General features: G+C 67.4%; 106 protein-coding genes, 1 pseudogene and 1 riboswitch (2 of these 108 cut by a window edge). Of the genes and pseudogenes, 48 read left to right on the forward strand and 59 right to left on the reverse strand.

All coding sequences use genetic code 11. The features are described 5' to 3' along the window. A protein-coding gene (locus M2421_RS12535; RefSeq protein ID WP_259207136.1) for a TonB-dependent receptor crosses the window boundary here: on the reverse strand, positions 1 to 1257 show its beginning. Its footprint begins 1395 nt before the window's first position; the window shows 1257 of its 2652 coding nt (coding positions 1-1257); the start codon lies at positions 1255 to 1257; its stop codon lies beyond the left edge, outside the window. Between the two features lie 187 nt (positions 1258 to 1444). Here M2421_RS12535 and queD point away from each other — a divergent pair, with 187 nt between their 5' ends. Both queD and M2421_RS12545 read left to right on the forward strand, forming a co-directional pair. Continuing rightward, positions 1445 to 1798, forward strand: a complete 354-nt coding sequence (gene queD, locus M2421_RS12540; RefSeq protein WP_259207138.1) for a 6-carboxytetrahydropterin synthase QueD — start codon at positions 1445 to 1447, stop codon at positions 1796 to 1798. Positions 1799 to 1999: 201 nt separating this feature from the next. Next, complete coding sequence (locus tag M2421_RS12545; protein WP_259207140.1) at positions 2000 to 2365, forward strand: phasin family protein; 366 nt, start codon at positions 2000 to 2002, stop codon at positions 2363 to 2365. Between the two features lie 94 nt (positions 2366 to 2459). Here the strand turns inward: M2421_RS12545 and M2421_RS12550 are convergent, their stop codons facing one another. Further along, the gene (locus M2421_RS12550) at positions 2460 to 4304 is read right to left on the reverse strand and encodes an asparagine synthase-related protein (RefSeq protein ID WP_259207142.1); all 1845 of its coding nucleotides are present in this window, start codon (positions 4302 to 4304) and stop codon (positions 2460 to 2462) included. A 155-nt stretch (positions 4305 to 4459) separates the two neighbouring features. Continuing rightward, positions 4460 to 5065 (reverse strand): porin family protein, encoded by a 606-nt coding sequence (locus M2421_RS12555; protein ID WP_259207143.1) that lies wholly within the window; start codon positions 5063 to 5065, stop codon positions 4460 to 4462. A 340-nt stretch (positions 5066 to 5405) separates the two neighbouring features. On the opposite strand from M2421_RS12555, the gene M2421_RS12560 reads away from it, so the two are divergent. Continuing rightward, positions 5406 to 6095 carry a winged helix-turn-helix domain-containing protein gene (locus tag M2421_RS12560; protein WP_259207144.1) on the forward strand — a complete coding sequence of 230 codons (690 nt, stop codon included), beginning with the start codon at positions 5406 to 5408 and terminating at the stop codon, positions 6093 to 6095. A 5-nt stretch (positions 6096 to 6100) separates the two neighbouring features. Next, entirely contained in the window at positions 6101 to 7432 is a 1332-nt protein-coding gene (locus M2421_RS12565; RefSeq protein WP_259207145.1) for an ATP-binding protein, read from the forward strand. A 15-nt stretch (positions 7433 to 7447) separates the two neighbouring features. Here the strand turns inward: M2421_RS12565 and M2421_RS12570 are convergent, their stop codons facing one another. Both M2421_RS12570 and M2421_RS12575 read right to left on the reverse strand, forming a co-directional pair. Then, positions 7448 to 8914, reverse strand: coding sequence for a HAMP domain-containing sensor histidine kinase (locus M2421_RS12570; protein WP_259207147.1), 1467 nt, complete (start codon positions 8912 to 8914; stop codon positions 7448 to 7450). Next, on the reverse strand, positions 8911 to 9630 hold the full coding sequence (locus M2421_RS12575) for a response regulator transcription factor (protein ID WP_259207149.1): 720 nt from the start codon (positions 9628 to 9630) through the stop codon (positions 8911 to 8913). The genes M2421_RS12570 and M2421_RS12575 overlap by 4 nt, the downstream gene beginning before the upstream one ends. Positions 9631 to 9778: 148 nt before the next feature. On the opposite strand from M2421_RS12575, the gene msrB (M2421_RS12580) reads away from it, so the two are divergent. From msrB (M2421_RS12580) to M2421_RS12595, 4 genes are all read left to right on the forward strand, one after another. Further along, positions 9779 to 10285, forward strand: a complete 507-nt coding sequence (gene msrB / locus M2421_RS12580; RefSeq protein ID WP_259207151.1) for a peptide-methionine (R)-S-oxide reductase MsrB — start codon at positions 9779 to 9781, stop codon at positions 10283 to 10285. 36 nt (positions 10286 to 10321) lie between these two features. Beyond that, positions 10322 to 12097 carry a cytochrome c biogenesis protein DipZ gene (locus M2421_RS12585; RefSeq protein ID WP_259207153.1) on the forward strand — a complete coding sequence of 592 codons (1776 nt, stop codon included), beginning with the start codon at positions 10322 to 10324 and terminating at the stop codon, positions 12095 to 12097. A 16-nt stretch (positions 12098 to 12113) separates the two neighbouring features. Further along, on the forward strand, positions 12114 to 12854 hold the full coding sequence (gene msrA, locus M2421_RS12590; RefSeq protein WP_259207155.1) for a peptide-methionine (S)-S-oxide reductase MsrA: 741 nt from the start codon (positions 12114 to 12116) through the stop codon (positions 12852 to 12854). A 600-nt stretch (positions 12855 to 13454) separates the two neighbouring features. After that, complete coding sequence (locus M2421_RS12595) at positions 13455 to 14873, forward strand: PLP-dependent aminotransferase family protein (protein WP_259207157.1); 1419 nt, start codon at positions 13455 to 13457, stop codon at positions 14871 to 14873. A gap of 165 nt (positions 14874 to 15038) precedes the next feature. On the opposite strand, the gene bioD is transcribed toward M2421_RS12595, so the two are convergent. After that, the gene (gene bioD, locus M2421_RS12600; RefSeq protein WP_259207419.1) at positions 15039 to 15725 is read right to left on the reverse strand and encodes a dethiobiotin synthase; all 687 of its coding nucleotides are present in this window, start codon (positions 15723 to 15725) and stop codon (positions 15039 to 15041) included. 74 nt (positions 15726 to 15799) lie between these two features. Here bioD and M2421_RS12605 point away from each other — a divergent pair, with 74 nt between their 5' ends. Both M2421_RS12605 and M2421_RS12610 read left to right on the forward strand, forming a co-directional pair. Then, entirely contained in the window at positions 15800 to 16282 is a 483-nt protein-coding gene (locus M2421_RS12605; RefSeq protein ID WP_259207159.1) for a GAF domain-containing protein, read from the forward strand. Next, positions 16279 to 16650 (forward strand): TfoX/Sxy family protein, encoded by a 372-nt coding sequence (locus M2421_RS12610; RefSeq protein ID WP_259207161.1) that lies wholly within the window; start codon positions 16279 to 16281, stop codon positions 16648 to 16650. The genes M2421_RS12605 and M2421_RS12610 overlap by 4 nt, the downstream gene beginning before the upstream one ends. On the opposite strand, the gene M2421_RS12615 is transcribed toward M2421_RS12610, so the two are convergent. Then, positions 16651 to 17229 (reverse strand): histidine phosphatase family protein, encoded by a 579-nt coding sequence (locus M2421_RS12615; RefSeq protein ID WP_259207163.1) that lies wholly within the window; start codon positions 17227 to 17229, stop codon positions 16651 to 16653. It lies immediately after the preceding gene. Between the two features lie 152 nt (positions 17230 to 17381). Further along, a riboswitch (cobalamin riboswitch) is annotated at positions 17382 to 17614 on the forward strand. Between the two features lie 121 nt (positions 17615 to 17735). On the opposite strand from M2421_RS12615, the gene btuB reads away from it, so the two are divergent. Then, positions 17736 to 19577 carry a TonB-dependent vitamin B12 receptor gene (btuB, locus tag M2421_RS12620; protein ID WP_259207164.1) on the forward strand — a complete coding sequence of 614 codons (1842 nt, stop codon included), beginning with the start codon at positions 17736 to 17738 and terminating at the stop codon, positions 19575 to 19577. Between the two features lie 413 nt (positions 19578 to 19990). Here the strand turns inward: btuB and gph are convergent, their stop codons facing one another. Next, the gene (gene gph / locus M2421_RS12625; RefSeq protein ID WP_259207166.1) at positions 19991 to 20641 is read right to left on the reverse strand and encodes a phosphoglycolate phosphatase; all 651 of its coding nucleotides are present in this window, start codon (positions 20639 to 20641) and stop codon (positions 19991 to 19993) included. Positions 20642 to 20751: 110 nt separating this feature from the next. Next, on the reverse strand, positions 20752 to 21654 hold the full coding sequence (locus M2421_RS12630) for a LysR family transcriptional regulator (RefSeq protein ID WP_259207169.1): 903 nt from the start codon (positions 21652 to 21654) through the stop codon (positions 20752 to 20754). A gap of 97 nt (positions 21655 to 21751) precedes the next feature. Here M2421_RS12630 and M2421_RS12635 point away from each other — a divergent pair, with 97 nt between their 5' ends. Both M2421_RS12635 and M2421_RS12640 read left to right on the forward strand, forming a co-directional pair. Then, complete coding sequence (locus tag M2421_RS12635) at positions 21752 to 22390, forward strand: NAD(P)H-binding protein (RefSeq protein WP_259207171.1); 639 nt, start codon at positions 21752 to 21754, stop codon at positions 22388 to 22390. A gap of 536 nt (positions 22391 to 22926) precedes the next feature. Continuing rightward, positions 22927 to 23841 (forward strand): MBL fold metallo-hydrolase, encoded by a 915-nt coding sequence (locus M2421_RS12640; protein WP_259207173.1) that lies wholly within the window; start codon positions 22927 to 22929, stop codon positions 23839 to 23841. Positions 23842 to 24470: 629 nt separating this feature from the next. On the opposite strand, the gene dinB is transcribed toward M2421_RS12640, so the two are convergent. Further along, positions 24471 to 25553, reverse strand: coding sequence for a DNA polymerase IV (gene dinB / locus M2421_RS12645; protein ID WP_259207175.1), 1083 nt, complete (start codon positions 25551 to 25553; stop codon positions 24471 to 24473). A gap of 243 nt (positions 25554 to 25796) precedes the next feature. Between dinB and fabA the strand changes: the two genes are divergently transcribed. Continuing rightward, positions 25797 to 26312, forward strand: coding sequence for a 3-hydroxyacyl-[acyl-carrier-protein] dehydratase FabA (fabA, locus tag M2421_RS12650; protein ID WP_038690696.1), 516 nt, complete (start codon positions 25797 to 25799; stop codon positions 26310 to 26312). Continuing rightward, entirely contained in the window at positions 26312 to 27520 is a 1209-nt protein-coding gene (gene fabB, locus M2421_RS12655) for a beta-ketoacyl-ACP synthase I (RefSeq protein ID WP_259207179.1), read from the forward strand. Before fabA ends, fabB begins: the two co-directional genes overlap by 1 nt. A 66-nt stretch (positions 27521 to 27586) precedes the next feature. On the opposite strand, the gene M2421_RS12660 is transcribed toward fabB, so the two are convergent. The 4 genes from M2421_RS12660 to M2421_RS12675 all read right to left on the reverse strand — a co-directional run bounded on the left by M2421_RS12660 (position 27587) and on the right by M2421_RS12675 (position 31281). Then, positions 27587 to 27898 (reverse strand): hypothetical protein, encoded by a 312-nt coding sequence (locus M2421_RS12660; protein ID WP_259207181.1) that lies wholly within the window; start codon positions 27896 to 27898, stop codon positions 27587 to 27589. 886 nt (positions 27899 to 28784) lie between these two features. Then, the gene (locus M2421_RS12665) at positions 28785 to 29462 is read right to left on the reverse strand and encodes an HAD family phosphatase (protein ID WP_259207184.1); all 678 of its coding nucleotides are present in this window, start codon (positions 29460 to 29462) and stop codon (positions 28785 to 28787) included. Continuing rightward, positions 29459 to 30163 (reverse strand): pseudouridine synthase, encoded by a 705-nt coding sequence (locus M2421_RS12670; RefSeq protein WP_259207186.1) that lies wholly within the window; start codon positions 30161 to 30163, stop codon positions 29459 to 29461. The genes M2421_RS12665 and M2421_RS12670 overlap by 4 nt, the downstream gene beginning before the upstream one ends. Continuing rightward, positions 30160 to 31281, reverse strand: coding sequence for a class I SAM-dependent methyltransferase (locus tag M2421_RS12675; protein ID WP_259207188.1), 1122 nt, complete (start codon positions 31279 to 31281; stop codon positions 30160 to 30162). The genes M2421_RS12670 and M2421_RS12675 overlap by 4 nt, the downstream gene beginning before the upstream one ends. 151 nt (positions 31282 to 31432) lie before the next feature. On the opposite strand from M2421_RS12675, the gene M2421_RS12680 reads away from it, so the two are divergent. Continuing rightward, complete coding sequence (locus M2421_RS12680; RefSeq protein ID WP_259207190.1) at positions 31433 to 31696, forward strand: hypothetical protein; 264 nt, start codon at positions 31433 to 31435, stop codon at positions 31694 to 31696. 50 nt (positions 31697 to 31746) lie between these two features. On the opposite strand, the gene M2421_RS12685 is transcribed toward M2421_RS12680, so the two are convergent. Together M2421_RS12685 and M2421_RS12690 are read right to left on the reverse strand one after the other, a co-directional pair. Then, positions 31747 to 32037, reverse strand: coding sequence for a DUF3247 family protein (locus tag M2421_RS12685; RefSeq protein ID WP_259207191.1), 291 nt, complete (start codon positions 32035 to 32037; stop codon positions 31747 to 31749). A gap of 78 nt (positions 32038 to 32115) precedes the next feature. Then, positions 32116 to 34083, reverse strand: coding sequence for an ATP-binding protein (locus M2421_RS12690; protein ID WP_259207192.1), 1968 nt, complete (start codon positions 34081 to 34083; stop codon positions 32116 to 32118). A 248-nt stretch (positions 34084 to 34331) separates the two neighbouring features. On the opposite strand from M2421_RS12690, the gene M2421_RS12695 reads away from it, so the two are divergent. Beyond that, positions 34332 to 34901: a DUF3016 domain-containing protein gene (locus M2421_RS12695; protein WP_259207194.1), complete on the forward strand. Its 570-nt coding sequence runs from the start codon at positions 34332 to 34334 to the stop codon at positions 34899 to 34901. A gap of 107 nt (positions 34902 to 35008) precedes the next feature. On the opposite strand, the gene alr is transcribed toward M2421_RS12695, so the two are convergent. After that, positions 35009 to 36085: an alanine racemase gene (gene alr, locus M2421_RS12700; RefSeq protein ID WP_259207197.1), complete on the reverse strand. Its 1077-nt coding sequence runs from the start codon at positions 36083 to 36085 to the stop codon at positions 35009 to 35011. Continuing rightward, on the reverse strand, positions 36064 to 37374 hold the full coding sequence (locus M2421_RS12705) for a D-amino acid dehydrogenase (protein WP_259207198.1): 1311 nt from the start codon (positions 37372 to 37374) through the stop codon (positions 36064 to 36066). Before M2421_RS12705 ends, alr begins: the two co-directional genes overlap by 22 nt. A gap of 149 nt (positions 37375 to 37523) precedes the next feature. Here M2421_RS12705 and M2421_RS12710 point away from each other — a divergent pair, with 149 nt between their 5' ends. Further along, the gene (locus tag M2421_RS12710) at positions 37524 to 38003 is read left to right on the forward strand and encodes an Lrp/AsnC ligand binding domain-containing protein (protein WP_259207200.1); all 480 of its coding nucleotides are present in this window, start codon (positions 37524 to 37526) and stop codon (positions 38001 to 38003) included. A 60-nt stretch (positions 38004 to 38063) separates the two neighbouring features. Here M2421_RS12710 and M2421_RS12715 read toward each other — a convergent pair whose 3' ends face one another. Both M2421_RS12715 and M2421_RS12720 read right to left on the reverse strand, forming a co-directional pair. Then, complete coding sequence (locus M2421_RS12715) at positions 38064 to 38336, reverse strand: hypothetical protein (RefSeq protein ID WP_259207202.1); 273 nt, start codon at positions 38334 to 38336, stop codon at positions 38064 to 38066. Positions 38337 to 38710: 374 nt separating this feature from the next. Then, positions 38711 to 39133 carry a classical arabinogalactan protein 4 gene (locus M2421_RS12720; protein WP_259207204.1) on the reverse strand — a complete coding sequence of 141 codons (423 nt, stop codon included), beginning with the start codon at positions 39131 to 39133 and terminating at the stop codon, positions 38711 to 38713. Positions 39134 to 39271: 138 nt separating this feature from the next. On the opposite strand from M2421_RS12720, the gene msrB (M2421_RS12725) reads away from it, so the two are divergent. The 5 genes from msrB (M2421_RS12725) to M2421_RS12745 all read left to right on the forward strand — a co-directional run bounded on the left by msrB (M2421_RS12725) (position 39272) and on the right by M2421_RS12745 (position 42869). Continuing rightward, positions 39272 to 39739, forward strand: coding sequence for a peptide-methionine (R)-S-oxide reductase MsrB (msrB, locus tag M2421_RS12725; RefSeq protein WP_259207206.1), 468 nt, complete (start codon positions 39272 to 39274; stop codon positions 39737 to 39739). A gap of 164 nt (positions 39740 to 39903) precedes the next feature. Next, complete coding sequence (gene motA / locus M2421_RS12730) at positions 39904 to 40758, forward strand: flagellar motor stator protein MotA (RefSeq protein ID WP_259207208.1); 855 nt, start codon at positions 39904 to 39906, stop codon at positions 40756 to 40758. 9 nt (positions 40759 to 40767) lie between these two features. Further along, positions 40768 to 41712: a flagellar motor protein MotB gene (motB, locus tag M2421_RS12735; RefSeq protein ID WP_259207209.1), complete on the forward strand. Its 945-nt coding sequence runs from the start codon at positions 40768 to 40770 to the stop codon at positions 41710 to 41712. A 357-nt stretch (positions 41713 to 42069) separates the two neighbouring features. Continuing rightward, a complete protein-coding gene (locus M2421_RS12740) occupies positions 42070 to 42579 on the forward strand; it encodes a hypothetical protein (protein ID WP_259207211.1) in 510 nt (169 codons plus the stop codon). Positions 42580 to 42593: 14 nt separating this feature from the next. After that, a complete protein-coding gene (locus M2421_RS12745) occupies positions 42594 to 42869 on the forward strand; it encodes a DUF4031 domain-containing protein (protein ID WP_259207213.1) in 276 nt (91 codons plus the stop codon). A 139-nt stretch (positions 42870 to 43008) separates the two neighbouring features. Here the strand turns inward: M2421_RS12745 and M2421_RS12750 are convergent, their stop codons facing one another. Beyond that, positions 43009 to 43551, reverse strand: coding sequence for a hypothetical protein (locus M2421_RS12750; protein WP_259207215.1), 543 nt, complete (start codon positions 43549 to 43551; stop codon positions 43009 to 43011). Between the two features lie 138 nt (positions 43552 to 43689). Here M2421_RS12750 and M2421_RS12755 point away from each other — a divergent pair, with 138 nt between their 5' ends. Continuing rightward, a complete protein-coding gene (locus tag M2421_RS12755; protein WP_259207218.1) occupies positions 43690 to 43941 on the forward strand; it encodes a DUF3297 family protein in 252 nt (83 codons plus the stop codon). A 150-nt stretch (positions 43942 to 44091) separates the two neighbouring features. On the opposite strand, the gene M2421_RS12760 is transcribed toward M2421_RS12755, so the two are convergent. From M2421_RS12760 to M2421_RS12775, 4 genes are all read right to left on the reverse strand, one after another. After that, on the reverse strand, positions 44092 to 45735 hold the full coding sequence (locus M2421_RS12760) for a Na+/H+ antiporter (RefSeq protein WP_259207221.1): 1644 nt from the start codon (positions 45733 to 45735) through the stop codon (positions 44092 to 44094). A gap of 107 nt (positions 45736 to 45842) precedes the next feature. Further along, positions 45843 to 46493 carry a dienelactone hydrolase family protein gene (locus tag M2421_RS12765; RefSeq protein ID WP_259207222.1) on the reverse strand — a complete coding sequence of 217 codons (651 nt, stop codon included), beginning with the start codon at positions 46491 to 46493 and terminating at the stop codon, positions 45843 to 45845. Beyond that, positions 46490 to 47284, reverse strand: coding sequence for a class III extradiol ring-cleavage dioxygenase (locus M2421_RS12770; protein ID WP_259207224.1), 795 nt, complete (start codon positions 47282 to 47284; stop codon positions 46490 to 46492). Before M2421_RS12770 ends, M2421_RS12765 begins: the two co-directional genes overlap by 4 nt. Before the next feature lie 36 nt (positions 47285 to 47320). After that, positions 47321 to 47731 carry a DoxX family protein gene (locus M2421_RS12775; RefSeq protein WP_259207227.1) on the reverse strand — a complete coding sequence of 137 codons (411 nt, stop codon included), beginning with the start codon at positions 47729 to 47731 and terminating at the stop codon, positions 47321 to 47323. A gap of 96 nt (positions 47732 to 47827) precedes the next feature. Here M2421_RS12775 and M2421_RS12780 point away from each other — a divergent pair, with 96 nt between their 5' ends. Further along, the gene (locus M2421_RS12780) at positions 47828 to 48709 is read left to right on the forward strand and encodes a LysR family transcriptional regulator (protein WP_259207229.1); all 882 of its coding nucleotides are present in this window, start codon (positions 47828 to 47830) and stop codon (positions 48707 to 48709) included. Positions 48710 to 48731: 22 nt separating this feature from the next. On the opposite strand, the gene M2421_RS12785 is transcribed toward M2421_RS12780, so the two are convergent. Then, a complete protein-coding gene (locus tag M2421_RS12785; RefSeq protein ID WP_259207231.1) occupies positions 48732 to 51683 on the reverse strand; it encodes an EAL domain-containing protein in 2952 nt (983 codons plus the stop codon). A gap of 285 nt (positions 51684 to 51968) precedes the next feature. Here M2421_RS12785 and M2421_RS12790 point away from each other — a divergent pair, with 285 nt between their 5' ends. After that, positions 51969 to 54089 carry a M13 family metallopeptidase gene (locus tag M2421_RS12790; protein ID WP_259207232.1) on the forward strand — a complete coding sequence of 707 codons (2121 nt, stop codon included), beginning with the start codon at positions 51969 to 51971 and terminating at the stop codon, positions 54087 to 54089. Positions 54090 to 54582: 493 nt separating this feature from the next. Here the strand turns inward: M2421_RS12790 and M2421_RS12795 are convergent, their stop codons facing one another. Next, positions 54583 to 55503, reverse strand: coding sequence for an oxygenase MpaB family protein (locus M2421_RS12795; protein ID WP_259207233.1), 921 nt, complete (start codon positions 55501 to 55503; stop codon positions 54583 to 54585). Positions 55504 to 55810: 307 nt separating this feature from the next. Between M2421_RS12795 and M2421_RS12800 the strand changes: the two genes are divergently transcribed. Beyond that, positions 55811 to 56425 (forward strand): hypothetical protein, encoded by a 615-nt coding sequence (locus M2421_RS12800; RefSeq protein WP_259207234.1) that lies wholly within the window; start codon positions 55811 to 55813, stop codon positions 56423 to 56425. 39 nt (positions 56426 to 56464) lie between these two features. Here M2421_RS12800 and M2421_RS12805 read toward each other — a convergent pair whose 3' ends face one another. From M2421_RS12805 to M2421_RS12840, 8 genes are all read right to left on the reverse strand, one after another. Then, complete coding sequence (locus M2421_RS12805) at positions 56465 to 56809, reverse strand: hypothetical protein (protein WP_259207235.1); 345 nt, start codon at positions 56807 to 56809, stop codon at positions 56465 to 56467. Between the two features lie 30 nt (positions 56810 to 56839). Further along, complete coding sequence (locus M2421_RS12810; protein WP_259207236.1) at positions 56840 to 57613, reverse strand: LytTR family DNA-binding domain-containing protein; 774 nt, start codon at positions 57611 to 57613, stop codon at positions 56840 to 56842. Beyond that, the gene (locus tag M2421_RS12815; RefSeq protein ID WP_259207237.1) at positions 57603 to 58865 is read right to left on the reverse strand and encodes a histidine kinase; all 1263 of its coding nucleotides are present in this window, start codon (positions 58863 to 58865) and stop codon (positions 57603 to 57605) included. Before M2421_RS12815 ends, M2421_RS12810 begins: the two co-directional genes overlap by 11 nt. Positions 58866 to 59062: 197 nt before the next feature. Continuing rightward, positions 59063 to 60712: a M28 family metallopeptidase gene (locus tag M2421_RS12820; protein WP_259207239.1), complete on the reverse strand. Its 1650-nt coding sequence runs from the start codon at positions 60710 to 60712 to the stop codon at positions 59063 to 59065. Positions 60713 to 60781: 69 nt separating this feature from the next. Continuing rightward, entirely contained in the window at positions 60782 to 62035 is a 1254-nt protein-coding gene (locus M2421_RS12825; protein ID WP_259207241.1) for a sigma-70 family RNA polymerase sigma factor, read from the reverse strand. Between the two features lie 61 nt (positions 62036 to 62096). After that, positions 62097 to 62504 (reverse strand): VOC family protein, encoded by a 408-nt coding sequence (locus M2421_RS12830; protein ID WP_259207243.1) that lies wholly within the window; start codon positions 62502 to 62504, stop codon positions 62097 to 62099. Between the two features lie 21 nt (positions 62505 to 62525). Next, complete coding sequence (locus M2421_RS12835; RefSeq protein WP_259207245.1) at positions 62526 to 62948, reverse strand: VOC family protein; 423 nt, start codon at positions 62946 to 62948, stop codon at positions 62526 to 62528. Positions 62949 to 62972: 24 nt separating this feature from the next. After that, positions 62973 to 63392 (reverse strand): YciI family protein, encoded by a 420-nt coding sequence (locus M2421_RS12840; protein ID WP_259207246.1) that lies wholly within the window; start codon positions 63390 to 63392, stop codon positions 62973 to 62975. 214 nt (positions 63393 to 63606) lie between these two features. Between M2421_RS12840 and M2421_RS12845 the strand changes: the two genes are divergently transcribed. Next, positions 63607 to 64005, forward strand: coding sequence for a YciI family protein (locus M2421_RS12845; protein WP_259207248.1), 399 nt, complete (start codon positions 63607 to 63609; stop codon positions 64003 to 64005). On the opposite strand, the gene M2421_RS12850 is transcribed toward M2421_RS12845, so the two are convergent. Continuing rightward, a complete protein-coding gene (locus M2421_RS12850; protein WP_259207250.1) occupies positions 63989 to 66070 on the reverse strand; it encodes an NHL repeat-containing protein in 2082 nt (693 codons plus the stop codon). The genes M2421_RS12845 and M2421_RS12850 overlap by 17 nt on opposite strands. Positions 66071 to 66194: 124 nt before the next feature. Between M2421_RS12850 and M2421_RS12855 the strand changes: the two genes are divergently transcribed. Beyond that, a complete protein-coding gene (locus M2421_RS12855; protein ID WP_259207251.1) occupies positions 66195 to 67718 on the forward strand; it encodes a hypothetical protein in 1524 nt (507 codons plus the stop codon). Between the two features lie 77 nt (positions 67719 to 67795). After that, on the forward strand, positions 67796 to 69322 hold the full coding sequence (locus tag M2421_RS12860) for a hypothetical protein (protein ID WP_259207253.1): 1527 nt from the start codon (positions 67796 to 67798) through the stop codon (positions 69320 to 69322). A gap of 18 nt (positions 69323 to 69340) precedes the next feature. On the opposite strand, the gene M2421_RS12865 is transcribed toward M2421_RS12860, so the two are convergent. Both M2421_RS12865 and cycA read right to left on the reverse strand, forming a co-directional pair. Further along, entirely contained in the window at positions 69341 to 70114 is a 774-nt protein-coding gene (locus M2421_RS12865) for a lytic transglycosylase domain-containing protein (RefSeq protein WP_259207254.1), read from the reverse strand. 103 nt (positions 70115 to 70217) lie between these two features. Further along, positions 70218 to 71597, reverse strand: coding sequence for a D-serine/D-alanine/glycine transporter (gene cycA / locus M2421_RS12870; RefSeq protein ID WP_259207255.1), 1380 nt, complete (start codon positions 71595 to 71597; stop codon positions 70218 to 70220). Positions 71598 to 71855: 258 nt separating this feature from the next. Here cycA and M2421_RS12875 point away from each other — a divergent pair, with 258 nt between their 5' ends. Further along, positions 71856 to 73457: an EAL domain-containing protein gene (locus M2421_RS12875; protein ID WP_259207256.1), complete on the forward strand. Its 1602-nt coding sequence runs from the start codon at positions 71856 to 71858 to the stop codon at positions 73455 to 73457. A 12-nt stretch (positions 73458 to 73469) separates the two neighbouring features. Here M2421_RS12875 and M2421_RS12880 read toward each other — a convergent pair whose 3' ends face one another. The 3 genes from M2421_RS12880 to M2421_RS12890 all read right to left on the reverse strand — a co-directional run bounded on the left by M2421_RS12880 (position 73470) and on the right by M2421_RS12890 (position 76955). Further along, positions 73470 to 74411 (reverse strand): polysaccharide deacetylase family protein, encoded by a 942-nt coding sequence (locus M2421_RS12880; RefSeq protein WP_259207257.1) that lies wholly within the window; start codon positions 74409 to 74411, stop codon positions 73470 to 73472. A gap of 136 nt (positions 74412 to 74547) precedes the next feature. Continuing rightward, a complete protein-coding gene (locus M2421_RS12885; protein WP_259207258.1) occupies positions 74548 to 75750 on the reverse strand; it encodes an MFS transporter in 1203 nt (400 codons plus the stop codon). Positions 75751 to 75761: 11 nt separating this feature from the next. Next, positions 75762 to 76955, reverse strand: a complete 1194-nt coding sequence (locus tag M2421_RS12890) for a serine hydrolase domain-containing protein (RefSeq protein ID WP_259207259.1) — start codon at positions 76953 to 76955, stop codon at positions 75762 to 75764. 228 nt (positions 76956 to 77183) lie between these two features. Here M2421_RS12890 and M2421_RS12895 point away from each other — a divergent pair, with 228 nt between their 5' ends. Both M2421_RS12895 and M2421_RS12900 read left to right on the forward strand, forming a co-directional pair. Next, positions 77184 to 78086, forward strand: coding sequence for a LysR family transcriptional regulator (locus tag M2421_RS12895; protein ID WP_259207260.1), 903 nt, complete (start codon positions 77184 to 77186; stop codon positions 78084 to 78086). 171 nt (positions 78087 to 78257) lie between these two features. Next, positions 78258 to 79868 carry an ABC-F family ATP-binding cassette domain-containing protein gene (locus tag M2421_RS12900; protein ID WP_259207261.1) on the forward strand — a complete coding sequence of 537 codons (1611 nt, stop codon included), beginning with the start codon at positions 78258 to 78260 and terminating at the stop codon, positions 79866 to 79868. A gap of 22 nt (positions 79869 to 79890) precedes the next feature. Here M2421_RS12900 and M2421_RS12905 read toward each other — a convergent pair whose 3' ends face one another. Continuing rightward, positions 79891 to 80079: a GTP-binding protein gene (locus M2421_RS12905; RefSeq protein ID WP_259207264.1), complete on the reverse strand. Its 189-nt coding sequence runs from the start codon at positions 80077 to 80079 to the stop codon at positions 79891 to 79893. A gap of 319 nt (positions 80080 to 80398) precedes the next feature. Here M2421_RS12905 and M2421_RS12910 point away from each other — a divergent pair, with 319 nt between their 5' ends. Next, complete coding sequence (locus M2421_RS12910; protein WP_259207266.1) at positions 80399 to 80770, forward strand: MerC family mercury resistance protein; 372 nt, start codon at positions 80399 to 80401, stop codon at positions 80768 to 80770. A 9-nt stretch (positions 80771 to 80779) separates the two neighbouring features. Here the strand turns inward: M2421_RS12910 and M2421_RS12915 are convergent, their stop codons facing one another. After that, a complete protein-coding gene (locus M2421_RS12915; protein WP_259207268.1) occupies positions 80780 to 81055 on the reverse strand; it encodes a metal/formaldehyde-sensitive transcriptional repressor in 276 nt (91 codons plus the stop codon). Between the two features lie 50 nt (positions 81056 to 81105). Between M2421_RS12915 and dmeF the strand changes: the two genes are divergently transcribed. Then, positions 81106 to 82122: a CDF family Co(II)/Ni(II) efflux transporter DmeF gene (dmeF, locus tag M2421_RS12920; RefSeq protein WP_259207272.1), complete on the forward strand. Its 1017-nt coding sequence runs from the start codon at positions 81106 to 81108 to the stop codon at positions 82120 to 82122. Here dmeF and M2421_RS12925 read toward each other — a convergent pair. Beyond that, positions 82094 to 82426, reverse strand: a complete 333-nt coding sequence (locus M2421_RS12925) for a hypothetical protein (protein ID WP_259207274.1) — start codon at positions 82424 to 82426, stop codon at positions 82094 to 82096. The two genes, dmeF and M2421_RS12925, sit on opposite strands and share 29 nt — an antisense overlap. A gap of 158 nt (positions 82427 to 82584) precedes the next feature. On the opposite strand from M2421_RS12925, the gene M2421_RS12930 reads away from it, so the two are divergent. Next, complete coding sequence (locus M2421_RS12930; protein WP_259207275.1) at positions 82585 to 83007, forward strand: hypothetical protein; 423 nt, start codon at positions 82585 to 82587, stop codon at positions 83005 to 83007. Positions 83008 to 83355: 348 nt separating this feature from the next. On the opposite strand, the gene M2421_RS12935 is transcribed toward M2421_RS12930, so the two are convergent. The 3 genes from M2421_RS12935 to M2421_RS12945 form a co-directional block, all read right to left on the reverse strand. Beyond that, positions 83356 to 83838 carry a transposase gene (locus M2421_RS12935; RefSeq protein WP_259207277.1) on the reverse strand — a complete coding sequence of 161 codons (483 nt, stop codon included), beginning with the start codon at positions 83836 to 83838 and terminating at the stop codon, positions 83356 to 83358. Positions 83839 to 83964: 126 nt separating this feature from the next. Beyond that, positions 83965 to 84744 carry a hypothetical protein gene (locus tag M2421_RS12940; protein ID WP_259207279.1) on the reverse strand — a complete coding sequence of 260 codons (780 nt, stop codon included), beginning with the start codon at positions 84742 to 84744 and terminating at the stop codon, positions 83965 to 83967. Then, positions 84741 to 85274, reverse strand: a complete 534-nt coding sequence (locus tag M2421_RS12945) for an RNA 2'-phosphotransferase (protein WP_259207281.1) — start codon at positions 85272 to 85274, stop codon at positions 84741 to 84743. Before M2421_RS12945 ends, M2421_RS12940 begins: the two co-directional genes overlap by 4 nt. 112 nt (positions 85275 to 85386) lie before the next feature. Between M2421_RS12945 and M2421_RS12950 the strand changes: the two genes are divergently transcribed. Further along, entirely contained in the window at positions 85387 to 86289 is a 903-nt protein-coding gene (locus M2421_RS12950; RefSeq protein WP_259207285.1) for an SAM-dependent methyltransferase, read from the forward strand. 46 nt (positions 86290 to 86335) lie between these two features. On the opposite strand, the gene M2421_RS12955 is transcribed toward M2421_RS12950, so the two are convergent. Then, on the reverse strand, positions 86336 to 86509 hold the full coding sequence (locus tag M2421_RS12955; protein WP_259207286.1) for a hypothetical protein: 174 nt from the start codon (positions 86507 to 86509) through the stop codon (positions 86336 to 86338). Between the two features lie 8 nt (positions 86510 to 86517). Continuing rightward, entirely contained in the window at positions 86518 to 87327 is an 810-nt protein-coding gene (locus tag M2421_RS12960; protein WP_259207289.1) for an alpha/beta hydrolase, read from the reverse strand. Positions 87328 to 87518: 191 nt separating this feature from the next. On the opposite strand from M2421_RS12960, the gene M2421_RS12965 reads away from it, so the two are divergent. Beyond that, positions 87519 to 88637 (forward strand): hypothetical protein, encoded by a 1119-nt coding sequence (locus M2421_RS12965; protein ID WP_259207296.1) that lies wholly within the window; start codon positions 87519 to 87521, stop codon positions 88635 to 88637. A 686-nt stretch (positions 88638 to 89323) separates the two neighbouring features. Here M2421_RS12965 and M2421_RS12970 read toward each other — a convergent pair. Continuing rightward, positions 89324 to 90373 (reverse strand): hypothetical protein, encoded by a 1050-nt coding sequence (locus M2421_RS12970; RefSeq protein WP_259207299.1) that lies wholly within the window; start codon positions 90371 to 90373, stop codon positions 89324 to 89326. 116 nt (positions 90374 to 90489) lie between these two features. On the opposite strand from M2421_RS12970, the gene M2421_RS12975 reads away from it, so the two are divergent. Further along, positions 90490 to 91176: a hypothetical protein gene (locus M2421_RS12975; RefSeq protein ID WP_259207301.1), complete on the forward strand. Its 687-nt coding sequence runs from the start codon at positions 90490 to 90492 to the stop codon at positions 91174 to 91176. A 63-nt stretch (positions 91177 to 91239) separates the two neighbouring features. On the opposite strand, the gene M2421_RS12980 is transcribed toward M2421_RS12975, so the two are convergent. From M2421_RS12980 to M2421_RS12990, 3 genes are all read right to left on the reverse strand, one after another. Further along, positions 91240 to 92385 carry a YncE family protein gene (locus M2421_RS12980; protein ID WP_259207304.1) on the reverse strand — a complete coding sequence of 382 codons (1146 nt, stop codon included), beginning with the start codon at positions 92383 to 92385 and terminating at the stop codon, positions 91240 to 91242. A gap of 127 nt (positions 92386 to 92512) precedes the next feature. Beyond that, positions 92513 to 93094 (reverse strand): XVIPCD domain-containing protein, encoded by a 582-nt coding sequence (locus M2421_RS12985; protein WP_259207305.1) that lies wholly within the window; start codon positions 93092 to 93094, stop codon positions 92513 to 92515. Positions 93095 to 93331: 237 nt separating this feature from the next. Further along, entirely contained in the window at positions 93332 to 93622 is a 291-nt protein-coding gene (locus M2421_RS12990) for a hypothetical protein (protein ID WP_259207307.1), read from the reverse strand. A 930-nt stretch (positions 93623 to 94552) separates the two neighbouring features. Here M2421_RS12990 and M2421_RS12995 point away from each other — a divergent pair. Together M2421_RS12995 and M2421_RS13000 are read left to right on the forward strand one after the other, a co-directional pair. Further along, positions 94553 to 95155 (forward strand): hypothetical protein, encoded by a 603-nt coding sequence (locus M2421_RS12995; protein WP_259207309.1) that lies wholly within the window; start codon positions 94553 to 94555, stop codon positions 95153 to 95155. Continuing rightward, positions 95152 to 96579: an XVIPCD domain-containing protein gene (locus M2421_RS13000; protein WP_259207312.1), complete on the forward strand. Its 1428-nt coding sequence runs from the start codon at positions 95152 to 95154 to the stop codon at positions 96577 to 96579. Before M2421_RS12995 ends, M2421_RS13000 begins: the two co-directional genes overlap by 4 nt. A gap of 211 nt (positions 96580 to 96790) precedes the next feature. Here the strand turns inward: M2421_RS13000 and M2421_RS13005 are convergent, their stop codons facing one another. Both M2421_RS13005 and M2421_RS13010 read right to left on the reverse strand, forming a co-directional pair. Continuing rightward, positions 96791 to 97291, reverse strand: coding sequence for a hypothetical protein (locus M2421_RS13005; protein WP_259207315.1), 501 nt, complete (start codon positions 97289 to 97291; stop codon positions 96791 to 96793). Positions 97292 to 98053: 762 nt separating this feature from the next. Next, the gene (locus tag M2421_RS13010) at positions 98054 to 98554 is read right to left on the reverse strand and encodes a hypothetical protein (protein WP_259207316.1); all 501 of its coding nucleotides are present in this window, start codon (positions 98552 to 98554) and stop codon (positions 98054 to 98056) included. Between the two features lie 924 nt (positions 98555 to 99478). Between M2421_RS13010 and M2421_RS13015 the strand changes: the two genes are divergently transcribed. Beyond that, positions 99479 to 100351, forward strand: a complete 873-nt coding sequence (locus M2421_RS13015; RefSeq protein WP_259207318.1) for a hypothetical protein — start codon at positions 99479 to 99481, stop codon at positions 100349 to 100351. Between the two features lie 25 nt (positions 100352 to 100376). Continuing rightward, entirely contained in the window at positions 100377 to 101708 is a 1332-nt protein-coding gene (locus tag M2421_RS13020; protein ID WP_259207320.1) for an XVIPCD domain-containing protein, read from the forward strand. A gap of 310 nt (positions 101709 to 102018) precedes the next feature. On the opposite strand, the gene M2421_RS13025 is transcribed toward M2421_RS13020, so the two are convergent. Then, entirely contained in the window at positions 102019 to 102351 is a 333-nt protein-coding gene (locus M2421_RS13025) for a hypothetical protein (RefSeq protein ID WP_259207322.1), read from the reverse strand. 107 nt (positions 102352 to 102458) lie between these two features. After that, a complete protein-coding gene (locus tag M2421_RS13030; protein ID WP_259207323.1) occupies positions 102459 to 102758 on the reverse strand; it encodes a type I toxin-antitoxin system SymE family toxin in 300 nt (99 codons plus the stop codon). Between the two features lie 333 nt (positions 102759 to 103091). On the opposite strand from M2421_RS13030, the gene M2421_RS13035 reads away from it, so the two are divergent. Then, on the forward strand, positions 103092 to 103307 hold the full coding sequence (locus M2421_RS13035; RefSeq protein WP_259207325.1) for a hypothetical protein: 216 nt from the start codon (positions 103092 to 103094) through the stop codon (positions 103305 to 103307). A gap of 304 nt (positions 103308 to 103611) precedes the next feature. Next, a pseudogene (locus tag M2421_RS13040) lies at positions 103612 to 104699 on the forward strand (IS3 family transposase). Between the two features lie 234 nt (positions 104700 to 104933). Here M2421_RS13040 and M2421_RS13045 read toward each other — a convergent pair. Beyond that, positions 104934 to 105821 carry an HNH endonuclease gene (locus tag M2421_RS13045; RefSeq protein ID WP_259207327.1) on the reverse strand — a complete coding sequence of 296 codons (888 nt, stop codon included), beginning with the start codon at positions 105819 to 105821 and terminating at the stop codon, positions 104934 to 104936. 555 nt (positions 105822 to 106376) lie between these two features. Here M2421_RS13045 and M2421_RS13050 point away from each other — a divergent pair. Continuing rightward, positions 106377 to 108005, forward strand: a complete 1629-nt coding sequence (locus M2421_RS13050; protein WP_259207329.1) for a TIGR04141 family sporadically distributed protein — start codon at positions 106377 to 106379, stop codon at positions 108003 to 108005. Positions 108006 to 108099: 94 nt separating this feature from the next. Here M2421_RS13050 and aceE read toward each other — a convergent pair whose 3' ends face one another. Then, positions 108100 to 110787 carry a pyruvate dehydrogenase (acetyl-transferring), homodimeric type gene (gene aceE, locus M2421_RS13055; protein ID WP_259207332.1) on the reverse strand — a complete coding sequence of 896 codons (2688 nt, stop codon included), beginning with the start codon at positions 110785 to 110787 and terminating at the stop codon, positions 108100 to 108102. A 753-nt stretch (positions 110788 to 111540) separates the two neighbouring features. Between aceE and M2421_RS13060 the strand changes: the two genes are divergently transcribed. Both M2421_RS13060 and M2421_RS13065 read left to right on the forward strand, forming a co-directional pair. Then, a complete protein-coding gene (locus M2421_RS13060) occupies positions 111541 to 112044 on the forward strand; it encodes a PadR family transcriptional regulator (protein WP_259207334.1) in 504 nt (167 codons plus the stop codon). A 103-nt stretch (positions 112045 to 112147) separates the two neighbouring features. Beyond that, positions 112148 to 112888, forward strand: partial view of a siderophore-interacting protein gene (locus tag M2421_RS13065; protein WP_259207336.1) — the 5' portion only. It continues 57 nt past the right edge of the window; only the first 741 of its 798 coding nucleotides appear in the window; the start codon lies at positions 112148 to 112150; its stop codon lies beyond the right edge, outside the window.

Below are 112888 nucleotides of genomic sequence, written 5' to 3' on the forward strand. Positions count from 1 at the left end.
GCTGCCGCGCAGCCCGACCAGGCCGCGGTAGGCCTGCGAGCGGTTGGTCTTGATCGTCGCGCCGAGGTTGAAGAACGTGTACTCGATCGGCACCGCGCGGCCGTACGGATTGTAGGGGCTGCTGGCCGGCAGGTTGGAGGAGACCGGCTCGGCCAGGCCGGTGTCGGCGTTGAGCGCGAAGCGACCGCTTTCCAGGGTGAAGAACGGACTGCTGCCGAACCAGGACACGCCCTTGATGTCGCTGTAGAGCACTTCACCGAAGGCTTCCACGTTGTCGTTCACCTTGAAGGTGCCATTGACGTAGGCCTGGTAGCGCTTGGTCGAGGGAATCAGCGTGGTGTACGGGGCCTGGTTGAAACCGCAGGTGTTGCCGGCCAGGCCATCGATCGGCGCGCTGGCCACCAGCGTGGTGCCTTCCGGGCAGTTGCCGTTGGCATCGAGCATCGGCACCGAGGTGCCGTTGACCAGATAGCGCGCGCCCTTGGCCGACCAACCGTTCCAGCGCCCGCCGGGTTTGTCGGTGTAGATGCCGGACTTGGTCAGGTCGCGCTGGTCCTGGTCCAGGCGCTCGCGGTTGTAGCCTTCCAGGCTGACCAGGATGTTGTAGCCGTCGGTGTCCAGGTCGCCGATGCCACCAATGAACTTGAGCGTCTGCTCATCCAGCCCGCCCTGGTCGGCGGTGCCCAGACTGCCACCGAGTTCGGCGCCCTGGAAGTTCTGCCGGGTGATGATGTTGACCACCCCGGCGACCGCGTCGGAGCCGTACACGGCCGAGGCGCCGTCCTTGAGCACTTCGATGCGCTCCACGGCCACCAGCGGCAGTGCGTTGAGGTTGACGAAGGTGTCCGACAGGCCCCCGGCCGGGAAGCCATAGTTGGCCAGGCGGCGGCCGTTGAGCAGCACCAGCGTGTTCTTCTGCGACAAGCCGCGCAGGCCGATGCCGGCCGAGCCGGAGGCCCAGCCATTGTTGGTGGTCTCGTTGTTGGCGTTGCCGGTGTTGGCCGAGATCGAGCGCAGCACGTCGGCGACGGTGGCCTTGCCGGTCTCCTCCAGCTGCTGGCGACCGATCACCTGCACCGGGTTGGCCGACTCGGTATCGGTGCGCTTGATGTTGGACCCGGTGACCCGCACGGCGGCGAGGGTCTTGCTGTCGCCGGCGGCATCGGCGGTTGCATCGGGGGCGGCATCGGCAAACGCAGGCAAAGGCGTAGCCAGAGCGGCGGAAAGCGCCGCTACAAGAAGGGTGTGCTTGGGCATGAACTTCAGTGGGGTGGTGGACGACGAGTTCCGCAGTAATCCATGCCTGGCCATGAACCGGCCAATAACATCTCTTCATACGGATATAAGAGAAACTACCATCTCTTCATCCGGATGGAAATGTTTACGTGAAGGCAGCCGGGCTGTTGGCGTCACCGCCGGGCGGGTCCACCAGTACAATGCGCCTATGGAAATCTTCAAAGTCTTTACCCTCGAGGCCGCCCACCTCCTCCCCAACGTGCCGCCGGGCCACAAGTGCGCGCGCCTGCACGGGCACTCGTTCCGGGTGGAACTGAAGGTCGAGGGCGAGCCGGGCGAGCAGTCCGGCTGGATCATGGATTTCGGCGAGGTCAAAGCGGCCTTCCAGCCGATCTACGACCGCCTGGACCACCACTACCTCAACGACATCCCCGGGCTGGAAAATCCCACCAGCGAGCGCCTGGCGATCTGGATCTGGAACGAGCTCAAGCCGGCCCTGCCGCAGCTGAGCGAAGTGACCGTGTACGAAACCTGCACCTCCGGCTGCCGCTACCGCGGCTGAGCCGGCGGACCGTCACCAGTCCGGCCGGCAATGCCAGCCGCTGGCCGGCTCGCGCGCCCGCTGCACGCGGCGGGTCGCCCCACACACTTCGTTGATTTATAACGGGTTTTCCGGAAACCGGACCACAACTGGCAACAAGTTGTTGCAATGCAATATTTTCGGCGTATGCTGCATTGCATCAACGTTCTCGAGCCGTCCTCCATGGCGTCCGCGTTCACCGATTCCTTCAGCGACTACACCCGCCAGCTGGCCGCCGCGGCCACGCGTGCCCATCGGCTCGCACTGGAAAATGCCGAAAGCATGTTCGGGGTGCAGGTGAAGACGCTGGAGAAGAACATCACCGCCACCAGCGGGTTCTTCGGTGACATCGTGCAGTCACAGGATGCCGGCACGCTGCAGTCGCTGCTGCCCAAAGGCGCGCAACTGGCACGTGACAACCTCGCCCGTTGGACCAGCGCCAGCCAGGAAGTGGCCGGGCTGGGGCTGAAAGCCTCTGAAGCCTTCAGCGAACTCGCCCGGCAGCCGTTCGCGGCCGCCGCGACCCGCCCGGGCAAGACCCGCGGCTGAGCCGGACAACATCGAATTTGCGTGGGTCCCTCCCCCCACGCAATCCCAGACCCGACAGAACCCTCCCTCTGTCGGGTCTTTTTTTGGGCGGCGTTCAGGCCTCGGCGATCGCCTGCCGGTGCCGTTCCAGCCACGCCTGGAACATCAGGATCGGCCACAGGTGGGTGTGCCACTTGCGTCGGCCCGCGCAGAACTCCGTCCATATCCGCGCGACCTTGGCCGCATCGAAGAAGCCTTCGCGGTGCAGCCGGTGCTCATCCAGCAGCGCGTTGGCCCACGGGAACAGCGGGCCCGCCAGCCATGCGGCGACCGGCGGGCCAAAGCCCTTTTTCGGGCGATACACCAGCCTTTCGGGCAGATGCCGCGACAGCAGTTGCTTGAGAATCCACTTGTGTTCGCCGCCGGCGAACGTGAGGTTGCCGGGCAGCGACCAGGCAAAGCGCGCCACGGCCGGATCCAGCAACGGCGAACGGGTCTGCAGCCCGTGCGCCGCACCGGCGCGATCGACCTTGGTCAGGATGCCGTTGCCGAGGTCCATCAGGAAATCCAGGTACTGCACGCGATCCGCCGGATCGCCCGCCTCCAGCCACCGTGCGCGATCGGTAAACACCGTGCTCGGCTCGCGTGTGTGCAGCACCACGCGCGCCGGATCACGCCAGCGCGACACCCGCAACAGGTAATGCGCTTCCACACTGTCCGCGCCCAGTTCCGAACGCACTGCAGGCCAGCCACCCAGCCGTGCCCGCTCCGGATCCGCCGCAGGCCATCGCCGCAGCAGGCTGCGCACCGCCGTGGGAACGCGGGCGTTCCATGCCGCATTGCAGATGGCGCGCTGGTACGCACCGTGCCCATGGAACAGCTCGTCCCCACCATCGCCGGTCATCACCACGCGATGTCGATCGGCCACCAGCATGCTGGCCAGCAAGGTCGGCACCTGTGACGCATCCGCGAACGGCTCGCACCAAATGTCCGGCAGCGCCGCCACCAGGCTGCCCGCCTCGCTCCGGCGCAGGATGTGACGGGTGTGCCGGGTGCCGAGCCGGGCCGCCACCTGGTCCGCCCAGTCGGCTTCGTCGTGGCGCGGATCGTCGAATCCCACAGTGAAGGTGTCGACCGGCAGCGTGGACTGCGATTGCAGGACAGCGGTGACTATTGAGGAATCCGTGCCTCCGGACAGGAATGCCGCCGCGCCGCCGTCCCCTGGCGTCCGCCGCGCCACCGCCTGGTGCAAGAGCATCTCCAACCGCTCCAGCGCATCGTCGCTGGACACCGGCATGTGTGCGCGCTCATCGATGGCCGTGCGGATGTCCTCACGGGCGTCCCAGTAGCGGCGACCGCCCGCGTGCACGCCGTGGGCCTCCGCCCCCGCGGCGCGCATGGCCGGGGTGAGCCGGACCACGCAGCCCGCAGCGACCTTGAAGATGCCCTGCTGGATGCTGTGCGGCGCGGGAATGTAGCCAAAGCGCAGCAACAGCGGCAGCGCGTCGCGATTGATCGGCGCCTGGAAGCCGGGATAGCCGTGCAGCGAGGCCAGCCCCATGCCGAACAGCAGATCGCCGTGGCACCAGCCGTAGTACAGCGGCCGCGCGCCGACCCGGTCGCGGGCCAGCCACAGGACCTGTTCCTGGCGGTCCCATACGGCCAGCGCGAAGTCCCCATCGCACTGGGTCAACGTGCGCTGCAGTCCTCGGGCAGCGATGGAGCGCAGCAGCAGCGTCGCATCGTCCTCGCTGGCTCCCGCAGACATCGCAAACTCGCGCTGCAGCGCCGCACGGGTATACAGCGTACCGTCCAGGCACAGCACATAGCGCCCGCACAGGGAACGCTGCGGGGACGATGGCGTGCCACCCACCTGATGCAATCGCGCCATCGCCACGCCGTTGCTCTCATCGCACCAGGCCGACGGCGCGCGGCCGCCGTGGCGCGACGCCGCACTCATGGCGTCCACGCGGTGCGGCAGGCCAGCCGAACATTTTCCAGGGCGCACGACGACGCCACAGATACCACTCATACAGAGATTCCTCCCGCCAGGATCGCGAACAGGCCACCGCCGGCCGCAGCGGTCGGCGATGGCGATGGCGATGGCGTTGCCGATCAGAAGGCGTAGGACATGCCCACGTTCCAGCTGTTGAGGCGCATCTTCTCCACGCCGGCGGCCTGTTGAACCTTCTTGTTGGCCGACATCGGGATCGTGTACTCGGCCCGCAACGCGAGTGCGTCGGTCAGATACACGTTGGCACCGAGACTGGGCGTGGCGGCGAATGTGCTCTGCTTCACGCGCTTCTGGTCCGTACCGGCCGGCGCCAGAATGCCCTGCTGACGGCTTCCCACCGCGAGCTTGCCGAACAACTCGACATGCTCGCCAACAGGAATCAGGCCTACGCCGCCCACGTTGAAGGAGCGGCTGGTGAAAACGCCTGATCCGGCCTGCCGGCGGTTGCCGATCGTCGTATCGAAAGAGGTTTCCGCTGCAAGGTACGGCCCGAAGCGGTAGCCGGCGCCGAGGACGTAACCCTTCTGCGAACCGCTCTGCTTCTGCGCCGCACCGGCTGCGCCATCGGCTGCCGGCACCTTCCAGTGGCCGTGGACCTTGCCGACGCCGCCGTAGACATAGGCGCCCTCGCGGTCGGCAGGAGAGGCCTGGGCGGTGGTGGCGACCAGGGCCAACGAAAGGGCAATGAGGGACCGCTTGATGTACATGGGTGACTCCTTGGTTGGGAGTGCACAGCGTGGGTTCGCGGCGAGGGTGTGTCAGTGCAGCGCGCGTGTGAGTCGCGCAACCGCTCTCGACCGTTTGTAACCGTCGGTAACAGCGGGTGGAACGCGACACTACGGCACGTCTTCCACGCGTCCGCACGCATGCCATAAGACCGTCCGATCAAGACATCTCAGGACGTGTTCCACCTCGGTTTCACCATGTGTTCGCCCCCACGCAGGCCTCCCGGATGCACAGGCTGACGGGTACGTTCAGCGCACACCTCGGCTCCCGCTCGTGCTGCCTTAGGATCGCGCCAGGCAGGGAAGACAAGGTAGCGCCGCGATGGTTGATATCGTGCTGGTGGAGGATGACGCGCGTCTTGGCGCCCTGGTCAGCGCCTATCTCGTGCGCCATGGCTACGATGTGGTGCATGTGCTCAGCGGCGAAGGCGCGGTGGAGCGCATTCCCGGTCTGGCCCCGGCCGTGGTCCTGCTGGATGTGACCCTGCCCGGCATCGATGGCTTTGCCGTCTGCGCCTCGATCCGGCCGCGTTTCAGCGGGGTGATCTGCATGTTGAGCGCTCGCACCGACGATATCGACCAGGTGCTTGGGCTGGAGCTGGGTGCGGACGATTACATCGGCAAGCCGATCGAACCGCGCGTGCTGCTGGCGCGCATACGCGCGCACCTGCGTCGCGACACCGGCCAGCGACGGACGCGTCCGACACTGTGCTTCGGGCAGCTGCGCATCGAACGCGATACCCGCGAGGTTACCCTGCAGTCTGGGCGTATCGAATTGACGACGGCCGAGTTCGACCTGTTGCTATGCCTGGCCGAAAGTGCCGGGACGATACTCAGCCGGGACGATCTGCTGCGCGACCTGCGCGGCATCGGCTTCGACGGCCTGGATCGCTCGATCGATGCCCGCATTTCACGGCTGCGCCGCAAGCTCGGCGATCTGGGCGAGGTACCCGAGCGCATCAAGACCATCCGGAGCAAGGGCTATCTATTCAATCGAGCCGGCTGGGATTGAATACGATGGCGCCCCGCGATACCGCCATCCACCGCACCGGGCATTTCCGCCTCTTCCTGCGCTATTGCCTGGGTTTCGTACTGGCCTACTTCGTCCTGATCGCGTGCGGGCTGTACCTGTGGGCGACGCTGACCGAGCAGGGCGAGGATCAGCAGGTGCGCACGCAGCTGCAGGGGATCCACCATCTCCTGCATGCGCGCTATGCCGACACCCCCAAGGCGGATTGGCCGCAGCTGACCCGGCTGCTGCAGACGCAGTTCGCCTACCCGCTGCGGGTCATGACGCTCGCCGAGGCACCGCACGTATTGGATCCGCCGTCGCTGAAGCATCTGGATCAGGGGGGATTGGTGTTGTCGCCGGACGGTCACTTCAGCTACCAGCGCCTTCCCGGCGCCACACAGGTGCTGGTGCTGGGCGATTTCTCCGAGCCCGAGCAGGCCGATGTTGCCTGGTACGACAGCGAGCGCGTGGATACGGCGGTGATGATCAGCATCTTCATCGTCGCCATCGCGCTACCCCTGTATTTCCTGGTCTATCGGCTGTGGCGCGATGTCTATGCGCTGGGGCACATGGCGCTGGCGATCCAGCAGGGAGAGCTGGCCGTCGCGGCACCTGCCGTCAGTACCCACCTCGTGCGGCCGCTGCGTGAGGCGCTGTCCAGCATGGCAACGCAACTGCAGGACGTGATGGAAGGGCAGCGGATCCTGTCCCAGGCGGTTGCCCATGAAACCCGCACCCCATTGGCACGAATGCGCTTCGCACTGGCCATGATGCAGATCGGCGACGAAGACCCGGAAGGCGCGGAACTGCTGGACGGCCTGAAAACCGATGTGGCGCGGCTGGAGCAATTGGCCGCTGCCGGGGTGACCTACGCACAGTTCGGCCGCAGCCCCCGGGTGGCCACGCACCGGCTGGACATTGCGCAGCTGTTCGAGGCGCTCGGGCAGCGTTTTCCCGCCGCCGGCGACCGCAGCCCCAGGCTCTGCTTCCAGCCCCCTCATCAGCGCACCCTGGTGGCCAACCGCGATGCGCTGATGCTGGCGCTGGGCAACCTGATCGGCAATGCACGGCGGCACGCAGTCGGTCAGGTGGTCGTGAGCCTGCATGTCGCTGGATCGGGGCTGGTCATCGCCGTGGATGACGACGGCCCGGGCGTGGCCCCGGCCGATCGTGAGCGCATCTTCCAGCCTTACGTGCAGCTGCAGCGACACCCCGACGGTTTCGGACTGGGCCTGGCCCTGGTCCACATCATCGCCACCAAGCACGGTGGCAGCGCGGATGTCTGCGACTCGGTACTCGGTGGCGCGCGCTTCCGGCTGCTGCTGCCAGAGGCCTGAGCCCCCGCGTGCTGCTCAGCGCGCGGCGGGCAACGAGAACACGAACAACGCGCCTTCCCGGCTCTCCAGCAGACGGATGTCACGCCCATGCAGCTGCAGGATGCGGTGCACGATCAGCAGGCCCAGCCCGCCACTGTCCGGTCGCTGGCTGCCCAGCGCAGGCATCGCGGTGAACAACGTGTCGCGCCGCTCCGGCGCGATCCCGGGGCCGCTGTCGGCCACGCTGACCTGCACCTCGCCGTCGGCCGCGCGCAGCGTCACGGTGATACGGCCACCTTCGGGGGTATGTCGGATCGCGTTGTCGAGCAGGTTGGTCAGCACCCGCTCGATCAAGGCCAGGTCCGCCACCACCGGCGGCAACCCGGGCGCGATATCGGCGCTCAGTGCCTGCCGGCGCGACTCCGCAGCCAACTCGAATTTCTGGAACACATCCTGGACCAGATCCGGCAGCGAGAACGCCTGCCGGTCCAGCACGACACCGCCGTGTTCCAACCGGGCCAGCTCGAACAGGGCCTGGGCCAGGCGCCCGACCTTGTGGCTCTGCGACAAGGCGATCGACAGATAGCGTTGGCGCTCGTCGGCGCTGAGCGTGGCGTCCTTGAGGGCCAGCGTTTCCAGGTAGCCGTGCAGCGAGGACAGCGGCGTGCGCAGATCGTGCGAGATGTTGGCCACCAGCTCGCGGCGCTGCAGGTCCTGCTCGCGCAGCTGCTGCCACTGCTCGCCCAGGCGCTGGCCCATGTGCCCGAAGCTGTGCTGCAGGATGGCCAGTTCGTCGCGCTCACCGGGACGCAGCGGGGTCGGCGGCAGTGGCGTGCCGGCGCCGGCGGCGTCCACGTCGAAGGCCTGGATGCGCCGGGTCAGCTGGCGCAGCGGCCGGGTAACCCAGCGGAACGCCACCACGCCGGCCAACAGCCCGACCGCGGCCAGGATCGCCAGTGACCACAAGGTGGTGCGCAGGGTCGCGTTGGCGGCGATGTTGGCGGCCAGCACCTCGCGCTGCTCGCCCACCAGCACCACGTAGATGTAGCCGGCCTGGCGCCCCTGCACCCACAGCGGCGCGGCGTTGAAGACCTTGCGCCCGGTCGCGCTGCGCGGGTCGTCGCCGAGGATCGGCAACGGCTCGTCGCGCAGCAGCGCGCGGACGGGCGCCAGGTCCACGCGGTCGCGCCTGAGGTGTCCATCGGGCGCATCGTGGCCGAGGATGCGGCCCTCGTCGTCCAGCAGGTACACCTCGACGCTGGGGTTGACCGCCATCAGCTTGCCGAACAGCGCGCGAACCTCGCCACCGCGCATGCCGCGCGCATCCATCAGTTCACCGCTGCGCGCGATGTGCTCGGCCAGCCCGCGCGACAAGCGCTGCACGGTTTCCTGCTCATGCATGGCGGTGCTGCGCATCTGGATCCACATCAGCGCGCCGCAGCACACCAGCAGCAGGGCGCAGAACACCACCGACAGGCGCTGGGACAGGGTCAGCCGGATCACGACGCGTCTCCGTCGCCGCCCACCAGCTTGTAGCCACGGCCCCACACCGTCTGGATGCGCTGCGGGCTGGCCGGGTCGCGCTCGATCTTGTTGCGAAGCCGGTTGATGTGGGTGTTGACGGTGTGCTCGTAGCCGTCGTGCTGGTAGCCCCAGACCTGGTTGAGCAGGTCCATCCGCGAATACACCTGGCCGGGATGGCGGGCGAAGAAGTACAGCAGGTCGAACTCGCGCGGGGTCAGTTCCAGCGCTCGACCCTCGACCTGGGCGGTACGTGCGACCGGGTCGATGCGCAGCCCGGCCACCTCGGTTTCACCGGCATCGATGCGCGCGTTCTGCGCCATCGCCTCCACCCGGCGCAGCAGCGCCTTCACCCGTGCCACCAGCTCCAGCATCGAGAACGGTTTGGCCAGGTAGTCGTCCGCCCCCAGTTCCAGGCCGAGGATGCGGTGCACTTCGCTGGCGCGCGCACTGGTGATGATGATCGGGGTGTAGCGCGTCATCGCCCGGGCCCGCTTGCAGATTTCCAGCCCATCCACGCCGGGCAGCATCAGGTCCAGCACCAGCGCACTCCACGGCTGCGCCTCGAGCAGGGCCAGGCCCTCGTCGCCGGTGGCGGCATGGGTGACCTCATAGCCCTCGTCGCGCAGGTGCATGCGCAGCAGGTTGGCGATGTGGACATCGTCTTCGACGATCAGGACACGCTTGGCGCTGCTCATCGGTACGGGCGGGCCGGTCTGGGGAATGGCCTGCATTGTCGGCCGATCCGCCCCCGGATGTGTCACGGAAAATTTAATCCTGCGTGAGGATTCGTTGACCGGGCCGGGCGCAGCATGGCCGCATCGTATCCAGACCTGGAGATCGGCCATGCGTTACTCCCGTCGCAATGTGCTTGGCATGGGGGCCATGACGGCCGCCGCCGGCCTGTTCGGCCTGGCCGCGTGCAGCGGCCCGGCCCCGGCCGCACCGGCCGCCCCGGCCCGTCGCTTCGAGGTGATGCGCACCGACGCGCAGTGGCGTGAACAGCTCAGCCCGGCGCAGTACGCCGTGCTGCGCCAGCAGAGCACCGAACGGCCGTTCAGCAGCCCGCTCAACAAGGAACACCGGCGGGGCACGTTCAACTGCGCCGGCTGCGCGCTGCCGCTGTTCTCCTCCTCCACCAAGTTCGACAGCGGCACCGGCTGGCCCAGCTTCTGGGCACCGCTGCATGGCGCGGTCGAGGAAGACCGCGACACCACCCTGGGCATGATCCGCATCGAGGCCCATTGCCGGCGTTGTGGGGGGCACCTCGGCCACGTCTTCGATGACGGTCCCCGCCCCACCGGGCTGCGCTATTGCATGAACGGCGTGGCGATGAGCTTCAGCGCGGCCTGAGCGCCGCTTTCCCCTGCATCCTGGAAGGATCTGACCATGTTCCTGCTTGTCCTGGCCTACCTCGGCGGCGTACTCACCATCCTCAGCCCGTGCATCCTGCCGGTGCTGCCCTTCGTGTTCGCCCGTTCGGACCGGCCATTCCTGCGCAGCGGGTTGCCGCTGCTGGTGGGCATGACGCTGATGTTCGCGGTGGTGGCCAGCCTGGCGGCGGTCGGCAGCCAATGGGTGGCCCAGGCCAACCAGATCGGGCGCTGGATCGCGCTGGTGGTGATGGCCGTGTTCGCGCTGGCCCTGCTCTGGCCGTCGCTGGCCAACCGGCTGCTGTCGCCGTTCCAGCGCCTGGGCGCGCGGCTGAGCGCATCGGCCGATGCCGCCAGTGACGCCGGCCGCGGCGGGGTGGGCACCTCGCTGCTGATCGGCATCGCCACCGGCCTGCTGTGGGCACCGTGCGCCGGGCCGATCCTCGGCCTGATCCTCACCGGCGCGGCGTTGCATGGCGCCAGCGTCGGCACCAGCGGGCTGCTGCTGGCTTACGCGCTGGGCGCGGCGACCTCGCTGGCCCTGGCGATCTGGATCGGCGGGCGGGTGTTCGCCGCGCTCAAGCAGCGCCTGGGCGTGGGCGAGTGGATCCGCCGCGCGCTGGGCGTGGCCGCGCTGGTGGCGGTGGTGGCGATCGGCATGGGCTGGGACACCGGCGTGCTGACCCGCCTGTCCACGGTGAGCACGGCCAAGCTGGAACAGGGCCTGCTGGATGTGCTGCCCGTCCAGGGGCCGGCGGAAGGCGGATCGATGATGATGGCCGCCGACGCACCGGCGGGTACGCCGTTGCCGGTCGAAGGCACCCTGCCCTCGCTGGCCGGGGCCACCGGCTGGCTCAACAGCCCGCCGCTGAGCGCCGAGGCGTTGCGCGGCAAGGTGGTGCTGGTCGATTTCTGGACCTACTCGTGCATCAACTGCCTGCGCGCGATGCCCTACGTGCGCGAGTGGGCCGAGCGCTACCGCGACCATGGCCTGGTGGTGATCGGCGTGCACGCGCCGGAGTTCGCCTTCGAGCGCAGCCTGGGCAACGTGCAGGGCGCGGTGAAGGACCTGAAGGTCACCTACCCGGTGGCCATCGACAATGATTTTGCGATCTGGCGCGGCTTCAACAACCGCTACTGGCCGGCGCATTACTTCATCGATGCACAGGGCCGTATCCGCGCGCACCACTTCGGCGAAGGCAACTACGCCCAGTCCGAGCAGATCATCCGCCAACTGCTGCGCGAGGCCGGCAACACGCTGCCCGGCGAGCCGGCGCAGGCGATGGCGATGGCGGGCGCGACACCGCGCGATGGGGTGGAACAACAGGCGGACATGCGCAACTTGAAGTCGCCGGAGACCTACCTCGGCCATGCACGCGCGCAGAGCTTCGCCTCGCCCGGCGGGCAGCAGCCGGACCGGGCCACCGACTACACCGTGCCGGCCACGCTGGCGCTGAACCAGTGGGCGCTGGGCGGGCGCTGGACGGTGGGCGATGAAGACGCTCGCCTGGAGGCGCCCGGGGGCCGCATCGCCTTCCGCTTCCATGCCCGCGACCTGCACCTGGTGCTGGCCCCGGCGGTGGATGGCAGGCCGGTGCGCTTCCGCGTGCGCATCGACGGCCAGCCGCCGGGTGCTGCCGCCGGCGGCGATGTGTCGGCCGACGGCAGCGGCCAGGTCGGCGGGCACCGGTTGTATCAGTTGATCCGCCAATCCGGCGAGGTGCGCGAACGGACGTTCGAGATCGAGTTCCTCGATCCGGGTGTGCACGCCTACGCCTTTACGTTCGGTTGAGCCCTGGAGGCCTTCGATGAAGATCGCAATGGACAAACTGGTTGCCGGCGGCATCGCCGCGGTGATCGCGGCACTCACGCTCACCGCCGTGCTGAGTGTGGATGGCCCGGTGCATGCCGCGCAGGCACAGGCGCCGGTCACCGTGCCCGCACCGAGCGGCAGCGCCGATGTCAGACAACCCGGCATCACGCGCGCGCAGGTGGTCTTCGCTGGTGGCTGCTTCTGGGGCGTGCAGGGGGTGTTCCAGCACATCAACGGGGTGGACAACGCGGTGTCGGGCTACATCGGCGGCAGCGCGGCCGATGCCAGCTATCCGCGCGTGGGCAGTGGCCGCACCGGCCATGCCGAGGCGGTGCAGGTGACCTACGATCCGTCGAAGGTCAGCTACGGACAACTGATGCAGGTGTTCTTCTCGGTGGTGCATGACCCGACGCTGCTCAATCGGCAGGGTCCGGATCGCGGCACCCAGTACCGTTCGGCGGTGTACGTCGATGACCCCAAACAACGCGACGCCACGCGCGCTTATATCGACCAGCTGCAGCGCGCCAAGGCGTATGCGGCGCCGGTGGTCACCCAGGTCGACGGCGGCAAGCGTTTCTACCCGGCCGAGGGCTATCACCAGAACTACCTCACCCTGCATCCGGAATCTCAGTACATCCAGATCAACGATGCGCCCAAGGTGGCGGCCCTGAAGCAGCAGTATCCGGCGCTGTACCGCGAGAAGCCGAGGTTGGTGTCGACGTTGTCTGCGCGGTGATGCTTTTCCTGTAGATCGTCGATGTCCGCTTCTCCCGCGCTGGTCGGGGGTGTGTGGGTTCGCGGGACACGCTGCAAGTACATCCTTGTAAGCTCGTTTACGCCATCCCTGGCGTACGACGGTCCCGCGAACCCCCACACCCCCGTCCCAGACAGTGGGCTGGTAGCCGTCGAAAACCCTGGAAGCGCGAAGCAAAGACAGCAAGGCTGATGCTTGTAGCTGATGCTTCGCTGCGGCTGCCGCTGTAGCTGTGCTTGAGCCTGTTCGCTGCGCCCCAGCCGACTGTCTGGGGCGGGTACGGGTGGGCTTGCGGGACCGTCGTACGCCATGGATGGCGTACGCGAGCCTACAGGGACGTACTTGCGGCGTGTCCCGCAAGCGCACCCGTACCCGCCCAAACCAGCGAAAGCCCGCACACGCCGGCCGTTGATCTGAAAAAAACGCACGGCGAACACCGCACCGCCGTGCGCGAGGGAATGGCCAGGATGCGCGGCGGCGGTGGCCTGGCGCGCTGACAGGACCATGCTAGGCTGCGCCAGGAAGCGGATACAGAGCCAGTGTTTGGCCATCCGCATGGTTACAGATTCCTGCGGGCACCCGATGGCAGCCAACCTCTACCAGACCCTGGCCGACGAAATGGCCGATGCGATCCACAGCGGCCGGCTTCCGGTGGGCACGCGGCTGCCCTCGTTGCGCGGTCTCGCCGCCCAGCGCCAGCTCAGCCTCAACACGGTCATCGCCGCCTATCGCCAGCTTGAAGACGCCGGGCTGGTGGTGCCGCAGCCGAAGGCCGGCTTCGTGGTCAGCGCGCGCCTGGCCGAGCCCACCCGCTCGCTGCGCCAGGCCCCCTCGCTGGCGACCACCCAGGCCCAGCAGCTGATGATGGCCCGTGTGCTGGCGGCGCAGCAGCAGCCCGGCATCGTCGACCTCGCCTTCGCCGGGCCCCGGGGCCGCCGCTTCTATCCCGGCGACAAGCTCGCCCGCAGCACCGCACAGGTACTGCGCCGCGCCGGCATGGTGGAAACCTACGCGCGCCCCAATGCCGCTACCCGCCTGCTCGAACAGATCGTGCGGCGCGGCCCGCGGCTCGGGCTGCACACCAGCGTCGAACGCCTGGTGCTCACCCACGGCGCGATGGAAGCGCTGCAGCTCGCCTTGCGTGCGGTCACCCGGCCGGGCGATGCCGTGGGCATCGAAGCGCCGTCGTATTTCAACCTGTATCCACTGCTCAGCAACCTGGGCCTGAAGGCGATCGAACTGCCCACCGACCCGCGCCTCGGGCTGGACGTGGGCGCCGTCGCCGCGCAGCTCGAACAAGGCGCGCTGGCCGCGATCGTGGCCATGCCGAGCGTGCATAACCCGCTTGGCTTCACCATGCCGGTGGCCGAGAAGCAGCGGCTGGCCGCGCTGGTGAACCACCATCGGATTCCGTTGATCGAAGACGCGGTGTACGCCGAACTGCAGTTCCAGGAGCCGCTGTCGCCCCTGCTCAAAGCGTTCGATGACGATGGCTGGGTGATGGTGGTCAGCAGCTTCTCCAAGACTCTGGCCCCGGACTACCGGGTCGGCTGGCTCGATGCCGGGCGCTTCGCTGCGGACATCCAGCTGCTCAAGTTCCAGTCCACCGGGGCCGAACCGCGCCTGCTCGGCGAAGCGGTCGGCGCGTTCCTGGAAGCGGGCAGTTATGAGCAGCACCTGCGCCGGCTGCGTCGCCTGTACAGCGACCAGGTACGGCGCGTGCGCAGCCTGATCGCCCAGCACTTCCCCGCCGGCACCCTGGCCACCCAGCCCACCGGCGGCTTCCTGTTGTGGGTGGAACTGCCGCCGGGCATCGACACCGGCGAGCTGTTCGAGCAGGCGCTGGCGCACGGCGTGGTGTTCATGCCCGGCCAGGTCTATTCGCGCGGCGCGCGCTACCGGCATTGCCTGCGGCTGTCCTGCTGCCAGGAGCTGGACGAGCGCTATGTGGCGGCGATCAGCACGCTGGGCCGACTGGCCTGCGCCCTGCGCGGCGGATGAACGCTCCCCTCAACCGCACTCCGCGCCAGCCACCCATGGGGTGGCTCTACGCGGATTGGAACCCTGCCATGGTCGCGCCAGCCACCCATGGGGTGGCTCTACCCGGTTGGGGCCGGCCAGGGTAGCGCCACGCCATGCGTGGCTGCCTCGCCGCGCTCGGACGCCTTACGCCTCCTGCAGGCGCAGGCAATCCGCCAACCCGGCCGGGTCCGCCCCGGGCGCGAACGGCAGCCGCCCCAGGCAGGGCATCGCCAGGCGCGCGCGCAGCAAGGCCATGTTGTCGTCGATGCGCGCCATCTGCGGGTCCACCTCGTTGCCGATCCAGCCGATGCAGGTTGCCCCGCTGGCCGCGATCGCCGCGGCGGTCAGGCGCGCGTGGTTGAGGCAGCCCAGGCGCAGGCCGACCACCATCACCACCGGCAGCCGCAACGCCTTGACCAGGTCGTCCTGGTCGAGCGTGCCCGACAACGGTGCCAGCCAGCCGCCCACCCCCTCCACCACCACCGTGTCGGCCTGCGCCCGCAACCGCGCGAAGGCGGCCTCGATCGGCGCCAGCGCCAGGCTCACGCCGGCTTCGGCGGCGGCCAGCTCCGGCGCCAGCGGCAGGGGCAAGGCGTACGGGTTGAGGTCGGCATAGGCCGGGCGCGGGTCGCTGGCCGCCAGCAGCGCGGTGGCGTCCTCGTTGCGCAGGCCGTCCGCGGTCAGCTCACAGCCGCTGGCCACCGGCTTCATGCCCACCGCGCGGCCGCCCTGCCGGCGCAAGGCGTGCAGCAGCACGCAGCTGGCGAAGGTCTTGCCGATGCCGGTGTCGGTACCGGTCACGTACAGGGCGGGGGGCGGATTGGCGGTCATCGGCGTAGCGGTCGGGAAGGTGCGGTGCATTATCGACGGTCCCGGCGCAGCCCGCTGCTTGCTAGACTCGGCCCATGTTCGATACTTCCACGCTCACCGGCAGCAAGCCGGAACAGTACGGCCAGCTGCTGGCCCAGGCCCGCGCGCTGGTGCATGGCGAGCGCGACCGCATCGCCAATGCAGCCAACCTGTCCGCGCTGGTCTACCACGCGCTGCCGCACCTCAACTGGGTCGGCTTCTATTTCTACGACGGCACCGAGCTGGTGGTCGGCCCGTTCCAGGGCCTGCCCGCCTGCGTGCGCATCCCGCTGGACAAGGGCGTGTGCGGCGCGGCCGCCAGCCAGCGGGTGACCCAGCGCATCGAGGACGTGGAGGCCTTCCCCGGCCACATCGCCTGCGATTCGGCGTCGCGCTCGGAACTGGTGGTGCCGCTGGTCAAGGGCGATACGCTGATCGGCGTGTTCGACCTGGACAGCCCGTCACTGGCGCGCTTCGATGCCGAGGACCAGGCCGGGCTGGAAGCGATCGCCGCGGTCTTCGTGGAGGCGCTGGGATGAGCGTCAAGCTGCGCAACATCGGTCCCAAGAGCGCGGCATGGCTGCGCCAGGTCGGTCTGCGCACGCCCGAGGAGCTGACCGCGATCGGCGCGGTCGGCGCCTTCGTCAAGGTTCGCCGGGCCGGCTTCAAGCCCAGCCTCAACCTGCTCTACTCGCTGGAAGGCGCGCTGCAGGACTGCCACTGGCAGGAGCTGCCGGAAGCGCGCCGGATCGAACTGGTCGCCGAGTACGACGCGATCATCGCCGACAAGCCGCTGAAAAAGGCCCCGCCGGCGTCCGGCCCGGTCTACGACCGCACCGCCGAGCGCCGCGATGACGACGACAGCGGCGATGCGCCGCCGTTCGACACGGACGACGAGCGCGCCTGATCAGGCCTGCTGCAGTTCCAGCAGCTCGCCCCAGAGGCGGTCGCCTTCGCGCTCCACGCGCAGCTGCAACCGCGTGCCGTGATCGATGCGCAGCGCCCAGCACATCGCCATGGGCATCCCGCAGACCTGCGACAACACCATGCGCAACGGTCCGCCGTGGCTGACGATCAGCGTGGACGGCGCGTCGGGCTCATCCAGCAGGCGATGCAGGCCACGCACGATGCGCCGCTCGAAGTGGCCCCAGCTCTCGCCATGCGGCGGCGGGTTGGCATGCGGGTCCAGGTGGAATGACGACAGCTGCTGCATCGGCAGTGCGTCCAGCGCCTGGCCATCCCAGTCCCCGAAATCGAGTTCTTCCCACTCGTCATCGGCGATCACGGCCAGCCCGCGCGGCAGCGCCAGCGCATCGGCGGTGGCCAGCGCGCGTTGTCGCGGCGAACTTAGTACGCGTTCCCAGCCAAGCGCGGCATACCGGGCGCACAGGGCATCGGTACTGCCTTCGTCCAGGGCCGGGTCGGTGCGACCGTCCAGGTGGCCATCGCGGCCGGTGCTGGCGTGGCGGATCAGGTCGAGGATCATGCCACGCCCCGCCGGCGACCCGCTGCGACGGGCCGGTGGGGGTCACGGGCGTCGGTGCCGGAGTGCTGCAACCACAGTGGGGTCATGGAGATCACATCGAAAAAGCGAGGCATATTCTAACCGCTGCGCTCCATCCCCCCGGCCGATGGCTTAGACTGCGCGCACTTTCAGGTGACCTGGGGCTGCGATGCCGCCAGGTTGAAACGGGAAGCCGGTGACGCGTCAGGCCCTGTGCCACGCCGCCACTCCGGCGCTGCCCCCGCAACGGTAAGCATGGATACACCAGGCAACACGCCACTGTGCTCCGGCATGGGAAGGCGCCTGGCGCGATGGCACCGCCATCGACATGCGAGCCCGGAGACCGGCCTGGAAGACGACTGGTTGCGATGCGGCGGGCATGGCGGCGGCAAGCGGCGCCGTGTGCCCGCTCTCCGTCGAGTGACTCCCTGCAGCGCGATCATCCCCACCCCTTGCCGCGCGGGCGTGCGCGGTGCATGGAGTCATCGATGAAGCTGCAAACCCGCGTTCTTTCCCTGGCCGTACTGTCGGCCCTGCCGCTGCTGGCATCCGCACAGGACGACACCGCCGCGCTGGACCAGGTGCTGGTCACCGCCACGCGCACCCCGATCGCCCTGCAGGACAGCATCTCGCCAGCGCAGGTGATCGACCGCGCCGAGATCGAGCGCAGCCAGGCGCCCTCGCTGCAGGACCTGCTGCGTGGCCGTGCCGGCATCAACCTCAACAACAGCGGTGGCCTCGGCAAGCAGAGCTCGCTGTTCCTGCGTGGTACCAACTCGGCCCACACCCTGGTGCTGGTCGACGGCGTGCGGATCAATACCGGCGACCTCGGCCTGGCGATGATCCAGGACCTGCCGCTGGCGCAGATCGAACGCATCGAGATCGTGCGCGGCCCGCAGTCCAGCCTGTACGGCGCCGATGCAATCGGCGGCGTGATCCAGATCTTCACCCGCCGCAACACCGGCACCTTCGCTCCGCACCTGCAACTCGGCGGCGGCAGCAACGGCCTGCGCGAGGCCAGCGGCGGCTTCGGCGGCAGCGGCGAGCGCGGCTGGTTCGGCACCGACATCGCTTACCAGCACACCGACGGCATCAACGCCTGCCGCGGCGATGCGGCCACGTTCGCCGGCTGCGGCGCCGACGAACCCGACCGCGACGGCTACCGGAACCTGTCCATGAGCCTGCGTGGCGGCTACGCGCTGACCGACGCGCTGAGCGTGGAAGGCACCGCGCTGCGCGCCAAGGGCGAGAACCACTACGACGGTTACTACAACTACTCGGAGACGCTGCAGCAGGTGCTCGGCGGCAAGGTCCGCTACAGCCCCGGCGAGCGCTTCAACCTGACCGTCAACGTCGGCCGCGCCGACAACGAGTCGGAAAACTACAACGGCAGCACCTGGCTGGGCGCGGCGCAGACCCACCGCGACAGCGCCTCGGCGCAGGCCGACATCGACATCGCCGACGGCCAGCTGCTCAGCGCCGGCGTCGACTGGAGCCAGGACAACCTGGACGGCAGCAGCGCCGGCTACCTGGTCGACAGCCGCGACAACACCGGCGTGTTCCTGCAGTACCAGGGCCGCTTCGGCGCGCACCACCTGCAGGCCAGCGTGCGCAACGACGACAACGAACAGTTCGGCAACCACACCACCGGCAGCCTCGGCTGGGGCATGGAACTGGGGAGCGGCTTCCGCCTCAACGCCAGCTACGGCACCGCCTTCAAGGCGCCGACCTTCAGCGACCTCTACGATCCGTGGAGCGGCGTGCCGGGCCTGGATCCGGAGACCTCCAAGAGCGCCAACCTCGGCATCGCCCAGCAGGGCGACGGCTGGCGCTGGGGCCTGGATGTGTACGAAACGCGCATCGATGACCTGATCACCTACGACGCCACCACCTTCATGATGTCGCAGGTGGAGAAGGCGCGTATCCGTGGCGCGGAACTGACCGGCGCGATCGCCTGGGCCGGCTTCGACGTCAATGCCCAGCTCAGCCACACCGATCCGCGCAACCGCACCGATGGCAGCGCGCAGTTCGACAACTGGCTGGCACGCCGCGCGCAGAACACCGCCCGCCTGGACATCGACCGCAGCTTCGGCGGCTTCCGCGCGGGCATCACGGCCAACGGTGCCGGCAAGCGTTATGACAATGCGGCCAACACGGTGCGCCTGGCCGGCTACGGCACGGTCGATCTGCGCCTGGAATACGCGCTGAGCCGTGACTGGTCGGTGCTGGGTCGGGTCAGCAACGTGTTCGACCGCGAGTACGAAACGGTGGGCTGGTACAACCAGCCCGGCCGCGAGTACCGCCTGAGCGTGCGTTACCAGCCGAGGTAATGCCGGGCCGCCCCAGGCATCCCGTAGTGCCGAGCCATGCTCGGCAACTCGAATGCCGATCCACCCCAGGCATCCGTAGTGCCGAGCCATGCTCGGCAGCCCGAATGCCGATCCACCCCAGGCATCCGTAGTGCCGAGCCATGCTCGGCAGCCCGAATGCCGATCCACCCCAGGCATGCCGTAGTGCCGAGCCATGCTCGGCAGCCCGAGTGCCGCTCCACCCCAGGCATGCCGTAGTGCCGAGCCATGCTCGGCAGCCTTTCCAGCCGTCGCGCCACCAAGGCGCGACGCGCTCCCGCTCCCCCAACAACACCCAAGACAGCGGGCAAGCAGCCTTGGACCAGCAAAACACACCAACCACCGGCCGTCTCACCAACCCCACGCCTGCTCCGTGGACCAGGGCTTCACCCGCGCTATAGCGCCAGCAATTCCTGAAGGTCATCCATCACCGCCACGGCCTGGACGGTGTCCAGGTCCAGCCCGCGCGGATACCCATAGCGCACCAGCGCCACCGGCATGCCCGCATCGACGGCAGCGAGGTAATCGGTGATCGAGTCGCCCACCATCAATGCCGCCTCCGGCGCTACGCCGAAGTGCGCGGCGATATACCGCAGCGGTGCGCCGCTCGGCTTGCGCTCGGGCAGCGAATCGCCGCCGAGCACCACGGCGAACACCGCCTGCAGGCCGAAATGCTGCAGCAGCGGCGCCACCAGAGCCGATGGCTTGTTGGTGCAGATGGCAAGCCGCACATCACGCGCCTGCAATGCCTGCAAGGCCGGCTCGACGCCGTCGAACAGGCGCGGACTGCGCAGCAGGCAGGCTTCGTAGTGACGCATGAAACCGGGCATCACCGCGTCCAGGTCGGTCTGGCTGCCCGCCGCATCGAAGGCCTGTTCCACGAGCCGCCGCACCCCATCGCCGATCCAGGTCAGCACCGTGGCCTCGGGCACGCGCGGCAACTGCCAGTCCTGCAGGGTGCGGTTCAGCGCCTCGGCAATATCGGCCGCGCTGTCCACCAGCGTGCCATCCAGATCGAACACCACCAACGGATACGGATACGACAAGACGCGACTCGCTTCAACGACGTGGGAAGGCACAGTGTACGCCGCGCGCTGGGCGCGCCCGCTCACCCGCACTTGACTGCACCGCGCGTGCGAGGCGACGCACGTCGTCCTCAGATCCGCGCCAGGAAATCCGTGCTCGCGAAACGCTCCACCAGGAAATCCAGGAAGCTGCGCATGATCGTCGGCAGCTGCCGGCGCGATGCGTACACCGCATGGATGCCCAGGCCTTCCACGTCGTACTCGGGCAGCACTTCAACAAGCTCGCCACTGCGCAGCAGCGGGGCAATCTGGTAGGTCGGCAGCATCGCGATGCCCGCACCGGCACGCACCGCTTCGAGCAGCAGCGAAGCTTCGTTGGCGCTGATGTTGCCGCCTACCGCCACCGCGATCGCACGGCCGTCGCGCTGCAGGTGCCACACGCTTTTGCCGACGTAATGGTGCGTCAGGCAGTTGTGCCCGGCCAGTTCGTCGGCGGTGGTCGGCGTGCCCCGCTCGGACAGGTACGACGGCGCCGCGCACAGCACCGAGCGGCACGGCGCCAGCCAGCGCGCAATCAGCCCCGGGTCGATCGCCCGCGAGATGCGCACGGCGATATCCACGCGCTCTTCGACCAGGTTGACCACCCGATCCACCAGCAGCAGTTCCACCCGGGTCAGCGGGTGGCGCTTGACGAAATCGGCGACCGCCGCGGCCAGGTGGATCTGCCCGAACGACACGCTCGCCGTGACCCGGATCAACCCGTGCGGCTCGGGATTGTCGGTGGCCAGCTCGCCATGCAGCTCATCGCCGATCGCCAGCATCTGCCGGAATCGCAGCAGCGCCGCCTCGCCGGGCGCGGTCAGGCTGATCCGGCGCGTGGTCCGGTGCAGCAACCGCGCGCCCAGCCAGCGCTCCACCTCGGCCAGGTAGCGGGTGACCATCGCCCGCGACATCTCCAGCGCCTCGGCCGCGGCGGTGAGACTGCCGCGCTCGACCACCTCCACGAACACATGCATCGCGGTTATCCGGTCCATCTGATCGATCCGTGCAACAAATTAGACCGTTATACGCGGTTTTTCGTACGATTCATGGCGCATACGCTGGCCTTCCTTCCTCAACGGATCCGCCCCCATGAAGATTGCCCTCGTTGGTGCCACCGGCAACATCGGTCGTGAAATCGCCCGCCAGGCCCTCGCCCGCGGTCATCAGGTCACCGCCATCGTGCGCCGTGAGAACGACCTGCCGGCCGAACTGGACGGCGCCCAGCTGGCCGTCGCCGCGCTGGACGATACCGATGCCCTGGCGGCGGTGATCGCCGGCCACGATGTGCTGGCCAGCGCCTTCGGCCCGCGTCCGGGCGATGCGCCCGGCACCGTCACCAGCGTCAGCGCGGCGCTGGTCAAGGCTGCGCGCCAGGCCGGCGTGCCGCGCTTCATCATGGTCGGCGGTGCCGGCAGCCTGGAAGTGGCCCCCGGCGTGCAGCTGGTGGATACCGAGGGCTTCCCGGACGCCTACAAGCCGGTCGCCCTGGCCGCGCGCGACACGCTCAGGCAGCTGCAGGCCGTCGATGACCTCGACTGGACCTTCTATTCCCCCGCTGCCGAGATCGGCCCGGGTCCGCAGCGCGGCGGCTTCCGCACCCAGGCAAAAACCTTCCTCGCGGCCGCCGACGGCCACAGCCGGATCAGCTACGCCGACTACGCCGATGCGTTCGTCAGTGAGATCGAGACGCCGCAGTACGTGCGCCAGATCGCGACGGTTGCGTATTGAAGCAGGCGCCGGCCGGTGGTCGGCACCGACAGAGCAGCCGAGCATGGCTCGGCTCTACCTTGTCCCGGTGTGATGCCGGGGCCGTACCGAAGCGCCTGCCGGTGCTCGGCGCCGATAGAGCAGCCGAGCATGGCTCGGCTCTAACCCGGTCCCGGTGTGATGCCGGGGCCGTACCGAGGCGCCGGCCGGTGGTCGGCGCCGACAGAACAGCCGAGCGTGGCTCGGCTCTACCCGGCCCCGGCGTGATGCCGGGGCCGTACCGAAGCGCCGGCCGGTGGTCGGCGCCGATAGAGCAGCCGAGCATGGCTCGGCTCTACCCGGTCCCGGTGTGATGCCGGGCCTGTACCGAAGCGCCGGCCGGTGGTCGGTGCCGATAGAGCAGCCGAGCGTGGCTCGGCTCTACCCGGTCCCGGCGTGATGCCGGGGCTGTACCGAAGCGCCGGCCTGTGGTCGGCGCCGATAGAGCAGCCGAGCATGGCTCGGCTCTACCCCGTCCCGGCGTGATGCCGGGGCCGTACCGCACAGGAAACCTTGAGATGCCGAACTTCTCGCGCACCGCCCTGACGCTAGCACTGGCCGTCGCCACCGCGCTTGGCGTGACCGCCCCCGCCATCAGCGAGGCCGCGGCTGCCGCCGCCCAGACCCATGCACTGCACGTGCAGCCCTACCATCCCGGCGACCCGGCGCTGTTCTCGGTGGCCTCCACCCTGATCACCGGCCAGCACGACGCCGTATTGATCGACGCCCAGTTCGCCGCCTCCGACGCCGCCCAGCTGGTGCAGCGCATCCGCGACTCCGGCAAGCACCTCACCACCATCTACATCAGCCACGGCGACCCGGACTACTACTTCGGCCTGGCCACCCTGCAGGACGCGTTCCCCGACGCCCGCATCGTCGCCACCGCCCAGACCGTCGCCCACATCACCGCCACCCAGGCCGGCAAACTCGCTTACTGGGGCCCGCAGATGGGCGCCGACAAACCCGCACGCATCGTCATCCCGCAGGTGCTGGACGGCACCGCCCTCACCCTCGACGGCCAGCCGCTGCGCATCATCGGCCTCGACGGCCCGACCCCGGACCGCACCGTCGTCTGGATTCCCTCCCTGCGCACCGTCCTCGGCGGCATTCCCATCGTCGCCGGCGAACACGTCTGGATGGCCGACACCCAGAGCGCGCAGTCGCATGCCGAGTGGCTCGCCACCCTCGCCACCATCAAGGCCCTCAAGCCCGCCCGCGTCATCCCTGGCCACTACGCCAGTGGCGCGAAACTGGACAGCAGCGCCCTCGATTTCACAGCGGCCTACATCCGCGCCTTCGACGAAGAAACCGCACGCAGCCGCAACGCCGATGCGTTGATTGCCGCGATGAAGAAACGCTACCCCACCCTCCAGGGCGTCAGCTCGTTGGAGGTGAGTGCGAAGGTCGCCAAGGGTGAAATGCAGTGGCCGTGACATTGGATTGAAGCGAGGTAGAACCGCCGCACTTTTCGCAGCTCGAACCATCACCGCATGTTGAAACACGATCGGCGATCCATCGGGATGCGACCCGATTGCGGCACAAACTGCCGCCAGCGATGAGGCACCGCATCGTTCGCAGCTCATGCCACCGCCAGATGATGAAGCACGGTCGGCGATCGATCCCAATGCAACCCAACTGAAAAAAATGCCGCCTCCCTAAACAGGGTACTGCTCCTAGCAGTCGCAGTCGCAGTCGCAGTTGCAGTTGCACTTGCCGTTGCACTTGCCGTTGCACTTGCCGTTGCACTTGCCGTTGCACTTGCCGTTGCAGTTGCAGTTGCAGTTGCAGTAGCCGTTGCACTTCCCCTGCCCACCGACACGGTATCAAAGGGTGGCGTGGGTGGGGTTGCGGGACCGTCGTGCGCCATGGATGGCGCACGCGAGCCTCCAGGGATGGATTCACGGCGTGTCCCGCAGCCCCACCCACGCCGCCCAAACCGTCGGCACAAGGACACCACGGCTTTTGACGTTATTGCAGTTGCAGTTGCAGTTGCAGTTGCAGTTGCAGTTGACGTTGACGTTGACGTTGACGTTGACGTAGATCTTCAAACGCCACCCAACGCTCAACAGTCATCAAGATGATCGAACAACCCCGGCTGGCTCACCGCCTCACGCTCCCGGAATCCCCCCAACCCCACCCCCACCAACCGATAGCGCGTCTCCGCCGGCAGATCCACCCGCGACCGCAACGCCAACGCGATATCGCGCAACTCTTCCAGTGACTCCGGCGGCGACTCCGGCGTAAAGCTCCGCGTAATGATCCGGAACTGCGACGTCTTCAACTTCAGCACCACCGTGTGCCCCACCCGCTCCGTCTTCCGCGTCGCCTGCCACGTCTTTCCCGCCAGCTCCACGATTGCCGCGTCCAGTGCATCCAGCGGCAGATCTTCGGCGAACGTATCCTCCGACGAAATCGACTGCACCGGCTGGTCCGGCTCCACCGCACGCTCATCGATCCCCCGCGCGCGGTGGTACAACCGCGCACCGAAACTGCCGAACCGCCCTTCCAGCTGCTCCAGCGGCAACGCGCGCAGATCACCCACCGTCGCGATCCCCAGCTCGGCCAGCTTGGCCTCCATCACCTTGCCCACGCCCGGCACGCGATTGACCGGCAGCGGCGTCAGGAAGCGCTCCACGCGATGCGGCGGCACCACGAACTGACCATCCGGCTTGCGCCAATCCGAGGCGATCTTGGCCAGGAACTTGTTCGGTGCGATCCCCGCCGACGCCGTCAACCGCGTCTCCTCCCGGATCTGCGCCCGGATGATCTCCGCGATCTCCGTCGCCACCGTCATCCCGCCCTTGTGCACCGTCACATCCAGGTACGCCTCGTCCAGCGACAGCGGCTCCACCAGATCGGTATGCCGCAGGAAAATCTCCCGCACCTGCCGCGACACCGCCTTGTAGCGCACGAAGTCCGGCGGCACGAACACCGCGTCCGGGCACAGCCGCTCCGCGCGCAACGCCGGCATCGCCGACCGGATCCCGAACACCCGCGCCTCGTACGATGCCGCGCACACCACCGAGCGTGCGCCCTTCCACGCCACCACCACCGGCCGCCCGCGCAGCGACGGATCGTCGCGCTGCTCCACCGACGCGTAGAACGCGTCCATGTCCACGTGAATGATTTTGCGCAGAACGGACACGTCGGGAAGGCTCGGGCCTGGAAGCGGATTGCTAGATGAACAAGATTACAGCCACACGCCTGAGTATGGTCTTTTCATAACAACAACATGCGTTTTTCAAGCTGAAAACACTACGCCAGCGTACGGTTAAAACGTTTGATTGAATCACTTTTCCTCTGCACTCTTGCGCACTTGTAACCCAGCAACACAGCCGCCCCAGGGCCGGCTTCACCCGATGGCAACTTCTTCAGGATTGCGCTTTCCATGACTCGTCTCCACGCGTTCTCGCGCGAACAACTGCTGGCCAGCGCCCGCGGTGAACTGTTCGGCCCGGGCAGCGGTCGCCTGCCCAACGATCCGATGCTGATGTTCGATCGCATCACCGACATCCGCGACGACGGCGGCCCCCACGGCAAGGGACTGGTACGCGCCGAACTGGATATCCGCCCCGACCTGTGGTTCTTCGGCTGTCACTTCATCGGCGACCCGGTCATGCCCGGCTGCCTCGGCCTGGATGCCATGTGGCAGCTCACCGGCTTCTACCTGACATGGCTCGGCGCCCCCGGCCGCGGCCGCGCCCTGGGCTGTGGCGAAGTGAAGTTCACCGGCCAGGTGCTGCCCGAAGCGAAGCTGGTCAGCTACGAAATCGACATCACCCGCGTCATCAACCGCAAGCTGGTGATGGCCCAGGCCGACGCCCGCATGCTGGTGGACGGCCGCGAAATCTATTCCGCCAAGGACCTCCGCGTAGGTCTGTTCACCTCCACCGAGAACTTCTGATGCGTCGCGTCGTCATTACCGGAATGGGCATTACCTCGTGCCTGGGCAACGATCTGGACACGGTGTCCAGCGCACTGCGTGAGGGCCGTGCCGGCATCCGCACCCTGCCCGACCACGCCGAAGCCGGCCTGCGCAGCCACGTCGGCGGCAATATCGAACTGGACCTGGACGCGCAGATCGACCGCAAGGTGAAGCGCTTCATGAGCGACGCCTCGGCGTACGCCTATATCGCCATGCGCGATGCGATCGCCGATGCCGGCCTGGACGAGAGCCAGGTCGCCAACCCGCGCACCGGTCTGATTGCCGGTTCCGGCGGCGGGTCCAGCCAGTGGCAGGTGGAATCGGCCGACATCCTGCGCGCGCGTGGCGTGCGCAAGGTCGGCCCGTACATGGTGCCGCGCACGATGTGCTCGACCGTGTCGGCGTGCCTGGCCACCGCGTTCCAGATCAAGGGCCTGAGCTACTCGCTGTCCGCCGCCTGCGCGACCTCCGCGCACTGCATCGGCGCGGCCGCCGACCTGATCCGCCACGGTGCCCAGGACGTGATGTTCGCCGGCGGCGGTGAAGACCTGCACTGGTCGATGAGCGTGATGTTCGACGCCATGGGCGCGCTGTCCACCCGCTTCAACGAGACCCCGGCCTCGGCCTCGCGCCCGTATGACAAGGACCGCGACGGCTTCGTCATCGCCGGCGGCGGCGGCATGCTGGTGCTGGAGGACTACGACCACGCCGTGGCCCGTGGCGCGCGCATCTACGCCGAACTGGTCGGCTACGGCGTGACCTCCGACGGCGCCGACATGGTCGCCCCGTCCGGTGAAGGCGCGGTGCGCTGCATGAACATGGCCATGGCCAACCTGTCCGGCCCGATCGACTACCTCAACACGCACGGCACCTCGACCCCGCTGGGCGACGTCACCGAGCTGAAGGCGGTGCGCGAAGTGTTCGGCGAATCGATCCCGCCGTTGTCCTCGACCAAGGCCCTGTCCGGCCACTCGCTGGGCGCGGCAAGCGTGCACGAAGCGATCTACTGCCTGCTGATGATGCGCGACGGCTTCATCGCCGGCTCGGCGAACATCGGCGAACTCGACCCGCTGGTCGAAGGTTTCCCGATCGTGCGCGCCAGCCAGGAGGCGCAGTTGAACACGGTGATGTCCAACAGCTTCGGCTTCGGCGGCACCAACGCGGCGCTGGTGTTCGGCCGGGTGTGATGCGCGGTTGATGCGTGACGAGAAAGCCCGGCCAATGCGCCGGGCTTTTTTTCTTTGGTCTGGCGTTCATGGTGCCGGAACGAAGAGCAGCCGAGCATGGCTCGGCTCTACCGACGTGGCATCAGGCCACATGACCGGATGCCGTACCTGCAATCCCGCATCACGCATGACAGGATCACCCGCCGGCAATCCCGCATCACGCATGACCGGATCACGCGCTGGTAGTCCCGCATCACGCATGACCGGATCACCCGCCGGCAATCCCGCATCACGCATGACAGGATCACCCGCCGGCAATCCCGCATCACGCATGACCGGTAGTGCCGAGCCATGCTCGGCAACCGCGCGCAGCGCGGCATACGTGTCCGAAGGCAACATCCATCAAAGCGCCATTGGGTTGCCGGCATGGCACCAGCCCGACGCCCGGGGTTCGGCGGTCACGTTGCCGAAACGGAGAGCAGCCGAGCATGGCTCGGCTCTACCGACGTGGCGTCAGGCCACGTGATGCGGGATGCCGTGCCCGCAATCCCGCATCACGCATGACCGGATCACGTGCCGGCAATCCCGCATCACGCATGACCGGATGACGCGCCGGCAATCCCGCACCGCGCATGGCCGGATCACGTGCCGGCAATCTCACACCGCGCATGACCGGATGACGCGCCGACAATCCCGCACCACGCATGACCGGATCACGCGCCGGCAATCCCGCATCGCACATGACCGGATCACCCGCCGGCAATCCCGCGTCGCGCATGATCGGATCGCGCCGGTAATCTCACACCGCGCATGACCGGTAGTGCCGAGCCATGCTCGGCAACCGCGCGCAGCGCGGCGTACGCGTCCGAAGGGAACATCCATCAAAGCGCCATTGGGGTTGCCGGCATGGCACCAGCCCGACGCCCGGGGTTCGGCGGTCATGTTGCCGGAACGGAGAGCAGCCGAGCATGGCTCGGCTCTACCGATGTGGCATCAGGCCACGTGATCGGATGCCGTGCGGGCGATCCAACATAACGCGTGACCGGATGACACCCCGGCAATCCCGCACCGCGCATGACCGGTAGTGCCGAGCCATGCTCGGCAACCGCGCGCAGCGCGGCGTGCGCGTCCGAAGGCAACACCCATCAAAGCGCCATCGGGGTTGCCGGCATGGCACCATCCCGACGCCCTTGGTCCGACGCCCCGGGTCCAACGCCCCGGGTCCGACGCCGTTGGTCAGGCGGTCATGTTGCCGGCACGAAGAGCAGCCGAGCGTGGCTCGGCTCTACCGTAGGTGCGGCAGCAGCAATGCGTGCGCGTCCACCAGCGAACCAACGATGCGGTGGCCGAGCGCGCGCAGGTCTTCGTCGGGGTGCACCAGGTCGGGGACCTGGATCGCGGTCATGCCCGCGCCGACCGCTGCGCGGATACCCGCCGGCGAATCCTCCAGCGCCAGGCAGCGCGCCGGCTCCTTGCCCAGCTTCCGTGCGGCCAGCAGGTAGATGTCCGGCGCCGGCTTGGGGTGGGCCACGTCGCTGCTGGTCACCACCACGTCGAAGAACGCCAGCAACCCGGACGCCGCCAGCTTGCGCGAGGCGCGCGGCTGCCGGGTCGAGGTGGCCACCGCGCGCGGGATGTCGTGCTCGCGCAACAACTGCAGCAGTTCCAGGATGCCCGGCCGCAACGGCAGCCCGGCATGCGTGCGTGCTTCGTACAGGTCATGGCAGCGCGCGAACAACGCCGCCACCTGCCCGGCCTCGATGTGCTGCAGCAACAGGCGCTCGCAGTCGCGATCACCCAGCCCGACCAGGCGCAGCCAGAAGCCATCCTCGATGGGCAGCCTCAGTTCCTGCGCGGCCTGGCTCCAGCACGCGATCGACACCCGCTCGCTGTCGATCATCAGGCCATCCATGTCGAAGATGACCGCGTCAGGCAGGAACGGCAGCGCCGCGATCGCACTCATGGCACGTTGAACAGTGTGTCCAGGTCGGCCGCGTCGAGCATGCGCCACTGGCCTTCGCCCAGCCCGCCCAGGGTCAGCCCGCCGACGCGGCTGCGGTGCAGCGCCTCGACGTGGTTGCCGACCGCCGCGAACATGCGCCGCACCTGGTGGTAACGCCCCTCGTGCAGCACCAGCTCGGCCTCGCGCGGCGACCGCACCTCCAGCTCGGCCGGCAACAGCGGCTTGTCGTCGGATTCCAGCAGCAGCGTGCCGCTGGCGAAGCGTGCGGCCTCATCGCCGCGCAGGTCCTCGGCCAGGGTCACCTCGTAGGCCTTGTCCAGGCGCGACTTGGGCGACACGATCCGATGCAGCAGCGCGCCGTCGTCGGTCATCAGCAGCAGGCCGCTGGTGTCGCGGTCCAGGCGGCCCACCGAGGACAGCACCGGCGCGCGGTCGCGGTACCGCGGCGGCAGCAGGTCGTAGATCAACCGGCCCTTGTCCTTGGTCGAACAGGTATAGCCGCGCGGCTTGTGCAGCATCAGGGTGAGCCCCTGCGGCGGGTCCAGCGGCTCGCCCTCGACCCGGATCGCCTCGTGCGCGACCACGTCGTCGGCGTACAGCACCTCGCCTTCGGCATCGGTGACCAGGCCCTCGCGGAACATGCCCTGCACCTGCTTGCGGCTGCCATAGCCCAGGTTGGCCAACAACTTGACCAGCTTCATGCGCGACCTCCGCGGCCCCACTTCGGCTCGGTGCTGCGCGGGGCACGGGCCGGGGTGGCGCTCTTGCTGGCCTTGGTCGCTTCGATCAGCTTGAAGCCATCGCGCTCGGCGGCCACCCGGACCTGGCCGAAGCTTTCGTTGAGGATCTGCTCGTACGGCAGGTGGCGGTTGGCCACCAGCCACATCCGCCCGCCCGGGCGCAGCGCCTGCGCGGCCACGGCGATGAAGCGCTGGCCAATGTCGGGGCGGTCGGCGCGCGACGGGGTGTGGAACGGCGGATTGGTGACGATGAAGTCGTACTCGGCCTCGATCCCGGCAGTGACATCCTGCCAGTGGTAGGCCAGGGTGGCCGGCTTGTCGAGCCTGGCCAGGTTTTCCCGGGCCAACGCCAGCGCGCGGCCTTCGGCCTCGTACAGGTCCAGCGCGGTCACGCCCGGGCAGCGCGCCAGCACTTCGGTCGACAGGTAGCCGAAGCCGGCACCGAGATCGGCACCGCGCCCGGCCAGATCGGCCGGCAGCTGCTCCACCAGCAGCGCCGAAGCCGGGTCGATGCGATCCCAGGCAAAGATGCCCGGCCGGCTCTGGAAGCGCCCGCCGAGGATCGCGCGGGGTGCGTCCAGGGTGGCCCAGCGCTGCGCCAGCGCGGCGTCGTGCTGGCCGTTCAGCGGCGCGGTCCAGTAGGCCCGGCAATGGTTCTTGGTGAGCTTGCCGCCCAGCCCGGTCAGCTGCTGCAGGTCGCCTTCGCCGGAGCGCGCGCCCTCGTTGTTGTGCTGGCAGGCCACCACGATCCCGCCCGGGGCGGCCAGCGCCACGGCGCGGGCGAACAGGGCCTTGGCCTCTTCACGCTGGCGCGGGGGCAGCACCAGCACCACCGCGTAACGGGTGGGGTCATCGGCCAGCTGCTGCTCGTCGCGCACGGTCCAGCCACTGGCCTCCAGGGCATCGGCAAACGGGCGGAAGCTCTGCTCGCAGACCAGTTGGCCCGGCTGGGCGTGCTCGCGCAGCGGCCAGCCATCGCGGGCGCGCAGGAACAACACGGGGCCGGCGGGCCAGGACAGCACGCCACTGGCGAACGGCAGGAACAGGGTTTCCAGGGGAGCGTCGTGCTGGGCAGCCATCGGGGGGCACATCTTGAAAGAGACCGCCATTCTACCGGTTCGCCCGGATCGCCCCCGCCGTGCCCCGATTTGCGTTTATTCAACGCGGCGTTGATCCCCTGCCAACATCCCAACCGTCAGGGTGGAGGCTCACTTGTGATGGAGATGGCTCATGCGTGCATTGTTTGTCGGTGGCGTGGTGGACAACAGCGAAATGGACATCGAGGGCGCCCAGCCCCCGGTGCACTACCCGCAGGACACCGGCGGCGGGCACTCGCGCTACCGCCTGCACCAGGTGGGCAAGCAGTCCGATGGCAGCGTGGCCTATGCGGTATACGGTGCGCCGGACATGGCCGACGACGAGGTGGCGCGGGTGGCCGATGAACGCGCCTACGCGCGCCGTTTCGAAGCCGAGCCGGAAGTGTTCCAGCACTGAGGGCCCCCGGCAGGTACCGGCCATCGGCCGGTACCCCGCCGGAGAACCGGCTATTCCACCGGCGGCAACTGCCGGATCGCGGTGATCCGGTCCAACCAGACCAGGTGCTGCTGCACCGGCGCATCCAGGTCGTCCAGCCGCAACTGGCCGTTGCTGCCTTCGTTCTCGTCGGCGTCGCGATACTGCTGGAGGGTCGGCTGCACCGCCACCGTGCCCAGCACGCGGCTGCCGTCGTCGAGGGTCAGTTCCACCCGGGTCTGCCCGTGCAGCTGGGGCAGCAAGGCCTCCAGCGCGGCGATTTCAGCCGGATCGGTGTGGATGTGCGGGGCGTAACGGGACATGAGGGACTCCTCTGGCATGAACATGCGTGGCCACCCACCCGGGGGTGAGCAGCACGCGCGATTCGAATCGGGGGTTGGTCAGCGGCGCTGCCCGCCCAGTACGCTGCGCACCGCCGACACCAGCTGCGCCACGGAATAGGGCTTGGCCACGTGCTCCTGGAAGCCGGAGGCCAGCGCGCGCTTGCGGTCATCGGCGCGGGCCAATGCGGTCACCGCGACGGCCGGCAGTTCCGCCGCTTCCACGCCGATATCCTCGCGCAGGGTCCGCACCAGGCCGTAGCCATCCATGCCGGGCATGCCGATGTCGGTAAGCAGTACGTCGATCCCCGCGTGGCCACCCTGGTCCAGCAGCGCCAGCGCCTCGCCGGCCGACGCGGCCGCGGTGACTTCGGCGCCTTGCTCCTCCAGCAACCGGCGCAGGTACTCCAGCACTTCGGGCTGGTCTTCCACCGCCAGCAGGCGCAGGCCCTTGAGCGGGTACGGCTCGATCACCTGCTCGCTGATCGGGCCGCTGAACACTTCGCGCAGCGGCCGGCCATCGGCCTGCGGCTGGTAGCCCGGCAGGCGCACGGTGAAAGTGGCGCCGTGCCCATGGCCATCACTGCTGGCCGACACCACGCCGCCGTGCAGCTCCACCAGTTGCTGGGCGATTGCCAGCCCCAGCCCGAGGCCGCCATGGCGGCGGGTGGTGGTGCCGTCGGCCTGGCGGAACCGGCTGAACAGATGGCGCAGGAATTCCGGGGCGATGCCGTCGCCGGTGTCGGCCACGCTGATCGACCAGTGGCCGCCATCCTCGCGGAGGGTGACGGCCACGGTGCCTTCGGCCGGGGTGAACTTGATGGCATTGGAGAGCAGGTTCCACAGCACCTGCTGCAGGCGCGTGGCATCGCCGAGCACCAGGGCCGGCGTCTCGGGCAGGTCCAGGCGCATCTGCAGCGCCTTGCCTTCGGCGACCAGTTCCTGGGCGCGCATCGCTTCGGTGAGCTGCACGCGCAGGTCCAGCACTTCCACTTCCAGCTGCACCTTGCCCAGCAGCATGCTGCTCAGGTCGAGCATGTCCGAGATCAACCGCTTCTGCGCCATCGCGCTGTTGGCGATCACGCCCAGGCCCTTGAACAGCGGGCTGGTGTCGTCCACGCGCTGCAGCAGCAGCTCGCTCCAGCCCAGGATGGTGGTGAGCGGGGTGCGCAGCTCGTGCGACAGCGTGGCCAGGAACTCGTCCTTCAGCCGCGCCATGTTTTCGGCGGCACTGCGCGCGGCGCGCTCGGACTGCAACAGTTCCTCGCGCGCCATTTCGATTTCACGGCGTTCGGTCACGTCCGGGCTGCTGCCGGCCAGACCGATGAACCGCCCCATCCGCGAGAAACGCGGGCGTGCGTTCATTTCCAGCCAGCGCCACTGGCCATCGGCACGACGGCCACGCACCAGCGCATGCATGGAGCGCTGCGCCTTCAGGGCTTCCTGCAGTTCGTAGTCGAACACCGAGGCATCGTCGGGATGCACCAGGCCACGCCAGACGTCTTCGGGCACCCGTTCATCGCCGCCGAAGAATTCGGTGAAGGCGCTGTTGACGAAACGGGCATGGCCGCGCTCGTCGAGCACCCACACCGGCATCGGCAGGCCATCGGCCAGCGCGCTGAAGCGCGCCTCGCTCTCGGCCAGTTCCACTTCGATCTGCTTGCGGCTGGAGATGTCGAAGAACACGACGGCGACGCGGTGTTCGCCCGGCTCGCCCACCCGCACCGCCTCCACCGAATACCAGCGCCCCAGGGCGCGAGCCTCCAGCTCGAACTGCTGCGGCTGGCCGGTCAGGGCGACCTGCCCGTAGAGGCGGAACCAGTCGCTCTCATGCCCCGGCACCATGACGCTCACCTGCTGGCCCGGTGCCCCCACCAGGCCGGTGTTGCGTTCGAAGGCGTCGTTGACCTCCAGGAAGCGGTAGTCCACCGCCTGTTCCTGCTCGAACAGCACCTCGATCACGCAGAAGCCGGCATTCATCTGCTCCAGCATGCTGCGGTACATGCCAGGATCGGATGCAGGCGCCATGAAGGGAGGTCGTTCAAGCGTGGAAGCGGGCAGGCTGGACAAGGGCGTCAATGGGGCAATCGGCGAAACGGAGAGACACAGCATCTTCCAGAGCGCGTATTCGTAGCGTCAAGCGCCATGGGTGGGATTGACGTGGGTGAATTCGCGCCAACCGGGCCGACCGGCGGCGCCGCCGGCGATTGTCCCGCCGGAGCATCGGGATCACACTCGGCCTCGATCCCATCCGTGATCGCGACCAAGGAATCCCCATGAACCGCACTCCCTGGATGGCCGGTGCCCTGGCCTGCCTGCTGCTGGTCGGTACGACCGCGGCGGCCGGACCGCGCTCGGTAACCGCCGCCGATGCCCCCCGGGCCCTGAGCGGGGAGGGTCCGGTACAGGTCAATTGGACCGATCCGGCCCAGTTCACCGAGATCCGCGCCAGCAACAACCGCTTCGAGGCCGAGCGCGGCAACTGGGTGCAGCAGCTGGCGCAGTACGTGCGCACCTCGGCCGGCAAGCAGCTGCAGCCGGGCCAGCAGCTGGCCGTGACCTTTACCGATATCAAGCGCGCCGGCGATTACGAGCCCTGGCACGGCCCGCGCGGCAACGACATCCGGATCCTGCGCGATGTGTACCCGCCGCGGATCACGCTGACCTACACGCTCAAGGATGCCCAGGGCCGGGTGCTGGGCGAAGGCGAGCGCAAGCTGGTCGACAACGGCTACCTGCACAACATCGGGATGCAGAGCGATACCGATCCGCTGCGCTATGAGAAGCGGCTGCTGGACGACTGGGTCCGCCGCGACCTGCGTGCGCAGGCGACGGCCAGCAACTGAGGCCGTCAGGTGCTGGCGTGGGCGCCGACGGGCGGCGCGGATCGGGCGCCGTCTCCGCCCGAGGCTGCCAGGCGCGTCAGGGCCGCGTCAGGGCCGCGCAGGCGCCGTCAGGCGCCCAGCAGCGCGTGCGGGACCCGCTTCACCGCGCAGGGCAGCTGGTAGGCACTCACCCCGCATAGCGGGGCCAGCACGTCCAGCCGCGGCGCGTCGCCCCACAGGGTGACGCGGCTGCCCAGCCCGGCCTGCGGCAGGTCGGTGAGGTCCACGGTCAGCATGTCCATCGAGACCCGCCCGATCAGGCGGCCCGGCTGCCCATCGATCACCACCGGCGTGCCGTTCGGGGCGAACTGCGGATACCCATCGGCATAGCCCAGCGCCACCACCCCGACCCGGGTGGGACGTTCGGCGACGAAGCGCGCCCCATAGCCGACCGGTTCGCCGACCCCGATCTCACGCACCGCGAAGATCGTCGACTGCATCGTCATCACCGGGCGCAGCCGCGCACTCAGTTCCGGATGCCCGGGCAGCGGGTTGGCGCCATACAGCATCAGGCCCGGACGCACCCAGTCACTACGCACGTCCGGCCAGCCCAGCAGGGCCGGCGAGTTGCACAGGCTGGTCTCGCCGGCCAGGCCCGCGATCGTGGCGGCGAACAGCTCGGCCTGCTCGCGCGTGCGCGGGCTGTCCAGTTCGTCGGCGCGTGCCATGTGGCTCATCAGCACCATCGGCCCCACCTGCGGCAGCGCGGACAGGCGCGCATGCGCGGCGCGGAAGTCCGCCGGCGACAGCCCCAGCCGGTGCATGCCGCTGTCCAGTTTCAGCCAGATCCGCAGCGTCGCGGTGGTCTGGAACGCCGCCACCGCCTCCACCTGCCACGGCGTGCCCACTGCGAACCACAGATCGTGCTGCACGATCAGGGGCAATTCGTCGGCGTCGAAGAACCCTTCCAGCAGCACGATGGGCGTGGTGATGCCGGCCTGGCGCAGTTCCAGCGCTTCTTCGATGCAGGCCACGCCGAACGCATCGGCCTCGCCCTGCAGCGCGCGCGCGCAGTCGATGGCGCCATGGCCGTAGGCATCGGCCTTGATCGCGGCCAGGGTCTTGCGACCGCCACCGAGTTCACGGGCGAGGCGGAAATTGGCGCGCAACGCGTCCAGGTCGATCAACGCGCGGGCTGGGCGCATGCTTTGGGCTCACTATGAACAACGGATGCGGCGGCATGGCCGTAACGGAAGATATCCAGGCCTTCGGTGCTGATCTGCGGCTGGCGCGCGCTCATCAGGTCGGCCAGGTAACGGCCCGAACCGCAGGCCATGGTCCAGCCCAGCGTGCCGTGGCCGGTGTTGAGGAACAGGTTGCGGTACGGGGTGGCGCCGATCACCGGCGTGCCATCCGGGGTGGCCGGGCGCAGCCCGGTCCAGAACTCGGCGCGCGACAGGTCGCCGCCATGCGGGTACAGGTCGCCGACCACCTTTTCCAGGGTGGCGCGGCGGCGCGGCGACAGTGACAGGTCGAACCCGCCCACCTCGGCCATGCCACCGACGCGGATGCGGTCGTCGAAGCGGGTCACGGCCACCTTGTAGCTCTCGTCCAGGATGGTCGAGGTCGGGGCCATCGCCGCGTTGGTGATCGGCAGGGTCAGCGAATACCCCTTGAGCGGGTACACCGGCAGGCGCAGGCCGAGCGGGTCCACCAGCGACGGCGAATAGCTGCCGAGTGCGACCACGTAGCGGTCGGCGGTTTCCAGCGTGCCGTCGATGCGCACGCCGGTAATGCGGTCGCCGTCGGTCTGCAGGCCGGCGATGTCCTGGTCGAAGCGGAACTCGACTCCGGCGTCCACGCACATCTGCGCCAGGCGACGGGTGAACAGCTGGCAGTCGCCGGTCTGGTCGCGCGGCAGCCACAGCGCGCCGACGAGCGTGTCGGCCACCCCGGCCAGGGCCGGTTCGTGGGCGATGATGCCCTCGCGGTCGAGCACCTTGTACGGCACCCCGTACTGCGCCAGCACCTCGATGTCCTGTGCGGAGGCATCCAACTGCTGCTGGGTGCGGAACAGCTGGGTGGTGCCCAGGTCGCGCCCTTCGAATTCGATGCCGGTCTCACGGCGCAGTTCGTTCAGGCAGTCGCGGCTGTACTCGGACATCCGCACCATGCGCGCCTTGTTGATCGCGTAGCGCTCGTGGGTGCAGTTGCGCAGCATCTGCGCCAGCCACGCGTACTGGCGCCAATCCAGGCCGGGGCGGATCGCCAGCGGCGCATGTTCGGAGAACAGCCATTTGACCGCCTTCAGCGGCACGCCCGGGGCGGCCCACGGCGAGGTGTAGCCGAAGGACAGCTGGCCGGCGTTGGCGAAACTGGTTTCCAGCGCCGGACCGGGCTGGCGGTCCACGACCGTGACTTCAAACCCGGCCTGCCGCAGGTACCAGGCACTGGTGGTGCCGATGACGCCGCTGCCAAGGACTAGAACGCGCATGCTGCTTCTCCAACCCGATCATTCCCTGCACTGGCGCGTGCCGGGACCATAATTGGGCAAGTATATTCCGGCCAAACCAAGCATTTCTCCTGTTTTTAGGAGTGCTTGCAGGGTATTGTCTCGCCAACCCCCATGCCTGGATGACGCCCATGGCCGTACGCCCCCGCGAACTGGACAAGATCGACCGCAAGATCCTGCGCATCCTGCAGGCCGAGGGCCGCATTTCCTTCACCGAACTGGGCGAGCGGGTGGGGCTGTCGACCACGCCCTGCACCGAGCGCGTGCGCCGGCTGGAGCGCGACGGGGCGATCACCGGCTACTACGCCAAGCTCGATCCTCACTACCTCAAGGCCAGCCTGCTGGTCTTCGTGGAGATCAGCCTGGCCTACAAGTCCGGCGATATCTTCGAGGAGTTCCGGCGCGCCGCGTTGAAGCTGCCCAACGTGCTGGAATGCCACCTGGTCTCGGGCGATTTCGATTACCTGCTCAAGGCGCGCATCAGCGAGATGGCCTCCTACCGCAAGCTGCTCGGCAGCACCCTGCTGACCCTGCCGCATGTGCGCGAATCCAAGAGCTACATCGTGATGGAAGAAGTCAAGGAAACGCTGACCCTGCCGATCCCGGACTGAGCCGGGAATGCAAAAGGCGGCGCGCTTGCGCGCACCGCCTTCGATCATGCCTCGCGCGCGTCAGCGCTGTTGCTTGGAGTCGGGGTGACGCTGCTGGTCGGGCTGTTTGCCTTTCTGGTTCTGCTGGTCCCACTGCTGCTGGTTCTGCTGGCCGGCCTTCTGGTGCTGCTGACTGCCCTGCTGTTCCTGCTGCGGCATTTTGCCGCCCTTCTGGTTCTGCTGGTTGGTCATGATTGCACTCTTCGGAAAAACCTTGGAATACGCCGCGTTCCGGCGCACGAACAGGGTCCGGGAAAAACGGTTAATCGCAGGCGAAAAAACAGTGAGCGGCATCGTTGATGGAGATGACTGCGTGGCCTGGTTGTGGGGCGTTCATGGACGCGACGCTGCGCTTGTACTCATGCACATGCACATGCGGCATCGCTCGCCGCATGTCCACGTGCAGTCGACCGCGCGTCGCGCCCTGACGCGTCGCGGGACAGAGTCACGCTGCGAGGCAGAGGTGATCGTACGAGGCACAGGTGATGCCGCGAGACAGGCCTGATGTCGCAAGCCTGGCCAACTGCCGACCGTGTCACGCGCCGACGAACGGATGAGGCCGAACGAGGTGACGCGCGTGCTGCGCACGGCACCTGCGTTCAAGGTCGCCCTGCCGTCCATCCATGCAGCACCCCGTGCCGTCGACCCGGGATCGACCCCACCAGAACTTACGGCTTGATCTGCTGGCCGTTGCCGCTGGGGATGGCGTCGTAATACTTGCCCGTGCGCGTATCCAGCACGCGGTTGGGGCCGACCTGCCTGGCGCCGGGAATGATGCGGCCGTGGCGGTCGTACACCTTGGGCTGCAGGGTCGGGCCCTGGATCGGTTGCGCCGGCCCATCGCCCTGGGCCTGGATCGGGTGGGTGCGCAGCTGCTGCTGGACCTGGCTGTCGGACTTCACCGGCGCCATCTGCCCGGACAGGCTGTCGGCCGGGGCCGGACGCACCGGCGTGGGCAGCGGCGTCGGGGTGGGCTGGGAGACCACCACCGGGCGGGTTTTGGTCGGGCTCGGCGGCGGGCCGATCTGCGCCATGGCCGCCGCCGGCAACAGCACCAGCAGCGCGACGGCGAGGCAGGGGTGGCGGGACATGGCGTGCTCCAGCGGGAATCAGGGCTCCACCTTGCACCCACGCGGGTATCAGCACCATGAACAACGCCGATCCACACCGCCCGGGTTGAAGCAACCGCCGCCGACCCAATCTTGAACCCACCCCCGCGAGGAACCGCCATGACCGCCTTCGATCTCTCCCCCCCCAGCGACGCCCAGCGCCAGGCCCTGGAAGCCGGCCTGAGCGCCGATGAGCGCCGCGTGCTGCTCCAGCACGGCACCGAAGCCCCGTTCTGCGGCGTCTTCCTGGACAACAAGCAGGACGGCGTCTACGGCTGCCGCCTGTGCGGGCTGCCGCTGTTCCGTTCCAGCACCAAGTTCGACTCCGGCACCGGCTGGCCGAGCTTCTTCGCCCCGTTCGACCCGGCCCACGTGCGCGAGATCCGCGACATCAGCCACGGCATGATCCGTACCGAAATCGTTTGCGCGCGGTGTGACAGCCATCTCGGCCATGTGTTTCCCGATGGCCCGCCGCCGACCCACGAGCGGCATTGCCTGAATTCGGTCTCGCTGGCGTTCACCGCCAATGGCCAGGCCTATCCGGACCCGCTGCAGCGCGGCGGCGCCGAGGCCCAACCGGCCGGCTGAGCCCGGCGGTGTGAACCGGCCAGACCACCCAGGCGGGCAAGTGCGGGCCGTCGGCCCGCGCGGCCCGGGGGGCAAAAGTGTGACGTTGAGCGAACGGCCCCCTTCAGAAAACCTGAATCCGGGCCGACAAGGAGAGGTATCCCCTACTCCCTCCGCGTCGGCCCATGCTCATCTTCGTTGGATTCCTCGTCGTCATCATCAGCGTGCTGGGCGGCTATATCGGCGCGCACGGCAAGCTGGCCGCCCTGTGGCAGCCGTACGAACTGGTCATCATCGGGGGTGCGGCACTGGGCGCGTTCCTGGTCGGCACCCCGATCAAGACCGTCAAGCAGACCCTGCAGGCCACCGTGGGCGTGTTCAAGGGCCCGGCCTACAAGCAGCAGGATTACATCGACGTCCTGAGCCTGCTCTACGAACTGCTCAACAAGGCTCGCCGCGAGGGCTTCATGGCGCTGGAAGACCACGTCGAGCGCCCGGCCGAAAGCAGCATCTTCGCCAACTACCCCAAGGTGCAGGCCGACCACCACCTGGTCGACTTCATCACCGACTGCCTGCGCCTGATGATCGGCAGCAACATCGAGCCGCACGAGCTGGAGCCGTTGCTGGAGCTGGAGCTGGAAAAGCACCACGCCGAAGCGATGCAGCCCTCGGCGGTGCTCAACAAGGTGTCCGATGGCCTGCCCGGCTTCGGCATCGTGGCCGCGGTGCTGGGCATCGTGATCACCATGGGCTCGATCGGCGGTGAGATCACCGAAGTCGGCGCCCACGTGGCCGGCGCGCTGGTCGGCACCTTCCTCGGCATCCTGCTGGCCTACGGTTTCGTCAGCCCGCTGGCGGCCGCGGTGGAAGCACGTGCCGAGCAGGACAGCCGCATCTACGAGTCGGTGAAGACGGCGCTGCTGGCCTGCCTGCGCGGCTACAACCCGAAGATCGCCCTCGAATTCGCGCGCAAGACCCTGCCATCCAACGTGCGCCCGGGCTTCAGCGAGTTCGAACAGCACCTCAAGACGGTCAAGTAAGGCACCGCCATGGCCGAGAACAAACCCACCGTCATCGTCCGCCGGGTCCGCAAGGCCGGCCATGCCGCCCACCATGGCGGCGCGTGGAAGGTCGCCTACGCCGACTTCGTGACCGCGATGATGGCCTTCTTCCTGGTGCTGTGGCTGATGGCGGCCACCACCAAGCCCGAGCGCGCGGCCATTTCCGAGTACTTCCGCAACCCCAGCCCGCTGGCCGGGCAGAGTTCGACCCCGGCCCCCGGCATGGCTGGCCCGGGCGGCGCCAGTACGTCGATGATCAAGCTGGGCGGGGCGACCGACATCTCCCGCGGCAACAGCAACGACCCCTTCCAGAACAAGCAGGAAGCGGTGCCGCAGCCGGTGGACCAGCAGGCGCGCGACAAGCAGCAGCTGGAAGCGCTGATGAAGGAACTGCAGGAGGCGATCAGCAAGAGCCAGGCCCTGGAGCCGTTCAAGGACCAGCTGCTGCTGGACCTCACCCCGGAAGGCCTGCGCATCCAGATCGTGGACAAGCAGAACCGGCCGATGTTCGACATGGGCAGTGCCGCGCTCAAGCCGTACACGCGCGACATCCTGCGCGAGCTGTCGCAGTTCATCAATCACGTGCCGAACCGGATCAGCATCACCGGCCACACCGACACCACCGCCTACAACGCCGTGCACGGCTACAGCAACTGGGAGCTCAGCGCCGACCGCGCCAACGCCGCCCGCCGTGCGCTGCTCGACGGCGGCATGACCGAGGACAAGGTGACCCGCGTGGTCGGCCTGTCTTCCTCGGTGCTGTTCGACAAGGCCCAGCCGGACAACCCGATCAACCGCCGGATCAGCATCGTGGTGATGACCAAGGCCGCCGAAGCCGCCGCGCTGGCCGGTGCCGGCCAGGAGCTGGCGCTGTCGCCCACCGCCGCCGACGCCGACATCCAAGCTGCCCAGGCACCGCCGACCACGCCCTGAGCGGTACGGGGTGGTCGGTGGTCGGTGGTCGGTGGTCGGCCGTGCGGTTGCGCGGACGCCCGGACGCTCGCCCGACGGGACGACGCGCGCGCCGCCTTGGCAGGCTCGCGCCAGGCCGACTGCACCTGGATCGTCAGCGCAGCGGCCGCATCCGGGCGCCATGTCGTTGCAGGTCATGCGTTTCCCGGGCGTGGGCGGAACACCGGCGGGCGGTCGGGACGCGACCCAGCCGCGGCCGTGGTTCCCCCGCTTCGTCGAGGCGACCCTGGCCGCGACCGCCCCATTGCCATCCGGACCGACGGCAATGGCCAACCCCCATTACAATGGCGGTCTTTCCCTGTGTAGATAGACGCCACCATGTCCAAGCAGTCCAAGGCCAAGCGCGACAAGCGCAAGAAGCTGCAGCCCAAGCGCCCGATCAACCGCCTCAACGCCCAGCAGCCGGTGCAGAACCATGCCGTGCTGACCAACGAAGAGGGCCAGGTCGTGGCCGCGATCGGCCTGCAGGGCACCGAATGGCTGCTGGCCATCGGCGGCCAGACCATGGGCAACGCCGACAACCCGGTGCCGATGCTGGCCATGCTCAAGCACCTGTCCAACGTGCAGGAAAAGGAAGGCCGCAAGGTCAACCTGGAATACTCGACCCAGCTGCAGCAGCTGATCGATGACCTGGCCGCCGACGAAGGCAAGACCGCCGACGAATACCTGGCCCAGCTGGTGTCCGAGTTCGAGGGCGTGGAAGGTGAGGACGGCGACGAAGGCGACGCCGATGCCACCGCCGAAGACGCGCAGGTCGTGGAGCCGGCCGAGGCCGAAGACGCTGCCGACGCCACCCCGGCCGCCAGCGACGACAAGCCGCAGGCCTGAGCCATGGCCGCCCGGTGACGGTCTATATCGACGATGCGGTCCACCCCTGGCGCGGCGAGCGCTGGGCGCATCTGATGGCCGACACACTGCCCGAGCTGCACGCCATGGCGGCGCAGCTCGGGATTCCCCGGCGGGCGTTCCAGAACCGCCCCAGTGGGGCCCACTACGACGTGCCCGCGCCGCTGCGTGCGCAGGCGATCGCACTGGGCGCGCACGCCATTTCGCGCCACACCGATCGGGCGCTGGTCAAAGCGGTCATCGCCAACGCGCGCACGCAATACCAAACGTAGTGCCGGCCGTTGGCCGGCAACCTCAGCAACCTGTCAGCGCACGCTGCGTGCCGGTCGCTGGCCGGCACCTGCCGTCAGGGCTCGTGGCCGCCGGATGCCCGGAGCCGCCGACCAACGGTCGGCGCTACCGGTGGCGTCTTCAGAACGGGTCGCTGCCCGGCCGCACTTCCACGCCCAGCAGCGAGCACAGCGCCAGCATGGCGTCGTCGTCACGGCTGAGCGCCATCCACCCGGCCAGGCCACCGTTGCCGGTGTCCACGCTCCACAGCGAATAATTGTGCTCGCGCAGGCGGTCGTAGGCGGTCGCCATCAGCACCGGCGCATCCACGCGGGCCGCGAAGTCCTCGTCGTCGAGGTCGCCGCCCCAGTCCAGCTGCAGGTTCCAGCGCGCGGACAGCTCGTTGACCGCCGACATCAGGGCATCGGCATCGCCGCGATCCACCTCGAAACCGGACTGCCAGGCGATCGCCGCCATCAGCGGCGGCAGCCAGTCGGCGTCCTCGTCGATCTCCTCGCCCGCCTCCAGCACCGCCTCGCGCCAGCGGTTGAACTGCTGCAGGCCCAGCTCTTCGTCGCCGGGGTTGATCAACACGAACAGATTCCAGATCCGCGCCTCGAAATCGTCTTCGTCGAAATCGCGCTCGTCTTCTTCGAAGTCGAAATAGTCGCTGTTGTCAGGCATGGCGGGTAGTTCCTTGAGGCAGGCGGGCATTCTGCCGTGCAGCGGCGTTGTCAGGAAGCGAAATTCGGCGCCGGGCGCGCCGCGGTTTATCCTGTGCGCCTGGAAGATGGCCGTGTTGGCCATCACAACTGACTGACCATGAGCGATACCCCTCCCGACCACCTGGCGATCAACCCGACCAGCCCCTTCCATGACGCCGCCGCCCTGGAGCGCGGGGTCGGCATCCGCTTCAACGAGGTCGAGCGCGACAACGTCGAAGAGTATTCGGTCAGCGAGGGCTGGATCCGGGTGCAGGCCGGCAAGGCCCGCGACCGCCGTGGCAACCCGATGACCATCAAGATCAAGGGCACCGTGGTGGCGTATTACCTGGACCAGAAGCCGGACGCCTGATCCAAGGCCCCTGCGTGGCGCCACCCCATGGGTGGCTGCCGCGATGCCGGGCGACTGGCGCGATGCCGGATGCCCGGCGCATGCCCGGCCCGGAACGCAGCCACCCGTGGGGTGGCTGTACGCGGTCCATGCGCGGACGCGGGCGCGATCTCAATCGCGCTGGCGCGTTTCCAGCAGGTCCAGGTTGCGGATCAGCTTGCGCGAGACCTCATCGGAAATCGTGCCGCGCCGGGTCAGCCGGAACAGCTCCTCGCGCTCGGCGGTGAGCCCGGCCCCGCGCAGCTGGCGGTAGCCCTGTTCCATGCGCTGCACCTTCTCCGGGTCCGCATCCGGGCCATCGTCCTTTTCAAGATTGCGCTGGTACAGCAGGCTCACCCGCGAGGCGGCGTCGTTGTACAGCTGCACGTTCTCGGTGGTCTGGTTCTGCACCAGCTGCTGGCGCATGCGCTCCACCCCGGCCAGTGCCGCCTTGGAGGCCAGCCGCCGGGCCAGGTCCTCGGCCTTGCGTTCGCCCGAATCGGCCGGCAATTCCAGCCCCTTGAGCAGGCGCGGCAGGGCCACGCTTGCCCCCACCAGCGAGAACAGGATCACCGCCGCCGCCAGGAAGATCACCAGGTCGCGTGCGGGGAACGCGCTGCCATCGGGCAGGAACAACGGCAGCGTGAGCACGCCGGCCAGGGTGATCGCGCCGCGTACGCCGGCCACCGAGGTGGCCACCACGATCCGCCACGAGGTGCCTTGCCGGACCTCGCCGCGATGGCGTGCGCGCAGCACGCTCCAGCGCAGCGACAGCCACACCCAGGCCAGGCGCAGCAGCACCAGCGCCAGGTTGATCACGACCACGTACACCAGCAGCCACCACGCACTGTGGTGCCCGCTCTCGCTGACGGTGGTGATCGCGCGGTCGACGATGCCCGGCAGCTGTTCGCCGAGCAGCACGAACATGATGCCGTTGAAGCTGAACTGCAGCATCCCCCACACCGCCGCGCGCTGCACGCGCATGCTGCCCGATACGCGGCCGGTCAGTTCGACGTAGCTCATGGTGATGCCGGCGGCCACCGCCGAGAGGATGCCCGAGGCATTGGCTTCTTCGGCCAGCAGGTAGGCCGCGAACGGGATCAGCAGGTTGACCAGCAGCGCCGCGCCCGGCTCTTCGCCGAAGCGCCGCCACAGCCAGCGCTGGAAGGTGGACACGCCCAGGGTGACCGCCACGCCGATCGCCAGGCCGGCCAGGGCTACCCACAGGAAGGTCATCGAAGCGGTGGCCAGCGAGAAACTGCCGGTCATCACGGCCGCCACCGCGAAGCGGAAGCAGACCAGGCCGGAGGCATCGTTCAACAACGACTCGCCCTCCAGGATGTGCATCAACCGCTTGGGGATGGGGGCGCGCGAGGCGATCGAACTCACCGCGACCGGGTCGGTCGGGGAGATGATCGCGGCCAGCGCGAAGGCCACCGCCAGCGGCATCACCGGAATCATCCAGTGGATCAGGAAGCCGGCGCCGATCACGGTGAACACCACCAGCCCGAACGCCAGCTCCAGGATCACGCCCTTGTCGCGGAACAGGCCTTGCTTGGGGATGCGCCACCCATCGAGGAACAGCAGCGGCGGCAGGAACAGCAGGAAGAACATCTCCGGCTCGAGTGCGTGGCCACGGTTGAACACCCCGGCAATCACCGCGCCAAGCCCGATCTGCACCAGCGGCAGCGGCAAGGACAGGGGCAACACCCGGACCAGGTAGCCGCTGGCCACCACGGCCACCAGCATCGCCAGTACGACTTCAATGGTATGCATGCATTTTCCAGTGGCGGCGCGAGGGGAGGCTGCAGGCAGCCGGCGCCGGAAACTGCAAAAAAACTACCACACCCTCCCGCCCACGCGAATGCCGGGAACGCGCCGGATCACGCCGCCGCCAGCAGCTGGCGTGCGCTCCAGGCGTGGAAATCGGCCTGCATCGCCGGGGTCAGCGTGTGATCGGCCGGGTAGCCGTGCAATGCATGCTGCACGCCCAGCGCCTGCAGCCGCGCCGATGCCGCGGTGGCCAGCGCGAACGGCAGCTTGCTGTCCTGTTCGCCATGCAGGATCAATCCCTGCACGCCGTGCGCGGCGATGTCGGCCGGAATGTGCGCGGCGATCTCGGGCAGGATGCGGCCGGAGAGGACCGCAAACCGCTGCGCCACCCGCGGTGCGGTGAGGGCCACGCCGGCACTCATGATGCCGCCCTGGCTGAAACCGGCCACCAGCGTGTGCGCGGCATCCACGCCCTGTTGCGCCTGCAGCCGGCGCACGTAGTCGATCAGCAACTGCCGGCTGGCCTCGGCCTGGCCGGGATCGATCACCGGCCCCTGCGCGCCGAACCGCACGCTGAACCAGCCGAACGCATCCGGCCCGAACGCCAGCGGCGCGCGCGGCAGCGCCACCTGCAGGCGCGGGTCCGGCCCCTGTGCAAGCCCGAGCAGCGAACGCTCGTTGCTGCCCACGCCATGCAACAGCACCACCAGCCCCTGCGCCGGGCCGGTGGCCGGCCGCACCACGGCATGCAGCGCGCTCATGCCGCGGCGCCGTCGAAGCGATAGATGTCCATCGCCAGGAACCCGGCGTCGATGCCCGCGTCGATGCGCTGCGCGCCCAGCGCGTCGCCGCCGGCCGCGCCCATCGCAAAGTGCAGCGGCTGCAGGTGCTCGTCGGTGGGATGGGCCTGCACCGCATGCGGTGAGCGCGCCCGGTAATCCAGCAACGCGGCACTGTCGTCGGCCTGCAGGCGCTGCTCCACCCAGTCGATGAAGGGCCGCACGTAGGGCGCGTCCTTGCCATCCTGGTAGCTGCCCCAGTCGTGCAGGTTGTGGGTGATGCTGCCCGAGCCGACCAGCAGCACGCCCTGCTCGCGCAGCGGCGCCAGCGCACGGCCCAGCGCGAACTGGTGGGCAGGCCCCAGCAGCGGCTGGATGGCCAGCGGCACCACCGGGATGTCGGCCTGCGGGTACAGGAAGCGCAGCGGCACCCACGCGCCGTGGTCCAGGCCACGCCGCGCGTCGATGGCGCTGCGCAGCCCGGCAGCGTCCAGGCGCGCGGCGATGTCAGCGGCCAGGGCCGGCTCACCCGGCGCCGGGTACTGCAGGTCGAACAGCGCCTGCGGGAAACCGCCGAAGTCGTGGATGGTGGGCGGCCGCGGGTGGCCACCCACGGCCGGCTGGTGGGTGAGCCAGTGCGCCGACGCCATCACGATGGCGCGCGGGCGCGGCAACTGCGCCGCCAGCGCCGCCAGGCGTTCACCGACCAGGCCCGGGTTGAGCGCGGTCATCGGCGATCCATGGGAGATGTACAACGAAGGCAGACGGGACATCACAGGCTCCAGGAGGGGGCATCGAAAAGGCGGCGCTCAGCGCGAGGCAAGCGTCCACTTGCCATCGCCGATACAGAACAGCACCAGCAGCGCGAGCGCCCAGAACGCGGGGTATTCCCAACCGCCGCCGGCATTGGCGAAGCTGAAGCCATGGGCGCCGTGCACGCTGACGATGGTGCCCAGCAACAACGGCACGCCCACCAGACCGACCCAGCGCGCGTAGATGCCGAGCAGCAGGGCCGCGGCCAGGCTCAGTTCCAGCGCGATGGTCAGGTAACCAAGCGCAGCGGGCAGGCCCAGCGACTGGAAATAGGCCGCCGTGCCGGCCGGGGTGAATACCAGCAGCTTGGTCAGGCCGTGGACCAGGAACAGCGTGCCCAGGCCCCAACGCAGCAGGGTCGGACCGAACGCGGCAAGCGCGGGCGCAGGGACGGGGGTCGTTTGCATGGAACACCTCGCGGACTAGGATGGGATCAGCTTATTGCGCGCTGCCGTGGCGATAAATACGATCACCCGACGCTGTTTATTACCGGATTCGAAATAATGGACACTCTCGAGGCGATGCGGGTTTTCGTGGCCGTGGTCGAGCGCAACGGCTTCAGCGCCGCCGCGCAGGCCCTGGACATGTCCACGGCGGGGGTGACCCGGCAGATCGCCGCGCTGGAAAAGCGCCTGTCCACGCGCCTGCTCAACCGCACCACGCGTCGGGTCAGCCCGACCAGTACCGGCGCGGCCTATTACGCGCAGTGCGTGCAGTTGCTGGCCCAGTTCGATGCGCTGGAGGCCAGCATCGGCGCCCAGGCCCTGGAGCCCTCCGGCGTGCTGCGAGTCAATGCGCCGGTCAGCTACGGCATCGCCCGGCTTGGCCCGCTGCTGGCCGGCTACCGGGCGCGCTACCCGCAGGTGACGCTGGAGGTGTCGCTGTCCGACCGGCTGGTGGACATGGTGGAGGAAGGTTACGACGTGGCCATCCGGATCACCCGCCAGCCCAACCCCGCCCTGATCGCACGCAAGCTGGCCGACACCCACATCACCCTGTGCGCCGCGCCGGCCTACCTGGACCTGCACGGCCGGCCGCAGCGCCCGGAAGACCTGGCCGCGCACGAATGCCTGGGCTACAGCTACTGGGGTGGCGGCGACGGCTGGCCGCTGCGCGGTCCGGGCGGCGAGGTCACGGTGGCCGTGCACGGCGGCCTGCGCGCCAACAACGGCGACGTACTGCGCGAAGCGGCACTGGCTGGCATGGGCATCATCCTGCAGCCGGATTTCCTGGTCGGCGACGCGCTGGCCGAGGGCCGGCTGGAACGCCTGCTGCCGGACTGGGACGTGGCCCCGATCGGCATCTTCGCCGTCTACACCAGCCGCAGCCACCTGGCGCCGAAGGTGCGCAGCTTCATCGACTACCTGGTGGACGCGCTGGGCTGACGGCGGCCGCCGGCGACGGGCCTCAGGTGGCGTCGGCGGTTTCCAGCCGCGCGATCACCTTCGCCAGCGGCGCGGGCCGCCCCAGCAGGTAGCCCTGCACCTGGTCGCAGCCGTGCGCGGCCAGCCACTGGTGCTGGCCCGGCGTTTCCACGCCTTCGGCGATCACGGTCAGGCCCATGCTGTGGCCCAACGACAGCAGGGCGCGGCAGATCGAGGCATTGCGCGGGTTGGTTTCCACGTCGGCCACGAAGCAGCGATCGATCTTCAGGATGTCCAGCGGCAGGTGCTGCAGGTAGGACATGTTCGAGTAGCCGGTGCCGAAATCATCCAGCGAAATGCACACGCCCTGCTCGTGCAGGCGCTGCATGGTCTGCTTGGCCTGGGCCGGCTTGCGCATCAGGCTGCTCTCGGTGAGCTCCACGTGCAGCGCGCCGCGTTCCAGCCCGAATTCCTGGCTGGCACGGGCGAACTCGGCCACCAGGTCGCTGTTGAAGAACTGCACGGCCGACACGTTGACCGCGATCGGCAGCGCCCAGCCGGCATCGGCCAGTTGCCGCTGCGCCTGCGCCGCCGCCCGGATCACCCAGCGGCCCAGCGCCAGGATCAGCCCGGTGTCCTCGCACAACTGGATGAACTCGCCCGGCGGAATGAAGCTGCCATCGGCCTGCGGCCAGCGCAGCAAGGCCTCCAGCGCCGCCGGCGTGCCATCGCTGGCATGGCAGATCGGCTGGAAGTACAGCTCGAATTCGCTGTCGATCGCACTGTGGATGCGCCCGGCCAGGCGCAGCCGCTCGGCCAGGCGCGAGGTGACCGTGTTGTCGAACCAGGCGATCACGCTGCCTTCGTCGCGCGCGGCATGCGCGGCCTGCGCGGCCATGCCGATCACCTGTTCGGCCGGCACGTTGTCGCCATCGAACTTCACCGCCACGCCGATCCTCGGCTCGAACTGGTGCAGCCAGTCCTGCCCGCGCACCGGCTCGGACACGGTCTGCACCAGCGTATCCAGCGCGGTCTGGCGCTCGTGGTCGTCGCGGATGGCGAAGATGAAATCCTCCGCCGGCTGGAACGCGAGCAGGCCATAGCGCGTGCCGAGCCCGCCCAGGCGCTTGGCCATCGCCTGCAGCACCACCTCGCCCACTTCACGGCCGAGCGTATCGGCCACCAGCTGCAGCCCGCGGAACTGCACGTAGGCGATGGTGTAACTGCCGCCCTCCTCGTCCAGCTGCGCGGCCAGCGCGCGCGTGTTGAGCAGGCCGGTGGCCGGGTTGTGGGTGGCGTGGTAGGCCAGGTCGCGCTCGTAGGCGAGCCGGTCGCTGATGTCCTCGGCCAGCACCAGGCAGGCCTGGCGCCCGTCGAAATCCAGCCGTGACAGGTGCGCGCGCACTTCGAACAGGGTGCCGTCCTTGCGCCGGTGCATGCGCACCTGCGCATCCTGCGGATCGCCCAGCGTGGCCCGCGAGATCGCCCCGCGGATCTCGTCCCAGCCTTCGCGCGGGCGGATGTCGAGGATGCTCATCGAGAGGAACTCATCGCGGCTGTAGCCGTACTGCTGCACCGCGGCCTCGTTGACCTCCATGAAGCGCAGCGTGTCCGGGTCGAACACCCAGAACGGCGCCGGGTTGCGGTCGAACAGCAGGCGGAACTGGCGCTCGGCCTGCTGCACCCGGGCCAGGGCCTGGACGCGCTCGCTGACGTCGGTGAGCGCGCCGATCATGCGCCGCTGGCGGTCCACCACCGCTACCCGCTGGCCGCGTGCCGAGACCCAGCGCACCGCACCGCCGGGAAGGACCACGCGGAACATTTCATCCAGCACGCCGTTGCCGGCGAAGGCATTGTCGAAGGCCAGCTGCATGCGCTCGGCATCCTCGCGATGCACCCGGGCGAAGAACGCGGCCACCGGCAGGCTTTCGATGTCGATGCCGAAGATCTCGCGCGCCAGGGACGACCAGCGCAGCAGCGAGGCATCCTCGTCCACGTACCAGGTGCAGACCTTGCCCACCTGGTGGGCCATCAGCAGTTCGGCGTGGTGGGTGCGCAGCTCCTCGGTCAGCGCATCCTGGCTGCGGGTGGCGCGGCGCAGGCTGACGTACACCAGCGCGAACACGCCCCAGTACAGCAGGTACAGCACGACGGAGGCGTGCAGGTAGGGCCACCACGGCGCCAGCACGTCTTCGCGGCCCAGCCCGGCATACACCGCGATCGGATACTGGCCCAGCGTGGTCAGGGTGGAAATGCGCTCGACGTTGTCGATGGTGCTGGTTTCGATGCCCAGCGGGGTCACCGCGTCGCGGCGCAGCATGTCGCGCCTGCCGAGGTGGAAGCGTTGGCCGGTGAGCCCGACGGTGTCCGGGCTGCGCGCCAGCACATACCCCTGCGAATCGGTGATCGAGATGACCCCGTGCTGCCCGGTGTCCAGGCCGCCGATGATCGACTGCAGTTCGCTGGTATGCAGCCGGCTCAGCAGCCAGCGGTCATCGCCCATGCGCAGCGCCAGCGGCAGCACCCAGCGCTGCGCGTTGCGCTGCTGCGGCGGCCCCAGGTACAGCCGGCTCTCGATGCCGCGGTTGGCATCGACCGCCCACAGCGGCAGGTAAAGATCGCCGCTGCCACTGGTCAGTGCGCGCCCGTACTGGTCCACCACCACGATGCTGTCCAGCTCGGCATGGCGCTGCAGCACGCCGCTGATCGCGTCGTCGAGCAGGTCCGGGGCCTGGCCGGGGACGCGCTCGAACAGCAGCGCGCCGTCCTCGGCAATGCCCAGCATGGCCCGTTCCAGGTTGCGCAGCTCCAGCCGCAACAGGCGCTGCGAGCCGGCGGCCAGCGCCGAGCTCTGGCGCTGCGCGGCTTCCTGGCGGCGCTGGTAATCGCTGGCCAGCATCATCGCCAGGCCGATCGCCAGCAGTACGCCCAGGCTGGCGCCCAGCCACACGAGCGTACGCAGCGGCCGCGCCAATGCGTGCTTCAACGCGGGCATCGACGACCTCTCCCGCTGCAATGGGCTGACTTCATGCGTAAACGCTTCCTGGTTTCCCCAAACCTGAGCGGCCGAAGCCTGGGATTCTTGATGTCCTGGCGGCAACAAACATACGGTTGGCCGGCCGGGGCGGAATCCTGTGCGGCCAGCATGCACCAGCGCGCGCGGCACGGGAAGGGCCGGCGTTGCCGGATCGGGCGGTTGCGGGCCTGGCCCGCGGTGGCGGGGGTAACAAGCCCGGCGGGGAGGATTAGACTTGGGGTTTTCCCGTTGCCTGAGAAGTCCATGTCCAAGCTGCGCCGCCCCACCCTGATGCTTGCCATTGCCGCCAGCCTGTCGCTGGGCCTGAGCGCCTGCGACCGCGAGCCGGCCGCCCCGGCGGCGACCACCCCGGACAAGGCCGCCGCCGCCCCGGCCGCGCCCAAGCCGCAGCTGGGCAGCTTCGGCTTCGATGCCGCCGGGATGGACCGCAGCGTCGCCGCCGGTGACGACTTCTTCGGCTTCGCCAACGGCACCTGGGTGAAGAACACCGAGATTCCGGCCGACCGTTCCAGCTATGGCAGCTTCAACGTCATTTCCGAGAAGACCCTGGCCGATACGCGCGCCATCCTGGAAGGCGCCGCGGCCGATACCAAGGCTACCGGCGAGGCCAAGCTGATCGGCGATTACTACGCCGCCTTCATGGACGAGGCCGGGATCGAGTCGCGCGGCGTGGCGGCGGTCAAGCCGGAGCTGGACGCGATCGGCGGTATTGCCGACAAGGCCGCGCTGGCGACCACCCTGGGCGGCACCCTGCGCGCCGACGTGGATCTGCTGAATGCGACCAACTTCTACACCGACCGCCTGTTCGGGGTGTGGGTGTCGGTGGACCTGCTGCAGCCGGACCGCAACGCGCCGTACCTGGTGCAGGGCGGCCTGGGCCTGCCGGACCGTGACTTCTACCTGCAGGGCGGGCGCATGGCCGAGCTGCGCAAGCAGTACCAGGCCTACATCGCGCAGGTGCTGCAGCTGGCCGGGGTGGCCGATCCGGCGGCCAAGGCGCAGCGCATCCTGGCCCTGGAGACCAAGATCGCGCAGGCGCATGCCACCCAGGAAGAAACCAACGATGTGGCCAAGGGCGCCAACGCGTGGAAGCAGGCCGACCTGAGCGCGAAGGCGCCGGGCATGGACTGGGCCGCCTTCCTGGCCGGGGCCAAGCTGGGCGAGCAGCAGGACTTCATCGTGTGGCAGCCCAAGGCGGTGGCCGGGATCTCGCGCCTGGTGGCGACCGAGCCGCTGGAAGTGTGGAAGGACTACCTGGCCTTCCACGCGCTGGACCGCGCTGCGCCGTACCTGCCCAAGGCGTTCGCCGACGCGCGCTTCGCCTTCCACGGCACCACCCTCAACGGCACGCCGCAGCAGAGCGAGCGCTGGAAGCGTGCGGTGGATGACAGCAACCACGCGGTGGGCGAGGCGATCGGCAAGCTGTACGTGGAGCGCCACTTCGACCCGGCCACCAAGGCCCGCGCCGATGAGATGGCCAAGAACATCATCGCCGCCTTCGCCAAGCGCATCGATGCGCTGGACTGGATGTCGCCGCAGACCAAGGCGCATGCCAAGGCCAAGGTCGCCGGGCTGACGGTGGGCATGGGCTACCCGGACAAGTGGCGCGACTACACGGGCCTTGAGATCAAGCGCGACGATGCGCTGGGCAACGCGGCGCGCGCCGAGCAGTTCGAGTACCAGCGCAACATCGCCAAGCTCGGCCAGCCGGTGGACCACAGCGAGTGGGCGATGCTGCCGCAGACGATCAACGCGATGAACGTGCCGCTGGAGAACCGCCTGGTGTTCCCGGCCGCGATCCTGCAGCCGCCGTTCTTCGATGGTGCGGCCGACGATGCGGTCAACTACGGTGCGATCGGTGCGGTGATCGGCCATGAGATCAGCCATGGGTTCGATAATGCCGGTGCGCTGTTCGATGAGACGGGCAAGCTGCACAACTGGTGGACGGCGGACGATCTGAAGAAGTTCAACGCCGCCGGCGATGCGCTGGCCGCGCAGTTCAGCAGCTACCAGCCGTTCCCGGGGGTGTCGGTGAATGGGCGGCTGACGCTGGGTGAGAACATCGCCGACGTGGCGGGCCTGGCGACGGCCTACGATGCCTACCAGTTGTCGCTGCAGGGCAAGCCGGGGCAGACGCTGGAGGGCTTCACGCCGGACCAGCGCTTCTTCCTGGGCTTCGCGCAGGCGTGGCGCAGCAAGGCGCGCGAGCAGGCGCTGCGCAATTCGCTGCTGACCAACGTGCATGCGCCGGGCCAGTTCCGCGCGCTGACAGTTCGCAACCTGGACGCGTGGTACCCGGCGTTCGAGGTGAAGGAAGGCCAGAAGCTGTATCTGGCGCCGGACAAGCGGGTCAAGGTGTGGTGAGGGGTTTTATCGCGTTGCGATGAGATGCAGAAAAACGGGCGCTTCGGCGCTCGTTTTTTTTGCTGCTGCGGGTTTCTGCAGTGAAGCGCAGAAGCCACAGCGACACCAACAGCAACAGCGGCGAGTGCCGGGCTTTGCTGGCTGGGGCGGGTACGGGTGGGAGTGCGGGACACGCCGTGGACCCATCCCTGGGGGCTCGACATGCGCCATCCATGGCGCATGACGGTCCCGCACTCCCACCCGTACCCACCCTTTGACAGTGTGCCGGTGCGCAACGAAACAGCCGATGCGTTATCACCACGCAGCCCTGCATTGGACTGTGAGTCTCAAACTGCGCCTCTCCACTTCTTCGCGTTGTGCTTCTTCGCTATGTGTTCTTCATGCGACTGACGCCCAGCCCAGCGCCTGGGCCGGGCCGCGGAGCGGGATTTTCGGCGTGCCCCGCGAGCCCCCCGCCCTGCCCCTGGTGGGCAGGGCAGAAGGCTTTTATGCATCACCCCCACTCGCCCAACACGCTCACCGGCACGCCCATCCGCGTGCACGCGCGCGTGGCCAGGCCGTCGCGCAGTGCGCGCCGGAACAACGGCGCCATCGCGCGCAGCACGTGGGCGGATGTGCGTGCCTGCGCGCGTTGCAGGGGCGTGCGCTCGAGCATCGCCGCGGCCCAGTCCGGGACCAGGGCTGCCCCCGCCCCCAGGAACAGCTCGCGCGACAACCCCGCCATCGGCACCGGCAGGCGGATGCCCGACAACACCCCCAACACCTCGCGCGAGCGCGCATCGAAGCTCAACTGCGGCAGCTGCCGGGCAAAGTAGGCGTCCACCTCCGCTTCGGTGGCCGGCACCTCCGTGGCGCCCAGCGCCTCGGCCACCCGCTTGTACTCGCCGTAGTACTGGTCCGCGACCGCCACCGGGACGTCGCGGCAATAGCGCCGGCAGCCCTGCAGGAAGCCATAGGCCTCGGTGACATGCACCCACGTCAGCAGTGCCGGATCATTGGCCGCGTACACGCGCCCATCGGGCAATTGACCGCGTACCCGCGCATGAATACGCCTGACCTTGGCCACCAGTGCCTCCACTTCGCCGGTCGGCGCATAGCTGGTGCCGGCCACGAATGCCGTGGTCCGGCGCAGCCGCCCGACCAGGTCCTCGCGGAAGTTGGAATGGTCGTACACCCCGGCCAGTGCCAGCGGATGCAGGGTCTGCAGCATCAACGCACACAGGCCACCGGCCAGCATCCCCGGAAACTCCGAGTGCACCCGCCAGGTTGCGCTGTGCGGGCCGAACCAGCCGGGATCGCCCAGCGGCTGGTCGTAATCGATACCACTCTGGCCACGCGGGAAGGCGCCCAGGACCCAGCGCCGGATCGGCGCGGTGATCGGGCGGGAAAGACGGTGCAGCAACGGCGGCCTCACAGGGGGTCCAATCGGTGGGAAACGACCGCAGCCTGCGCGGTCGGCCACGATTCTGGCCGATCCCGGGGTCGCCAGCGAGCCTGCGTGCTCAGCGCCGGTTTCATGTGCGGCCGCAGCATGTTTTTTCCTGCGACATCTTGTCGCAGGCCGCAGGCGCAATGACGCGCTGCAGCACCGCCCGCCCATTCAGAAAACCGGGCGCGGCGGCTTCGCACCGCCCCCATTGCACGGCCCGCTGGAAGTGCTAGAACTGAATCCGCCTCAAGTTCGTCCAATGCGCTGTCGCACGTTCCAGAAGGAGCACGTCATGATCGCTTTGTTCAAGGGTTTGGGTTTGCTGTTGCAGGACAACGAGCTCTACGGGAGTCCGTTCGAAAAACAGGTCGCGCATTGGCGTAACAAGAGCGAGCAGCAGATCCGCGAGGAAGTGGATGTGCTGGCCAAGGCCAAGGGCCAATGGCTGATGGCCTCGATCGTGGGCTGGCAGGCGTCGTCCCTGCTGATCCTCGGGCTGATCAGCAACTACCTCTGGAAAGACGACTTCCATATCACCTTCACCCGCGTGGTCATCGTGTTCGGCTCGTGGATCTCGATCCTGTTCGTGATCTGGTTCATGGCCAACATGTTCGACCATACCGCCGGCTTCGAGCGCTGGATGAAGGCCTTCAACAGCCGTGCCCGGATCACCTCCGACGCTGACAGCGTGGAGTGCGTCGCCGAGGCGCTGGACATGGCCCAGCATTACCCCGAAGTGCTCGACTACAAGCAGGCCGTCACCGCCCGTCGCGAGCTGCGCCATGAGGACATCCGCATCATGCGCGAGATCGGCCGCATGAAGCAGCACTCCGAACTGGTCGGCCAGCTCAACCACGTCGGCGATCAGGACAGCCGCGGCGACCTGCACCTGCAACCAGCCTTCTGACCATCCCGGAAAGCGGGGGGAGCCACAATGCCACCGTGATCACTCACGGTGGCATTGTTCTTTGGGCTGCTCGCTCACGCATTGGCCGAAGCCCTTGGGCAGGTCCGGCACCCGTTCGGTCTTGCCCACCGCTACCGACAGGCGCCGTACGGGCGGCTGTGCGCAGGCCGCATCGGCCTTGCAGCCCGGTGCCAGCACCAGGTAGTGGCACTGGCCGCTGCTGCTGGCGATGCAGCCGAACTGCGCCACCCCGTCCACCACCGTGGAGGTGCTGTACAGCGTGTCCACGCCATTGGCGCGCACGCGGGTGACCGAGGTATTGCTGGACTGCTCGCAACCGGCCAGGGCCAGCAGCATGACGCACAGGATCGGGAGGTGGCGCATGGTCGCTCCAACGTTGCGATGGACGGGGAATCACATACCGCGGAACAGGCTCATGAACGGCTGGCTGACGCTCAGCACCTCGGCACGGTGCTTGAGCTTGAGCTGGCCGCGTCCGCTGTCGTCGCGGCTGACGGCGGCCACCGCCTTCATGTTGACGATGGTGGAACGGTGCACCTGGCGGAAGCGCTGCGGGTCGAGCACCTCCAGCAGTTCGCGCAGGGGCGTGCGCAGCAGGCTTTCGCCCTGCTCGGTCACCACCGTGGTGTACTTGCTGTCGGCGCGGAAGTACAGCACGTCCTCCAGCATGATCAGCTGGGTGTCGCGGCCGTTGCTGGCGGTGATCCAGGCCAGCGGGGGCGTGCCCGTGGCCGCTGCGCCGCCCTGGCCGAGGCGCTGCAGCAGCTGTTCGAGCATGGCGCTGTCCGGCCGGCCCTGCTGCAGGCGCGCCAGGATCCGCTCACGGGTGGCCAGCAGGCGCTCGTCGCTGACCGGCTTGAGCAGGTAGTCCATCGCGCCCTGCTCGAACGCATCGATCGCGTACTGGTCGTAGGCGGTGACGAACACCACCTGGGTGCGTGGGCTGATCTCCGGCAGCGCGCGGGCCACGTCGATGCCGGTGATGCCGGGCATGCGGATGTCCAGGAAGGCCAGGTCCGGTTTCAGTTCGGCCAGCTTTTCCAGCGCGCAGGCGCCGTCTTCACACTCGGCCACCAGGCGCAGTTCCGGCCACAGCCGCTGCAACTGGGCGACCAGCGACTGGCGCAGCAGGTCTTCGTCTTCGGCGATCAGGGCATCAAGCTGCATGGATGGCCTCGCGCGCATCGCGCGGCAGGGTGATGGTGGCGGCCACGCCGCTGGGGAAGTTGGACACGATGGCCACGCCGGCGCGCTCGCCGCAGGTCAGGCGCAGGCGCTCGCGCAGGTTCTTCAGGCCGATGCCGGTACCACTGCTGCCGCCCTGGCCGAAGCCAAGGCCGTCGTCGGCCACGGTGAGGGTGACATGGTCATCGAAGGCGCGCGCGATGATCCACACCGTGCCGCCACCGGGCTTGGGTTCCAGCCCGTGCTTGATCGCATTCTCCACCAGGGTCTGCAGGGCCATCGACGGCAGTGGCAGCCCGAGCAGCGCCGGCGGCACGTCCACCTGCAGCGCCAGCCGCGCCCCCATGCGGATCTTCAGGATTTCCAGGTAGGCCTGGGTGCGTTCCAGTTCCACGCCCAGGGTGGACATCGACTCGTCGACACTGGGCAGCGAGCTGCGCAGGTACTGGATGAGGTGGCCCAGCATCTGGTCGGCACGCGGCGGGTCGGTGCGGGTCAGCACCTGTGCGTTGGCCAGGGTGTTGTAGAGGAAGTGCGGTTCCACCTGGGCGTGCAGCAGGTTGAGCTTGGCTACCGAGAGTTCTTTTTCGGTCGCGGTCTGTTCGGCGGCGGCCTGCTCGTCGCGGCGCTGCTCGGACACACGGCGGGTGATCGCGCGGGTGACCGCTTCGGCGTTTTCATGGTTGCTGCCCTCGTCCACCGCCAGCAGGTCGGCCCAGACCCCGGCGTCCGGCTCGAACAGCAGGGTGACACTGCTGGTGCCCTGCCCCGGGGTCACCGTGGCCAGCACGCTGTTGCGGCGGATCGCCAGCCGTGCCGGCAGGTTCCAGCGCGATGGCGGGCGGCCGTTGTAGGGGTCCACGCGGCGCACGCAGGCCCGCACCTGCAGGCTGCCGGCGGCGCTTTCGATGTTTTCCACGCGGGGCAGTTCGGCGATGGCTTTTTCCACCAGCGCAAACGCCGGGCCGGCGTCCATCGGCAGTTCGATCTGGCGACGCTGGCGGCTGGACAGGGTGGTGCCGTCCAGGCGACCGGCAATCAACCAGACCCGGCGGATATGGGTGATGCAGCTGCCGATCGCGGTGACCACCAGGAACATCGCCAGCAGCCCGAAGACCCAACCGGGGCCGTCGTCCATGCCGCTGAAGATGCCACTCCAGACGAAGCCGGCCACGACGATGGCGGCGGCCCAGGCCAACAGGATGCGGAGAATCAGAGCGAGGCTGGCGAACACGGCGGCGTCTTCACATAGGGAGTGAGGCGAGCATAGCCCTGCCACCAGCGGGAACAAGCGGCATGCGACGAAGGCGGGGAATGCGGGGATGAAGCCGGCCAGCGGCCGGCCGCAGCCGTGTCGATGGCTGCGGCTGGGCACCCGCCCCGCGCCGGGGGGGCCGCGCGCCCCGCCGGCGGTACCGGCGGGGCAGTGGGTCAGTTGCGCTCGGCGGCGCTGGCATCGCGCGGGGCGCGGAACTGGGAATCATTGCTCCAGTTCGGCCAGGCCCGCGCGTTGGCCAACTGGTTGCCCAGCGTGTACAGCACTTCCAGGTCGCGCGAGGCACCGGCGAAGGTCCAGTCCGGCTGCCACTGGTCGCCCTGCTGGTGGTAGCGCTTGGCGGTGTAGTCATCCGAGGCGGCCTTGCCCGCGGCCACGCCGCCGTCCACCCAGTCCTGCCCGGCCGAGTACGACACCGCCGGCACGCCGCGCTTGGCGAACGGGAAGTGGTCCGAGCGGAAGAACAGGCCGGCTTCCGGCTTCGGGTCCGGGGTGTAGCGGATGTCCCAGCCCTTGGCCACGTCCTTGAGCTGGTCCAGCAGTTCCAGCTTGGCCGACCCGTAGATGCCGAAGTCGCGCGACGGGCCGAACGGCGCCATGCCGTCCATGTTGATCACCGCCACGGTCTTGCTCAGCGGGTACAGCGGATGGCTGGCGTAGTACTCCGAGCCGAGCAGGCCCTTTTCCTCGGCGGTGACCGCCAGGAACAGCACCGACCGCTCCGGGCGCTTGCCCTTGGCAAAGCCGCGGGCCAGTTCGACCAGCGAGGCGGTGCCGCTGGCGTTGTCCAGCGCGCCGTTGAAGATGGTGTCGCCGGTGGCGTCGGGCTTGCCCACGCCGATGTGGTCCCAGTGCGCGCTGTACACCACGGTCTCGTCCGGATGCCGGCTGCCTTCCAGGCGCGCGGCCACGTTGTGCGAGGTGATCACCTCGGTCTTGACCGCGTATTTGGCCGAGAAGGTCTCGCCCTTGAGCTCGACCGGCTTGAAATCGCGGCGCTGGGCCTGCGCCTTGAGCGCCTCGAAATCCAGCCCCGCGCGCTTGAACAGGTCCACCGCCAGGTCACGCTGGATCCAGCCTTCCAGCAGCGGGTGGGCCTCGGCGGGCTTGTCGCGGACCACATCGAACATGGTGTTGGTGTTGGAACCGGCCACCGTGGCCCAGCCGTAGGAGGCCGGGGCGGTCTCGTGCACGATCAGCACGCCGAGCGCGCCCTGGCGCGCGCCTTCTTCGTACTTGTAGGTCCAGCGCCCGTAATAGGTCATGCCCTTGCCGTCGAAGTCGCCCTGGCCGCTCTCGAAGTCGGGGTCGTTGATCAGCACGACGGCGATCTTGCCCTTCAGGTCCACGCCCTTGAAGTCGTCCCAGTCGCGCTCGCCGGCCTTGACGCCATAGCCGAGGAACACCAGCGGCGCGTTCCTGATGTCCACCTCGCTGGCACCGTTCATCGCGGCACGCACGGCGATTTCCTTGCCCTGGCTCAGCGCCTGCGGCGTGCCCTTGCTGGTCAGCGACAGGCTCGGCGTGCCGACGATATCGCCCTTGAGCAGCGGCACGGCCTGGGTCCACAGGCGCTTGCCGTCCTTGAGGTCGCCGCCCGGCTGCAGGCCCGCCGCGGCGAACTGCCGGCTCAGGAAGGCGATGGTCTTTTCTTCGCCGGCGGTGGCCGGCGAGCGCCCCTCGTAGGCGTCGGAGGCCAGCTCCTTGACGTCGGCGGAGATCCGCGCGCCATCGAATTTGGGGGTGGCGGCCATCAAGGCCGACGACACCGACAACGCCAACAGGCTGATTACCACACGCTTCACGCTGCACCTCATGACTGACCGACAATCGTACGAGTGTAGGCCAGCGCCGTCGCCCGGTGCAGTGCCCCTCTACACGGCCGCCGCGCGCGCCAGCAGCAGGGCCTTCTCGCGGCCGTTGGCGGTCAGCGCGGCGGCACGTTCGAATGCGGCCCGTGCCTGCTCGGGCCGCCCCAATTGGGCCAACAGGTCGCCCTGCACCGCCGCCAGTGGCGCGTAGTCGCGCAGGCGGGCATCGGCACCCAACTGCTCGACCAGCGGCCAGGCCGCCGCTGCGCCCTGCGCCCGCGACACCGCGACGGCGCGGTTGAGCTCGACCACCGGCGACGGCTGCCGTTCGGCAAGCCGCGCGTACAACGTCGCCATCCGCGTCCAGTCGGTGTCCTCGCTGCGGCGCGCACGCGCGTGGCACTCGGCGATGGCGGCCTGCAGCACGTAGGGATCATCGCCTCCCCCCAGCGCCACCGCCTGCTGCAGTGCCGCCTGGCCGCGCGCGATCTGCAGCCAGTCCCACCGCGCGCGGTCCTGGTCGGGTAACAGGATCGGGGCACCGCCGGCATCGGTGCGCGCGGCAAGCCGCGAGGCCTGCAGTTCCATCAGCGCCAGCAGGCCCTGTACCTGTGGCCAGGTCGACAGGCGATGGGCCAGCACGCGGCCCAGCCGCAATGCCTCGTCGCATAACGCCGGGCGCATCCAGTCATCGCCGGCACTGGCCGCGTAGCCCTCGTTGAAGATCAGGTAGACCACCTCCAGCACCGAGGCCAGCCGCTCCGGCAGGGCGGCCTGGCGCGGCACGTCAAACGGCACGTTCTTCTGCGCCAGCGTGCGCTTGGCGCGCACGATGCGCTGGGCGATGGTGGGTTCCGGGGCCAGGAAGGCGCGCGCGATCTCGTCGGTGGTCAGCCCGCCAAGCAGGCGCAGGGTGAGTGCCACGCGCGCATCGGCCGCCAGCACCGGGTGGCAGGCCACGAACATCAGCCGCAGCAGGTCATCGCCGATGTCGTCTTCCAGCACTGCGCTGTCGTCCGGCGCGGGCAGCGGCAGCGGTTCCAGCGCACTGCCGTGCAGCGCATGCTGGCCGGCCACGCGCTGGTGCTGGCGCAGCACGTCGATGGCACGGTTGCGCGCGGTGGTCATCAGCCACGCTCCGGGGTTGTCCGGGATGCCGTGCGCGGGCCAACGCTCCAGCGCGGCCAGCCAGGTGTCCTGGGCCAGTTCTTCGGCACGTCCTACATCGCCGCGCAGCATCCGCGCCAGGCGTGCGATCAGGGCCGGCGATTCCATCCGCCAGAGCGTGTCCAATCGTTGCGAAAGCGCGGTGTCCATGCGCGGATCAGAGCATCGGCGGCGGCCTGGCACAAGCCCGCCGCCATCGCCCCCGTCGGCCTTATCCCGGCTCGCCATCCATGTGCGCGATTTCCCACAGGTGGCCATCCAGGTCCTGGAAGCCGCGCTGGTACATGAACCCATAGTCGCGCGCCGGCATCGGTTCGCTCGCCCCGGCCGTGAGCGCCGCGTCCACCAGCGCGTCGACCGCGTTACGACTCTCCGCCGACAGGCAGGTGATCACCTCGGTGCTGCTGCGTGCATCGCTGATCGGCTTGGGCGTGAACCCGCTGAAGAAGGGCTCCACCAGCAGCATGACGAAGATGCTGTCGCTGATGATCATGCAGGCCGCATTCTCATTGGTGAAGGTGGGGTTGAAGGCGTAACCCAGCGCCGCGAAGAAGGCCTTGGAGGCCTCCAGGTCGCGCACGGGAAGGTTGACGAAGATCATCTGCAGCGGTGCGGTCATGGTGTCGTTCCTTGGCGGGGCTCAGGGCTGTTTCATGCAGTTGACCATCCACGGCTTGCCGTAACGGTCGATCAGGAAGCCCCAGCGATGCGCCCAGAACGTCTCGCCGATCGGCATCTTGACCTCGCCGCCGTCGGCCAAGGCCTTGAACACGCGCTCGGCCTCTTCCACCGTGTCCACATCGATGTTGATGGTGGTGCTGTTCTCGCCACCGCTGGACGGGCCATCGGCGGCCATCAGGATCGCGCCGCCCACCTCCAGCTGGCTGTGGGCCACGTGGTCGAGCGTCTCCGGCGGCATCTCGCCGCAGCCCTCGGCGCCCTCCATGGGCGGCATGTCGCGGTACTTCATCTCCGAGGTGACCTCGCCGCCGAGCACCTGCGCGTAGAAGGCCATCGCCTCGTGGGTCTTGCCGTTGAAGCCAAGGAACGGAATCAGTTTCATGGGTGTGCTCCAGGGAGAAATGGGTCAGTCGGCGGCGCCGATCTGCTCGCGCAGACGCTGTTCCTGCGCCTGTAGTTCCGGGGTGAAGGCGGCGCCGAAATCCTCGGGACTGAGGATCGGGCGCAGTTCGACCACATCGCCGGGGGCGAACGGGGCGCGCTTGAGCCATTCGGTGGCCTCGTCCAGCGACCGCACCTGCCAGAGCCAGAATCCGCAGACCAGCTCGCGGGTCTCGGCGAACGGGCCGTCGATCACCCGTGGCGGCTCGCTGCCGAAGGCCACGCGACGGGCGCGCGAGGTCGGGTGCAGGCCCTCGCCCGCCAGCATGATCCCGGCCTGCACCAGCTGTTCGTTGTAGGCGCCCATGGCGCGGATTTCCTGCTCGGTCGGCATCAGGCCGGCCTCGGTTTCCTCGGTCGCCTTGACCAGGACCATCACTTTCATCGTTGTCTCCTGCCGGACAGGCCCGGGACCCGGGCCCTTCATGGAGTACAACGTTGCACCGGCCCCGAAATCGACACACCGGCGCAAAAAATATTCCGGCGATGCGGTGGGCGCGCCGGGCCGACAGCCTGAACGGGCAGGTCCTGTCGCGCTGCAACACCGTCGCTGCGGCGCCTGGGGCATGATGATGGCCCCGTCCCCGGAGCGTTCGGCCATGCAATTCCTGCTGCTGATCTACATCGATGAAGGCCTGCTGCAGGCCCTGCCCGCCGAGGAATACGACCGCCTGATGCGCGACTGCCTGCAGCACGCCGACGCACTGCAGGCGGATGGCACGCTGGTGTTGGCCCAGCAACTGGCGCCCGTGGCCAGTGCACGTACACTGCGCACCCGCCAGGGCCAGGCCCGGGTCACCGACGGCCCGTTCGCCGAAACCCACGAACTGCTGGCCGGCTTCAACCTGATCAACGCGCGCGACCATGCGCAGGCGCTCGCCATCGCCCGGCAGTTCCCGTGGTCGCGCTTCGGCAGCATCGAAGTGCGTCCCCTTGCCGACATGCAGGCCGAGCGCGCGCGCGTCGGCCTGGAGCGCACGCTTACGGCAACAACGTGATCTTCAGCTCGCGCGCGCCCACGCCTTCGTTGCCGCTGTAGTCGCGCACACTGGCGCGGATCACGTAGTCCCCCGCCGGCAGGGCATCCGGCTGCCAGCGACCGGTCTCCACCACGCCATCGCGCACGGTGTTGCTGACCAGGTAGCGGAAGCGGGTGACCGCGCTGCCGTGCACGGTGATGCCGCTGTCCGGCGCATAGGCCACCACGGTGGCGCTGTTTTCCGGCGGCATGCGGTTGAACACGATGTTGAAGCGCGGCTGCTCGTAGCCCGGCAGCGGCTGGCCCTGCGCGTCGAGGATCTGGTAGCCCACCTGGTAGGCGCCCAGGCGTCGGCGCGGCAGGTTGCGGTCTACCTGGTCCCACGCTTCCACCACGATCTGCACGCCCGGCCCCTGGCGCGGCACCGGCACGCGTCCGCCGGTGGCGGCCGTGATCGGCTGGTCCAGGTCGTCCAGCAGTTCCACCGCGGTGATGCGCGGGGCGAAGCGGTCGGCATAGCCGGTGAAGCCCAGCGCCACGGCATTGCGTTCGAAGCCACTGGCACCCACGCTCAGGTGCACGTGCGCCATGCGGTTGATGCTGCCCAGCGGTTCGCCCACGCGGAAGCGGGTGCCGCGACGGACGCGGATGCGTTCCAGCTTGCCATCCAGGTCCAGCAGTGGCTGCCAGCGCGTGTCGAAGGGCTGCCCGCGTGGGTCGCGCCCGACCTGCATGTGGATGTACTTCAGCCGCCCCAGCGCCAGGCCCTCGCCCTGCCCGCCCACCGCCCAGCTCGCCGCCGCGCTGTCGACCTTGCCATCGGCGATGGCCAGCACGCGCTGGCCGACATCACCGCGGATGTCGAAGCCGCCGTGCAGGTGGTGGCGGCTCTCGCCGCTGAAGTTGCCGCGCACCTCGCCCAGCGTGCCCACCACTTCATGCCAACCGTCCTGCGGTGCCAGTGGCCAACGGCCTGCGGTGGCCGGCAGGGGCGCGTCCGGCGCCGGGCCGGTCACCGCCGGTGCGGGCGCACTGCCATCGGCGGCGGCACGCAGCCGGTGGATGCGGTAGGCCGCCGCGTCCGCCAGGTACAGCCCGCCCTGCGCGTCCAGGGCCACCCCGCTGGGGCGGGCAAAGCGCGGCTGCGGGGCTACCCCGGCCAGTGCGACCTGGTGGCCCTGCGGGGACACCTGCACCACCTTGCCGTTGATGTCGCCCACGTACAGCACGTCATCGTGGGTGACCGCCACCGAGAGCGGCCCGCTGAGCACCCCACCGCCGACCACCTGGGTGCGCAGCGTGCCATCGGGGGACAGGCGCCGGATCGCATCGTTGTACAGGTCGGCGATCAGCAGGTTGCCGTGCGCGTCCAGCGCCAGCGCCACCGGCGTGTCCAGACGTGTTTCCGCGCCGATGCCGTCCACGTTGCCCGGCGCGTCGCCACCGGCCAGCGTACGCACGTTGCCATCCGGTTCGATCACGCGGATACGGTCGTTGTAGGTGTCGGCCACGTACACGCGGCCGGTCGCATCGACGGCCACGCCCATCGGCCCGTCGAAGCGCGCCTGCAGGGCCGCGCCGTCGGCGAACCCCGGCTGGCCATCACCGGCCACGGTGGTCACGTTGCCGTCGGTGCCGATCCGGCGGATTCGATGGTTGCCGGTATCGGCCACGTAGACGTTGCCCGCCGCATCCAGGGCGATACCCGAGGGCGTGTTGAACTGTGCCTGCAATGCAGGGCCATCGCGCCAGCCTTCGCCGGTGCCGGCCAGCGTGTCCACGCGCCCGTCCGGATGCAGCCGGCGGATACGGTTGTTGTCGCCCGCGTCGGCAATGTAGGCAACCCCGTTGCCATCCAGGGCCAGGGCATAGGGGTCGGCGAAGCGTGCCTGCGCGCCGGCGCCGTCGCGCAGGCCATCCACGCCGTCGCCGGCCGCGGTCTCGATATGCGCCTGCCAGCCCAGTGGGGTCGGTGCCGGGCCGCGTGCCACCGGCGCCTGCACGGCCGTGGGAAGGAAGGTCCACGCCAGCCCTGCCGCAGTGACCACCACCACCGCCACCACCATCCACTGCCAACGTTTCATTGCGTTCCTTGCATGCATCCGGGCCACGACCTTAAACGTTGCCCGTACGCGTGCAAACCCCTTGCGCTTGTGTCACCCCGGTGTTCCGGGTTCAATCGTCGTTCTCTCCACGGAAGGATGATCCATGCCAAGCCTGCGCCATCGCCTCACCGGCTGTTTGCTGCTGGCGCTGTCTGCTGCCCCGGCGCTGGCCGGCCCCGACAGCCCTGCGGCACCCACCGGCACCCTGCGGGAAGACGCGGCGGCGGCGGCCATCGTGGACAGCATCACCCTGGCCGAACGCGGTGACAGCGTCGGTGCGCTGCTCGGCTTCGAACGCGCCTTCGCCGATCCCGATACCGCGCTGCTGTCCGAGCCACTGCGCCTGGACGGCCTGATCACCGCCGGGCGTACCGCCTTCAACGCACGCCAGGCGGCGCAGGCCCGCGCGTACCTGGACGCGGCGCTGCAGCAGGCGCCGGACGACCCGCGCGCCCTCTACGTGCTGGGCCGCCTCCTGCTGTGGCAGGAAGACATGCTGGAAGGCACCCGATTGATCACCCGCGCACTGCGTGCGTCCGATGCCATGCTGGGCGACGTCGACATCCAGATGGCGCATGCGCTGGTCGACGCGCTGCAGGACCAGCCCGATGCACGGCGCGAGCTGCTGCAGGTATTGTTCGACCGCGACTGGAAGGACGAGGGCATCGAGCCGACGTCGCTGTGGCTGCAGTTGGCCGTGCTGCAGGCCGACGCCGGCCAGCGCGAGCGCCTGGCCGCGACCGTGGCGCGCATCGATACGCCGATGGAGGTGGTCGCCCTGCGCACCGACAAGCGTTTCGACGCCGTGGTCGACCGCCGCGACCCACGCTTCGATCCGCTGCACTCCGCCCGCCGCTACACCGATGCCTTGCGGGTGGAAGGACTGCTGCGGCCCGAGCGCAGTGACCGCGTCGCCGACTTCACCGACACCCTGCTGCTGATCGGCGAGCACGAACAGGTGCTGTCCACCAGCGAGACGCTGTACACGCGCCTGTCCGCGCCGAACGCACCGCGCAGCTTCGTCGGCGCCGATTACGCGGCCTGGGTGCTGAGCCATCGCGCGACGGCCGAACACCGCCTGGGCCGCGATGACGCCGCGGAGGCCACGCTGCTGCTGGCCGCGAGCCTTGGCGAGGCGGAGGCCCCCGGCAACCCGCTGCTGCAGCTCTACCTGGCCAGCTGGTACCTGGCACGGGAGCAGCCCGAGCGCGCATTGGAGGCGATCGCCGGCCTGGACCCTGCGCCGATGTTCGGCGAGTACATGCGCCAGTGGATCCGCTTCAGTGCCTACCGCACCCTGGGCGATGCCGACCGCTCGGCGCAGGCGCGCGCCTGGCTGCAGGCCAACCAGGGCGAAGGCCGCGCCGCTTACGTGGACGTGCTGCTCACTGAAGACCGCATCGACGATGCAGCGCGGCAGTTGATCGCCGACCTGCAGACCACGGCGCACCGCCAGGACGCCCTGCTGCTGATGCAGGACTTCCGCATGCTGGCACCGATGGCCGGCGACGTGGCCAACGACAGACGCTGGCAACAGCTGCTGCGGCGCGCGGACGTGCTGGCCGCGGCACGGGCCGTCGGCCGCATCGAAACCCAGCCGATCTACAGTCGCAGCGCCTGGCGGTGAGGCGTAGCGGCGCGGCTTGTGCGCGCCGTGCTTCCGGGGTTCAATCGGGCCACCGCCATGGAGGCAAGGATGCAACGATGACCCGAGGTGCCGGCCTTACCCTCGCCCTTCTGCTTGCGCTGCACGCCGCACCCGGCGTGCACGCCGCGCCGCATGCCCCGGCCCCGGCCAGCGCCGCACGGCCACTGGTGCCGGTACCGGCCGACCTGGCCGCCGCACTGGATGCCGCGGCCGAACAGGGCCAACAGGGCGATGCGCGCGGTGCGGGCGAAGCGTTCGACCGGTTGCTGCAGGATCCACGCCTGACCCTGCTCGATGACACGCAACGCAGCGCGGTGTGGATGGCGGCGGCCTGGACGGCCGGCACGCTGGAGCAGTGGACCCTGGCCAGGCAGCGCGTGCAGGAAGCGCTGCGGCTGGACCCGTCCAACAGCCTGGCGCGCTACTTCCTCGGCTCGCTGCAGATCGATGCGGGCGAACTCGACCAGGGCGCGGACAGCATCATCCGGGCGGTCCAGACCGAACCGGGCACGCCCACCCTGCGCACGCCGCTCGCATGGGCGCTGGCCGCGCACCTGCGTGACCAGCCTGCGCGCCTGCGCCCCTTCCTGCAGGCGCTGTTCGACAAGGGCTGGACGTCCGATGGCGTGGAACCGGACGACCTGTGGCTGAGCCTGGCCACCCTGCAGGCCGACGCCGGCGAGGCCGAGGCGCTGGCCACTACGCTGTCCCGCATCGACGGCCCCCGTGAGTTGATCGCGTTGCGCAGCGACAAGCGCTTCGATCCGTACCTGAAGCGCGATGATCCGCGCCTGGACCCGGTCCGCGCCGTGCATGCGCGCATCGCGTCGTTGTCCGACACCCTCCGGCGCACCCCGCAGTTCAACGACCTCACCACCGAGTTCGGCCGGCTGCTGCTGGTCGCCGGGCGGGAGGAGGAGGTGCTGACCCTGACCGAACCGCTGCTCGCCATCGCTGCAGGGCCCGAGGCGCTGCCGGCGGAGCAGCGCCGCAGCGTGGCCTGGCTGCTGGACCAGCGCGCCACCGCGCTGCGCCGGCGTGGCGAGCATGCGCAGGCCGTCGCGTCCCTGCGGCTGGCCGTGCGCGCGGCCGATCCGACCGGCGATACCGTCAGCCAACGGTTGAACCTGGGCGTGTTGCTGGCCGGCCTGGAGCAGCCCGAGCCGGCGCTCGCCGAGGTCAGCGGGCTCGGCGATGTCAGCGCGTATGGCGAAAGCACCCGCGCACTGGTCGAGCTGGTCAGCGCGCTGCAACTGCGTGACGCGGCCAGGGCCAATCGCGCGCGCACGGCCCTGGCCGCGGTGCGTGCGCAGGCGCCGCAGAACCCGCTGGAAGGTCTGCTGGCCGACGACCGCATGGACGACGCGGCGACCGCGCTGATGGCGATGCTGGCCTCGCCGCGGACGCGCGTCGATGCGCTGCTGTCACTGCAGGACATGCGCACCGTGCCGGCGTTGCCAGGCGATGCCGCGCGCACCGCGCGCTGGCGCCAGCTCAAGCAGCGCCCCGACGTGCAGGCCGCGGTGCGGCAGGTCGGGCGCATCGACCGCTATGCGTTGTACGGCGACGACGACACGCGCTGAGCCGGCACCGCGCCCCGACTACTTCGCCGGCGTCTCCAGCTTGAACCCCATCGCCTCGCGGTAACGTTGGTACAACGCGCTGACCTTCTCCACGTAGGCGAGCGTTTCGGCATACGGCGGCACGCCCTTGTAGCGCGTCACCGCGCCGATGCCGGCGTTGTAGGCCGCCGCGGCCAGGGTGCGGTCGCCCTTGTAGCGTTTCAGCAGCGCCTTCATGTAGCGCGCCCCACCGTTGATCGACTGTTCGGCGGAGAGCGGGTCGGCCACGCCGAATTCGGTGGCGGTATCGGGCATCAGCTGCATCACGCCCTGGGCGCCCTTGGGCGACACCGCGCCGGCATCGAAGCCGCTTTCGGCATGCGCGATCGCGCGCAGCCATGCATCGTCCACGCCGGTGGCCTTGGCCGCGGCCTTGAACTGCCTGGCGTGGCGGTTGAGCTGCGGCGTGCCTACCTTGCCCAGCCCTTCATGGGCCGGCTCGCCCGGCGGGGTGGCCACGGTGAACTTCAGGAACACCCGCGAGCCGGGCAGGTTGCGCGTGGAATACACCATCGCCCCGTCCTGCTCGCGCTCGTACAAGGTGCCGCTGAACACGCCCATGTTGCCCCAGAGGTTGGGGGTCTGCACCGCGTTGTCATCCACCTGCTGGGCGGTGCAGCGCGAGCCGGGTTCCGGCGCGGTCGCCAGGCTGACCGTGTTGTTCTGCACGCAGCGGTACACCGTGCGCGCCGCCACCGGCCAGGGCAGCAGCAACGACAACAGGGCCAACGCGGCAGGCAGGGTCGGTTTCATGGGCTCGGTTCGGGGCACGCAGGTCGTGCGGCGCGATCATCCGGCGGTGGCCGCGAACCGAAGGTGAATACCGGGCCCGCCGCCATGGCGGGCCCGGGGCGCGTCAGCGACCGCCGCCCGCCAGGCGCTTGCCGGCGTAGCCCAGGCCCAGCAGCAGGAACCACAGCGGGCTGATCGCCAGCGCGTACAGGGTGTCCGGCTGCAGGGTCAGCAGCACCAGCACGAAGCCGAAGAACGCCAGGCAGACCACGCACATGGCGATGCCGCCGGGCATCTTGAACCGCGAGGCCGCATGCAGGTCCGGGCGCCGGCGGCGGTACACGATGTACGAGCACAGGATCAGCGACCACACGAACATGAACAGCACCGCCGCCAGCGTGGTGACCAGGGTGAAGGCGGTGACCAGGTTGGGGATCAGGTAGATCAGCATCGCCCCCAGCAGCAGGCAGACGCAGGAGAACAACAGCCCGCGCGCCGGCACCGCCGCCCGCGACAGGCGCGCGAACATGCCCGGGGCGTGCCCCTCCTCGGCCAGGCCGTACATCATCCGGCTGGTCGAGAAGATGCCGCTGTTGGCCGACGAGGTGGCCGAGGTGAGCACCACGAAGTTGATCAGGCTGGCCGCGGCCGGGATGCCGGCCAGCACGAACAGCTCCACGAACGGGCTCTTGCCCGGCACCACCTCGCGCCACGGGGTGACCGCCATGATCGCGATCAGCGCCAGCACGTAGAACACGATGATGCGGATCGGGATCGAGTTGATGGCCTTGGGCAGGTTGCGCTCGGGGTCGGCGGTTTCGGCGGCCGTGGTGCCCACCAGCTCGATGCCGACGAAGGCGAAGACCGCGATCTGGAACCCGGCGAAGAAGCCGGCCAGGCCCATCGGGAACATGCCGCCGTCATTCCACAGGTTGGCGAACGAGGCCTGGTGGCCCGACGGCGCGGTGAAGCCCCACGCCACCAGCCCGAAGCCGGTGATGATCAGCGCGCAGATGGCGATGATCTTGATCAGCGCGAACCAGAACTCCATTTCGCCGAACAGCTTGACCGTCACCAGGTTCAGGCTGAGCAGCAGGATCACGCACAGCAGCGCCGGTATCCAGGGCGCCAGGTCGGGAAACCAGAACTGCGCGTAGGCGGCGATGGCGATCACATCGGCGATCGCGGTGATGATCCAGCAGAACCAGTAGGTCCATCCACAGAAGAACCCGGCCCAGGGGCCCAGCAGGTCGGTGGAGAAGTCGATGAAGGACTTGTACGCCAGGTTGGACAGCAGCAGCTCGCCCATCGCGCGCATCACGAAGAACAGCATCGCGCCGATGATCAGGTAGACCAGGATGATCGACGGGCCGGCCAGGCTGATGGTCTTGCCCGATCCCATGAACAGCCCGGTGCCGATGGCCCCGCCAATGGCGATCAGCTGCAGGTGGCGGTTGGAGAGGCTGCGCCGGAGGTGGTCGGGGGGAACGGTCGGATCGGACATGGATGCGGGCCAGCAGGGCGATGGCTAGGAACATAGAAGAGCGCCGCCGGTTTGACCACTGCCGCGTGCAGGCGGCGTCGGCTTTGCCCCGGCGCCCGGCACCGGCCGGCCCGGCCGGACCTGCCCGGGCGGACGCGTGCGGGGTATTCCGATTCCCATCGCCGCCCGCAAATGGTGATATAGCGCACCGGGGGCATCGATCAGCCGCCGCCGGCCATGGCGTTCGACGTCCCCCACCCTCCCGGCATCGAGGTCTGCTTGAACCGCCCCAGGATCATCGCCGCCACCGTGCTGTTCGCCCTGCTCGGCGCGCTCGTGCCGATCGCCTCGGTGGCCTATGCCACCTGGAGCCGGGCCACCGATGCCGAGCACGACCGCCTGCAGGTCACCGCCGAACGCACCCTGCTGCGCGCCCACCGCGCGTACGAGACCGGGCTGGTGGCGCTGCGCCGGCTCAACCAGAGCACCCTGCCACCGTGTTCGCCCGAGCACCTGCAGCTCATGCGCAGCCTGACCCTGGGCACCCGCTCGGCCGAGCAGATCGGCTACTTCGAGGACGGGCGGCTGCGCTGCACCTCGTGGGGGATGATGGACAACCACGTGCCCGAGCCGACCCCGGACCACATCACCGCCGATGGCGCCGGCATCACCCTGGACGTGCACCCGATCGCCGGCGATGGCACCGCCCTGATTGCGGTCAAGCTGGACCGGTACGACATCCTGATGGATCCCGAACGCTTCGTGGATGTCATCACCGACCCGAACGTCCGCCTGGCCGTTGCCAGCCCGGACGGGCGCCTGATCGCCCAGCAGGCCATCCTCGACCAGCAGCTTCTGCAGCGCCTGCTGCGCGAACCGCACAGCGGCATGGACGGCCACACCCTGTACGCCACCGCCCAGGACCAGGAGTGGCTGGCCATCGCCACCGCGCCGCGTACCGACCTGATCGCCAGCTTCCGCCAGCAGTTCCGCCAGTTCATCCCGCTGGGCGTGCTGGGCGCGCTGGCGGCGGTGGGCGGAGTGGTCTGGCTGTCGCGCCGACGGTTGTCGCTGCCGGCCGAGCTGGCCACCGCGGTGCGCCGGCGCGAGTTCTTCATGCACTACCAACCCATCATCGAGCTGGACACCGGCATCTGCATCGGCGCCGAGTCGCTGGTGCGCTGGGCACGCCCCGATGGCACCCAGGTGCGCCCGGACCTGTTCATCCCCCTGGCCGAAGAACACGGCCTGATCGACGCGCTCACCGACCAGGTGATCGAGCGGGTGATCGAGGACATGCGCGATCTGCTGGTCCAGGACCGCAGCGTGCACATCGCCATCAACCTGTCCGCCAGCGATGTCAGCAGCGGGCGGGCGCTGAAGGTGCTCACGCGCCAGTTGGCCGGCACCGACATCCATCCCCAGCAGATCTGGCTGGAAGCCACCGAGCGGGGCTTCATCGATGTGCAGCGCGCGCGCAACACCCTGGCGGTCGCGCGCCGCGCCGGGCACTGCGTGGCCATCGATGACTTCGGCGTGGGCTATTCCAGCCTGCAGTATCTGCAGCAGTTGCCGCTGGACGCGCTGAAGATCGACAAGTCCTTCATCGATGCCATCGGCACCGACAGCGCCACCAGCCCGGTCACCTCGCACATCATCGACATGGCCAAGACGCTGGGCCTGTCCATCGTCGCCGAAGGCATCGAAACCCCGGCCCAGCTTGCCTACCTGCAGGCGCGCCAGGTCGACTTCGGCCAAGGCTGGCTGTTCTCCCGGCCCTTGCCACCGGACGCCTTCATCGCCTTCCACCACCAGCGCCTGCAGCAATACGGCAAGGCGCCGGAAAACATGCAGAACCCCAACAACGCCGTCGAGGACTGAGCGCGCGCGCCTTCATTCGTCGGCGATGCCCGCCAACGCCAATACCCAGCGTGGCACCTTGGGTTCGCCGGCATAGAAACTGCGCGGCTTGCCCTCGGCCATCGCCCAGCGGTGGATCCAGCTGATGCCGCCGGCGCCGTTGTAGCCATCGGCGTGCGCGTAGACCGGGTCCTGCAGCGCCTGTTCGAGGGCGATGAACGTATAGCCGCGGCGCCGGGTGGCCGCGATCAGCTCGCCGATGCTGTCGGCGTTCAACGCATTGGCGTGCATCAGCCATACCTGGGCCGGCAAGCGCCCGAACAGCTGCCGCGACTGATCCTCGTAGTAGTCGAGCTTGTTGAGCATGTAGGGCACGTAGCCACGCCGCAGCTGCCGCAGGCGCGCCTCGCGCAGCGCCGGATCGGTCTCGGTATCGCGCACGTGGTCGTAGGCGAACGCCCAGATCCATTCGCTGTTGTCCACCGTCACCGGCGCGATCCGGTAACCGTGCTGGTCCAGGAAGGCCGCCAGCGCGGCGCGTTGCTGTGGCGTGCGCCCCGCGCGCAGGTAAGGATGGCGGAACCAGCGCGGCGCCTGGCCGCGCTCGGCCAACAACGGGCGCAGGGTCTTCTCCCCGTCGAGGATGTCCTGCTCGTAGGCCTCCAGCCCGATCGCGTGCAGGTCGACATGGCCACGCGTGTGGTTGCCCAGTTCCAACCCGGCATCGCGCCAGTCGCGCAGCATCTGCACGCGTGCCGGCTGCACCTGGCCGCCCTGCTCCAGTTTGACCTCGTTGACGAAGCCCACCACCGGCACCTGCGCGGCGGTCAGCGCGGCCAGCAGTTGCGCATAGCGCTGCGCCAGTTCCGGGTCGTTGCGCTCATCCAGCCGCTGCCAGGGCAGATCGTCGATGGTCAGCGCGATGCGCTGGTCCGGCGCTGCCTGCACCACGCCGGCCACGGCCAGCATGCCCATTCCCATCCATCGCAACACGGTACGGCGCACGCCAGACTCCAACCCCTCATCCAGATCCCAGCATAGCGCCCCATCCCGACCCGTTGTTTTCAACGCAAGGCGATAGCGCCGGGCCATGCCCGGCGGCCGTTCCCTGTCAGTGCACGGCGGGCGCCCAGGCACGCGGCCGCCGCACCACCACCATCAGCGTCATCACCAGCAACACCAGCAGCACGCCCGGCAGCCAGCGTTCGCCCAGGGTTTCCAGCATCACCCCGCCCACCACGCCACCGATGGCGATGGCCAGGTTCCAGCCGGTCACCACGAACGACTGCGCGATGTCGCCCGCCGCCCCGGCGCGGCGTGCCACGGCGGTCTGGAACTGGGTCGCCACGCCACCAAAGGCCACGCCCCACAGCACCGTGCCCAGCACCAGCACCCACGGCGAGCTCGGCCACAGCGCGAACGCCGTGGCCGCCAGGGCGAAGGCCACCGTACTGGCGATCACCAGCACGCGCAGCCAGCGGTCCACCCAGATCCCGGTGATCCAGATGCCCAGCAGCGCGGCCACGCCGAACACCAGCAGCAGGCGGTCCAGCCACGGCGCGGCACCGGCCAGCGCGGCGAACGGTTCGATGTAGGTGTACAGCACGTTGTGCGCCAGGACGTACAGGAACATCGTCAGCAGCGCCGCGCGCATGCCCGGCAGCCGCCACACATCCCCCAGCCGCTGCCGCGCCCCCGCGCCCGGTGCCGACAACGCCGGCAATGCCAACCGCGCCCACAGCAGCAGGCCCACGCTGAGCAGCGACATCAACCCGAATGCCCAGCGCCAGCCGATGGTCTGGCCCAGCAACGTGCCGGCCGGGATGCCCAACGACAACGCCAGCGGCGTGCCCACCATCGCCACCGCGATGGCGCGGCCCTGCAGCCGCGGCACCACCATGCGGCTGGCATAGCCGGCCACCAGCGACCACAGCAGGCCCGCGCTGATCCCGGCGATGAAGCGCGCCACCAGCATCACCGCGTAGTGGTGGGTGAAGGCGGTGAGGGTGTTGACCACCACGAAGCCGGCGATCGAGGCCATCAGCAGCGGGCGACGCGGCAGGCGCTGGGTCAGCGCGGTCATCGGCAGGGCCGCCACCAGAGAGCCGATCGCATAGATGGTCACCAACTGGCCCACCAGCGCGCGGCTCACGCCCAGGTCGGCGCTCATCGGCGACAGCAGGCCGGCCGGCAACGCCTCGGTCAGGATGGTCACAAAGCCCGCGCAGGCCAGGGCCAGCAATCCCGCCAGCGGCAGGCGCGCGGACGCGGCCGACTCGACCGCCAGTGCGGCGGTGCCAGCGTCTCCATGCATGCCTGCGCCACTCATGCCGACACCTCCAGCGCGGCGTACACCGCATCGCGCAATTGCTCGACGAACGCGCCGTGCATGCCTTCGTACAAGGTATTGGTGAGGGCCACCACGCTCAGCCCACGCGCCGGGTCCACGAACCAGCTGTGCCCGTACGCGCCGCCCCAGCGCCAGCTGCCGGGCGCCTGCGGCGTGGCCGTCGGACCGGCGGCGTCCAGTACCGCAAAGCCCAGTCCGAAGCCCCAGCCCGGCGCATCCGGCGGTCCCTGCTCGCCCACCTGCGCGCGCGCCATCGCCGCCACGGCCGTCGCCGGCAACCAATCGCGGCGCGACTCCCCACGCAACGCCTCGAGCAGGCGCATGACGTCGTCGGCCGTGCCGACCATGCCGCCGCCCGCCGAGGCGAACGCCGCCGGATCGCTTGCACGGGCCAGGCTGTAACGGATGCCGGCGCTGCCCTCGAACGGCGCCACCACCTCGCCCTCGGCCAGCCGGTGCGGCTGCGGCGTGTCGGTGACATAAGGCGTGACCAACCGCGCCGGGCTGTCGGTATGGAAGCCGGTGTCCTGCATCCCCAGCGGCAGGCTCACCTGCTCGCGCACCACCTGCGCCAGCGGCACGCCGGTGGCCGCCTCCAGCAGCGCGCCAGCCACGTCCACGCCCAGCGAGTACCGCCACGCCGTACCCGGCGCGAACAGCAGCGGCACCCGTGCGATCCGCTGCAGGTTCTCGCGCAGGCTGACCGGGCTGTCATCCATGCCGTCGCTGACGCCCGCCCGTGCATGCGGGCCGTCGGCGTCGGCATCCAGGAAGCGGTAGCCCAGCCCCGCGCTGTGACTGAGCAGATGGCGCAGGGTGATGTCCGGGCGGCCGCCGTCGGCCAGCGCCGGGCGGAAGTCGGGCAGCCAGTCGGTGATCGGCGCATCCAGCGACAGCAGGCCCTGCGCCACCAACCGCATCGCCGCGGCGGTCACGATCGGCTTGCTGACCGAGGCCAGCCGGAACAGCGCATCGCGCGGCATTGACCGCTGCCGCTCGCGATCGGCCCAACCGCTGGCGCTGGCGTGGACGAGCTGGCCGTGCCGGCGCACCAGCACCACCGCGCCCACGATCTGGTGGCGGGCATGGGCGGCAGACAGCACGGCATCGACCGGCGCCAGGCGCGGATCGGCAGCGGCAACGGCAGGGAGGTCCAGGACGGAGGACATGGGGGACGGTCCAGCAGGAGGGGAGCGCCATCCTCGGCCTTCACTGCCCCGGCAAACACCCAGGCAGCGCTCCAGACATTCCGGACACCAGATTCCGCAATGATGGAGAACCCCATACCAGCAAGGGATCTGGCGGAGGGCCGTCCCGACGCACCACTGCGTCCCATCTCGAGGGGCGCCAGTGGCCCCAGGGCGGCTAAAGTGGCCGCTTTCCCCCTTGGTACGGCCATGTCCGCGCTGGAAAACCTGGGCAACCTGCAAACCTTCGTGCACGTGGCCGACACCCGCAGCTTCGTCGAGACCGGGCGCCTGCTCGGTGTGTCCGCCTCGGCCACGGGCAAGACCGTCACCCGGCTGGAACAGGCCTTGGGCGTGCGCCTGTTCCACCGCAGCACGCGCAGCGTCACTCTCACCGCCGAGGGCGAGCGCTTCCTGCTGCGCTGCCGGCGCATCCTCGACGAGCTCGACGCCGGCCGGACCGAACTGGCCCAGCAGGCGGCCGCTCCCTGCGGCACGCTGCGGTTGAGCCTGCCGCTGGTCGGCGACCTGTCGCTGCCGATCCTGTCCGACTTCATGGCCGCCTATCCGGGCATTCGCCTGGAGCTGGATTTCGACGACCGCATGGTCGATGTGATCGAAGAGGGGTTCGACGCCGTGCTGCGGGTCGGCGAGCCCTCCGACTCGCGGCTCAGCGCACGCCGGCTCGGGGTATTCCCGCGTTATCTGGTCGCCTCGCCGGATTACCTGGCGCGGCGCGGCGTCCCGCAGACACCGTCGGACCTGCTGCAGCACGACTGCCTGCACTACCGCTTTCCCACCAGCGGCAAACTGGAACCGTGGCCGCTCCCGCGCGAACCCGGCGCGCCCGCGCTGGAGCTGCCGGTGGCGATGGTCTCCAACACCATCGAAGCGCGCCTGGCGTTCGCCCTGGCCGGGCGCGGCATCGGCTACATCCCCGAGCACTCGGTCCGCGAGGCGTTGGCCGACGGCCGCCTGGTGCGCGTGCTGCCCGAGCAGATCCATGCCTGCGGCACCTTCCACCTGCTGTGGCCCTCGGGCCGCCACGTGCTGCCCAAGCTGCGGGTGTTCATCGATTTCGTCAGCGCCCGGCTCACCGGCGTGAGCTGCTGAACAGCCGGCATTCACCGCCCGCGGCCGCGGCAAACCTATACTGGCCGCGCGACAGCCAGTCGCCTGTGTAATGAGGTATGCCCGCATGCGCCATTGATGCCCCGCCGTCGCCAGACGGCCAGTGACCTTCCCGCCTTCGCGGGGAGCATCCACGGCATCCATGGAGGTCGCATGACCGCATTCTCGCTCACGCTCGACCGCGTGACCTGCACCCTGCCCGATGGGCGGGTCCTGTTTTCCGATATCAGCACCCAGTTCGATACCACTCCGACCGGCCTGGTCGGCCGCAACGGTGTGGGCAAGAGCGTGCTCGCTGGCCTGCTCGCGGGTCAGCGCACACCCAGCAGCGGGCAGGTCCAACGCCAGGGCCGGGTCCACCTGCTGGCGCAGCACGCCGGGCCACCGGCCGGCAGCATTGCCGCCCTCGCCGGGGTCGCCCCGCTGCTGCACGCCCTGGCCCGCATCGAGGCCGGCAGCGTCGATCCGGACGATTTCGCCACGGTCGGCGAGCGCTGGGACATCCGCGACCAACTGCAGGCGCAGTGGACGCGGCTGGGCCTGCCCGCGCTGGATCCGGTACGCCCGGCGGCCTCGCTCAGCGGTGGCCAGGCCATGCAGGTGGCGCTGGCCGGTGCCCTGTTGTCCAACGCCGATGTGCTCATCCTGGACGAGCCCAGCAACCACCTCGACAGCACCCACCGCACCCGCCTGCTCGACGCCCTGGCCGGGTGGCGCGGTGGCCTGATCGTGATCAGCCACGACCGCAGCGTGCTCGGCGCGATGCAGCGCATCGTCGAACTCTCCCCGGCCGGGCTGCGCAGCTATGGCGGCAACTACGACTTGTATGCAGGCCAGAAACAGGACGAACGCGCCGCTGCCGATGCGGTGCTTGCGCTGCGCCGGCGCGAGCGTCGCCAACTGCAGAACGATCAGCGCGAACAACGCGAGCGCATCGAGCACCGCCAGTCACGCGCGCAGCGCACGGCCCGCACCGCCAACCAGGCACCGATCCTGCTCGGTGGCATGAAGAACCGCAGCGAGAACAGCACCGGGCGCTGGCAGGCCCGGCAGGTAGAGCGCGCTGCCAGCGTGGACGCGCGCGTGCGCGACGCTGCCGCACAGGTGGAGGAGGCGGTGGAGATCGCGCTGCTGGCGCCCACCCTGGCCGATCCCGGTCCGCAGCGCGTGGCCGAACTGGTCGACGTACGGCTGCCGTGGGTGGCGCCGCCGTGGCAGCGCATAAGCATGTCCGTGCAGCGCGGCCAGCGCATCGGCGTGCGGGGCCGCAACGGCAGCGGCAAGTCGACGCTGCTGCGGCTGCTTGCCGGGCAGCTCGGCGCCGAGGCCGGCCAGTGCACGGTGGCTGCGCGCACGGCGCTGCTCGACCAGTCGCTGTCCGCGTTGCCGGCCCAGGCCACGGCCCTGTCACTGCTGCAGGACGCGCATCCCGACGCCAGCGAGGCAACCCTGCGCACCCAACTCGCCCTGCTCGGCCTGGCGGGCGATCGCTGCCTGCGTCCGCTGTCCACCCTCAGCGGCGGCGAGCGCCTGAAGACCGCGCTGGCCGCCGTGCTGTATGCCCGCGATCCGCCGCAGTTGCTGCTGCTGGATGAGCCGGGCAACCACCTCGACCTGCCTTCGCTGGCCGCGCTGGAGCAGATGCTCACCCGATACCCCGGCACGCTGATGATCGTGTCCCACGACCCGGCGCTGCTCGATGCGGTCGGCGTGAGCCACTACCTGGACGCGGCCGAGGCAGGCTGGGCGCTGACGGCGGTGTAGGCAGTATGTCGGCGTGGTCGGGTCACCCGCGCGACCACGCCGGGACGGCATCGGGCAGCAACTGCCACAACATCGGCCCGGCCCGCATCTCCGCATCGGTCAGCAGACAGGCGCCGAACGCCGCACGCACCGTGCGCTCATCCATTTCCACCCCGATCAGCGCCAGCGCCTGGCGGCGATCGCCCCACCACGGGTGCCACATCCGGCGCATCGCCTGGTCCGGCCGGCGTCGTCCATCTTTTTCTCCATGCCCGGCATCGGCGCGGTCCAGCACGCTGCCGGTTGGCGTACCCAGCCCAGCTCGGTATACGGCACCCGCGGCGCCGGCAGCAGCGGGGAGGTGTCTTCCAACCCGGCCGCCACCCGCGTGCGCGCGACATGCCAGACGCCGGCCGGTGCGGTCCGGGGGCCGCGTCCACGCCGGACAGCGCGCCACCCGGTCCACGCGGTTGGCCAGCATGGCAAGGCGGGCATCGGACACGCATTTGAAATGTTACTATATAACATTCACTGATCCCGGGCCCCCACCCATGAAGCGTGCGTCCACCCTGCTCGATGCGAGCGCCATCGCCCTTTCCAGCCTGTGCCTGCTGCATTGCCTGGCCCTGCCGCTGTTGGCCGCGGCGCTGCCGCTGTTGGGCGTGTGGGCAGAGGCCGAGTGGGTGCACGCGCTGTTCGTGACCATCGCCGCGCCCATGACCGGCTTCGCCCTGTGGCGCGCGCATCGGCAGCAGCGCCTGCCCGCGGCCGCCGTCACCAGCGCCGCAGTGGGGCTGTTGTTGTTACTGGCCGGCGCTGCCGGCTGGCCCAGCCACGACAGCGAAACCCCGATGACCGTTGCCGGCAGCCTGCTGCTGGCCGCCACCCATGCGTGGAATGCGTGGCGCCGTCATCGCCACTGAGCGGACGCGCTATTTGCCGTAGGCGCGCAGCAGCCTGACCAGCACCTGCGCCTCGGCGGCGCGTTCGGCCGGGTCGGTCGGGCTGACCACGTGTTCCTGCAGGTGCTCGTCCAGCAGCGCCATCAGCAGGCCATGCGCCGCGCCGCGTACCGCCGCGGCCTGCACCAGCACGTCCGTGCAATCGGCATCGGTCGACTGCAGCGAGGTTTCCAGCGCGGCCACCTGGCCGGCCATGCGCCGGACCCGGGCCAGCAGCGGGTTTCGTTTGTGTTGGACGTGCGACATGGGGCAGAAGAATATACCCTACGGGGGTATCCCTCAACCGAGCCGTCGTCATGTCCCTCGCCGCTGCCGCCGATGCCCGCAGCCACAGCCACCGCTTCGACGACGGCAATCCGCTGGCCGAGCGCAACACGCGCCGCGCCCTGTGGCTGACCGCCGCCATGATGGGGGTGGAGATCGTGGGCGGCTGGTGGTTCAACTCCATGGCCGTGCTGGCCGACGGCTGGCACATGAGTTCGCATGCACTCGCCCTCGGCCTGGCCGTGTTCGCCTATGCGTGTGCCCGCCGCTACGCGCAGGACCCGCGCTTCGCCTTCGGCACCTGGAAGATCGAGATCCTCGGCGGCTACACCAGCGCGATCGCCCTGCTGGGTGTCGCCCTGCTCATGGCGGTGCAATCGGCGCAGCGGCTGTTCTCCCCCAGCGCCATCCACTACGACCAGGCCATCGCCATCGCGGTGGTCGGCCTGGCGGTGAACCTGCTGTGCGCGTGGTGGCTGCGCGACAGCCACGGCCACGGCCACGATCACGGCCATGCGCACACCGGCCATGCCCACCACGGGCATCACGCGCATGACCATGCCCATGACCACGGCCACGCCGCGCATGCGCAGGACCTCAACCTGCGCTCGGCCTACCTGCACGTCCTCGCCGACGCTGCCACCTCGGTGCTCGCCATCGCCGCACTGGTCGGCGGCAAGTTCTGGGGCGCGGCCTGGCTGGACCCGGTGATGGGACTGGTCGGTGCCGTGCTGGTCACGGTGTGGGCCATCGGCCTGTTGCGCGATACCGGCCGCGTGCTGCTGGATGCGCAGATGGATGCACCGGTGGTGGCCGAAGTGCGCGAGGTGATCGAGCAGGGGCCGTGGCCGGCGCAGCTGGCCGACCTGCACGTGTGGCAGGTGGGTCGCGGCAAGTACGCGGTGGTGGCCAGCGTGGTCACCACGGCAGAGATCAGCGCCGATCAGCTGCGCGCCGCGCTCTCCATCCATGAGGAACTGGTCCACGTCACCGTGGAAGTGAACCGCCTCCCCGCCCCGCTCAGCGGTGCAGCAGCATCGAACCGATGAACAGCGCCAGAGGTGCGGCACCCACCACCGCGCCCACGATCCCCAGCCACGCCCAGCGCTCCTGACGCACCCGCGATCCCAGCGCCGCCAGCAGCGCGACTGCCGCAGAGGCGAGCACGCCGATCGACACGCCGGTGGTGCTCGCGCCGGCAGTCACCCCGTGGTTGGCCCACTGCGCGCCGTACGCCACTGCGGCCCCCAGCGGGAGTGCCGCGAAGCTGAGCAGCCCCAACAACGGCGCGCGTGCGGCCGTCGCCTTCACCGGAGGCCGGCCGACCGTGCCCATGTCGCTGTCGTTGTGCATGCATGCTCCTGACGGGTACATCCCGTGGACCAGCCTCGTTCACTTGTCCGCCGAGTTCAAGCGCGCGCCTGCACACCCCGCGCGGGCCCGCGAGGTCTACACGCCCGCCCGCGCGAGGCGCCCGTACACTCCGGCGACACCCGCCCAGGATGCCCGCCATGCGCCCCGGCCTTTGCCTGTTGCTGCTCGCCCCGCTCCTGCTCAGCGCCTGCCGGAACGGCGACAGTGGCGTGGGCACATTCTCCGCCGACCCGCTGCTGGGCTGCTTTGCCCCCCGTCCACGCACGCCGGCCGAGTTCCGCATCGAACACCAGCAGGGCCAGTACTACGTCACCTTCCGCCGTGACGCGCACTGGCAGCGCGACGACACGGCCCTGCAGGTATCGACCCGCGCCGACATCGGCCGGTTCTTCAAGGACGATGCCGACCAGATCGACAAGGCGCTGGTGCGGCCCACCGGTGGCTTCGGCCTCTTCCACCTCACTCCCGGCGCGACGCTCAAGGGCAAGGCCAAGGACAGCGACTACATGGCCCTGGTGCTCATCGGTGCCGGCCCGGTATTCCAGGTGCGCTGCGACTGACCCCGCGTCGCGGCAGCGGCGAGCCCCGGATATGCAGCTGCCGGCAGCGCCGCCTCGCCACGGCGGTACCCGCAGGCCAGATACCCCACGATGGCCCCCTCCCCAGGGACCGTCGCCTCCCCCGCCAGCAAGCCGGCGTCCGCCCGCTGCCCGCGGCCTCCCATCCCCTCGCCGCCCCAACCGCCAGCGCCAGACCACCGCGTGCCGGCGCGTCCGTGCACCGTGCCACGCGTGCGCCCGCTCCCCGCGCCACCGGCCGCGCCTTCTCCCCCGGCTGCGACCTCAACAACCGTCGCGTGCAGCGCCCCGCGTGCACGCGCGTACAGGGCGGCAGTGTCCGGCCGTACTTCAACATGGCCCCTTGCCCCGGCCACGGCGATGGATCGAGCTGTAGGGCCAGTCCGCCGCGTCACGCACGTGGCCATGTTTGACCGGGTTCTCGTGCACGTACGCCACATGCCGCAGGAAATCCTCCCCGTCCACGATGCGGTGCTCGCGGAAACTGCTGTGCCAGAGCGGTCGCGCACTGCGGTCCCGGCGCAACACCGCGCGCGGCGGCATGCCCGGCAGCTGGCGGTCGAAGATGGCCTGGATCTGGTTCCAGCGCCGGTGCCCGTCATCATCGGCCGCGGGCAGCGTCCACACGCCATGCAGGTGGTCGGGCAATACCACGATCGCATCCAGACGGAACGGCCGCGCCTGCTGTGCCACCCGGAACGCCAGCCGCAGGCCTTGCGCGTGATCGACCAACAGGCGGCTGCGCTGATCGCGCAGGTGCGCACTGAAGAAGTACGCGTTGCCGGGTTGCCAGGGGCGGTGATCGCAGGACATGGCCGCAGTGTGCGATCCATGGCGCGCTGCGAGGATCGGCCTGCGCCTTATCCTGGTTTCGGGCTTGGTCGCACCGGCCTATAGGCATCGCCGCATGCGCCACATCAGACCATGCGGCCACCGCCGTCAGCGCTGCGCCGCCTCGCATGCCATGCGCGCATCGCGGGCGAGGTCGTCCAACAGGTAGTCGTCCTCACGCGCGGTCAGCCGCGCCACGGCCCTGGACGTATCCGGCAGCAGCCGGCGCACCGCCTGGCTGATCGGCAGCGAATAGCTGCGAGGTGCATCGGCGCCACCGGTCGGCGCCTCGCCCACCGTCCACGGCAGCATCATCAGCTTCTGCGAACGCGACGCCAGTACCTGCGCGGGGGCCGTTTCGTACTCGATACGCACGCTGATCACCGGGTCATCGTCGGTCCACACGCCCCCCGCGTAGTAGGCGTCCAACCGCCTGCGCAATGCCGTCACCCCCAGCATCGGCTGCAGGTAGCCCTGGATCCGCGCGATGGTGCAGGTGGGCACCGTATCGGAGGCCGCGATCGGGGCATGCTTCAACACCTGCGCAGGGCGCACGCGGCGCGCCATCTCGGTGACGGCGCGCTGCTGGTTCCAGGCGGGCGCGTCCACTGCCCACAGCAGCTCGGCCACGCGCTGCGCCGGCACGCTGTCGGTACTCGCCTGACCATCGGTAGCGGTCGGCGGCGGCGAGCGTCGCACGAAGCCACGCCGGCCGGGGCCGGGTTGCAGGCGATGCACCTCATCCACGCGATCCCAGCCTGAGTAGCTGTAGCGGATCTCGATCGCACGGATGTCCTGGATCGCCGTCCCGGGCGGTGGCGCATGGCCGCCGCTGCATCCGCCCAGTGCTGCCATGGCGACCAGCAGCAGCGCGCGCCGCAGGGTCATTGCAGGAACTCGACCGGCACGGCAGCGGTGAGCCACACCCCGTTCTGCGTGCAATGGAAGACATGCCCCGCTGCATGCATGCGGCCGGCCTCCACCACCAGGATGTGCACCTTGCCGTGGCGCTGGCCCACGGCCTGGGCGGTGTCGCGGTCGGCCGACAAATGCACGTGGTGGCGCGCGCCAGGCTGCAGCCCCTGCTGACCGATGGATGCCAGGAAACGCGTGGCCGTGCCGTGGTAGAGCTGCGCCGGCGGCACCACCGCTGGCAGGCCCAGGTCCACCGCTACCGAGTGGCCCTGGTTGGCGCGGATGCGCAGGCCATCGTCGCTGAGCGCAAAGCGCTGCTTGTCGCTGCTGCGCACCAGCTCGTCCAGCAGCGCGCGGTCCAGGCGCACGTGCGGCCGTGCCTGGCGCAGCAGGTCCTCGACCCCCACCCAGCCCTGCGCGTCCAGCTGCAGGCCAATGCTCTCGGGCGCGTGGCGCAGTACGCGGCTGAGGAAGCGGCTGGTCGTCTCGGCGTCGGTGCTCATCGTTGGTCCATGTGAAAACAGGTCGAGCGGGCAGCGCCGCACACCGGCGCACTATAGCGGCGCACGACACCGGCCCGAGCCCTCAGGCCCTGTTGCCGCCTTCTCGGGTACGATGCCCACCCCTTGGCCATGCCGCCCACCGGCTGTTCCGCAGCCCCGGCGCCCCCCTCCCGTGCCCCATTACACCGGTCCCCTGCTCACCCGCCCGCTTGCCGAAGCCCTCCTGCGCGCCCGCGACAGTGGCGCCGGCAGCTGGACCGGCTCGCTCGACCTTGCCCGCTCCACCGGCACCGCGACCCTGGCCGCCGACCATTGGACCTGGAAAGAGCAGCGCTACCCCTACCCCGGCAAGACCAAGGACCGCACCCTGTACTACTGGGACGGCGAGGAGTTCCTGGCGGTGTCGCGGTTCGGCACGGCGCTGATCAAGCTGGTGCCCACCGACTGGGATGCGCCCACCTTCGAGATCGACGGCATCAAGATGCTGCCCAGCGCGCAGGTGTCGCCGTTCGAGGACGCACGGCGCAAGGTGGCGCTGATCGCCCCTGCGGGCAAGACCGTGCTGGATACCTGTGGCGGGCTCGGCTACTTCGCCGCGTGCTGCCTGGAAGGCGGCGTCGCCCGCATCCAGTCGTTCGAGAAAAACCCGGACGTGCTCTGGCTGCGCACGCTCAATCCGTGGTCACCCGACCCGGACGCGCCGGTCAGTGGCGGCCGGCTGTCGCTCACCCACGCTGACGTCTCTGTGGCCATCGAGGGCCTGGAAAGCAGTTCGGTGGATGCCATCCTGCACGATCCGCCCCGCTTTGGCATCGCCGGCGAACTGTACTCGCAGGTGTTCTACGACCAGTTGGCACGGGTGATCCGCAAGGGCGGGCGGATGTTCCATTACACCGGCGCGCCCAACAAGCTCACCAGTGGCCGCGACGTGCCGCGCGAGGTGGCCAAGCGGCTGGAGAAGGCGGGCTTCAAGGCCGACCTGGCGCTCGATGGCGTGCTCGCCGTGAAGCGCTGAGCGCGACGCGGCACGCCGGAACCCGAGCGGTCGATGACCGCCCGGGTCAGTCCTCGCGGGGCAGCTTCTTCGCCCACATGTTGTCCACCAGGTTCGGATAGGCGCGGCCGTTCTCCTCGGCCCGCTGCCGCGCGGCCTCTTTCTGGGCCGGCGACAACGGCCGCGACTTGCCCTTGTTGGGCGCCGGCTTCTTCCAAGGGGGCGTGCGAGGCGCGGGCATGATGGCCGTTACTTCTTCAGGAACGCCACCAGCGCCGCGTTGAACTGCTCCGGATGGCTGGCATTGCAGCCATGCGGCGCGTCCTTGAGCACCACGGCCTCGCTACCGGCAATGGCCGCATGCGTGCGCTTGCCCGAGCCCTCGTAGGGCACCGTGCCGTCGCTGTCACCATGCAGCACCAGGGTGGGCACGCTGACCTTCTTCAGATCCTCGCGGAAATCCGTAGTGCCGAAGGCCTTCATGCAGCCCAAGGCCGCGGTCTGGTCGGCCTGCTGGCACAGCTTGATCGCCGCCTGGCGCTCGCTCTCGCTCACCTTCAGCTCGCCCTTGGCGCTGAAGAAATCGGTGGTGAAGTTGTCGAAGAAGCCGTCGCGGTCGCGCTCCAGGTCCTGGCGCATCTGGTCGGCCTTGGACGGGATGAGCGGGCCGTCGGGGTTGTCGGCGGTCTGCAGCATGTACGGCGGCACCGCCGAGGCGAACACCACGCTGTGCAGGCGCTGCTCGCCGTGGCGGGCGATGTAGCGGGCCACTTCGCCGCCGCCCATCGAGAAGCCCACCAGGGTGACATCCTGCAGGCCGAGGTCGTCGATCACCCCCGCCAGATCATCGGCCAGGGTGTCGTACTCATAGCCGTCGGCCGGCTTTTCCGAGCGCCCGAAGCCGCGCCGGTCGTAGGCAATGACGCGGTAGCCGGCATTCTTCAGCACGGGCACCTGCGCCTTCCACGATTCGGCCGAGAGCGGCCAGCCATGGATCAACACCACCGGGCGGCCGGAGCCACCGGTGTCTTCAACGTGCAGCTTGACGCGTGATGCCATGGGGGCGCTCCTGTCGGTCGAATAGGTGGTCGATGCTAGGTGGCGCGGTTGACAGATGTTGTGAAAGAAACGGGTGGGTTGATGACATGGCGTGCACGTTTCACCGGCCAGCGGTGAAAGTAGGGAATATTCCTATTCACGCGCAACGCATCGGCGGGCAAGCTCACCCCTCCTCAGCAACCGACAGCGCCATGTCCCTTATCGGATCCTCGACCGAGCCACACTGGAAGAAGGAGGTTGCCCTGATTGCAACCGCCATTCGTGAGAACAGCCCATTGATCGCAGCGGGCGTGGTGTTCCTCACCAGTGCCTCCATCTACAACTTCTCGAACAGCGAGAAGGTGGCCATCAACGTGATGTCGGCCGAGCTGGTGGCCTCCATCCCGCTCTATTTTTCCATCATCACGCTACTGGTCATACTCCTCAGCTTCAGCCTTGGAATGACCTCGATGGTGACCTTGGAGGGCGCGGCGCGCGATCAACGCGGGCGCCTCCTTGCCGTGCCAATCGTCCCCACTGGCCGTGGTGAGTTCATGACGGCGCCGGTGCGGCGTGCTGCGTTGGTGGCGGCTGGCGCATGGCTGCTTGCCTACTGGTCACCCGCCTTGATCTTCATCGGGCTTGGGCTGATCACCGTTGCCCTCGATGGCGAAGACGCCAGCTATGTCGTGATGATTCTGTTGGGCCTTGCCATGTCAATCGTGGCGATGTCGTGGCTCTCCCTGCGCATCCGTCGTCCGCATAGAAACCGTGCCGTGGGCAAATCGCGCTCCACCCTGCTGCTTGCCGGCGTCGTGCAGAGCATCCTCATGATGACCGCCATCGTGATCGCCATTCGCTACTACAGCGAACAGGGGTACGGTGATTGGGGGATCGCCGCGTGGACGCTGACCGTGACGGCACTCCTGGCCGGGCTGCAGTTCGTCGCCGCACTGGCCATCGCGCGTACCAGCAGCCATGGTGGCGTCCTTCGCCAGTGTGTGATCGGCGGAGCAGTGCTGGTCACGCTGGTGTGCCTGGTTCCGACCACCTCCGTATTCGTTTCGCGATGGGTCTTCAATATCAGTACCACCGGCCCGGTTTCGTGCGTGCAATTGGCGCTTCCCCCAGGCTACAGCGCCAACATCATGACCGACGCGGCCGGCGCGGCGCCCTCAGCGTCGGCGCCGTCCTCGTGGACACAGCCCCTGCGCGTCATCGCGCCCTACGACGATACGGTCCAGGTACGTCTGCGCGATATTCCAGACACCGTGTTCCGGATCAAAAAGGCCGACATCCAAGCGGTACGGGTGTGTCCATCACGCCAGTAGCCCGATGGACCACTGGCGCGTCTCATTATGTGAGACGCGCCAAGCGCAGCATCGTGACCTGATCCAACTCCCGAGGCGGCCCAGATGGACCTTCGCCCGCTATACCCCCGCGCCACCGCGCCCGCAGTCCTCGCGCTGCCCCGCGTGGCCTGCGGCGGCCTCGCCCGCACCTTGCTGCTGCACGGGCTGGGTGCGCACCCGGCGTCGCGGCTTGCCTTGCGCCAGGCGCTGCGCCGCACCGGCCAGGCCGCGCGGTGCACCTGCTGCCTGGGCCAGCGTCCGTTGGACACCTGCGTAGCCAGCCGACCAGCGGCACCCCCGTGCGCCCCGCGCCCCGAGACGGCGGTCGCCGCGAGCGCCTGAGCGCCGCGCCTGCGGCAGTGACGCACCTCGACAGTCTTGGCCGGCGCGATGGTCACGCGGTTGTCGCCGCCCTCCACGCCTGGGCGCTCCATGTCCCACGCGTGCCGATGGACGAAGCGGCTGGCGGGGTGAGCAGCCCCACGTCGCTGGCGGCAACGCCGGACACGCCTTCGAACCCTGGAAACGGCTGATTCATTGGTGGGGACGCCGCCACGACCATCCCGGCCGGGCACAGCCCAACCAGCGCGAGCAACCGTCTCATGCGGCATCGCCCGTAAAACGCAACGGGGCACGCAGGCGCGGACCGGGCCACCCGGCGGTGGTCAGCCCGCGTTACCCCGCGTTGCCACCTGGCGCAGCGCAAGCCGGCGCTCACCCAGTACCGCGTAAGCGAGTGCAACGCCACCGGGCAGCGGCGCGCCCGGCTGCAGCGTCGCCATGGCATGCGCCTCATCAAGCCGGTACCAGGCCCCACCCACGCGCACGAACGTTGCCGCGTCCGCGCCCTGCCGGCTCGCCCGCTCGCGCGCCTGCATCACTTCCTGCACCGGCCCACTCACCTCCAGCCGGGTCACCAGGCGTCGCCGGCCCCACATGCGCAGCGGCGGCAGGCATTGCCACACCGCCCACAGCGCGGTGAGCACCATGCCGCTGCCCAGCCACACGTTGAAACCACGGCTCACTGCCGGCAGGAACGCCAGCACCACCAGCCCCAGCAGCATCGCCCCACACAGCCACGCCGCCGCGCGCAGCACCGCGCGTGGGCGCGCCATCAGCCCCGTCCAGTCGCGTGCCTGCATCGGCGCCTCGCTGGCCGGCAGCGCGTCGAGGTCGGGGTAGGCCACCTGCAGCAGATGGCCGGGCCGCAATGCACTGAACACCAGTCGCACCTGCGTACCGGCCGGCGGCCCGGTCACCTGTCGTGGCACGAAGCCCAGCTGTTCGTCGCTGCTTGGCGATTCCTCCAGCACCGCGTGCACCGCACCGTCCACGGCGTACACCCGCGGCCGTGCGCCCAACGCGCCGCCTTGCGGCAGGATATCGGCCGTATCCAGCCGCCCCTCCACCACGGTTACCTGCCCGTCGGCCAACACCGCGCGCAGTGCCTCCGTGCGCCGCCGGCGCGCGATGACCGCCGCGACGATGCCTGCCACGCCCAGCAGGGCGGCGACGCACATCGGTATCACGGTAGGCGCTGCATTTGCCTGGTACAGCCCCAGCCACGCGAAATAGGCGGTGGCGAGCAGGCCGATACAGGCGGCCAGCAACACCCAGGCCGTGCCGGTTTCCTGCTGGAAGGCGAGGTCGGCTTGCAGGCGGGTGCGAAGCTCAGGCGACAGCGGCTGCGGCTGGCGCGCGGGGGCAGTGGACATCCTTGATCTCATGCGACGGCGTGTCGGGAAGTATGACCGAGATTCATCGCGGCCTCCGCAGCGTGCCGCCAAACACCTGCTATCGTTGCGGCCCCTGCTTTTCACGGACCGAAACCATGCAGACCACGCTTCAAGGGCGCTCCTACCAGCGCGGTGAAATCACCCTGGAGGAGCTGGCGGCCCTCACCGCAGGCTTCAACTACGCCAGCGCGCTGCTGGACGAGGATCTGCTGGGCAACGACTACGATGCCGTCGTGGTAGACGGCGACCTGCACCTGCCGTCACTGACCCTCGGCGAGCCCCTCGCCTTCCTGGTGGTCACCGGCAACCTCGTCATCGACGGCGCCTGCGTGGACTGCGACGAGCCCGCCACCGGCCTGTACGTGCTTGGCAACCTGCAGGCCGGCTCGGTGTGGACCGGCGGCATGCTGGGCGTGCAGGGCGACCTCACCGTGGCCCGCACCCTGGCCGGGTTCTACAACGACTACGCAGCCATCGTGAAAGGCACCACGCGTGCCGCGGTGTTCTTCCCGGAAAACCATTACTTCCAGTTCGAGGGCGCCCCCACGTTCGACGTGGTGCTGGGCAATGCCGCCCCTTACCGCGTGCCGACGCAGTGGGCCGCCCGGGTGACCGAAACCCTCAAGGGCCGTGCGCTGCTCGACCGCGCCGTGGGCCTGGAAAGCGAGGATCTGCCCGCGCTGTCGGCCGAGCAGATCGAGACCTTCGGTGCTACCGAGCTGCTGGATGCCCACGCGCTCTACACACGCGTACAGGCCGACAGCCCCGTGCTGAGCGACTGACCCAGCCGCCGGCACCACGCGCGTTGCCCAGCCGCTCACGGCACCGGGCAACGCGTTGCGGCATCAGTCCAGCGCAATGCGGGCCACGGACTCTTCGCTGCCCTTGGCATCCTTGTCGCCGTTCTTCACCGTCACGTACAGCACATTCCTGCGGGCATCCAATGCCAGGCTGTTCGGATGGGTGGGCACCGCGTAGCTGGCCAACTGCGTGTAGGTATCGCTGTTGTATGCCGTCACGCTGCCGCCGTCGCGGTTGGTCACGTACAGGCGCTTGCGCGGCGCATCCAGCAGGATGCCCAGCGGGCCGGCGTCGGTGGCGATGCTGGCCAGTTCCTTGCCGCTGGTGCGGTCCAGCACCAGCACGCGCTGGCCGGGGTGCGAGGAAGTGAAGCCCGAGCTGCTGGCCTGGTACTTGCGGATCATCTCCGAGCCCTGGTCCGTCACGAACAGGCGCTTGCCGGCCGGGTCCAGCGCGATGTTCATCGGCTGCTCGGCACCCACCTTGAAGCGCTGCTCCACCTTGCCGCTGTCGGTGCCCACGGTGACCACTTCGGCCAGCAGGTTGGAGGTGTACACGCGCTTGCCCTTGGCATCCAGCGCCAGCCCCGGCGCCTTGGCATTGCCCAGGCCGGGAATGGTGTTGATCACCTTCAACGTCTGCGTGTCCACCACGAACAGCACGCTGCCGTCACCGGAGTGGCCGGTCACGTACAGGCGGTGATTGGGCGCATCCACCACCAGCTCGCGCAGGTCGTGCGTGTAGGCGGCCTTGCCATCCTTGCCGACCACTTTCTCCATCAGCTGCACGGTGCCGATGGCCTTGTTGGCGGCGGTGTCGACCACGGTTACCGAGGTATCGACGGTATTGCCGACGTACAGGCGATCGCCCGCGTCATCGAGCACTACGCCGAAGCCTTTGCGCTCCAGCGGGATACGCGCTTCGACGGCGAGCGTGTCCGGGTTCAGGCGCAGCACCTGGGCCGGGCCGGCGGCATCGCCGAAGCCACCGGAGGACGCGACAAACACGGCGTTCTGCTTCGGGCTGAAGGCCAGCTCATACAGGCCCTGGGCCACCGGCTTGCGCTGGACAGCGGCTTCAGTGGCAGCAGACGGGGTGGTCTTGCCGAGGGCGAAGGCCGACGGGGCGCCGAGGGTGAGGCTGACGGCGAGGGCCAGCGTGGCCGAACGGAGGAGGAAACGTGGGTGCATGCGAGCGTCCTTGTGAGAGGCAGAGGAGAGAGATCCTTGGCTCGCGTGGCCGCTGGGGAGCGGCCATCCACACGCAGGGGACGGTGTGGGAAGGCTGGCTGGCGGGGACATGGTAGCAGCTGGGCCGCTATTCTCCTCCGCCGCCCCCGCCGTCGCCATCCATGGTCATGACGCGTGCGTTGGCCTCCAACTGCGCCTGCTGCCCCTGGGCCTGCTGCTCCATCTGCTGTGCCTGCAACCGCTGCTGTTCCTGATTCTGCGCCTCCAACTGCTGCATGGCCTCTTCCACCGGCGTCTCCACCGCCTGCCGCGTACGCATCGACGCACGCCGGCCTGCGGGGTCGCCGATGTCGCCCTCTACCAGGAAGACGAACTCTGCCTCGGGGGACGTGGCCGTTGCGCTGCTCATCACCACATGGTCTGCCCGCGTCAGCCCGTTGCCCTTTGCGAGTACGAACAGGCTTGCCGACATCCGTTCGCTGGTCGCGTCGAAGGTCCGTCCATATTCGGCATCCACGGCCGCTACGCCACCGCGTATCTGCTGGAAGAGTGGATAGTCTGGGTGGTCTGGTTTGCTTGGCCACGCCGGATGGCGCTCAGGCTCCTTCCGATCGGGCGTATTGGCGTCAACGTCGAGGCTGGTGTGATCACGCTCGGCAAGCCGTGGTGCCGGGGCTGCCCAAGTCGACTGATGGATAGGTACGTACACCGCGCCATTATCGGCGGATGTGGAGCCAGGGCGCTCGAACTGCGCACTTTTCGAAGGCGTAGCTCCAGCAAAAACCTGCGCCGGCATTTCTTCGGTCGAGCGCGGCTCTTCCGGTTCGGCCAGCTTTCGGGCCCTCCATGCAGGCTGCTCGCGGCCTGCGGCGCTATCGTTGACAGGCGGAGGTTCCACGCCGTGGCTGGAAAAATCGTCGCGCGGAAGGTCGCCCCGCTCCCTCACCTATACGCTGTCGATGTAGTCCCAGAGCGCCTTGTCGCCAATCCAGACATGCTTCCATGCCGCTTGCGACATCAATCGTTCTTTTAAGTCTGCTTTGTGCACTGCATCTTGATTCCCGCTTGCCTTCGCAGCTTCAAGTTCCGCCCTTGCCTCGCTTTTAAAGGCTTCCAAGCGCCCTTCCAATGCCCAAATAGCAAGCTCCAACCGGGGCGTAGCCGAACTCGGCTCCTTTGCCACGGCAGTGAGGACGTCCTGCAAACGATCGATATGCTCCGGATAGTCCTTGAACATTTCACGGAGCTTGAGTGGGACCGGTGGGACGTGCTGAGGCATGGTGGATTTCCTTCATCGTCTGATGCGTGACCACTCCATCTCAACCTACTACGCCATAGATAGATACCGGCTGCCCCGCCTCTTTTGCATTCTTGAAGTAGTTCCAGGGATCATCGTCACCGATCCAGACTTGTTTCAAGTGGACTTGCGGCATCAACCTGAACTTTGCCTCGGCCGCCGCAGTCTGGCTTGGAACAGCCGTTGCGCTGATTCGCCCGAGATCTCACAGAACACTCCACCATGAGTACCACTGAGAAGAGTGTCGGGCTCAAAGACGAGGTAGGCGCGCTTCGGAGGCTTGTTCTCTTTAGTCATGGAAGGCAGCCGGCTCATGAGTGTTCTTGGGCTACCTGGGGTGCTCCGCATACTGCCCGATGTGGCCCCGCTGCCAAGGCCTGCAATGAAGCACATGGGGCGTCAGGCAAGCCGGCCAACTGCTTCATTGGTCTTCCAGCTTGTTCTGATCGATACGATGACACCTCTCATCGTTGGACAGCGTAATCAGCTCGGCCAAGGCGACAGCCAACTGGGATATACCCCCTCGGCGAGAACGATGCGGCCAGCTACGCGCAGCGGTTTCGTTTGGGAGCGGCTGATGCCACGTCGCGAGAGCGCGTCATCTGTAGTAACGGCGACATACCGGATACCGGACTTGCTGCTGCTTTGATCCATGTTCGCCATTACAAGTCCCTGTGCAAGTCCGTGCTCCGCCGCTCGTGCTCCCTCGATGCTGGCACGCCGCGACGTAACCTCCCCCTGCTGACATGGGATTGTCCACCCTACGCTATCAGCATTTGTTGCTGCGCAAAGATGTGAGTACGCTTGCAGTGCGCGGCACACCGCCAATACCACCGAGGGACTTTCATGAGCTGTATCCGGCGCTGCCTGATGTCACTGCCCCTCGTGCTGCTTTCAACGCTTTTGCTCGCCTGCGCGAGCCCGGCAGAGCCCGGGCCGCCTGACCCCCCTGCTGCGGGCGCCAAGCCAGCAGCTACGCTCCCCGAGCTCCAGAATCGGCTGATTCATTACGCCGATTCCCTGAAGCAGCCAAAGGACTCCGCCCAGCACGTCTTCACCTCCATGCTGGGCGTAACTCTGGCCCCCATCGCACCCGGCGCAAAAAGCGGACGCGTCAAGGACATGCCACTGAGCGGTGGCTACATGTTCTACGCCAGTTCGTTGGCAACCCAGCCACCGCATACGTTCGGCGATTACGAGGTCGGCATCTATCGACACGGCGGACCTGCATTCACCGAGGACGAGAGATCACCCTGCGTCTGGGACGCCGCTATAGCGCGGCAGCGTCTGGAGTCGATTGGCTATCAGGCGGGTGGCGAACGACCGTTTCAGCGCGGCAGGCGACAGGAGTTCTGGCGGCCAATTGAAGACAGCGAAAAGGAGTTCTATGTACATCTGCTTACCTACACGGCGGTGGCTGGACAGGAAAAGACGTGCGTCTATGCAATTCGCTTCTCTGGGGGTAATCCATGAAGCCGCTTGACGCTCGCATCGAACCACTTCTGGCAGGCCTGTCCGGTGACCCAAGGCTGCCCAAGGGCACCGAAGAGAGCATTCGTCGTGCCATCTCTGAATCGCCGTTCCTCTCAAACCTTCTTGCAAATGCTGCTGGTGATCGACAGATCGGACGGATAGCGATCTCGTACGGCGAAAACAACGGCGGACATTTCCAGGATGGACCCAATGGAGGGCCTGGCACCATCTACGTGAGTTCAGCTTCCTTTGTGGACCGCAACGAAGCGCAGAGGCTCAACGTGCTGACTGAGATCCTGGGGCATGAAACGATGCACGGGGTTCTAACCAAGCATCGAGCGCAGGCACTATCGGAATACGTTGGCAGCTACAGAGGCTTGATGGATGAGGCCTATCAATCCAGAGCTGCAGTGGTGGATCTCACGGGTCCAGTCCGCATCTACCTGGACAGAGGACGGCAGGAGGAAGCGCTGGCTGAGGTGGCAGGCTTGAGAGCACTGAACAGTCGAATCGCCCATGCAGACCCAACCGCATCCAAGGATGATATGGCAGCGAAACTGCTGTCGTCTTCAACCTCACGGTGTGTAGACGGAGGGGCCGGTGACCGCAGGCTCGCGCCAGGGCTCTCCTACGACGAAATTTCGAAACGGACTGCCGACGGCGACAGGCCGCTACACCACGCGGTAGAACGTTGCTTCTACGATGGAAAGGGCACCTTGGGGCGGCATGGCGACTCGGACTACCGCAATTACTATGGTGTAGCACCGATAACGAGCGTCGCCCAGGATTACGCCTATCAGTCACGCGGACGCCAGCCGCCCGAGGTGCGCATTGACTTTCGAGAGCTCGGCCTGGAGCCCAGACAGCTTGAGCGAAACGGATTGGACCTAGGTTCCGCCAGAGTTTTCCCTGTCTCAGACTTTGGGAAGGATGGCTTTGGCAGGATCGAGCTGAACAACACCGGTGCAAATGGCCGGAGGGCCGATCCCCCAAATCGTGCGCTTCCGTCGGATGGCCCGCCTTCTATCGAGCTTGGCGCGCATGACCGACACCTGCTCAATCAGATTCGGGACAAGGTGGGTGAACTGGATAGAGCACACGGACGCCAGTTCGACCAGACAAGTGAGCGCGTATCGGCCAGTCTGCTTGTCAGTGCGAAAATGGCAGGATTGAGCAGTGTGGATCACGTTCTTTCCAGCAACGCAACCGCGAACGTTCCTGCTGGTCATACGCTGCACATAGTGCAAGGTGACCTGACCAATCCCACGTCACCGCGTGCACATGTGCTTGCATCGCAGACCGTGCAACGGCCTGCACAAGAGAGCCTGGAGCAAGCCGCAGCGATGGGACAGCAGCAGTCACAGGCAATGGACACGCAGCGGGCTGTGGAGCGCCAGGAGCCCCCGCCGCTCCATGCCAGGTAGTCGGTCAGGAGGGCCAGTAGACCAGCGGCTTGAAATGCGCCCACCGCTTCAGCGAGCGCACTTCCTTGGTCCTCGGCGTGCGCGACTGTTGCCACTTATTCCGCTCGCCGCGGCGCGACGCCTGTCCGGCGCGGCTGGAGGGCAACCGTTTCCGACTGACGCGGCCACATCAGAGGCATCTTCGTCGTGCCCGCCCGAGACCCTCACGTCGTCAGTCGGCGCGGACTGGGATACGTCCCTCGGCCAGGACGATACGGCCTGCTTCAGACGGAAGGTTCATTTGGGAAGGGTTGATGCCACGACGCGAGAGCGCGTCGTCTGTAGTAACGGCAACATACCGGATACTGTACTTACTACTGCTCTGATCCATGTTCGCCATTACAAGTCCTTGTGCAAGTCCGATCAAGAAGGTGAGATCTTCGTCTGTACTTCCCAATATTCTCTTGAAGCTAAAAACGGATTCAAGCACCCAGTCACGTCCCATGTCGAGCGTAAACACTCGTTCGTGCCCACCCTCAGCTTCCATCATCGCCTCACTTCCAAACAATCCCAACCCATCTACGCGCACACCATCAACGTAGAACAGGTACTGATACTCGTCGTGACTTGGATCCTCCGGTGGACTGGCGGGAAGCACTCGAGGTGATGTGATTACGACTCGATTGTCTTGATCAACGGCAGAGCCTGGTTGAGGCGTGAAATTCAATGGCATGGCGGGTCCTTCAACTTGGACGGATCCAGAGCGTGGAATGTAGTCCGGCGGCCACCTGTCGCCGCCTCGGCCAACTCAACAGCGCCATCCGACAACGCGGCGGCTGTGTCACGGACAAAGACATCGGCGCGGACCACTGCACTACGTGAGGTTGGCCGGAACGGCCGACTCTGCCAACACAATATTGCCCGTGGGCCTGGGCGCGCCTGCGACCAGGATCGAGACTCCAGCTCGATCAAGCGCTTCAGCGGTGGTGACAGCTACATACCGAACGTGGCCCCTGTTATCGGCTCGCCCCGCGTAGGCCAACACCAGAACCCGCGGTTGCGGAATTGAGATGCCCGTACTCGGATCAAACGACGAAGCGGGTTCAGCCTGGAAACAGAGAGGCACAATTCATCCTTGATCTGCATGGATGGCGAGACGTCGATTGGCGCCCTCCTGCACGTAGAGGCTTGTTGATGCGCCTCGTCCACTGAGGGAGAACCAGATGTTAACGCTTGCGGCGCGGGGAGCAAGCCTACCGGGTCGCATCCTCTGACCTTGGTCCATGTGTTCGCCATCATCCTGATTGCCATGGGTGTTGGGAACCTTCCTATCGGTACCAGTGCGCTTCAAACCATCCGCCATCATTTCGTGGAGCTTGGCGGAAATGGTGATGCGGCTTGAGGCATACCGGACTATAGATTGCTCTGGCTGCCGCCGCGCCGGGTGTGGTTCGTACGAGATCGTGAGAAGTAGAGCGATGCATCACCTCTCGGCTCATGCCTTATCGGCGGGAACAAAAACATTGGCCAATACAATCGTGCCATCAGGAAGTGGATGCACTGCGTCTGGCACCCCAATGCCGTGGCGCCCAAGCGCCTCAACAGTGGTCACCACCACATTTCGCTGAGCGTCGGTGTTGTTGTTTCGTCCTGCGAAAACATTGACCAGGCCACACGCAACATCGCGAATGAAATCGAAATCCCTGTCTGCATTGCCAATGGCCTGCTTGAAGCGGAACAACGCCTCGAAGGCCGCGTCCTGGCTAAGATCAAGGGTGTACAGCCATTCGCGTTGTCCAGACACTTCCAGTGCAACTTCGGAACCAAAGATGCCCAGCGCCCCGATACGTTCGTCTTTGAGGCGAAACACGTACTGGTACTCAATGCCATTCCTCCCGTCCGGGAGAGTGGTTGGCAGCATTCGAGGCTGGGGGATCGAGACGCCGCTTCGCTCATCAAAGGCGGCGCTGGCCGTGGGCTTGAAATCGATAGGCATCACGCGTCCTTTAGCTCGTGTCGATTGCGCGGCATTCAATTCTCCCCGGTACCCAAAGAACGCGCTGCATCAGAAAGAGATACACCCAGCGATGGCGCGGCCCTTCCCTGCTGGGCTGGGCTGGGCTGGGCTGGGCTGGGCTGGGCTGATGCTCGATCATTCCATCATCTTGAGCAATCCCGCATAGAACGCCTCTCTCCAGATGCGTCCCAAGCGCTGACCTGCACTATTCAGGGGAGCGAGGTCCGTCTGCGCCGGAGTAGTCTGAAGGCCGAAGCATGGAGGCGGCTATAGGAAAATCCTTAAGCTGCTCATCGCGCAGTGCTGCCGAACCCTGCGACCCACCGGCGCCATCTCGCCAAGGGCCCAGCACGGGCCGGTCGGCCATGGCACTGCAGCAGCCGCCACGCGGGTTGCCGCCGCAACTTCCTGGGCATCTTTTGGACCCCAACACCGGCCGGTCCACCACCGTGAGTGTGATGATGTCATGCGAGGTCACCACCTTCAGGCAAGCGCCCAGGGAGGGGCCGAGCTTGCCCAGCCAGCGGCGGCGCAGCTTGAAGCAGGGGACAAGCTCGGTTGGACTGTATTCGTCGCGGTCCGGGTACATCAGCGCGCCTATGCGGTAGGTGCGTGCGGGGCGGGCGTAGGGCTTACGCCTTGGGCGTGCGTCTGGGCCACCAGCTCGGACCGGACTGCGGCTTCGGTTGCAGCGGTCGGTGCGGTCTTGTCGCCGGGGGCGCCCACCCACACGCAGAGACCGTGCGGGAGGCGCTGGCGTGGCAACAGCGGCGGATCGAAATGGCTGATTGCGCCAAGAAGGCCCGTTCCGAATGCCGGACTTCTGGGCGCCATGCGTCAATACGGTATTTAGCTGGCCGCGCATTGTCTATATTCTTGAACAGGGTGTGCAATGGACTGATCATGAGCGATATGCCTTATCGTAGATGCGTGGCACTGGCACTGGCGCTGGGCGTGGCCGTGAGCGTCGGAGCCTGCGCGAGGACATCGAACGAACGCGGCGAAGGCAGGGAGGCTGGCATGTCAGAAGAGCAGATCATCAAGAAGGTAGTGGGTGGGCGTGCGTACACCAATGCCCCGGTAGAGGCACGCCTTGGGCCGAATCGTTTCCTGATCCCGGCCAACTACTACAACGACCAAGTTGGACCTTCTCCGGACATAGGGCTTGAGCTAACGTTGTTCTGGCCAACGCTGGACGCAGCTCCGCCTGGCAACTACCCGATGCGAACGGTAGATGAGCAGTATCGTCAGGTCAGCGCTACCGTTGTACCCATAGACAGGATACCGATCGAGTCCGTGCTTGACCGAATGGTCACCACCGACTGGACCACGGAAGCCGGTTCTCTGCGCAGCCGGGATCCGCGCGCGCGTCTCGAGCTTCGCGGAAGGCAACCTGAGGTTTTTGGTCTGGCCCCCTATGTCATCGACGAGGCCCGCATGCCGCCATTCGCCGCAGAGTATGAAGCAATGTACGGTCACGAGCTTCTGCGGAATCCCGATGGCGAGAAAGACTGGTACATCGTCCGTTCGACAGACGGGGCGTTGGTTACCTTCATAGCGTGTAGCAGTCAGCGCCTGAGACAGGATGGACTGGTGATAAGCGGAGACCGGGTAACTCCCGACGGAAGTGGGCGAGCTGCAATGTGCAGTCATCACTTCGTGGATTCAGAGAAGCGCATCGCCTTCAGCGTCAGCTACCCACGTGTCCTTCTCAAGGACTGGAAGCGGGTGGAGGATGCCATGCGAGGCGTGATGGACAGGTATCAGGTCAACTGACACCAAATTAGATCAAGGACGATGCATGAGCGGCTTGACGAAGAAAGACTTGGACATCCTTACGCATTACGCGGAGAAGGGAAATCGTGAGCTTTACTGGAACTATCTAGCGCATCTGGATGGAAATGACGGGTACGGACTTCTCGCTCTTGGCGTCGTACGTAACGACAACCTCCCGGGCCGAGTTGCCAACCGCTTCGCCACTGAAATGGCCGGCATACAGAGCAGGCTGCCTGGAGACCTCAAGAACGTTGACTTCGACGAACTGAAGGGCGAGGCATTCGGGAAGACCCTTATTCTTGAAGATGTCGGACTGCGCAGGCAGTGGCTGGAGCAAGGTCGAGCTGACCTTGCGCTCAATCTTCCCGCAGTGAGCACGAAGAAGTCGCACGATGTTTCTTTTGTGGAACACGGCTTGAGCATTCACTGCTGGACGCCACGCCTGCTCCTTGAAGCCACACGAAACCGCAGTGGCGAAGTAGCGGAGGAGCAGGTTTGGAGGAACATGCTCGACAACAACCTCGGGGGCTTCGTACGGGCCGGAAAGACAGCACTGAGTGCTGAAGTGGAGATCCAGCAGCCTGTTGGGCACATGTATCTGCTCAATATGAGCAGGCTGGAAGCACAAGCCCTCAATGATCTCTCCGCGATTGATCCCAACCGAATCGGCACCAGGCTGCAGTCCCACGAATACGTGCAGGATGAGGCCAAGTGGTACAAATCCACCGGGATTTCGCCGATGGTTTATAGAAGGGAGGAGCAGGATCCCGCCGAAATTTCCCGACTGAACAGCATCCGCGACCTTCGGCTGGAGCGACAAGAGACATCGAAGCAGTTTCATCCTGATGATCCATACCGGGACCTCGCCAAGAGCCCCTCGGTTGTATCGAACGAGCGTCGCACCGGGCCCGAGGCAGAATCGTCGCATCTGGCAGCAATGGCGCCCGCGCATCCCGACTACGCGATCTACATGCAGATTCGTGCCGGCGTTGCGGCGGAGGATTCTCGGTTGGGTCGGGTGTACGATGACATGAGTGAGCGATTCACCATGAGTTTGACGGCCTTGGCCAAGAGCGAGGGGTTGCAGCGGGTGGACCGCGTTCTGCTGAGTAATGAGACGACCCGCAGCCCTGCGGGTGAGCACGTCTTCCTGGTGCAAGGTGATCCTGAGCAAGCGGACTATCGAAGCGCGGCTATGAAAACTGCAGCTGCGGTCCAGGCGCCGATAGCGCAATCCCTTCAGCGCATTGAGAGCATCAGCGCCGAGCAGTACGGTACCGCGATTGCGCAGGCCGGGCGACAGGCCGCTGGCATGCCGATGGAACAGGACCAAGGCCAGGCGGTGCAGATTGGATGAGGCCGTCATCGAGCCTACTGCCCGGACACCCGAATCGCCGGCCCAGTGACCCACTACGCCAATTCATTTAAGGAGAGCACCGCGATCTCTGCCGCCAGCATCGCGATCGGGCCAAGTTTCTTGAGCAGAGCTATGGATGTGTGCATACCGTCGGCATGCGCATCGGAAAAGGGTACTCACTTCTCACAGCACGTCGGAAGGTGTTGCTGCACCTAGTACGCCGCACGGCGGCCCCCCCTGTCTGGTAAGCCGCCCCGCCCCCTCGGTTGCCACCATCAGGATCCAACAAGGCTAGAGCGACCTACGGATCTCACCCCACACCAAAGGGGCAGCACCTCCACCCCAGCTGCCGCAGCGCCATTTCCTCCAGGTCCCGGCCGCTGCTTGAAAATCCCGGCACCTCCTCCAACTGCCCCTTACTCACCGCCGGCGCGTCCAAGGCCACCGACGCCGCTGCACGCCTAACTGCTTCAAGCCCTGGGTCCACCGCGGCCGCCTCCAGATCGAACTGCGTGGCCACGTACACCCGCATCAACTGCCGGAGCACCTGCGCAGCGGGACGGTGTTGACGCCCCGCCGCTTCCTGGAAACTGGCGCGCAAGCCGGCTTCCATCTGTAACTGCATGAAGACACTTTTGCTCATGAGTTGCTCCCACTGCTGGGTAGTGAAACAGAATTCACAGCCGAACCCTCCACGGGCTGGCGGGCGAAGGCCGTGCAACGGCGCACCGCCCGGGTGGGCGCTGCCGCTTAGCGGGCTTGCCGCTGCAACTTCCTGGGGATCTTTGGGGGCACCACCACCGGCCGCTCCACCACCGTGAGGGTAATGCTGCCGTGCGTGGCCTCCACCTTCAGGCGGGCGCCTACGTCGAAGCCGAGCTTGTCCAGCCAGCGGCCGCGCAGCTTGAGGTAGGGAACAATTTCGGTGGGACCGCACTCTTCGCGGTCCGGGTACGTCAGCGCGCCCACACGATAGCTGCGTGCGGGGCGGGCGTAGGGTTTGCGCTTGGGGCGCGCGTCATCGGGTTCGTCTTCCCACGGCGTCAACATGTTGGACCTCCTGCAGGGCTTGCCCTTGCCGGGATGGCAAGGGCGTCGGGAGGTTAGAAACCGTCTAGTAGCAACCGGCGGGCGTATTTCCACGAGGGTGTTGTATTAGCCACCCTCCCGACAAATAGACGTCCAACATTCTGCTACTAGAAGAGTTTCTACGCTCCGATGAACACCATGCGCGTTGGTGCGGAGGATGGGAAATCGCTTGTTCCTGTTGATCTGGCAGGGGTCGGTTGGCGGCGTCTACGGTGCGACGCAACTGGCCCGGTTCAGTCGCAGGCCTTGGGACGGGGTGGCGGCATCCTCTCTGGCCTATCGGGAGGACCACAGATGACCAGGATTGACGGGGATTGGCTTGAGGCATTCGACGAGGCCATGTTGGGCTTCTTCGCTATCGACCATGCGGATGCGGGGATGGATCAGGACCTGTTGGAGTGCTACTCGGACCTGCCGGCCAGGGAGGCTGCGCTGGCGTTTGGGGAGGACCACGAGCTTTGTCGGGTGTATACGTTTTGGCCGCCACCGAGGCTGGTGCTGAGCAGTTGATCGGCAACCAAGCTTGTCGGATCGCTGGGATCTCCTCAGTAGCCTAAGGAATTGGGGAAAATGGCGCGTCTATCGCGGCGCCATGATTGATTGAGGCAGCATATTTCGAATCCTTCTATCGATATGCGAGTCCTGAGTGAAATTGCCTTTCCAGCTTGGTGCTCTCTACAACCGCCAGGCGCAGATCCACGCCCTGCTTGGTGGTCAGCAGCAGGGCGGCATCTCTACGCCGAAAGGTAATCCCCCCGCAGGTTAGCCGCAGCCAGAAGTGGAATTTTCTCGTAACCTAACCCGAGGAGATCCCATGAAGAAATCACGATTCACCGACAGCCAGATCATCGCCGTACTCAAGCAGGCCGAGGCCGGCACGCCTGTCCCGGACCTTTGCCGACAGCATGGCATCAGCTCAGCGACGTTCTACAAGTGGCGCAGCAAGTTCGGCGGCATGGATGCGTCCGTGGTGTCCCAGCTAAAAGAACTGCAGGACGAGAACCGGCGGCTGAAGAAGATGTACGCCGATGCGCGGCTCAGTGCCGAGCTGCTGAAGGAAGCGCTCTCAAAAAAATGGTGAGGCCATCTCAGCGTCGCGAGATGGCCAGACGGGCGGTCCAGGCAGGCATCACCAGTATCGTTCATGCGTGCAGGACGTTCGAGGTGAGTCAGACCTGCTACCGCTATCAGGCCAAGGCCTACCAAGAAAATGCGATCATCGCCGACTGGTTGCTCAGGCTGACCAGCGCCTACCGCGATTGGGGCTTTGGGCTGTGCTTCCTGCACCTACGCAACGTGAAGGGCTTCGCTTGGAAGCACAAGCGCGTGTATCGGATCTATCGCGATTTGGAGCTGAATCTGCGCATCAAGCCGCGCAAGCGCATCGTCCGGGAAGTGCCGGAGTCTTTGGCGGTGCCTGAGGCGGTCAACCAGACATGGTCGATGGATTTCATGCACGACTAGTTGGCTGATGGACGCAGCTTCCGGATGCTCAACGTACTGGATGACTTCAACCGTCAGGGACTGGCGATCGAGGTCGACATCTCCTTGCCTGCGGCGCGCATCATCCGCAGCTTGGAACAGGTCATTCAATGGCGCGGAAAGCCCCGCGCCATACGCTGCGACAACGGGCACGAGTACGTCAGCGGAGCGCTGCAAGCATGGGCCGAGCGGCAAGACATTGCACTGCTCTACATCCAGCCAGGCAATCCTCAGCAGAACGCCTACAACGAGCGCTACAACCGGACCGTGCGTTACGCTTGGCTTGCCAGCAATCTGTTCAATGACATCGAACAGGCCCAGGACATCGCCACTCGTTGACTATGGACTTACAACCACGAGCGCCTAAACATGGCGCTCGGCGGCATCACGCCAATGCAGAAGCTTGCACTGGCAGCGTAGTTCCACTTTTGGCGACCGCTAAAAGCGGGGGGATTGCCGACTGGCAGCGAGTGGAAACGACCACTCGCAAACTGATGCGGCGTTACGAATCGCGGGATTGACCCCGGCCCATCGCCTGACCCTCATCTTGAGAAGCCAGGCTGCCGCCAGTTGGCCGCCCTTGCCGCACGGCATCCAACAAGGATCGACAAGGCATCCCCGACTACGGGTATGCCTGCTGTCGGCGATTCCTGCCTACTTACGCAGCAACTCGGCCCGATGGTAGTTGAGGTACTGGACTTGCGCCGCCGAAAACGGCGCGCGCGGAATCTTCTGAGTAACATCCCACTTCAACCGTACCGCCTCTGGCAATTGCTTGCTCAGAATAAGCCCGCCATCGTCCTGAAAGGAGATGTAGCCACGGTCGAAAAGTCGATCGATGTGGGGAGCCAACAGCAGTCCATTGTTGCCATCGAGACGCTCGCTGTTCTCGCTCTTTGCCCATGGCTTGATGTGGCTAGCGATCAAGAACTTGGCGTCGCTCGTGCCCGTAACGCGGCAAGCTTTCTCAATATCGCTCAACTTCTTTCGGTAGATGCCTTGGCCCTTTCTGGCCATGATTAGCTGTGCCTTCTGGGTCTCGCCAATGTTCCTATCTTCTTTGAGCTCCTTGAGCGGTACCTCGTCTTGCCAGTCACCGAGGTCATCGCTATCGACATTGAGCAGCCCCAGAAGTACTGCAGCCATCGCTTCGGGCACAGGGAACAGGTAGGCCTGATTGGCCTTACCGTCTGCCTTTAGTGGTGAGTACTTCCCCGGGAGGTGCAGCCCAATCTGTTCCATGTGGTCGCTCACCTTCAGTGGCGCATCCACTAGGTGATAGTCGACCGGAACGGCCCATCCATCATTGCGCCACTTGTTGTCCGTCGCCCTGAAGTCCTCGGGGCGATCTTTCGCGTAATGCGCACCGTTGACTATCGCGATGGCCTGGATGCGGGTGTTGGCAAATGCAAAGACCACATCACCTGGCTGTACTTGAGTCATGTGCTCATAGAATGGGTTCGCGTCGCCCCTCACGTTGGTCTTCGGTGACCACAGGTAACCCGCCTTAACGGCCCGATCAAACGTCTGCTTCTGGTTCACCCACCAGTACGCCATCCTTGCTTCCCCTGTCTCATCTGATTGATTAGGCCTATCGGCCTCGAGACGGGATAGTACCCTTCAGTGTCGCAATCGGCACGCTTTCGGTGAGCAAGAGTAAGGCGGGCTCTGTGATTATGCGTTCATACCTGGGTATGCCCGCCCCATCGCTAACAACTCAACCTACATCGCGTCCCCCTCCCCTCCTCTCACCGCTCGCAATGCTCATGAGCAATTGGACTTCTTGCATGCGCGGTGCCGCGGAGAAGATCAATAGATGGAGATCGAACTACACACTTGAGATCTAGAGGTCAGGCCACAAGTCCGGCCGCGGAAGAATCGAGCTGGCAAGTGGGCATGCATTTTAGGTTTTCCGACCACAGCAGCGAGACGGTTCGACCAAGGGAGAGGATCACACTAATCCCAGGCGATATGCCGCGAGAGCTGTAGGGAGAACCGGATTAGGTCCGCAGAGTAGCGTTGACACAACTTAGGATTCGGGGTAAATCACTGAGACAACATTAGCGCAGTCGTGCCATTCATTTAGGGGGATGACACTTGGCAAACACTACTGAACGCAAAGAGAAGCTCTCAATCTATTTAATGAAGGAAGGGAGCTTTACGGCGGACGAATTCGTCAAGCCTGAGCTGGCTGGGCAAAAGTACACATTCAACATCCCGGGGATTGATTCAATTCTCTATGTAAAGCGGGAATCGCCCGCACACGCTCCGATTTGGACACGCATATTCACCGAACATCCTGATGGACCAATAGTTGAATTTGGGAAAAGCAGCAACGTGGGCGCTGTTCTTTACGCAAATCTAGATGGAAGAAGCTTCCTAATTTCTTTTGGCACCGGATTCCACCTTATCAATGGAGAACTTACCGAGAGGGATTTCGGGCTGCGCGTAACCTTAAACGCAGTTGATCCAGAAAAGCTAAGAAGCCTTGACAAGGCTAGCTATGACGATAATCCACTGAATTCCAGGACACAAAGCTCCCTTGAGGTGGACATTTTTGATCTCCAGGCGAATACTGAATCGGACCTAGTTTATGCAGTTACTGGCGCATGCAAAGTTCCGTTACTCGGCACACATATTACTGGTCGAGATGCTCTTACGCTCATGGTGGAGACAAAACTAGACGGCATTCCAAAGATATTAGCAAAGACACTAGAGTTATTTAAATCACCCCTGCCCATCGCCTATTCGTGGATAGACAACGTCGCAAAAGTAAGGGATCCAGACACAATCAAGATTTTGGACCTCCTTCTTGATGACGAAATCTCGAAAACGGGAGGAAATAGCGTCTGGCTAGGAGAGCCTGAAATTGTCAATTGGGAAACAAATTCCGGCTACTCTTTTGACATGTATCCAAGCAGTCCTCGCCACCAGACTCTCTGCATTGATGATCTCCGCGAATACTTAGATTCAAGATCAATTGAATTTAGCCTCGAAGCAATCAAAAGCATCAGCGTACATATAAATGACGAAAATTATAGATCAACTCAAAGCTGGCCTGCCTACAGATGCATTCACGCAGAAATAGCAAATGGCAACGATAGATTTATAATTAGAAATGGCTCGTGGTTCAGGATCGAGGCTGACTTCATTGCGGAAATAGACAAGCGACTCGCCAACGCAAAGGTTCTCCCCAGCTACCTGCCCTCATACTCCTACGCCAACGAGGGTGAATACAACTTACAAGTCTCTAAGACTGTATCAAACATTCATTTAATGGATAAAAATAATGTAAAAACAGGCGGCCCATACGACAAAATTGAATTTTGCGACCTGATCGTCGGGAGCGATAACTTTGTCCACGTCAAGTACTACAGATCATCCGCAACGCTTAGCCACCTGTTTTCGCAGGGAGCGGTCGCTGCAGAGGCATTCCTGAAGGATGAAGATTTTCGTAAAAAATTAAACTTAAAACTACCAACCCATATCGCACTAGTAGACGCAGCAATACGCCCTAATCCGAGCGCCTACACCATCACCTATGCAATAGCCACGTCGAAGACTTTACCTAGCGAGCTACCGTTCTTTTCCAAGGTCACACTAAAGAACGCGATTTCTCACCTTGACGCACTTGGGTTCAATGTTGCATTGACGAGCATTCCACTAGACCCCTCTCTGGGCAATACGAAGAAATTCAAACCCAAAGTCATCAGGAAGAAGAGATAAACAATTCTGCGGGTATAGAAATAGTTAAAACTTCGTTACACATAAAAAGAGGGCGGCCAATGGCCGCCCTTTTCGCATCAACTAACTGACCAGATCAAACCCCAACCGGATTAGCCTTCTCAGGATCAATCTTGTACTGCTTGATCGCCCGAGCCACATCCTTACCCGTCATCTTCCCTTCCTTCGCCAGCGCCGCAATCGCGGCATGCGCGATGTAGTACCGGTCAACCTCGAAGAAGCGACGCAGGTTGGCCCGCGTATCCGAACGACCGAAGCCATCGGTACCCAGCACCGTGTACGACATCGGCACGAACGAGCGGATCTGGTCCGCGTACGCACGCACGTAGTCGGTGGCGGCAATGGCTGGGCCCTGGCGGCCTTCCAGCAACTCGGTCACGAACGCCTTGCGCTGCTCGCCTTCCGGGTGGAAGCGGTTGTAACGCTCCACGTCGAAGCCGTCGCGGCGCAGTTCGTTGAAGCTCGGGCAGCTCCAGATGTCGGCGGTCACGCCGAAGTCCTTGTCCAGCAGCTCGGCCGCGGCAATGGCTTCGCGCAGGATGGTGCCCGAACCCAGCAGCTGCACGCGCAGCTCGCCCTTCTTGGGCTTGCCGGCGTCGGTGAGCAGGTACATGCCCTTGACGATGGATTCGGCAGCACCTTCCGGCATTTCCGGGTGGGTGTAGTTTTCGTTCATCAGGGTGACGTAGTAATACTCGTCAATCTGATCTTCCATCATGGCCTTGGTGCCGTGCTGCATGATCACCGTTACTTCGTAACCGAAGGTGGGGTCATAGCTGCGCACGTTGGGGATGCCACCGGCCACCAGATGGCTGAAGCCATCTTCGTGCTGCAGGCCTTCACCGTTCAGCGTGGTGCGGCCGGCGGTGCCGCCCAGCAGGAAGCCACGGGTACGCATGTCGGCGGCCTGCCAGGCAAGGTCGCCCACGCGCTGGAAGCCGAACATGCTGTAGTAGATGTAGAACGGCAGCATCGGCACGTTGCTGACCGAGTAGCTGGTGCCGGCGGCCATCCACGAGGCGATGGCGCCCGGCTCGCTGATGCCCTGCTGCAGCACCTGGCCGCTCTGGTCTTCGCGGTAGAACATGAGCTGGTCGGCGTCGACCGGCTTGTACTTCTGGCCGAACGGCGCGTAGATGCCGATCTGGCGGAACAGGCCTTCCATGCCGAAGGTACGCGCTTCGTCGGCCACGATCGGCACGATGTGCGGGCCCAGTTCCTTGTCGCGCAGGGTGATGTTGAGGCTCTGCACGAAGGCCATGGTGGTGGAGTAGCTGCGCTCGCCGCTGCTCTTGAGCAGCCGCTCGTAACTTTCCAGCTTGGGCGCGACGAAGCTCTTTTCGGCCTTGCGACGGCGCTGCGGCAGGTAACCACCCAGGGCGGCGCGGCGTTCCTGCAGGTACTTCACTTCCGGCGAATCCGGGCCCGGGTGGTAGAACGGCACCTGGCCATCGGCCAACTGCGCATCGGTCACCGGGATGTTGAAGCGGTCGCGGAAGTGGCGGACGGCATCGTCGTCCAGCTTCTTGGTCTGGTGGGTCGGGTTGAGTGCTTCACCCGCGCTGCCCATGCCGTAGCCCTTGACCGTCTTGGCCAGGATCACGGTGGGCATGCCCTTGGTGTTCACCGCTTCGTGGTACGCGGCATACACCTTGTGCGGATCGTGGCCGCCACGGTTGAGGCGCCAGATGTCGTCGTCGGACAGGCCGGCGACCATCGCAGCGGTCTCCGGGTACTTGCCGAAGAAATGCTCGCGGGTATACGCGCCGCCGAAGGCCTTGCAGTTCTGGTATTCGCCGTCGACGGTTTCCATCATCAGCTTGCGCAGGACGCCGTTGGTGTCCTTGGCCAGCAGGGCATCCCAGTAACCGCCCCACAGCAGCTTGATCACGTTCCAGCCGCCGCCACGGAAGACGCCTTCCAGTTCCTGGATGATCTTGCCGTTGCCACGCACCGGGCCGTCGAGGCGCTGCAGGTTGCAGTTGACCACGAAGATCAGGTTGTCCAGGCCTTCGCGGCCGGCCAGCGCGATGGCGCCGAGGGTTTCCGGCTCGTCGCTCTCGCCGTCGCCGATGAAGCACCACACCTTGCGGTCGGACTTCTCGATCAGGCCACGGTTTTCCAGGTAACGCAGGAACTGCGCCTGGTAGATGGCGGCCAGCGGGCCCAGGCCCATCGACACGGTGGGGGTCTGCCAGTAATCGGGCATCAGCCACGGGTGCGGGTAGCTGGAGAGGCCACCGCCGTCCACTTCCATGCGGAACTTGTCCAGCTGGGCTTCGTCGATGCGGCCTTCCAGGAAGGAGCGCGCATAGATGCCCGGGGCGCTGTGGCCCTGGATGAAGAGCAGGTCGCCGGGGTGGTTGTCGCTGGGGGCGCGCCAGAAGTGGTTGAAGCCCACGTCGTACAGCGTTGCGCCGGAGGCGAAGGAGGCGATGTGGCCGCCCAGGTCGCCGGGCTTGCGGTTGGCGCGCACGACGGTGGCCATCGCGTTCCAGCGGATGATGGAACGAATGCGCCATTCCAGTTCGGCGTTGCCCGGGCTCTTGGCCTCCAGGGTCGGCGCGATGGTGTTCACGTACTCGGTGGTGGGAGAGAACGGCAGGTACGCGCCCGAACGACGGGTGAGCTCCACCATGCCTTCCAACAGTTGATGCGCGCGCTCAGGGCCCTCGACATCAATTACGGCCTTCAGCGACTCGATCCATTCCTGGGTTTCCACAGGATTCGGGTCGTTGTTCAGCACCTCGTTCAACCAGTTCATTTGCGCTCCCATGACCGCACGCACGCGCGCGACTGTTTTAGATTTCTAGCCGCAAAGTGTAGCGCACCAAGGGGTTTGCTTACTTCGCTACGGGTGCGTATGGAGGCGGAGGGGGCTGTCTTTGGGACAGTGGGGGACAGGTGGGTGGGTGCACGATGGTGGTTCCACGCGGTGTTTTGGCTGCGGTTCGTGCGATGGCCGGGGCGTTGGAGGGGGACACGGCGGGCGTGTGGGGCGTTTGCGGGATGCGTGGATGGCGGGGTCGGGTGGGTGTGGAACAGGGGCGTTTTGGCGAGGCGTTGGTAGTGACTGTTCCATGCGGGGTACGCACCGTCGCGGTGGCGGTCGTCGGGGAGCGCCGCGCTGCGCGCGGTGAGCCGGGCATGGCCCGGCTCTACCGGGTGGGTCGTGGGGTCACCGGGGGGCGGAGGATCACGGTTATCAGGGGATCACCGGGGCCGGGAAATCACAGGGGCGGGGATTACAACTGGATCGCGTGATTACCAGTAGGTCGGGCAGGAATCTCGCATGGTGGCGCGATCGCGCGTGGAAGGCGCAGTGACGGCGGAACGCGTGGCCGGAGCGTGAGGCGGTGACGCGGGAATGGCCTGGCGGAAAGCCGCAGGTCGTGCGGTTCGCCCAAGTGTCGACGTCTGTCGATTCACCTGAACGCATCCCTGCCGTGCGCGCGCCGCTGCTGGCCGCGGGCGGGTTTTCGATATATCGTTACGCCATCACATTCGATATATCGAAATGACCACTCCGCGTGACCTCGACCGCCCTGCCCGCCCGCTGACCGCACGCCCGCTCAGCCGCGGCGACCTGCGCCTGCTGGTGCTGGCGTTGCTGGGCGAGCAGCCGCGCCATGGCTATGAGCTGATCCAGCTGATCAGCGACATGTTCGTGCGGGTGTACACGCCCAGCGCGGGTTCGATCTACCCGGTGCTGGCGCAGTTCGAGGCGGCCGGCTGGGTGGGTGCCATCGAGGAAGGCGGGCGCAAGCGCTACCAGCTGAGCGCGCTGGGCCAGGCCGAATTGGCCGGCCAGCGCGAAGAGGTGGACGCGGCGCTGCGCCGGGTGCGCGACAGCGCGCGCACGATCACCAAGGCCAACCTGCCACCGAGCGTGCGCGACGGGCTGCGCGAGCTGAAGGCCGCCCTGGGCCAGTGCCACGGGCGCTGGAACGAGGACAACGCCAGCAGCGTGGCGCAGGCGCTGCGCGAGGCGGCCGCGCACATCCGCGGGCAAGGACGCTGAGATGCCCTCCCCCATTGTTCAACGCATTCGACCCCGCCAGCCCCGGCCAGCCAGGTCTTCCCCCTACGCCGCGCTGCGGCGCATTTGAGTACAGGTGTTCCCCATGGCTTTGCATGAAAACAAGCTGCTGCGTCATACCGTGACGTTCCGCCCCCTGCAGGTGCTGCGCACCGAGGAGATCAGTCCGTGCATGCGTCGGGTGATCGTGGGCGGGCCGGCACTGGAAGGCTTCGACTCGCCCTCGCCGGACGACCACGTGAAGCTGTTCTTCCCCAACGCCGAGGGCCAGTTCGTGGTGCCCACGATGACCCCGGAGGGCCCACGCTACCCGGAGGGCCAGCAGCCCTCGCCCGCCCGCGATTACACCCCGCGCTGGTGGGACCTCGAGGCCGGTGAGCTGGCGCTGGATTTCGTGCTGCACGGGCACGGCGTGGCCTCGAGCTGGGCGGCCAACGCACAGCCGGGCGATGCGATCGCAGTGGGCGGCCCGCGCGGTTCGCACATGACCGCGCGTGATTTCGACACCTACGTGCTGATCGGCGACGAGACGGCGCTGCCGGCGATCGGCCGCTGGCTGGAGACGCTGCCGGAGGGTGCCAATGCGGAGGTGTATATCGAGATCCCCGAATCCGGCGACCGCCAGGAGTTGCCGGAGGACGACCGCATCCGGGTGTCGTGGCTGGAGCGCAATGGCTTCGACGCGTCCAGCAGCACGCTGCTGGAGGATGTGTTCACCGATTTCGAGGAACCGGAGGGCGATACGTTCTACTGGATCGCCGCCGAGTCGCGCCGGGCGCGGATGATGCGCAAGTACATCGAGGGCCACCTGGGCGTGCCCAAGGAG

Origin of the sequence: Stenotrophomonas sp. BIGb0135, assembly GCF_024810105.1 — a bacterium.
Classification (GTDB): domain Bacteria; phylum Pseudomonadota; class Gammaproteobacteria; order Xanthomonadales; family Xanthomonadaceae; genus Stenotrophomonas; species Stenotrophomonas maltophilia_AB.

Coding starts and splice junctions, on each gene's coding strand:
- queD (WP_259207138.1), top strand. CDS start 1,445: ATGGAAATCTTCAAAGTCTTTACCCTCGAGGCCGCCCACCTCCTCCCC.
- M2421_RS12545 (WP_259207140.1), top strand. CDS start 2,000: ATGGCGTCCGCGTTCACCGATTCCTTCAGCGACTACACCCGCCAGCTG.
- M2421_RS12550 (WP_259207142.1), bottom strand. CDS start 4,304: ATGAGTGCGGCGTCGCGCCACGGCGGCCGCGCGCCGTCGGCCTGGTGC.
- M2421_RS12555 (WP_259207143.1), bottom strand. CDS start 5,065: ATGTACATCAAGCGGTCCCTCATTGCCCTTTCGTTGGCCCTGGTCGCC.
- M2421_RS12560 (WP_259207144.1), top strand. CDS start 5,406: ATGGTTGATATCGTGCTGGTGGAGGATGACGCGCGTCTTGGCGCCCTG.
- M2421_RS12565 (WP_259207145.1), top strand. CDS start 6,101: ATGGCGCCCCGCGATACCGCCATCCACCGCACCGGGCATTTCCGCCTC.
- M2421_RS12575 (WP_259207149.1), bottom strand. CDS start 9,630: ATGAGCAGCGCCAAGCGTGTCCTGATCGTCGAAGACGATGTCCACATC.
- msrB (WP_259207151.1), top strand. CDS start 9,779: ATGCGTTACTCCCGTCGCAATGTGCTTGGCATGGGGGCCATGACGGCC.
- M2421_RS12585 (WP_259207153.1), top strand. CDS start 10,322: ATGTTCCTGCTTGTCCTGGCCTACCTCGGCGGCGTACTCACCATCCTC.
- msrA (WP_259207155.1), top strand. CDS start 12,114: ATGAAGATCGCAATGGACAAACTGGTTGCCGGCGGCATCGCCGCGGTG.
- M2421_RS12595 (WP_259207157.1), top strand. CDS start 13,455: ATGGCAGCCAACCTCTACCAGACCCTGGCCGACGAAATGGCCGATGCG.
- bioD (WP_259207419.1), bottom strand. CDS start 15,725: ATGACCGCCAATCCGCCCCCCGCCCTGTACGTGACCGGTACCGACACC.
- M2421_RS12605 (WP_259207159.1), top strand. CDS start 15,800: ATGTTCGATACTTCCACGCTCACCGGCAGCAAGCCGGAACAGTACGGC.
- M2421_RS12610 (WP_259207161.1), top strand. CDS start 16,279: ATGAGCGTCAAGCTGCGCAACATCGGTCCCAAGAGCGCGGCATGGCTG.
- M2421_RS12615 (WP_259207163.1), bottom strand. CDS start 17,229: ATGATCCTCGACCTGATCCGCCACGCCAGCACCGGCCGCGATGGCCAC.
- btuB (WP_259207164.1), top strand. CDS start 17,736: ATGAAGCTGCAAACCCGCGTTCTTTCCCTGGCCGTACTGTCGGCCCTG.
- M2421_RS12630 (WP_259207169.1), bottom strand. CDS start 21,654: ATGGACCGGATAACCGCGATGCATGTGTTCGTGGAGGTGGTCGAGCGC.
- M2421_RS12635 (WP_259207171.1), top strand. CDS start 21,752: ATGAAGATTGCCCTCGTTGGTGCCACCGGCAACATCGGTCGTGAAATC.
- M2421_RS12640 (WP_259207173.1), top strand. CDS start 22,927: ATGCCGAACTTCTCGCGCACCGCCCTGACGCTAGCACTGGCCGTCGCC.
- fabA (WP_038690696.1), top strand. CDS start 25,797: ATGACTCGTCTCCACGCGTTCTCGCGCGAACAACTGCTGGCCAGCGCC.
- fabB (WP_259207179.1), top strand. CDS start 26,312: ATGCGTCGCGTCGTCATTACCGGAATGGGCATTACCTCGTGCCTGGGC.
- M2421_RS12660 (WP_259207181.1), bottom strand. CDS start 27,898: ATGTTGCCTTCGGACACGTATGCCGCGCTGCGCGCGGTTGCCGAGCAT.
- M2421_RS12665 (WP_259207184.1), bottom strand. CDS start 29,462: ATGAGTGCGATCGCGGCGCTGCCGTTCCTGCCTGACGCGGTCATCTTC.
- M2421_RS12670 (WP_259207186.1), bottom strand. CDS start 30,163: ATGAAGCTGGTCAAGTTGTTGGCCAACCTGGGCTATGGCAGCCGCAAG.
- M2421_RS12675 (WP_259207188.1), bottom strand. CDS start 31,281: ATGGCTGCCCAGCACGACGCTCCCCTGGAAACCCTGTTCCTGCCGTTC.
- M2421_RS12680 (WP_259207190.1), top strand. CDS start 31,433: ATGCGTGCATTGTTTGTCGGTGGCGTGGTGGACAACAGCGAAATGGAC.
- M2421_RS12685 (WP_259207191.1), bottom strand. CDS start 32,037: ATGTCCCGTTACGCCCCGCACATCCACACCGATCCGGCTGAAATCGCC.
- M2421_RS12690 (WP_259207192.1), bottom strand. CDS start 34,083: ATGGCGCCTGCATCCGATCCTGGCATGTACCGCAGCATGCTGGAGCAG.
- M2421_RS12695 (WP_259207194.1), top strand. CDS start 34,332: ATGAACCGCACTCCCTGGATGGCCGGTGCCCTGGCCTGCCTGCTGCTG.
- alr (WP_259207197.1), bottom strand. CDS start 36,085: ATGCGCCCAGCCCGCGCGTTGATCGACCTGGACGCGTTGCGCGCCAAT.
- M2421_RS12705 (WP_259207198.1), bottom strand. CDS start 37,374: ATGCGCGTTCTAGTCCTTGGCAGCGGCGTCATCGGCACCACCAGTGCC.
- M2421_RS12710 (WP_259207200.1), top strand. CDS start 37,524: ATGGCCGTACGCCCCCGCGAACTGGACAAGATCGACCGCAAGATCCTG.
- M2421_RS12715 (WP_259207202.1), bottom strand. CDS start 38,336: ATGCCGCTCACTGTTTTTTCGCCTGCGATTAACCGTTTTTCCCGGACC.
- M2421_RS12720 (WP_259207204.1), bottom strand. CDS start 39,133: ATGTCCCGCCACCCCTGCCTCGCCGTCGCGCTGCTGGTGCTGTTGCCG.
- msrB (WP_259207206.1), top strand. CDS start 39,272: ATGACCGCCTTCGATCTCTCCCCCCCCAGCGACGCCCAGCGCCAGGCC.
- motA (WP_259207208.1), top strand. CDS start 39,904: ATGCTCATCTTCGTTGGATTCCTCGTCGTCATCATCAGCGTGCTGGGC.
- motB (WP_259207209.1), top strand. CDS start 40,768: ATGGCCGAGAACAAACCCACCGTCATCGTCCGCCGGGTCCGCAAGGCC.
- M2421_RS12740 (WP_259207211.1), top strand. CDS start 42,070: ATGTCCAAGCAGTCCAAGGCCAAGCGCGACAAGCGCAAGAAGCTGCAG.
- M2421_RS12750 (WP_259207215.1), bottom strand. CDS start 43,551: ATGCCTGACAACAGCGACTATTTCGACTTCGAAGAAGACGAGCGCGAT.
- M2421_RS12755 (WP_259207218.1), top strand. CDS start 43,690: ATGAGCGATACCCCTCCCGACCACCTGGCGATCAACCCGACCAGCCCC.
- M2421_RS12760 (WP_259207221.1), bottom strand. CDS start 45,735: ATGCATACCATTGAAGTCGTACTGGCGATGCTGGTGGCCGTGGTGGCC.
- M2421_RS12765 (WP_259207222.1), bottom strand. CDS start 46,493: ATGAGCGCGCTGCATGCCGTGGTGCGGCCGGCCACCGGCCCGGCGCAG.
- M2421_RS12770 (WP_259207224.1), bottom strand. CDS start 47,284: ATGTCCCGTCTGCCTTCGTTGTACATCTCCCATGGATCGCCGATGACC.
- M2421_RS12775 (WP_259207227.1), bottom strand. CDS start 47,731: ATGCAAACGACCCCCGTCCCTGCGCCCGCGCTTGCCGCGTTCGGTCCG.
- M2421_RS12780 (WP_259207229.1), top strand. CDS start 47,828: ATGGACACTCTCGAGGCGATGCGGGTTTTCGTGGCCGTGGTCGAGCGC.
- M2421_RS12785 (WP_259207231.1), bottom strand. CDS start 51,683: ATGCCCGCGTTGAAGCACGCATTGGCGCGGCCGCTGCGTACGCTCGTG.
- M2421_RS12790 (WP_259207232.1), top strand. CDS start 51,969: ATGTCCAAGCTGCGCCGCCCCACCCTGATGCTTGCCATTGCCGCCAGC.
- M2421_RS12800 (WP_259207234.1), top strand. CDS start 55,811: ATGATCGCTTTGTTCAAGGGTTTGGGTTTGCTGTTGCAGGACAACGAG.
- M2421_RS12805 (WP_259207235.1), bottom strand. CDS start 56,809: ATGCGCCACCTCCCGATCCTGTGCGTCATGCTGCTGGCCCTGGCCGGT.
- M2421_RS12810 (WP_259207236.1), bottom strand. CDS start 57,613: ATGCAGCTTGATGCCCTGATCGCCGAAGACGAAGACCTGCTGCGCCAG.
- M2421_RS12825 (WP_259207241.1), bottom strand. CDS start 62,035: ATGGACACCGCGCTTTCGCAACGATTGGACACGCTCTGGCGGATGGAA.
- M2421_RS12830 (WP_259207243.1), bottom strand. CDS start 62,504: ATGACCGCACCGCTGCAGATGATCTTCGTCAACCTTCCCGTGCGCGAC.
- M2421_RS12835 (WP_259207245.1), bottom strand. CDS start 62,948: ATGAAACTGATTCCGTTCCTTGGCTTCAACGGCAAGACCCACGAGGCG.
- M2421_RS12840 (WP_259207246.1), bottom strand. CDS start 63,392: ATGAAAGTGATGGTCCTGGTCAAGGCGACCGAGGAAACCGAGGCCGGC.
- M2421_RS12845 (WP_259207248.1), top strand. CDS start 63,607: ATGCAATTCCTGCTGCTGATCTACATCGATGAAGGCCTGCTGCAGGCC.
- M2421_RS12850 (WP_259207250.1), bottom strand. CDS start 66,070: ATGAAACGTTGGCAGTGGATGGTGGTGGCGGTGGTGGTGGTCACTGCG.
- M2421_RS12855 (WP_259207251.1), top strand. CDS start 66,195: ATGCCAAGCCTGCGCCATCGCCTCACCGGCTGTTTGCTGCTGGCGCTG.
- M2421_RS12860 (WP_259207253.1), top strand. CDS start 67,796: ATGACCCGAGGTGCCGGCCTTACCCTCGCCCTTCTGCTTGCGCTGCAC.
- M2421_RS12865 (WP_259207254.1), bottom strand. CDS start 70,114: ATGAAACCGACCCTGCCTGCCGCGTTGGCCCTGTTGTCGTTGCTGCTG.
- cycA (WP_259207255.1), bottom strand. CDS start 71,597: ATGTCCGATCCGACCGTTCCCCCCGACCACCTCCGGCGCAGCCTCTCC.
- M2421_RS12880 (WP_259207257.1), bottom strand. CDS start 74,411: ATGGGCATGCTGGCCGTGGCCGGCGTGGTGCAGGCAGCGCCGGACCAG.
- M2421_RS12885 (WP_259207258.1), bottom strand. CDS start 75,750: ATGCATGGAGACGCTGGCACCGCCGCACTGGCGGTCGAGTCGGCCGCG.
- M2421_RS12890 (WP_259207259.1), bottom strand. CDS start 76,955: ATGTCCTCCGTCCTGGACCTCCCTGCCGTTGCCGCTGCCGATCCGCGC.
- M2421_RS12895 (WP_259207260.1), top strand. CDS start 77,184: ATGTCCGCGCTGGAAAACCTGGGCAACCTGCAAACCTTCGTGCACGTG.
- M2421_RS12900 (WP_259207261.1), top strand. CDS start 78,258: ATGACCGCATTCTCGCTCACGCTCGACCGCGTGACCTGCACCCTGCCC.
- M2421_RS12905 (WP_259207264.1), bottom strand. CDS start 80,079: ATGCGCCGGATGTGGCACCCGTGGTGGGGCGATCGCCGCCAGGCGCTG.
- M2421_RS12910 (WP_259207266.1), top strand. CDS start 80,399: ATGAAGCGTGCGTCCACCCTGCTCGATGCGAGCGCCATCGCCCTTTCC.
- M2421_RS12915 (WP_259207268.1), bottom strand. CDS start 81,055: ATGTCGCACGTCCAACACAAACGAAACCCGCTGCTGGCCCGGGTCCGG.
- dmeF (WP_259207272.1), top strand. CDS start 81,106: ATGTCCCTCGCCGCTGCCGCCGATGCCCGCAGCCACAGCCACCGCTTC.
- M2421_RS12925 (WP_259207274.1), bottom strand. CDS start 82,426: ATGCACAACGACAGCGACATGGGCACGGTCGGCCGGCCTCCGGTGAAG.
- M2421_RS12930 (WP_259207275.1), top strand. CDS start 82,585: ATGCGCCCCGGCCTTTGCCTGTTGCTGCTCGCCCCGCTCCTGCTCAGC.
- M2421_RS12935 (WP_259207277.1), bottom strand. CDS start 83,838: ATGTCCTGCGATCACCGCCCCTGGCAACCCGGCAACGCGTACTTCTTC.
- M2421_RS12940 (WP_259207279.1), bottom strand. CDS start 84,744: ATGACCCTGCGGCGCGCGCTGCTGCTGGTCGCCATGGCAGCACTGGGC.
- M2421_RS12945 (WP_259207281.1), bottom strand. CDS start 85,274: ATGAGCACCGACGCCGAGACGACCAGCCGCTTCCTCAGCCGCGTACTG.
- M2421_RS12950 (WP_259207285.1), top strand. CDS start 85,387: ATGCCCACCCCTTGGCCATGCCGCCCACCGGCTGTTCCGCAGCCCCGG.
- M2421_RS12955 (WP_259207286.1), bottom strand. CDS start 86,509: ATGCCCGCGCCTCGCACGCCCCCTTGGAAGAAGCCGGCGCCCAACAAG.
- M2421_RS12960 (WP_259207289.1), bottom strand. CDS start 87,327: ATGGCATCACGCGTCAAGCTGCACGTTGAAGACACCGGTGGCTCCGGC.
- M2421_RS12965 (WP_259207296.1), top strand. CDS start 87,519: ATGTCCCTTATCGGATCCTCGACCGAGCCACACTGGAAGAAGGAGGTT.
- M2421_RS12970 (WP_259207299.1), bottom strand. CDS start 90,373: ATGTCCACTGCCCCCGCGCGCCAGCCGCAGCCGCTGTCGCCTGAGCTT.
- M2421_RS12975 (WP_259207301.1), top strand. CDS start 90,490: ATGCAGACCACGCTTCAAGGGCGCTCCTACCAGCGCGGTGAAATCACC.
- M2421_RS12980 (WP_259207304.1), bottom strand. CDS start 92,385: ATGCACCCACGTTTCCTCCTCCGTTCGGCCACGCTGGCCCTCGCCGTC.
- M2421_RS12990 (WP_259207307.1), bottom strand. CDS start 93,622: ATGTTCAAGGACTATCCGGAGCATATCGATCGTTTGCAGGACGTCCTC.
- M2421_RS12995 (WP_259207309.1), top strand. CDS start 94,553: ATGTCACTGCCCCTCGTGCTGCTTTCAACGCTTTTGCTCGCCTGCGCG.
- M2421_RS13000 (WP_259207312.1), top strand. CDS start 95,152: ATGAAGCCGCTTGACGCTCGCATCGAACCACTTCTGGCAGGCCTGTCC.
- M2421_RS13005 (WP_259207315.1), bottom strand. CDS start 97,291: ATGCCATTGAATTTCACGCCTCAACCAGGCTCTGCCGTTGATCAAGAC.
- M2421_RS13010 (WP_259207316.1), bottom strand. CDS start 98,554: ATGCCTATCGATTTCAAGCCCACGGCCAGCGCCGCCTTTGATGAGCGA.
- M2421_RS13015 (WP_259207318.1), top strand. CDS start 99,479: ATGAGCGATATGCCTTATCGTAGATGCGTGGCACTGGCACTGGCGCTG.
- M2421_RS13020 (WP_259207320.1), top strand. CDS start 100,377: ATGAGCGGCTTGACGAAGAAAGACTTGGACATCCTTACGCATTACGCG.
- M2421_RS13025 (WP_259207322.1), bottom strand. CDS start 102,351: ATGAGCAAAAGTGTCTTCATGCAGTTACAGATGGAAGCCGGCTTGCGC.
- M2421_RS13030 (WP_259207323.1), bottom strand. CDS start 102,758: ATGTTGACGCCGTGGGAAGACGAACCCGATGACGCGCGCCCCAAGCGC.
- M2421_RS13035 (WP_259207325.1), top strand. CDS start 103,092: ATGACCAGGATTGACGGGGATTGGCTTGAGGCATTCGACGAGGCCATG.
- aceE (WP_259207332.1), bottom strand. CDS start 110,787: ATGAACTGGTTGAACGAGGTGCTGAACAACGACCCGAATCCTGTGGAA.
- M2421_RS13060 (WP_259207334.1), top strand. CDS start 111,541: ATGACCACTCCGCGTGACCTCGACCGCCCTGCCCGCCCGCTGACCGCA.